The sequence below is a fragment of the Mucilaginibacter sp. UYCu711 genome (assembly GCF_050433825.1).
Taxonomy (GTDB): Bacteria; Bacteroidota; Bacteroidia; order Sphingobacteriales; family Sphingobacteriaceae; genus Mucilaginibacter.
The window spans coordinates 169,911-285,253 of record NZ_JBNPWM010000010.1 but is presented as its reverse complement, the minus strand read 5'-3'; the positions used below and the strand labels follow the sequence as shown (position 1 = coordinate 285,253).

General features: G+C 42.3%; 110 protein-coding genes (2 of these 110 cut by a window edge). 72 read left to right on the top strand and 38 right to left on the bottom strand.

The features are described 5' to 3' along the window. The 19 genes from ABIB50_RS21210 to ABIB50_RS21120 all read left to right on the top strand — a co-directional run. Nucleotides 1-573 carry the 3' portion of an IS110 family transposase gene (locus tag ABIB50_RS21210; RefSeq protein ID WP_429383048.1) on the top strand. It extends 492 nt beyond the left edge of the window, so the window shows 573 of its 1,065 coding nt (coding positions 493-1,065); its start codon lies off the left edge, out of view; the stop codon is at nucleotides 571-573. A gap of 28 nt (nucleotides 574-601) precedes the next feature. Further along, a complete protein-coding gene (locus tag ABIB50_RS21205; RefSeq protein WP_429383047.1) occupies nucleotides 602-1,471 on the top strand; it encodes an AraC family transcriptional regulator in 870 nt (289 codons plus the stop codon). Between the two features lie 177 nt (nucleotides 1,472-1,648). Continuing rightward, nucleotides 1,649-2,305 (top strand): TetR/AcrR family transcriptional regulator, encoded by a 657-nt coding sequence (locus tag ABIB50_RS21200; protein WP_429383045.1) that lies wholly within the window; start codon nucleotides 1,649-1,651, stop codon nucleotides 2,303-2,305. Between the two features lie 297 nt (nucleotides 2,306-2,602). Continuing rightward, nucleotides 2,603-2,920, top strand: coding sequence for a response regulator transcription factor (locus ABIB50_RS21195; RefSeq protein WP_429383043.1), 318 nt, complete (start codon nucleotides 2,603-2,605; stop codon nucleotides 2,918-2,920). Nucleotides 2,921-3,101: 181 nt separating this feature from the next. Continuing rightward, entirely contained in the window at nucleotides 3,102-4,004 is a 903-nt protein-coding gene (locus ABIB50_RS21190; protein WP_429383041.1) for an RteC domain-containing protein, read from the top strand. A 112-nt stretch (nucleotides 4,005-4,116) separates the two neighbouring features. Beyond that, nucleotides 4,117-4,635 (top strand): hypothetical protein, encoded by a 519-nt coding sequence (locus ABIB50_RS21185; RefSeq protein ID WP_429383039.1) that lies wholly within the window; start codon nucleotides 4,117-4,119, stop codon nucleotides 4,633-4,635. A gap of 64 nt (nucleotides 4,636-4,699) precedes the next feature. Continuing rightward, the gene (locus ABIB50_RS21180; RefSeq protein ID WP_429383096.1) at nucleotides 4,700-5,047 is read left to right on the top strand and encodes a DUF4134 domain-containing protein; all 348 of its coding nucleotides are present in this window, start codon (nucleotides 4,700-4,702) and stop codon (nucleotides 5,045-5,047) included. A 98-nt stretch (nucleotides 5,048-5,145) separates the two neighbouring features. Then, nucleotides 5,146-5,469 carry a DUF4133 domain-containing protein gene (locus ABIB50_RS21175; RefSeq protein WP_429383038.1) on the top strand — a complete coding sequence of 108 codons (324 nt, stop codon included), beginning with the start codon at nucleotides 5,146-5,148 and terminating at the stop codon, nucleotides 5,467-5,469. Continuing rightward, nucleotides 5,469-7,937, top strand: coding sequence for a TraG family conjugative transposon ATPase (locus ABIB50_RS21170; RefSeq protein ID WP_429383037.1), 2,469 nt, complete (start codon nucleotides 5,469-5,471; stop codon nucleotides 7,935-7,937). The genes ABIB50_RS21175 and ABIB50_RS21170 overlap by 1 nt, the downstream gene beginning before the upstream one ends. 10 nt (nucleotides 7,938-7,947) lie before the next feature. Further along, on the top strand, nucleotides 7,948-8,334 hold the full coding sequence (locus ABIB50_RS21165; protein ID WP_429383035.1) for a hypothetical protein: 387 nt from the start codon (nucleotides 7,948-7,950) through the stop codon (nucleotides 8,332-8,334). 107 nt (nucleotides 8,335-8,441) lie between these two features. After that, entirely contained in the window at nucleotides 8,442-9,086 is a 645-nt protein-coding gene (locus ABIB50_RS21160) for a conjugal transfer protein TraI (RefSeq protein WP_429383033.1), read from the top strand. Beyond that, nucleotides 9,073-9,735: a hypothetical protein gene (locus tag ABIB50_RS21155; protein WP_429383031.1), complete on the top strand. Its 663-nt coding sequence runs from the start codon at nucleotides 9,073-9,075 to the stop codon at nucleotides 9,733-9,735. The genes ABIB50_RS21160 and ABIB50_RS21155 overlap by 14 nt, the downstream gene beginning before the upstream one ends. Then, on the top strand, nucleotides 9,722-10,363 hold the full coding sequence (locus ABIB50_RS21150; protein WP_429383029.1) for a TerB family tellurite resistance protein: 642 nt from the start codon (nucleotides 9,722-9,724) through the stop codon (nucleotides 10,361-10,363). The genes ABIB50_RS21155 and ABIB50_RS21150 overlap by 14 nt, the downstream gene beginning before the upstream one ends. After that, on the top strand, nucleotides 10,360-11,553 hold the full coding sequence (traJ, locus tag ABIB50_RS21145) for a conjugative transposon protein TraJ (protein ID WP_429383027.1): 1,194 nt from the start codon (nucleotides 10,360-10,362) through the stop codon (nucleotides 11,551-11,553). Before ABIB50_RS21150 ends, traJ begins: the two co-directional genes overlap by 4 nt. An 11-nt stretch (nucleotides 11,554-11,564) precedes the next feature. After that, nucleotides 11,565-12,182 carry a conjugative transposon protein TraK gene (gene traK / locus ABIB50_RS21140; RefSeq protein WP_429383025.1) on the top strand — a complete coding sequence of 206 codons (618 nt, stop codon included), beginning with the start codon at nucleotides 11,565-11,567 and terminating at the stop codon, nucleotides 12,180-12,182. A gap of 1 nt (nucleotide 12,183) precedes the next feature. Next, nucleotides 12,184-12,390 (top strand): hypothetical protein, encoded by a 207-nt coding sequence (locus ABIB50_RS21135; protein ID WP_123204687.1) that lies wholly within the window; start codon nucleotides 12,184-12,186, stop codon nucleotides 12,388-12,390. Nucleotides 12,391-12,410: 20 nt separating this feature from the next. After that, nucleotides 12,411-13,514, top strand: coding sequence for a conjugative transposon protein TraM (gene traM / locus ABIB50_RS21130; protein ID WP_429383022.1), 1,104 nt, complete (start codon nucleotides 12,411-12,413; stop codon nucleotides 13,512-13,514). A gap of 44 nt (nucleotides 13,515-13,558) precedes the next feature. Continuing rightward, nucleotides 13,559-14,557 carry a hypothetical protein gene (locus tag ABIB50_RS21125; RefSeq protein WP_429383021.1) on the top strand — a complete coding sequence of 333 codons (999 nt, stop codon included), beginning with the start codon at nucleotides 13,559-13,561 and terminating at the stop codon, nucleotides 14,555-14,557. 59 nt (nucleotides 14,558-14,616) lie between these two features. Next, the gene (locus tag ABIB50_RS21120) at nucleotides 14,617-14,790 is read left to right on the top strand and encodes a histone H1 (protein ID WP_429383019.1); all 174 of its coding nucleotides are present in this window, start codon (nucleotides 14,617-14,619) and stop codon (nucleotides 14,788-14,790) included. Between the two features lie 54 nt (nucleotides 14,791-14,844). Here the strand turns inward: ABIB50_RS21120 and ABIB50_RS21115 are convergent, their stop codons facing one another. Beyond that, entirely contained in the window at nucleotides 14,845-15,162 is a 318-nt protein-coding gene (locus ABIB50_RS21115) for a hypothetical protein (protein ID WP_429383017.1), read from the bottom strand. Between the two features lie 634 nt (nucleotides 15,163-15,796). On the opposite strand from ABIB50_RS21115, the gene ABIB50_RS21110 reads away from it, so the two are divergent. The 6 genes from ABIB50_RS21110 to ABIB50_RS21085 all read left to right on the top strand — a co-directional run bounded on the left by ABIB50_RS21110 (nucleotide 15,797) and on the right by ABIB50_RS21085 (nucleotide 18,020). Then, nucleotides 15,797-16,360: a hypothetical protein gene (locus tag ABIB50_RS21110; RefSeq protein WP_429383015.1), complete on the top strand. Its 564-nt coding sequence runs from the start codon at nucleotides 15,797-15,799 to the stop codon at nucleotides 16,358-16,360. A gap of 73 nt (nucleotides 16,361-16,433) precedes the next feature. Continuing rightward, the gene (locus ABIB50_RS21105) at nucleotides 16,434-16,568 is read left to right on the top strand and encodes a hypothetical protein (protein ID WP_429383013.1); all 135 of its coding nucleotides are present in this window, start codon (nucleotides 16,434-16,436) and stop codon (nucleotides 16,566-16,568) included. Continuing rightward, nucleotides 16,558-16,725, top strand: coding sequence for a hypothetical protein (locus ABIB50_RS21100; RefSeq protein ID WP_429383011.1), 168 nt, complete (start codon nucleotides 16,558-16,560; stop codon nucleotides 16,723-16,725). Before ABIB50_RS21105 ends, ABIB50_RS21100 begins: the two co-directional genes overlap by 11 nt. A gap of 11 nt (nucleotides 16,726-16,736) precedes the next feature. Further along, entirely contained in the window at nucleotides 16,737-17,228 is a 492-nt protein-coding gene (locus ABIB50_RS21095; RefSeq protein ID WP_429383009.1) for a J domain-containing protein, read from the top strand. Nucleotides 17,229-17,266: 38 nt separating this feature from the next. Next, complete coding sequence (locus ABIB50_RS21090) at nucleotides 17,267-17,713, top strand: DUF6908 domain-containing protein (RefSeq protein WP_429383007.1); 447 nt, start codon at nucleotides 17,267-17,269, stop codon at nucleotides 17,711-17,713. Between the two features lie 40 nt (nucleotides 17,714-17,753). Then, a complete protein-coding gene (locus ABIB50_RS21085; protein ID WP_429383005.1) occupies nucleotides 17,754-18,020 on the top strand; it encodes a hypothetical protein in 267 nt (88 codons plus the stop codon). 49 nt (nucleotides 18,021-18,069) lie between these two features. Here ABIB50_RS21085 and ABIB50_RS21080 read toward each other — a convergent pair whose 3' ends face one another. Beyond that, nucleotides 18,070-18,312 (bottom strand): hypothetical protein, encoded by a 243-nt coding sequence (locus ABIB50_RS21080; RefSeq protein WP_429383003.1) that lies wholly within the window; start codon nucleotides 18,310-18,312, stop codon nucleotides 18,070-18,072. Nucleotides 18,313-18,347: 35 nt separating this feature from the next. On the opposite strand from ABIB50_RS21080, the gene ABIB50_RS21075 reads away from it, so the two are divergent. Together ABIB50_RS21075 and ABIB50_RS21070 are read left to right on the top strand one after the other, a co-directional pair. Continuing rightward, nucleotides 18,348-18,647, top strand: a complete 300-nt coding sequence (locus tag ABIB50_RS21075) for a hypothetical protein (protein WP_429383001.1) — start codon at nucleotides 18,348-18,350, stop codon at nucleotides 18,645-18,647. Then, nucleotides 18,647-19,051, top strand: coding sequence for a very short patch repair endonuclease (locus ABIB50_RS21070; protein ID WP_429382999.1), 405 nt, complete (start codon nucleotides 18,647-18,649; stop codon nucleotides 19,049-19,051). Before ABIB50_RS21075 ends, ABIB50_RS21070 begins: the two co-directional genes overlap by 1 nt. Here ABIB50_RS21070 and ABIB50_RS21065 read toward each other — a convergent pair. The 4 genes from ABIB50_RS21065 to ABIB50_RS21050 are packed head-to-tail and all read right to left on the bottom strand — an operon-like array spanning nucleotide 19,024 to nucleotide 24,207. Beyond that, on the bottom strand, nucleotides 19,024-20,058 hold the full coding sequence (locus ABIB50_RS21065) for a DNA cytosine methyltransferase (RefSeq protein WP_429382997.1): 1,035 nt from the start codon (nucleotides 20,056-20,058) through the stop codon (nucleotides 19,024-19,026). The two genes, ABIB50_RS21070 and ABIB50_RS21065, sit on opposite strands and share 28 nt — an antisense overlap. Before the next feature lie 2 nt (nucleotides 20,059-20,060). Continuing rightward, nucleotides 20,061-20,588 carry a hypothetical protein gene (locus tag ABIB50_RS21060; RefSeq protein WP_429382995.1) on the bottom strand — a complete coding sequence of 176 codons (528 nt, stop codon included), beginning with the start codon at nucleotides 20,586-20,588 and terminating at the stop codon, nucleotides 20,061-20,063. A 3-nt stretch (nucleotides 20,589-20,591) separates the two neighbouring features. Then, nucleotides 20,592-21,476, bottom strand: coding sequence for a hypothetical protein (locus tag ABIB50_RS21055; RefSeq protein ID WP_429382993.1), 885 nt, complete (start codon nucleotides 21,474-21,476; stop codon nucleotides 20,592-20,594). Beyond that, nucleotides 21,469-24,207, bottom strand: a complete 2,739-nt coding sequence (locus ABIB50_RS21050) for a sensor histidine kinase (protein WP_429382991.1) — start codon at nucleotides 24,205-24,207, stop codon at nucleotides 21,469-21,471. The genes ABIB50_RS21055 and ABIB50_RS21050 overlap by 8 nt, the downstream gene beginning before the upstream one ends. A 318-nt stretch (nucleotides 24,208-24,525) precedes the next feature. Between ABIB50_RS21050 and ABIB50_RS21045 the strand changes: the two genes are divergently transcribed. Continuing rightward, nucleotides 24,526-25,389 carry a DUF6602 domain-containing protein gene (locus ABIB50_RS21045; RefSeq protein WP_429382989.1) on the top strand — a complete coding sequence of 288 codons (864 nt, stop codon included), beginning with the start codon at nucleotides 24,526-24,528 and terminating at the stop codon, nucleotides 25,387-25,389. 11 nt (nucleotides 25,390-25,400) lie between these two features. Here the strand turns inward: ABIB50_RS21045 and ABIB50_RS21040 are convergent, their stop codons facing one another. After that, the gene (locus tag ABIB50_RS21040) at nucleotides 25,401-25,946 is read right to left on the bottom strand and encodes a hypothetical protein (RefSeq protein ID WP_429382987.1); all 546 of its coding nucleotides are present in this window, start codon (nucleotides 25,944-25,946) and stop codon (nucleotides 25,401-25,403) included. Nucleotides 25,947-27,058: 1,112 nt separating this feature from the next. Between ABIB50_RS21040 and ABIB50_RS21035 the strand changes: the two genes are divergently transcribed. The 6 genes from ABIB50_RS21035 to ABIB50_RS21010 all read left to right on the top strand — a co-directional run bounded on the left by ABIB50_RS21035 (nucleotide 27,059) and on the right by ABIB50_RS21010 (nucleotide 36,600). Next, on the top strand, nucleotides 27,059-27,760 hold the full coding sequence (locus tag ABIB50_RS21035) for an RraA family protein (RefSeq protein WP_429382985.1): 702 nt from the start codon (nucleotides 27,059-27,061) through the stop codon (nucleotides 27,758-27,760). Between the two features lie 272 nt (nucleotides 27,761-28,032). Then, nucleotides 28,033-28,623: an RNA polymerase sigma factor gene (locus ABIB50_RS21030; RefSeq protein WP_429382984.1), complete on the top strand. Its 591-nt coding sequence runs from the start codon at nucleotides 28,033-28,035 to the stop codon at nucleotides 28,621-28,623. Nucleotides 28,624-28,721: 98 nt separating this feature from the next. Further along, nucleotides 28,722-29,888, top strand: coding sequence for a FecR family protein (locus ABIB50_RS21025; RefSeq protein ID WP_429382982.1), 1,167 nt, complete (start codon nucleotides 28,722-28,724; stop codon nucleotides 29,886-29,888). Nucleotides 29,889-30,121: 233 nt separating this feature from the next. Next, nucleotides 30,122-33,643 (top strand): TonB-dependent receptor, encoded by a 3,522-nt coding sequence (locus tag ABIB50_RS21020; protein WP_429382980.1) that lies wholly within the window; start codon nucleotides 30,122-30,124, stop codon nucleotides 33,641-33,643. 20 nt (nucleotides 33,644-33,663) lie between these two features. Next, a complete protein-coding gene (locus ABIB50_RS21015) occupies nucleotides 33,664-35,145 on the top strand; it encodes a RagB/SusD family nutrient uptake outer membrane protein (protein WP_429382979.1) in 1,482 nt (493 codons plus the stop codon). Nucleotides 35,146-35,298: 153 nt separating this feature from the next. Then, nucleotides 35,299-36,600, top strand: a complete 1,302-nt coding sequence (locus tag ABIB50_RS21010) for a sialidase family protein (RefSeq protein ID WP_429382977.1) — start codon at nucleotides 35,299-35,301, stop codon at nucleotides 36,598-36,600. Between the two features lie 35 nt (nucleotides 36,601-36,635). Here ABIB50_RS21010 and ABIB50_RS21005 read toward each other — a convergent pair whose 3' ends face one another. Further along, complete coding sequence (locus ABIB50_RS21005; RefSeq protein WP_429382975.1) at nucleotides 36,636-37,505, bottom strand: AraC family transcriptional regulator; 870 nt, start codon at nucleotides 37,503-37,505, stop codon at nucleotides 36,636-36,638. 164 nt (nucleotides 37,506-37,669) lie between these two features. Between ABIB50_RS21005 and ABIB50_RS21000 the strand changes: the two genes are divergently transcribed. Beyond that, nucleotides 37,670-38,836: a mandelate racemase/muconate lactonizing enzyme family protein gene (locus ABIB50_RS21000; RefSeq protein ID WP_429382973.1), complete on the top strand. Its 1,167-nt coding sequence runs from the start codon at nucleotides 37,670-37,672 to the stop codon at nucleotides 38,834-38,836. Nucleotides 38,837-38,847: 11 nt separating this feature from the next. Beyond that, nucleotides 38,848-39,636, top strand: a complete 789-nt coding sequence (locus tag ABIB50_RS20995; protein WP_429382971.1) for an SDR family NAD(P)-dependent oxidoreductase — start codon at nucleotides 38,848-38,850, stop codon at nucleotides 39,634-39,636. Nucleotides 39,637-39,639: 3 nt separating this feature from the next. On the opposite strand, the gene ABIB50_RS20990 is transcribed toward ABIB50_RS20995, so the two are convergent. From ABIB50_RS20990 to ABIB50_RS20980, 3 genes are all read right to left on the bottom strand, one after another. Further along, a complete protein-coding gene (locus ABIB50_RS20990; protein WP_429382969.1) occupies nucleotides 39,640-41,844 on the bottom strand; it encodes an alpha-galactosidase in 2,205 nt (734 codons plus the stop codon). Between the two features lie 67 nt (nucleotides 41,845-41,911). Continuing rightward, the gene (locus tag ABIB50_RS20985; protein ID WP_429382967.1) at nucleotides 41,912-43,285 is read right to left on the bottom strand and encodes an NAD-dependent succinate-semialdehyde dehydrogenase; all 1,374 of its coding nucleotides are present in this window, start codon (nucleotides 43,283-43,285) and stop codon (nucleotides 41,912-41,914) included. Nucleotides 43,286-43,296: 11 nt separating this feature from the next. After that, complete coding sequence (locus ABIB50_RS20980) at nucleotides 43,297-44,472, bottom strand: iron-containing alcohol dehydrogenase (protein WP_429382965.1); 1,176 nt, start codon at nucleotides 44,470-44,472, stop codon at nucleotides 43,297-43,299. Nucleotides 44,473-44,736: 264 nt separating this feature from the next. On the opposite strand from ABIB50_RS20980, the gene ABIB50_RS20975 reads away from it, so the two are divergent. Then, complete coding sequence (locus ABIB50_RS20975) at nucleotides 44,737-45,498, top strand: basic secretory protein-like protein (protein WP_429382963.1); 762 nt, start codon at nucleotides 44,737-44,739, stop codon at nucleotides 45,496-45,498. 447 nt (nucleotides 45,499-45,945) lie between these two features. Here ABIB50_RS20975 and fucP read toward each other — a convergent pair whose 3' ends face one another. Next, nucleotides 45,946-47,181, bottom strand: coding sequence for an L-fucose:H+ symporter permease (gene fucP, locus ABIB50_RS20970; RefSeq protein ID WP_429382961.1), 1,236 nt, complete (start codon nucleotides 47,179-47,181; stop codon nucleotides 45,946-45,948). 221 nt (nucleotides 47,182-47,402) lie between these two features. Between fucP and ABIB50_RS20965 the strand changes: the two genes are divergently transcribed. The 7 genes from ABIB50_RS20965 (at nucleotide 47,403) to ABIB50_RS20935 (ending at nucleotide 56,011) form a co-directional block, all read left to right on the top strand. Beyond that, complete coding sequence (locus ABIB50_RS20965; RefSeq protein WP_429382959.1) at nucleotides 47,403-49,304, top strand: GxGYxYP domain-containing protein; 1,902 nt, start codon at nucleotides 47,403-47,405, stop codon at nucleotides 49,302-49,304. Nucleotides 49,305-49,490: 186 nt separating this feature from the next. Next, nucleotides 49,491-50,339, top strand: a complete 849-nt coding sequence (locus tag ABIB50_RS20960; protein ID WP_429382957.1) for an ATP-binding cassette domain-containing protein — start codon at nucleotides 49,491-49,493, stop codon at nucleotides 50,337-50,339. Next, complete coding sequence (locus ABIB50_RS20955; protein ID WP_429382955.1) at nucleotides 50,323-51,108, top strand: hypothetical protein; 786 nt, start codon at nucleotides 50,323-50,325, stop codon at nucleotides 51,106-51,108. Before ABIB50_RS20960 ends, ABIB50_RS20955 begins: the two co-directional genes overlap by 17 nt. A 3-nt stretch (nucleotides 51,109-51,111) precedes the next feature. Next, a complete protein-coding gene (locus ABIB50_RS20950) occupies nucleotides 51,112-51,480 on the top strand; it encodes a GntR family transcriptional regulator (protein ID WP_429382953.1) in 369 nt (122 codons plus the stop codon). 3 nt (nucleotides 51,481-51,483) lie between these two features. Beyond that, on the top strand, nucleotides 51,484-52,173 hold the full coding sequence (locus ABIB50_RS20945; RefSeq protein ID WP_429382951.1) for a hypothetical protein: 690 nt from the start codon (nucleotides 51,484-51,486) through the stop codon (nucleotides 52,171-52,173). Between the two features lie 223 nt (nucleotides 52,174-52,396). Continuing rightward, complete coding sequence (locus ABIB50_RS20940) at nucleotides 52,397-55,216, top strand: TonB-dependent receptor (RefSeq protein WP_429382949.1); 2,820 nt, start codon at nucleotides 52,397-52,399, stop codon at nucleotides 55,214-55,216. Nucleotides 55,217-55,222: 6 nt separating this feature from the next. Continuing rightward, the gene (locus ABIB50_RS20935) at nucleotides 55,223-56,011 is read left to right on the top strand and encodes a GLPGLI family protein (protein WP_429382947.1); all 789 of its coding nucleotides are present in this window, start codon (nucleotides 55,223-55,225) and stop codon (nucleotides 56,009-56,011) included. A 186-nt stretch (nucleotides 56,012-56,197) separates the two neighbouring features. Here ABIB50_RS20935 and ABIB50_RS20930 read toward each other — a convergent pair whose 3' ends face one another. After that, nucleotides 56,198-57,280 (bottom strand): dienelactone hydrolase family protein, encoded by a 1,083-nt coding sequence (locus ABIB50_RS20930; protein WP_429382945.1) that lies wholly within the window; start codon nucleotides 57,278-57,280, stop codon nucleotides 56,198-56,200. Nucleotides 57,281-57,454: 174 nt separating this feature from the next. Between ABIB50_RS20930 and ABIB50_RS20925 the strand changes: the two genes are divergently transcribed. The 3 genes from ABIB50_RS20925 to ABIB50_RS20915 all read left to right on the top strand — a co-directional run bounded on the left by ABIB50_RS20925 (nucleotide 57,455) and on the right by ABIB50_RS20915 (nucleotide 61,222). Continuing rightward, a complete protein-coding gene (locus ABIB50_RS20925; RefSeq protein ID WP_429382944.1) occupies nucleotides 57,455-58,573 on the top strand; it encodes a carboxypeptidase-like regulatory domain-containing protein in 1,119 nt (372 codons plus the stop codon). Between the two features lie 40 nt (nucleotides 58,574-58,613). After that, nucleotides 58,614-59,723, top strand: coding sequence for a carboxypeptidase-like regulatory domain-containing protein (locus tag ABIB50_RS20920; protein WP_429382942.1), 1,110 nt, complete (start codon nucleotides 58,614-58,616; stop codon nucleotides 59,721-59,723). Between the two features lie 359 nt (nucleotides 59,724-60,082). Beyond that, nucleotides 60,083-61,222 carry a putative sensor domain DACNV-containing protein gene (locus ABIB50_RS20915; RefSeq protein WP_429382940.1) on the top strand — a complete coding sequence of 380 codons (1,140 nt, stop codon included), beginning with the start codon at nucleotides 60,083-60,085 and terminating at the stop codon, nucleotides 61,220-61,222. A gap of 97 nt (nucleotides 61,223-61,319) precedes the next feature. Here ABIB50_RS20915 and ABIB50_RS20910 read toward each other — a convergent pair whose 3' ends face one another. The 3 genes from ABIB50_RS20910 to ABIB50_RS20900 form a co-directional block, all read right to left on the bottom strand. Next, nucleotides 61,320-61,751: an SRPBCC family protein gene (locus tag ABIB50_RS20910; RefSeq protein ID WP_429382938.1), complete on the bottom strand. Its 432-nt coding sequence runs from the start codon at nucleotides 61,749-61,751 to the stop codon at nucleotides 61,320-61,322. Nucleotides 61,752-61,774: 23 nt separating this feature from the next. Beyond that, nucleotides 61,775-62,101 carry an ArsR/SmtB family transcription factor gene (locus ABIB50_RS20905; protein WP_429382936.1) on the bottom strand — a complete coding sequence of 109 codons (327 nt, stop codon included), beginning with the start codon at nucleotides 62,099-62,101 and terminating at the stop codon, nucleotides 61,775-61,777. 158 nt (nucleotides 62,102-62,259) lie between these two features. Beyond that, nucleotides 62,260-64,512, bottom strand: coding sequence for a glycoside hydrolase family 95 protein (locus ABIB50_RS20900; protein WP_429382934.1), 2,253 nt, complete (start codon nucleotides 64,510-64,512; stop codon nucleotides 62,260-62,262). Between the two features lie 147 nt (nucleotides 64,513-64,659). Here ABIB50_RS20900 and ftcD point away from each other — a divergent pair, with 147 nt between their 5' ends. From ftcD to ABIB50_RS20885, 3 genes are all read left to right on the top strand, one after another. Continuing rightward, nucleotides 64,660-65,667, top strand: a complete 1,008-nt coding sequence (ftcD, locus tag ABIB50_RS20895) for a glutamate formimidoyltransferase (RefSeq protein WP_429382932.1) — start codon at nucleotides 64,660-64,662, stop codon at nucleotides 65,665-65,667. Between the two features lie 110 nt (nucleotides 65,668-65,777). Beyond that, a complete protein-coding gene (locus ABIB50_RS20890; RefSeq protein WP_429382930.1) occupies nucleotides 65,778-66,395 on the top strand; it encodes a hypothetical protein in 618 nt (205 codons plus the stop codon). Between the two features lie 209 nt (nucleotides 66,396-66,604). Further along, nucleotides 66,605-68,491, top strand: a complete 1,887-nt coding sequence (locus tag ABIB50_RS20885; protein ID WP_429382928.1) for a DNA topoisomerase IV subunit B — start codon at nucleotides 66,605-66,607, stop codon at nucleotides 68,489-68,491. 28 nt (nucleotides 68,492-68,519) lie between these two features. Here ABIB50_RS20885 and ABIB50_RS20880 read toward each other — a convergent pair whose 3' ends face one another. Further along, complete coding sequence (locus tag ABIB50_RS20880; RefSeq protein WP_429382926.1) at nucleotides 68,520-68,750, bottom strand: hypothetical protein; 231 nt, start codon at nucleotides 68,748-68,750, stop codon at nucleotides 68,520-68,522. A 212-nt stretch (nucleotides 68,751-68,962) separates the two neighbouring features. Here ABIB50_RS20880 and ABIB50_RS20875 point away from each other — a divergent pair, with 212 nt between their 5' ends. Next, nucleotides 68,963-69,448, top strand: coding sequence for a cytidine deaminase (locus ABIB50_RS20875; RefSeq protein WP_429382924.1), 486 nt, complete (start codon nucleotides 68,963-68,965; stop codon nucleotides 69,446-69,448). A 60-nt stretch (nucleotides 69,449-69,508) separates the two neighbouring features. Here the strand turns inward: ABIB50_RS20875 and ABIB50_RS20870 are convergent, their stop codons facing one another. Continuing rightward, the gene (locus tag ABIB50_RS20870) at nucleotides 69,509-69,931 is read right to left on the bottom strand and encodes a hypothetical protein (RefSeq protein WP_429382922.1); all 423 of its coding nucleotides are present in this window, start codon (nucleotides 69,929-69,931) and stop codon (nucleotides 69,509-69,511) included. 157 nt (nucleotides 69,932-70,088) lie between these two features. On the opposite strand from ABIB50_RS20870, the gene ABIB50_RS20865 reads away from it, so the two are divergent. Both ABIB50_RS20865 and ABIB50_RS20860 read left to right on the top strand, forming a co-directional pair. Beyond that, on the top strand, nucleotides 70,089-70,595 hold the full coding sequence (locus ABIB50_RS20865) for a YdeI/OmpD-associated family protein (RefSeq protein WP_429382920.1): 507 nt from the start codon (nucleotides 70,089-70,091) through the stop codon (nucleotides 70,593-70,595). Nucleotides 70,596-70,744: 149 nt separating this feature from the next. Then, on the top strand, nucleotides 70,745-73,585 hold the full coding sequence (locus ABIB50_RS20860; protein WP_429382919.1) for a DNA gyrase/topoisomerase IV subunit A: 2,841 nt from the start codon (nucleotides 70,745-70,747) through the stop codon (nucleotides 73,583-73,585). Nucleotides 73,586-73,630: 45 nt separating this feature from the next. Here ABIB50_RS20860 and ABIB50_RS20855 read toward each other — a convergent pair whose 3' ends face one another. From ABIB50_RS20855 to ABIB50_RS20845, 3 genes are all read right to left on the bottom strand, one after another. Next, on the bottom strand, nucleotides 73,631-74,494 hold the full coding sequence (locus ABIB50_RS20855; RefSeq protein WP_429382917.1) for an aldose 1-epimerase family protein: 864 nt from the start codon (nucleotides 74,492-74,494) through the stop codon (nucleotides 73,631-73,633). Nucleotides 74,495-74,570: 76 nt separating this feature from the next. Next, nucleotides 74,571-77,006, bottom strand: a complete 2,436-nt coding sequence (locus tag ABIB50_RS20850) for a bifunctional YncE family protein/alkaline phosphatase family protein (RefSeq protein ID WP_429382915.1) — start codon at nucleotides 77,004-77,006, stop codon at nucleotides 74,571-74,573. Nucleotides 77,007-77,082: 76 nt separating this feature from the next. Then, nucleotides 77,083-77,874 carry a 5'-nucleotidase, lipoprotein e(P4) family gene (locus ABIB50_RS20845; RefSeq protein ID WP_429382913.1) on the bottom strand — a complete coding sequence of 264 codons (792 nt, stop codon included), beginning with the start codon at nucleotides 77,872-77,874 and terminating at the stop codon, nucleotides 77,083-77,085. 121 nt (nucleotides 77,875-77,995) lie between these two features. Between ABIB50_RS20845 and ABIB50_RS20840 the strand changes: the two genes are divergently transcribed. Further along, nucleotides 77,996-78,391 (top strand): DoxX family membrane protein, encoded by a 396-nt coding sequence (locus tag ABIB50_RS20840; protein WP_429382911.1) that lies wholly within the window; start codon nucleotides 77,996-77,998, stop codon nucleotides 78,389-78,391. 125 nt (nucleotides 78,392-78,516) lie between these two features. On the opposite strand, the gene ABIB50_RS20835 is transcribed toward ABIB50_RS20840, so the two are convergent. From ABIB50_RS20835 to ABIB50_RS20825, 3 genes are read right to left on the bottom strand one after another with little or no spacing between them, the layout of a single operon-like run. Next, nucleotides 78,517-79,575, bottom strand: a complete 1,059-nt coding sequence (locus ABIB50_RS20835; protein WP_429382909.1) for a hypothetical protein — start codon at nucleotides 79,573-79,575, stop codon at nucleotides 78,517-78,519. A gap of 39 nt (nucleotides 79,576-79,614) precedes the next feature. Next, nucleotides 79,615-81,201: an N-acyl-D-amino-acid deacylase family protein gene (locus ABIB50_RS20830; protein ID WP_429382907.1), complete on the bottom strand. Its 1,587-nt coding sequence runs from the start codon at nucleotides 81,199-81,201 to the stop codon at nucleotides 79,615-79,617. A 6-nt stretch (nucleotides 81,202-81,207) separates the two neighbouring features. Then, the gene (locus ABIB50_RS20825; protein ID WP_429382905.1) at nucleotides 81,208-82,092 is read right to left on the bottom strand and encodes a class I SAM-dependent methyltransferase; all 885 of its coding nucleotides are present in this window, start codon (nucleotides 82,090-82,092) and stop codon (nucleotides 81,208-81,210) included. A 190-nt stretch (nucleotides 82,093-82,282) separates the two neighbouring features. Between ABIB50_RS20825 and ABIB50_RS20820 the strand changes: the two genes are divergently transcribed. Both ABIB50_RS20820 and ABIB50_RS20815 read left to right on the top strand, forming a co-directional pair. Next, nucleotides 82,283-83,113, top strand: a complete 831-nt coding sequence (locus ABIB50_RS20820) for a hypothetical protein (RefSeq protein ID WP_429382903.1) — start codon at nucleotides 82,283-82,285, stop codon at nucleotides 83,111-83,113. Between the two features lie 73 nt (nucleotides 83,114-83,186). Then, the gene (locus ABIB50_RS20815; RefSeq protein WP_429382901.1) at nucleotides 83,187-84,008 is read left to right on the top strand and encodes a hypothetical protein; all 822 of its coding nucleotides are present in this window, start codon (nucleotides 83,187-83,189) and stop codon (nucleotides 84,006-84,008) included. A gap of 91 nt (nucleotides 84,009-84,099) precedes the next feature. On the opposite strand, the gene ABIB50_RS20810 is transcribed toward ABIB50_RS20815, so the two are convergent. Together ABIB50_RS20810 and ABIB50_RS20805 are read right to left on the bottom strand one after the other, a co-directional pair. After that, on the bottom strand, nucleotides 84,100-84,852 hold the full coding sequence (locus tag ABIB50_RS20810) for an ABC transporter ATP-binding protein (RefSeq protein ID WP_429382899.1): 753 nt from the start codon (nucleotides 84,850-84,852) through the stop codon (nucleotides 84,100-84,102). Continuing rightward, nucleotides 84,849-85,580 (bottom strand): MlaE family ABC transporter permease, encoded by a 732-nt coding sequence (locus ABIB50_RS20805; protein ID WP_429382897.1) that lies wholly within the window; start codon nucleotides 85,578-85,580, stop codon nucleotides 84,849-84,851. Before ABIB50_RS20805 ends, ABIB50_RS20810 begins: the two co-directional genes overlap by 4 nt. A 278-nt stretch (nucleotides 85,581-85,858) precedes the next feature. Here ABIB50_RS20805 and ABIB50_RS20800 point away from each other — a divergent pair, with 278 nt between their 5' ends. The 3 genes from ABIB50_RS20800 to ABIB50_RS20790 are packed head-to-tail and all read left to right on the top strand — an operon-like array spanning nucleotide 85,859 to nucleotide 88,229. After that, complete coding sequence (locus ABIB50_RS20800) at nucleotides 85,859-86,563, top strand: SDR family oxidoreductase (RefSeq protein ID WP_429382895.1); 705 nt, start codon at nucleotides 85,859-85,861, stop codon at nucleotides 86,561-86,563. Between the two features lie 20 nt (nucleotides 86,564-86,583). Beyond that, the gene (locus tag ABIB50_RS20795; protein ID WP_429382893.1) at nucleotides 86,584-87,192 is read left to right on the top strand and encodes a PspC domain-containing protein; all 609 of its coding nucleotides are present in this window, start codon (nucleotides 86,584-86,586) and stop codon (nucleotides 87,190-87,192) included. A gap of 50 nt (nucleotides 87,193-87,242) precedes the next feature. Further along, nucleotides 87,243-88,229 (top strand): LiaI-LiaF-like domain-containing protein, encoded by a 987-nt coding sequence (locus ABIB50_RS20790; protein ID WP_429382891.1) that lies wholly within the window; start codon nucleotides 87,243-87,245, stop codon nucleotides 88,227-88,229. On the opposite strand, the gene ABIB50_RS20785 is transcribed toward ABIB50_RS20790, so the two are convergent. The 3 genes from ABIB50_RS20785 to ABIB50_RS20775 form a co-directional block, all read right to left on the bottom strand. Beyond that, nucleotides 88,226-88,849: an RDD family protein gene (locus ABIB50_RS20785; protein WP_429382889.1), complete on the bottom strand. Its 624-nt coding sequence runs from the start codon at nucleotides 88,847-88,849 to the stop codon at nucleotides 88,226-88,228. The two genes, ABIB50_RS20790 and ABIB50_RS20785, sit on opposite strands and share 4 nt — an antisense overlap. An 88-nt stretch (nucleotides 88,850-88,937) precedes the next feature. After that, nucleotides 88,938-89,171 (bottom strand): type II toxin-antitoxin system RelE/ParE family toxin, encoded by a 234-nt coding sequence (locus ABIB50_RS20780; RefSeq protein WP_429382887.1) that lies wholly within the window; start codon nucleotides 89,169-89,171, stop codon nucleotides 88,938-88,940. Continuing rightward, nucleotides 89,168-89,383 (bottom strand): hypothetical protein, encoded by a 216-nt coding sequence (locus ABIB50_RS20775; RefSeq protein ID WP_429382885.1) that lies wholly within the window; start codon nucleotides 89,381-89,383, stop codon nucleotides 89,168-89,170. The genes ABIB50_RS20780 and ABIB50_RS20775 overlap by 4 nt, the downstream gene beginning before the upstream one ends. A 98-nt stretch (nucleotides 89,384-89,481) precedes the next feature. On the opposite strand from ABIB50_RS20775, the gene ispG reads away from it, so the two are divergent. Both ispG and ABIB50_RS20765 read left to right on the top strand, forming a co-directional pair. Further along, the gene (ispG, locus tag ABIB50_RS20770) at nucleotides 89,482-91,485 is read left to right on the top strand and encodes a (E)-4-hydroxy-3-methylbut-2-enyl-diphosphate synthase (protein ID WP_429382884.1); all 2,004 of its coding nucleotides are present in this window, start codon (nucleotides 89,482-89,484) and stop codon (nucleotides 91,483-91,485) included. A 26-nt stretch (nucleotides 91,486-91,511) separates the two neighbouring features. Beyond that, on the top strand, nucleotides 91,512-92,042 hold the full coding sequence (locus ABIB50_RS20765) for a dihydrofolate reductase family protein (RefSeq protein WP_429382882.1): 531 nt from the start codon (nucleotides 91,512-91,514) through the stop codon (nucleotides 92,040-92,042). A 4-nt stretch (nucleotides 92,043-92,046) separates the two neighbouring features. On the opposite strand, the gene ABIB50_RS20760 is transcribed toward ABIB50_RS20765, so the two are convergent. Then, complete coding sequence (locus tag ABIB50_RS20760) at nucleotides 92,047-92,364, bottom strand: hypothetical protein (RefSeq protein WP_429382880.1); 318 nt, start codon at nucleotides 92,362-92,364, stop codon at nucleotides 92,047-92,049. Between the two features lie 229 nt (nucleotides 92,365-92,593). Here ABIB50_RS20760 and ABIB50_RS20755 point away from each other — a divergent pair, with 229 nt between their 5' ends. Then, entirely contained in the window at nucleotides 92,594-94,330 is a 1,737-nt protein-coding gene (locus ABIB50_RS20755; RefSeq protein ID WP_429382878.1) for a thiamine pyrophosphate-dependent enzyme, read from the top strand. Nucleotides 94,331-94,485: 155 nt separating this feature from the next. Here ABIB50_RS20755 and ABIB50_RS20750 read toward each other — a convergent pair whose 3' ends face one another. The 3 genes from ABIB50_RS20750 to ABIB50_RS20740 all read right to left on the bottom strand — a co-directional run bounded on the left by ABIB50_RS20750 (nucleotide 94,486) and on the right by ABIB50_RS20740 (nucleotide 96,842). Continuing rightward, nucleotides 94,486-95,490, bottom strand: coding sequence for an MBL fold metallo-hydrolase (locus tag ABIB50_RS20750; RefSeq protein WP_429382876.1), 1,005 nt, complete (start codon nucleotides 95,488-95,490; stop codon nucleotides 94,486-94,488). A 75-nt stretch (nucleotides 95,491-95,565) separates the two neighbouring features. After that, nucleotides 95,566-96,396 (bottom strand): alpha/beta hydrolase family protein, encoded by an 831-nt coding sequence (locus ABIB50_RS20745; RefSeq protein WP_429382874.1) that lies wholly within the window; start codon nucleotides 96,394-96,396, stop codon nucleotides 95,566-95,568. A gap of 68 nt (nucleotides 96,397-96,464) precedes the next feature. Further along, nucleotides 96,465-96,842 carry a DoxX family protein gene (locus ABIB50_RS20740; RefSeq protein ID WP_429382872.1) on the bottom strand — a complete coding sequence of 126 codons (378 nt, stop codon included), beginning with the start codon at nucleotides 96,840-96,842 and terminating at the stop codon, nucleotides 96,465-96,467. Between the two features lie 156 nt (nucleotides 96,843-96,998). Between ABIB50_RS20740 and hemA the strand changes: the two genes are divergently transcribed. Next, on the top strand, nucleotides 96,999-98,225 hold the full coding sequence (hemA, locus tag ABIB50_RS20735; RefSeq protein ID WP_429382871.1) for a glutamyl-tRNA reductase: 1,227 nt from the start codon (nucleotides 96,999-97,001) through the stop codon (nucleotides 98,223-98,225). 244 nt (nucleotides 98,226-98,469) lie between these two features. Here the strand turns inward: hemA and ABIB50_RS20730 are convergent, their stop codons facing one another. After that, nucleotides 98,470-98,943 carry a hypothetical protein gene (locus tag ABIB50_RS20730; RefSeq protein WP_429382869.1) on the bottom strand — a complete coding sequence of 158 codons (474 nt, stop codon included), beginning with the start codon at nucleotides 98,941-98,943 and terminating at the stop codon, nucleotides 98,470-98,472. A gap of 97 nt (nucleotides 98,944-99,040) precedes the next feature. Further along, complete coding sequence (locus tag ABIB50_RS20725; protein WP_429382867.1) at nucleotides 99,041-101,440, bottom strand: ABC transporter permease; 2,400 nt, start codon at nucleotides 101,438-101,440, stop codon at nucleotides 99,041-99,043. Between the two features lie 1,656 nt (nucleotides 101,441-103,096). Between ABIB50_RS20725 and ABIB50_RS20720 the strand changes: the two genes are divergently transcribed. The 9 genes from ABIB50_RS20720 (at nucleotide 103,097) to hemJ (ending at nucleotide 113,972) form a co-directional block, all read left to right on the top strand. After that, a complete protein-coding gene (locus ABIB50_RS20720) occupies nucleotides 103,097-105,490 on the top strand; it encodes an ABC transporter permease (protein WP_429382866.1) in 2,394 nt (797 codons plus the stop codon). A 481-nt stretch (nucleotides 105,491-105,971) separates the two neighbouring features. Continuing rightward, nucleotides 105,972-107,546 (top strand): hydroxymethylbilane synthase, encoded by a 1,575-nt coding sequence (gene hemC, locus ABIB50_RS20715; RefSeq protein ID WP_429382864.1) that lies wholly within the window; start codon nucleotides 105,972-105,974, stop codon nucleotides 107,544-107,546. Nucleotides 107,547-107,621: 75 nt separating this feature from the next. Next, on the top strand, nucleotides 107,622-108,593 hold the full coding sequence (hemB, locus tag ABIB50_RS20710; RefSeq protein ID WP_429383094.1) for a porphobilinogen synthase: 972 nt from the start codon (nucleotides 107,622-107,624) through the stop codon (nucleotides 108,591-108,593). A 78-nt stretch (nucleotides 108,594-108,671) separates the two neighbouring features. After that, the gene (gene hemL / locus ABIB50_RS20705; RefSeq protein ID WP_429382862.1) at nucleotides 108,672-110,039 is read left to right on the top strand and encodes a glutamate-1-semialdehyde 2,1-aminomutase; all 1,368 of its coding nucleotides are present in this window, start codon (nucleotides 108,672-108,674) and stop codon (nucleotides 110,037-110,039) included. A 117-nt stretch (nucleotides 110,040-110,156) separates the two neighbouring features. Beyond that, the gene (locus tag ABIB50_RS20700; protein ID WP_429382860.1) at nucleotides 110,157-111,032 is read left to right on the top strand and encodes a sensor histidine kinase; all 876 of its coding nucleotides are present in this window, start codon (nucleotides 110,157-110,159) and stop codon (nucleotides 111,030-111,032) included. A gap of 11 nt (nucleotides 111,033-111,043) precedes the next feature. Next, entirely contained in the window at nucleotides 111,044-111,748 is a 705-nt protein-coding gene (locus ABIB50_RS20695) for a response regulator transcription factor (protein ID WP_230545284.1), read from the top strand. Between the two features lie 3 nt (nucleotides 111,749-111,751). Beyond that, nucleotides 111,752-112,273, top strand: coding sequence for a tetratricopeptide repeat protein (locus ABIB50_RS20690; protein WP_429382858.1), 522 nt, complete (start codon nucleotides 111,752-111,754; stop codon nucleotides 112,271-112,273). Nucleotides 112,274-112,316: 43 nt separating this feature from the next. Further along, nucleotides 112,317-113,342 carry a uroporphyrinogen decarboxylase gene (gene hemE, locus ABIB50_RS20685; protein ID WP_429382856.1) on the top strand — a complete coding sequence of 342 codons (1,026 nt, stop codon included), beginning with the start codon at nucleotides 112,317-112,319 and terminating at the stop codon, nucleotides 113,340-113,342. Nucleotides 113,343-113,438: 96 nt separating this feature from the next. Further along, complete coding sequence (hemJ, locus tag ABIB50_RS20680) at nucleotides 113,439-113,972, top strand: protoporphyrinogen oxidase HemJ (RefSeq protein WP_429382854.1); 534 nt, start codon at nucleotides 113,439-113,441, stop codon at nucleotides 113,970-113,972. Between the two features lies 1 nt (nucleotide 113,973). Here the strand turns inward: hemJ and vapC are convergent, their stop codons facing one another. The 3 genes from vapC to ABIB50_RS20665 all read right to left on the bottom strand — a co-directional run. Then, complete coding sequence (gene vapC, locus ABIB50_RS20675; protein WP_429382852.1) at nucleotides 113,974-114,375, bottom strand: type II toxin-antitoxin system VapC family toxin; 402 nt, start codon at nucleotides 114,373-114,375, stop codon at nucleotides 113,974-113,976. Beyond that, entirely contained in the window at nucleotides 114,375-114,554 is a 180-nt protein-coding gene (locus tag ABIB50_RS20670; RefSeq protein WP_429382850.1) for a type II toxin-antitoxin system VapB family antitoxin, read from the bottom strand. The genes vapC and ABIB50_RS20670 overlap by 1 nt, the downstream gene beginning before the upstream one ends. Nucleotides 114,555-114,663: 109 nt before the next feature. Beyond that, on the bottom strand, nucleotides 114,664-115,343 hold the 3' portion of the coding sequence (locus ABIB50_RS20665; RefSeq protein ID WP_429382848.1) for an alpha-galactosidase. It continues 1,501 nt past the right edge of the window; 680 of the gene's 2,181 nt are visible here — the last part of the coding sequence; its start codon lies off the right edge, out of view; the stop codon is at nucleotides 114,664-114,666.

The window sequence follows — 115,343 nt, the reverse complement described above, 5'->3', positions numbered from 1 at the left end:
TTTATCAAAAAGAGCATTCAGATACAAGTGACCACCCTATCAATCGATAGTTTGAAAGCCCTTCAACTGGATTTAGTGCGGGTGAACGAAGCTATTATGCAGGTGATGAAAGATGACGATAAATTACGGCACATAAACACGATCATTACCTCTGTTCCAAACATAGGGCAGATAACTGCGCTTCAGATTGTGATTGCCACGAATGAATTGCGAGATTTTAACGATGCAAAGAAATTTGCCTGTTATGCAGGAATTGCTCCTTTTCGTGATGAATCAGGACTTCATAAAAACAGACCCAGGGTTTCCCACATAGCCAATAAAGAGATAAAGGCATTATTACATTTATGTGCGCTCGGGGCAATTCGGTGTAATCCTGAAATTAAAGCCTATTTTATCCGTAAAACAGAGGAAGGGAAACCTAAAATGTCGGTCGTGAATGCTGTCCGTTTTAAATTGGTGCTACGAATTTTCGCTTGTTTGAGCCAAGATAGATGCTACATAAAAAATTACGAACGTCCCACTCATGGCATAACTCAAAAGAATCTTGAAACAGTCAATGATGGGTTGATTTAAAGCTGAAAAGAACATATAATCAAGAAATATGGCAGGTGATTTAGGTCGTGTACCGTTTCAAAAAATGCTTAATGATTTCCCGGTCCAGGTTGTCAAGTTGAGCGAATTACCGTCATCCTCTTCTTACCAAACCCACCGCCATTCCTTTTATATGTTGTTTTGGACAATCAAAGGAAAAGGCTATCATCGAATCAATTATTGTAATTATGACCTGCTACCAGGGACTGTTTTTTTTATGCACGAGGGGCATGTTCATCAAATGCTTAAATATCCAGAGGATGGCTATATTATCTTATTCAAACAAACTTTATTAGACGATTATCTGCGTTCCAACCCGCTTGATGAGCAAAATGGGCTTTTTGATTATTTTAACCGGCAGCCATTTGTAATTTTAAACGAATCTGTTACGGCGGTGTTTCAGGTGCTTATTCCTTTAACGGCAAAAGATGCATTAAATGAACCTTTCGGACGTAGTTTAAATATCGAATTATCTCTTTTACTCTTTCAAACCAACCGATTATTTACAAATCCAAATCCTATTCAGGACAACCCGCAGGTTGATCTTATAAGAAAGTTAAGAGTACTTATTAATGCAAATTTTCATACGGAGCGTGACGCACCCTTTTATGGCCGGGCTTTGGGCTTACCTGCCAGGAAGCTAAACGAGATTACACGAAAGCATTTTGGTAAGATGGTTAAGCGGTTAGTCGCTGACCGTCTACTGACGGAATGTGAGGCTTTATTGGGGGGCACCAATATGCTGATTAAGGAAATCATTATTGAACTCAATTTTGCCGATAACGCACACTTCTCCTATTTTTTCAGGAAAGAAAAGAAAATGACACCATCTATGTTTCGTAAGCGGATGCACGACTTACAACAAAATAGGACAGATTGATAATGATTTAATGTATGTTAATTAGGGAAATTTGAAATAATGGATATTTAAATTGTTTGCCTTATAACTCCCCTTTAAGGGAATTAAGGGGAGTTATAAGCAGTACAACATTTAGATATGAATAATAAGCTTCAAAAAATGAATATAACATACTGATACCCAAAGTCACTAAATAAAATGCCAACTAAACCGAAAGTTATTAAAATCAGGGACAGTGAACAGACCCAAAACGACTTGTTAAATTCTGTCGGAAAAGTTTTGGCGGAAAAGGGTTTCCGCGGATTAACTACTAAAAACATCACTACCTTAATTGGTAAGGATAAAAATATTATCCGCTACCATTTCAAAACCTTAAAAGAACTTGAAAAAGCGTATATCAATAAAATAGACTACTGGCCACCAGTTTTAATGGAGGGGCAGTTACGTGACTATACTAATAAAAAAGAACTTGCCGATTTGATTAAATGTATCATGCTGGAAAATTTCAGGCGATTTTTTGATAACAAAGAAATGCAGCAAATTATTCTTTGGCAAATCAGTGAAGCTAACCCTTTGTTAAAATCTATCTCGGAAAGTCGGGAAATTGAAGGTGAAAAGTTGCTAAAATTAACCGATCCATTTTTTGAAAAGACCAATGTTAATTTTCGCGCTGTCATTGCGTTGTTGCTGGGTGGGATTTATTATTTGACACTTCATGGTCGCTATAATAAAAGCACTGTAAGTGGTATGGATATTAATAAAGCAAAAGACAGGGCGGAATTTAAAACGGCGATTGAACAGATATTGGAGTGGGCTTGGCAAGATGACGATAAAAATATGAACGCAAAAAATTAGTTTACCTATATTTACGGAGGATTAAAAAATGACATTACAACACAGAGATACGTTTCATTACATATAATCAACATTCGCATTCACCGTCTTTGGCCTTTGAAAAACCGCTAATTTTTAAAAGGAGAGCCAAGAGCAAGTGCAATGCCCGCTTAAACGCGGGCGTGCTTGTTCATGGCTCTCCGGGTTACTTAGCGGTACCTTCAAAGGCCTGAGCATTCATAGCCCGCGTTTTTGCTATAATCATATTTATAACGCTAAAGATTATTGCCTATGTTGTGGTTTTGGATAATGTTGATAATGACCGTAGTTACAATCATCCTGTTGGTGATTATCCTAAAAATATTAAAGAAAAATGCTGCGGATAAAAAAAGGCTTAAACTTCAACGCCTGGTCGCACAAGAAGAAATTTTTGAAAAAAACTGTATTCTTTTTTCTCTAAGCACCCGTGAAATGGAAGTGGTGCCGCTTATTTTGGCCGGACATACCTACAGGTCAGCTGCAGAAACCTTACATATTTCCGAGAAGACGATTGACTCACATATGCGTAGTGTTTATGCCAAGGTTGGTGTGCGAAATATTATTAGTCTTTATAAACGTCTCTACGACCATTCCTGAATAGAGTAAGACATTCCCTGATACTTCAAATTTCAGGCAAATCCCTATTGTTAAACATTCCTCTTACCATCACCTTTGGGCTATAATTAAGCCTATGGATCAATAGATACCCATCGTTGCTTTGTTGAAACTGCCGCTCGGTTGCGGCAGGCGAAGCGCAATTACCTCAATGTGTTTACTTATGCTAAGATCGTATGCAAAGCAGGAACTCCTGCTGATGGAAGATGAATTAACAACCATAGTAACGGTACACCCTGAACCATTAGACCGGATGAAAGCGGCTTTGGTTTGTATCAGGAAATTCCTGCAACGCCAGTTGCAGTTTATTACCGACCACCCTTTTAAGGATACTCAGGAAGAAGCATCCTATTTCAAGAATATAAAACCTCAGTTCTATTACCATTACATTTTCGAGGTGGCTTTGTACAACCTGGTTACGGGCCTGCCATGCGGTGATGATGAATCCAAGCGCGCTTATTACCTGGATGAACTGCGCTTTGCGCAAAGGGCATTTAAGGAACATCCGTTTTTATACCAGTACTACCGGTTGGGTGGTGATGAACTGGACGAGCTGTATTTCGTTCGGGGTGTAGCTGTCCAGAGTGTACTGATCCCCGAAGTGCCGGAACTGGACAGCACCTTTTCTACCAGCGGCGATTACCTGTTTGCCAGGTTCAAAGCCTATGAAATGTTGCAGGAATATATCGCCCATGAACTTGCCAATATTGGGAAGGCGAAAAGGGTAGCTTTCGCACGGCCCGGAAAAGGTGGCGAACCATTAAAATGGACAGGCGACCAGGTGAACGCGATAGAGTTGGGTTACGGAATCTGGTTATCCGGCCAGTTGAATAAAGGCGATGCCTCTTTAGCGGACATTATGTATTGGCTGGGCCAGAGTTTGGATATTGATCTGGCCAGGCATACCCGCAGGTTTGATGAAATCAAGGCGAGGAAGCTGGTCAGCCAGACCCGTTTTACTGATAATATGCGGGATGCGATTCGTCAGCATATTGATAACGCCAACGCTTTCAGGCCAAATGTGTTGCGGAGGGCTAACAGAACAAGTTCAAAATCAGGCGAGTAATTGCAAAGTTTCGCCGCTTTTGGGGACTGCCGGATTAGGGTTCGCGATCCAGGCAATTTTGGGGTAACAAAAGCCTGCTGCAATGGAGCGGCAGGTTTAAACCAACAAATTTATGTTACATCAAATCACCTGGCAGCAGTACACGGTTGTTGTCGTTGCATTTTTACTGGTCTGGTACGCGGTCGTCTGGCTGAAGTATTTTAAGAAACCCGCCGATGATTCCGTACAGCCGCCTGAGCCGCTGGAACACCGGGATTTTGAGGAGGAGGAGCCGGGCGATATGTTAGGCAGATCCGCCGAAGAATACGGGGTGAGTACTGTAGACAGCGATGAGCTGCATTTTGGCCCGGATTCGGAAAAGGGTTTTGAACCGGAAACAAGCGTTGCCGACGAAAGCGAAGAATTGCAGGGCCTGGTGCCGGATGTTTTGGAAGAGATCAAAACGGTGATCGAAACGGTAGCATCCGGCGAGGGAACAAAGGAGGATTTTATCGGCTTGTTTAAACTGGTTTCCTGCAAGTATCCGCAGATCGCGGAAAGCCGCCACCTGGAAGCGATCAATGATTGGATCATTGAAAACGTGCCTTTTGAATTAACTGAAGAAGAATTGTACCAACTCTGGATCAGCTAAATCAAGCTTATCCCCCGCAGGAAAACGGTAATCAATCAATTCAGTGAACTTCAAAAACATAACAATGAAAAATCAATTCATCAGCCCTAAAAAGCAAAACGCGGCGAAATTATTACTGGCATTATTCATCGCGAATGCCTTAGACCTGTTCTTTAACGCCACTAATGCCTTGGCCCAGGATGGCAATGCGGGAATAACCCAGGCGACCACGATGGTCAAGGGATATTTTGATACGGGATGCAACTTGATGTATGCTATCGGTGCCGTTGTCGGCATCATTGGCGCTATTAAAGTGTACTCGAAGTGGAACGCCGGGGAGCCGGATACCAACCGTGTAGCGGCGGCCTGGTTCGGTTCCTGTATCTTTTTGGTAGTGGTAGCGACCGTGATCAAATCGTTCTTTGGCTTATAAGCCGGTTGAGTGTAAACATAAATAATCATCCATAAAATGGCATTTCAGTATCCGTCCCCGTTTGGGGACGGTGCCGAAGGCCGGAAAGGAGTTAAAAAATGAGTTCAGTATATGAGATCAACAAGGGGATAAACAAACCTTTAATGTTCAAAGGTCTGAAAGCGCAATACATCGGTTACCTGGGTGGCGGCCTGCTTTGCCTGCTGATCCTTTATGCCGTCTTGTATATCAGCGGGCTGAATAATTACATCTGCCTGGTGCTGATCGGTGGTTTAGGAACAGTGCTGTTAACGGCCATATTCCGCATGAGCCACAAGTACGGCCAGTACGGTTTATTGAAAAAAAGTGCTAAACGAAGCATTCCCACCTACCTGAAATTCAGGACAAGGCGGTCATTTATTAATTTATTAAAGAAGAAATAATGGTAAATATTGAAAACATATTGCCGGTTTATAAAGTGGAGAACGATTGCATCGTGTCGGTGCAGGGCGATATCACGGTGGTTTTTAAAGTAACCCATAAGGATATTTTCACCGCTTCCGCTGATGATTATGAGGGGGCGCACCATGTATTGGTTAAAGGGTTGAAGGTATTGCCTAAAAATACCGTGTTTCACAAACAGGATATTTTCATCAAGGCAAAACACCGGGCCAGAGCTGAGGCCGATACGGGTTACCTGGCGCAAACAGGTGAAGCCCATTTTGAAGGCCGTCCTTACCTGGAGCATACCTGTTATATTATGCTGACCAAAAAGCCGGACGACCGTAAAGTGGCCAACAGCGGTTATTCCGGTTTAATGCGCAAAAGGGTTGTTCCAAAGCAAACCACGGACGAAAAATTGTTCCTGGACTTTATGGAAAAGGTCGGGGCATTTGAGCAGATCCTTTCGGATAGCGGTTACCTCCATTTAAAACGGTTGACCGATGATGAACTGGCCGGGACAAAGAGTAAAGCCGGGATCATTGAATCTTATTGCTTCCTGCTTTCGCCGGATGAAAAGCCGATGTTGAAAGATGTTCATCTGAAGGACGAGATCAGGGTCGGTGATAACCATTGCCAGCTATTCACCCTATCGGATGTGGAAGATCTGCCATCGCTTTGCGGCAGCCGGGTAAACTATGATAAGTACAGTACAGATAAAAGCAATTTCAGCATCGGCTTTGCCTCTCCTATCGGGTTACTGTTAGATTGTAACCACCTGTATAATCAATACATTTTTATAGGTGACGCGCAGGCTACCTTAAAAGGTATGGAGAAAAAGCGCTTGCGCTTACAGTCCTTATCCGCTTACAGCCGGGAAAATGCCATAGCCAGGGATGCCACATCAGATTTTTTGAACGAGGCGATCAGTGAGCAACGCTTACCGGTAAAGGCGCACTTCAATGTGATGGCCTGGACAGATGATGTTACACAGTTACAGCCGATCCGCAATAAGGTAGGTTCAGCAATGGCGCAGATGGATGCGGTTGCCCGGCAGGAAACGGATGGGGCCGCGCAGATCTGGTGGGCGGGTCTACCTGGCAATGCTGCCGACTTTCCCATGAATGACACCTTTGATACGTTCGTGGAACAGGCCACCTGCTTTATGAATATGGAGGGCAATTGCAGTTCGGATGGTAAGGGTATCCGCTTCGGTGAACGCAGCCACGGCAGGCCGGTCTATGTTGACCTGTTTGATAAGCCGATGAAAACGGGTTTGGTGACTAACCGTAACCTGTTCATTTGCGGCGGTTCGGGTGGTGGTAAATCCATGACGATGAACCACATGCTCCGAACGCTTTATGATGAAGGTACGCATTGCGTGACCATTGACATTGGTGGTAGTTACAAGGGTTTATGTACGCTGGTAAAGGGCTATTACTTTACCTATACGGAAGAAAACCCGATCAAATTCAATCCTTTTTACATCGGTAAAGGCGAAGTGCTGGACATTGAAAAGAAAGAAAGCCTGAAAACGCTGTTGCTGGCCTTGTGGAAGCGGGAAGATGAACGTTATAATCGTTCGGAGTATGTGGCCATCTCCGGAGCTATTACCCTATACTATGAACACCTGAAAAAGAACCCGCTATTGTTTCCCTGTTTCAATACCTTTTATGATTTCCTGATGCTGGAATACATGCAGGTGATGGAGAATGGTAAGGTGAAGGAAAAGGATTTTGACATGGGCAACCTGCTGTATGTGTTGAACCCTTATTACAAAGGCGGTGAATTTGATTACCTGCTGAATGCGACCGAAAACCTTGACCTGCTGAATGAGCGCTTTATTGTATTTGAGCTGGACGCGATCAAGGGGCACGAGGTTTTGTTCCCGGTTGTGACGATCATTATCATGGAAATGTTTATCTCTAAAATGCGAAAGCTGAAAGGAAAGCGCAAGATCCTGGCGATAGATGAAGCCTGGATCGCAATAGCGAAGTCTGGTATGGCCAATTTTATTAAGTATCTTTTTAAGACCATCCGTAAGTTCAACGGGATAGCCGCGTTGATCACGCAGGAGGTAGACGACTTATTGAGTTCACCTATTATCAAAGAAACGGTGATCAATATGTCCGATACCAAACTGCTGCTGGATATGCGTAAGTTCATGAACAAGTTTGACCGGTTGCAGGATGCTTTAGGCTTATCCGAGAAAGCTAAAACCTTGCTTTTGTCGGTCAATAAAGCCAATGAAAAAGGCCGGATGTACCGCGAGGTGTTCATTGACCAGGGCGGGCAGGAACTCAAAGTGTACCGTAACGAATTATCCGTTGCCGAATACCTGGCCTACACCACGGAAGAATCCGAAAAAATGATGGTCGAGGAATATACCGCCCGCTGCAATGGTGATATGGAAAAGGGTATCGCCCTTTTGATCCGCGAAAAGTACAGCAAATCAATTAGTAAACATTAAATCTAACCAGATGAAAAGAATTATTTTAATGCTTGCCATTGCAGGCATGGCCTTTATAGGCTGTAATAGTAATCATACAAATAGTAATGCTATTGCTGACTTTATCCCCGGCATCTATGTGAACCAGGCACAGAGCGGCTACAGTGTTGCCAATGATACCTTGATCATTGCAAAGGCTAAGAGTACCGATAACATCTATCTCATTACCCGCAAAATGGGTTATCGCCGGATAACTGACGGTAAGCTGCAAGCCTTGCAGCACCAGGTGAAACACCTTTCAGGCTCATGGGATAGCCAAAAGCAGATCCTGGAGGTAATGCAAACCCATACCTTTCCCATTTTTCAGCCGGATAAACGGAACCTGCTGAACGGGGTAAGCGAATACTGGAAGCTATAAAACCTGGCTAAAATTAATCAACAAATTTTCAAACCAATTAAAACACCCTCTTTGGGGGGTAAGGGGGGCTTATGAAGAAATATATGGTGATCCTACCATTATCCGCAATGACCTTATTCGTGGCATTGCCCAAAAATGCCGATGCGCAATTTATTATTGCCGATGTGATCAAAGCGGCCATTACCAAAGTGATCAAAGCGATTGACCTGAAGGTGCAACGCCTGCAAAATCAAACCATCTGGCTGCAAAATGCGCAAAAGACGGTCGAGAACCAGTTGCACAAATTCAAGCTTGATGAGATCTCGGACTGGTCACAGAAGCAAAAAGACCTCTATGGCAAGTATTACAAGGAGTTGCAAACGGTAAAAACCGTGATCGCTTATTATGAGCGGATTAAAGATATGACCAATAAGCAAACCAGCCTATTGAACGAGTACAACCATGCTTGGGGACTGTTGCGCAACGATAAACATTTCAGCGGGGATGAACTGACCTATATGCAGAAAGTCTATCGCGGCATCCTGGAAGAAAGCGTAAAAAACCTGGACGAAATTATGCTGGTCATTAAATCCTTTCAAACGGAAATGAGTGATGCCAAAAGGCTGGAACTGATCAACGCCGCAGCTAACCGCATGGATGACAATTGCAGCGACCTGCACCGCTTCAATAACCAAAACTACATGCTCAGCGTGCAGCGGGCCAGGACTGAAAACGAAACGCTCACCTTAAAAAAGTACTATGGTATCAATTAAGCAGTTCAAAAACTCCCCCTTCAGGGGGTTAGGCGGGCTTCTGCTTTTGCTTTGTTTGTCTTCCGCTGTTAAGGCACAAACTTTTGCTGAATGGTGGTCGCAGAAAAGTACCCAGATCAAATACCTGGAACAGCAGATCGTCGCCGCCCAGGTTTATTACGGTTACCTGAAGCAGGGCTATAATATCTCACAAAAAGGTTTGGGTGTTATCGGTGACTGGAAGAACGGGGAACTGAACCTGCATAAGGATCATTACGATGCTTTAAAAACGGTCAACCCGGTTATTCGTGACAGCCCAAAATTCAAGGCGATCCCTGAATATGCCGATGCCATTCCGGGGCAATTTGACCACCTAAAAAACCTGGCCGGTTTAACCGCGGATAACCGGGTTTATATCAATGCCGTGCTGCAAAAGGTATTAACCGAATGTAACCGGGATTTGCAGGAGCTGGAACTGATCGCCGTAAACGGGAAAGCGGAAATGACCGACGATGAGCGGATCAAAAGGCTGGATCAGCTCTATGACAGCATGAAAGACAAGTTTGCCTTTACGCTATCCTATTGTAACCAGGTTAAAACCCTGCTGCTTCAAAAACAACAGCAATTACAACAATTACAAACAGAAAGGAGGTTTTATGAGATCAATTAAAGCGTTGATGGCAGGATTGTTTTGCCTTGCGCTATCCGCGCTGAACGTTAGCCCAGCCAAAGCGCAATCTTTCGAGATCCAGCAATTGTTGCTGGATGTGGCTAAACTGGCGCAGTTCAAAAGTATCCTGAACGAAATGTACGATGGCTACACCATCCTGACCAAAGGCTACGGTACAGTGAAGAACCTGACACAGGGCAATTTCAACCTGCATGAAGTGTTCCTGGACGGCCTGTTACAGGTTAGCCCCGAGGTAAGGAAGTACGCACGGGTGGCAGATATCATTGCCGATGAAAGCAATATCCTATCGGAATACAAAAAGGCTTACAGCCGTTTCCGAAACAGTGGCAGGTTCAGTGTGAGCGAATTGGACTATATCAGCAACATCTATGAACGGCTGACCAGTGCAGCTTTGCATAATGCGGCTGATCTGGCCGATGTACTGACCGCATCAAAGTTACGCATGTCGGATGATGAGCGGTTGAGCGCCATCGACCGGATCTACCTGGACACTAACGACAAGTTGCAATTCCTGCGGAGTTTCAACAGCCGGACGGGCATATTACAGGCCCAGCGGCAAAAACAAGTTAACGAAACGCAAACCCTTCAAAATTTGTACAAGCCATGAAAAAACTAAAAATGTTAACGGGCCTTGCCCTGTTATTACTGGCTCCCTGTTTAGTTCACGCCGAGGGCATTACCGACACCCTGACCGGTATGCAGCCGGTATTGGATAATGTCTACAAACAAATGCTACCCTTATGCGCTAAACTGATCGATGTTGCCCAGGGTATCGCAGGCTTTGCCGCGCTTTGGTATATCGGTTCAAGGGTTTGGAAACAGATCGCCCACGCGGAACCGATAGAATTCTACCCTTTGATCCGGCCATTTGCTTTGGGCATCGCTATCGGCCTGTTTCAAACTTTGGTGATCCCGGTGATGAACGGAGTTTTACAGCCGGTCGTGGAGGTTACCAACGGGATGGTTAAAGACAGTAATTCCGCTATTACGCAGTTACTCAAACAGAAACAGGATGCGGTAAAGAACAGCACAATGTACCAGATCTATGTTGGTGATGATGGGAACGGTTCCCAGGAAAAATGGTACAAATATACGCACCCCGATGATCCTGATGGTAATAATGAGGGAATTATTGACGGCTTGGGTAATGATGTGAAATTCTTCCTGGATAAGCAATCGTATAATTTCCGCAACAGCATCAAGCAATGGTTGAGCGAAGTATTGGAGGTGGTTTATGCGGCATCGTCCTTATGTATCAATACCCTGCGGGTGTTCTTCCTGATCGTATTGGCCATATTGGGGCCGCTGGTGTTCGGCTTATCTGTATTCGATGGTTTCCAGCATAGCCTGACCCAGTGGTTCGCGCGGTATATCAATATCTTCCTATGGCTGCCTATTGCCAATATCTTCGGCAGTATCATTGGGCAGATACAGCAGGAAATGCTCAAAATGGATATTGCGCAGATCCAAAGTGCGGGGGATACTTTCTTTAACCAGACCGATACGGCTTACCTGATATTTCTCTTGATTGGAATTGTAGGGTATTTCTCTGTACCGACCGTAGCCAATTTCGTGGTACATGCGCATGGCCATAATGGAATGCTGCAAAGGGTGAGTTCGATAGCCAGTACAACGGTTAGTACCTCCGCTGCAATGGCCGGTAGTGCAGGCAGCGCCGCCGGATCACGGATGGCAAGCGGAGCTGTTAATATCCTGAAAACGCCGGGTTATATCAAAGATGGTTACCAGGGTGGTGGTAAAGACAGCTATCAAAAAGACAAGTTATCAGGCAAATAAACCTCAGACGTATGTTTACACAACTCAGAAATATCGACAGTGCTTTTAAGCACATTAAACTATTCAGCTATTTGCTGATCGGCGCTTGTGTCCTGATCTCCTGCTTTGCCGTTTGGAAAAGCTATCAGAGTTCGGACAATTACAAGAACCATATTTATATACTGGCAAACGGCAAGGCTTTGGAAGCTTATGCCGCAGACCGGAAGGATAATATACCAGTAGAGATCAGGGATCATGTTAAGATGTTCCACCATGACTTTTTTACCCTTGATCCTGATGATAAGGTTATCGAGGCCAATATCACCAAAGCTTTGTATATGGCTGATGGTTCTGCAAAAACGGCTTACAGCAACCTGAAGGAAAGCGGTTATTATGCCAACCTGATCTCCGGTAATATCAGCCAGCAGGTAGATGTAGACAGCATCGCGCTGGACATTAACCAATATCCCTATTACTTCAAATGCTTTGCTACGGAAAGGCTGATCCGTTCTACATCGACCGTAACCCGCAGCCTGGTCACACAGGGTTTTTTGCGGAATGTATCGCGGAGCGATAACAACCCGCACGGTTTCCTCATCGAAAAATGGGAAACGCTGGAAAACAAAGATCTGTCCACCCAAAGCAAATAAGATGAAAGCAATAGGTAAATGGCAGGTAACTGCACCGATGAGATCGTGGTTTAAAACCGCCATCCAAAAACGGCACAGGCAACTGGCTGATCACCTCGACCGGAAAACGCAGCATTGGAACAGGGCTTCCAAAGTGCTTTTCTTATTACTGATCTGCCTGCTGCTCGGGGCTTTAAGCTTTGGCCTTTTGATCAGGGCTATTTATTAACAGAATTTAAAACCGCTGCTATGCAGCAAAAAAACACCATTATGAAACAAAACACCGTAGTCAACACCCAGCAACAGGAGAAGCACCGGAAATTCATGCTTGTCCTGCCATTATTGATCCTGCCATTCCTCACGTTAGGCTTTTATGCTTTAGGCGGTGGTAAGGGCGATGCAAGCGCAACGCTTAAGCAACAAGGCATTAACACCCAATTACCGGAAGCGCAGTTCAAGAACGAAAAACAGCAAACCAAAATGGGGCTTTATGACCAAATGGCAAAAGATTCGGTATCGGCATCTAACAACACAGTTAGCCCCTCTTTTGGGTTTAAGGATGAAAAGGCCGGCCAGTTGTCAACCATAAACCAGCAGGGAATAACGGCAGACGACCACGAGCAGGACATCAGGCAAAAACTGGCACAGATCAGGCAGGAGGTCAACCGTCCGGAGCCGGTGGTTAAGCCCGCAGCCGTTCAGCAAGTAACAGACCCTAATACCGAAAAGCTGGAAAAGCTATTGAAATCTGTGCAACAGGGTAAAACCGAAGATCCCGAAATGCAGCAATTGGGCACTTTGCTGGATAAGATTCAGGCTATCCAAAACCCTGGCCTTGCATTGAGTAACCTGAAAGCAAGTTTACCACTCCTAAAGGATACTGCTTTTAAAGCTATCCCGGCAGTTATTGACGGTTCACAAAAAGTGTTGCAGGGCGGTGTTGTTAAATTGAGGTTGACTGATACGATGCATTTGAAAGGCATGGTTTTTAACAAAGGGCAACTGCTTTTTGGTAACTGTACCATTGTTAACCAGCGCTTATTACTGGATATTAAAAACATCAGGATCGGCACCGCCATTGTCCCCGTTAACCTCACGGTTTATTCTTTAGATGGCATTATCGGCTTGAATGCACCGGAGGCAGAGTTAGCCGAAGCCGCAGGCAGCGGTACAGATGATGCTTTGCAAAGTATGCAATTCCTCTCCATGGATCAATCACTGGCTACACAGGCCGCCGGGGCCGGGATCAGCGCTGCCAAATCTTTGCTCGGTAAAAAGGTTAAGCGGGTAAAAGTAAAACTGGAGGATAGCAGGCAGGTCTTGCTTCGCAACAACGATAATAAGATCCGCTAAGAGCTAAACGATTATTATTTACCCATAGATAAACAACCAATATTATGAATTTGAACAATTTACAGGATCTCCAACAGGAGGTCAGAAGCATGGGGTTTAACCCAAAGGTAGCCGATGAACTGGAAAAGAATATGAAAGCTTTACCGGGCTATTTCACATTAAAAGACCAGTTCCCCGGCGATAAAGGCATGGTTGATATGACCCTGCACTTTAAAAAGTCGGGACAGTCGGACAACTATTCATTTAACAAGTTTGAAGTAACTGCCGGTAAAGTGCCGCCAACCGTAGAAAACCAGCAGTACATGGTCATTTCTGCCGATAAAGATAAACCTGATAAATTCCTGGTTAAGAACTTTGACAGTCCGAATGAGGCGCTTGATTTCTTTAAAAAACAAAAAGGCACCAGTGAACTGGCCGTAGGCGAAAGTGTGGAAGCCAAACAAAACCTGGCTTCTATGAAAGATGGTAAAGTAAACTTTATCAATCCCGATTTCAGGCAGGCGTATTTCAGCCCGGCGGTAAGCCAGACCTTTTATCTGAAGGATGGTAAAGGGTTTTCCGCAAATCAGGCGGCTAACCTCGTACAGGACAGAACTGTGTTCCGTAATGATATGATGACCAGGGACGGGGATTCTTATAAAGCCTGGATGCGGTTGGATTTTGATGTCAAAAAAGACGATTTCGGCAACCATAAATTTAAGCAGTTTCATCATCCGACCTATGGCTTTGATATGGAAAAAACACTGAATGCTTATAAGATCAAAGAACTGGCTGAACCCGAAAAGAAAGCCGAGATCATGAAAGCCATGAGCAACGGCGACCGTGTTGCAGTAACCGCCACAGGTAAGGACGGCAAAGAAGCCAAAGTGATGGCCGAGGTCGTTCCCCGCTACGGCAAACTGAATTTCTTTAGCGAAAAAGGTGCCGCATTAAAACGGGAGCAGTTCACTAAAACCGCCACAGTTAACAACACCCAAAACCAAAGTAAAGCCCAATCCCAGGATAAAGCACAGCAACATGGCCAAAGCCGGGGTATCCGTTGAGCAGTTAGAAATACTCATTAAATAATAACAAACACATTTTTTAATTTAAAAACAACATTATGAAAAATTTCCAGGAGTTGAAAAACATCGTATTGACAGCTGAAACCGACGCGGTAAAGTTTTACGAAAAAGGTAACAACACCGCAGGCAGGCGATTAAGAGCCGCTATGCAGCAAATAAAACAAACTGCTAATACCATCCGTGTTGAGGTATCAAAAATTAAAAAAAGCTAACAAGTAAAATAAAAGCTTTTTAAAGGCCTGGTTATTTTGACCAGGCCTTTGCCTTTAGATCCATGTAAGGTAGTCGTCCCGGTAATCATGTAACTGCCCTACCCAGCTTGGATATTCAAATTTAAAACCCTTTTCGCTGTCATCTTCAAATCCCTTTTCCATCAGAACTACTTTGTGGATTTTTTCAAGGTCAAAGCGGTAATAACCAGGCTGGCCGGAATGCCATGCCCAGGCATAAACAAAATAGTCGCCATACGACGAATCACCTGTAAATATCGGTTTGATAGATATATGGGTGTCGTTATCTTCGTGATATTGGATCTTAACCCACCGTTTGTTTTTGATCGCGTCAGTTATCTCTTTGTCTTTCATGAGTTTAAAAAAATGTTTTAATTATGGTTTCTAATTGAGGGGAATTAAAACAATAATAAGCACTTGCCGGGTCAATTACCGGGTTATAAAAAAGATAATTTATCCACAACCTTAGTACCTGTAAATGCTATAACGGTCAGCAGGTTCAACGCGTCCGGGCCATAGGCACCGCCCGCTTATTCACCAGCTTACCCTTTGCTGCCAGTCATGTGCTTCATACTTCCGCACACCACTGGCTTTTCTTTTTACGGCTTCGCTTTTTTAGGTCTCTCTTATGTGATTTTTTAGGCGCTTACCCGACATTTTATTAAACAAATTTCTGGAAAGCCTGCTGCACGTCAAGACCGGGCCTCCGGTTTTGTAAAAAAAATCTTCCTCGCTTTTTTCATTGGATGCCTCCGGCGGGTTTGTTTCCGAGTGTATTTTTTTTTCAAAAGTCTTGCCTTTACAGCCGGCTTATTCAGGTGAGGTGCTTAATAAAAAGCGAGCGAGCGTAGCGAGCCACTTTAAAAACGAACAAAAAGTACCAGTATGAAAAACATAAAAGGAAGAGCGCCACCGAACGGACAACACAGCAACCGCCGACCTGTCACGTCAATAGTATTAAAATCAGGAACATTAAAAAATAGAAATCATGAAAATCAACGAAGCAAAAATCAACGAAGCAAAAAACAACAGTGCATCAAATAACGGAACGGCAACCACCGCTAACCCTGTAACCGCCGATAAAAACAAAGTGGCCTTTGTCAATAGCAACCCTGTTAATAAGGATAGCGCAGAGGTAAAGGATAAAGAGGATAAAAACAAGGTACAGGAAGAACAGGCCAAGAGCGATGCACCGAAAACGGAAGCCCCAAAAGCCGACGAGACGCCAGCGAAACCGCAGTCCGTTAAACCGGTAATGAATTTAGACAGCACAGTAAAGGTGGTATTAGACCTGAACCGCAAAATCCAGTACCGTAACAGGATGCAAACCATTGTTGCCAATCTGGACGACTTTGTAGTGAAGCAGGAAGAAGTGAGCGAGGAAACAGGCGCAAACAGCTTGCAGGGTTGCGAACTCATTATCAGGGACGATCAGGGGCGTACTTTCAGCACGAAGAACGCAAACCTTATTCAACAATCGGCGCAGTTTGTTAATAACCTGTGTGTTGAAAAAATTGCGGAGATAGAAGCCGAAATTATCATACCTGCTTAAAACAGTAAAGCCCCCTTTCCCAAAACACTAAAGGGGGCTTACTTTAAATTCACCTACAGTAAATCCGAAGCAAATGTACGAACTATTTATAGAGCTGACCGACCAACTATTTTGGGTTGGGTATGCCGAAGATTTGGCCATCAGCGACCCCGCAGTTTTTAATTCCGAGTTTAATAACTTCTTAAACAGTTACAGCCATGCAGGATAAAATATTGCTCATTGTACGGCTGATCGTTGAAACCGGCCATTTACAGATTAACGATGCGGTAAGGGAGATAGAAACCAATACGGTTTTAAATATCCTAAGTACAGCAAATGTAAAAGTGCTGAAAACCGAAATTCTTAAAACACATCAGGACAACTAATTAACAAGCTTATGAAATGGTTTAACGAGTGTAAAACGATAGACGAAGTAAAGTCCGAATATAAACGACTGGCTAAACTGCATCATCCCGATTTAGGGGGCGATACGGCAACCATGCAGGAAATTAATAGGGCTTATGCTTTCGCCTCTGCCAAAGCGATCAAGGGCGCTAACTTATCCGATGAAGAAACAGAAAACGAGATCCTATCATCGGAAGCGTACCGCAAGGCTATTGAGGGCATTATATATTTAGACGGTATTTTGATAGAGTTGGTCGGCGCATGGATTTGGGTAACGGGTAACACCCGACCGAATAAGGAAATCCTAAAAGCAGCTGGATTTTTATTTGCTTCTAAAAAAGTAGCGTGGTATTTCCGCACAGCTGAATACAAAGTGAGCAAGGGTGGTAAAAAGAGCCTTGATGAAATCCGCGAAAAATATGGTAGTGAGGTTATTAACAGTAACACCACCAGCCGCCCCAAGCATCAATTTTTGAGAAACTGATTAAATCGGAGGCGCAACCGTTCAAAGGGCGCATTTTTATGAAAACATTAAATCAAAACAGCACCGCCATATTTTTCCGTCTTATGGAAATAATGAACGGCAACGAACATTTGAAAATCATCAATGAACCTTTTATGCCCTTGACCATTGAAAAAATCGGTGAGGATATTATTATACCGATGGGCGTAGGTTGTGCTTACAGTCTTTGCCATTATTACGAACAAAACGGTGACCTGATGCAGGATCCTGAAATGTGCTTTTTAATTTGGTTTGACCGCACAGAGCAAACCGAAGAACTGGTAAAAGTCACCATTGCACCCTTTATGTTCCAGCAAGGTAATTTAGGCATATATCAGGAAAGTATAGAGTTTAGCAACCAGGTCATGGGTAATGTACATAAAGATATGCAGGCCGACCATGCCGAATTTGCAGATATGTGGTTAAGCAATATTAAACTACAGGGATTTTTAAGAAGTGGCCGGTAAAATTAAGAACAGATTACCACAATATTTAATAAGTTTGTTTATGGAAACACAAGTAATTCCAACACGGGCCGGGCAGGTATGTAAAACTATTATCCGCCTTGACGATGAAAGGACGGACGATGTTTACATCGTAACCGAAGACCCTACTGTTATAAATGATGCTGATGCAATCGAAATTGTTAAACTCAAAGATTTACAACGGAACATCAAAGACGCTTCAAAAGCTGAAAAACGTAAAGTTTCAAAAAGTAACCTTACCGTAGTAGGTGAGGATTTACAACAATATATTGCAAGCTGGAATAATTAATAAATTGTGCAATGCCATGTAATAGGTGTTGCACAATTTTATTAAAGTGTTAAATCACAACCTTGTTTTCCTCTACCTGCCTGAGTAAAATTTCCAAACCCTCCGAACGGGACATTGTATTTCCCAATTCCTTTAAAGAATGTTCATCATGGTAAATGCCGTTCGGATCATTCCAGGCTAACCATTCAATAATATCTTCCCGGCTCATCCCGTTGGCAAGCAGTATTAATTTTTCCTCTGAAAGATTTGTTAAAGATTGGTAGTCATACCCCGAATTTTTCCAGAAACTCATACTTAAAGTTAAGCAAATTTCGTTAGATTTATATTATGATTGCAGATATTTTGACTATCGAAGATGTGGTTTCCTTCTTTAAAAGCCTTGTGACGGAAGGTGTAAATGCCCACCCTGATGAGGATTTTACTCAATATATAAATTCTAAAACAGGGGAAGATACCTATACCTCAAAGGATGCTGCTGTTAGAAATAATTTGATGCACAAATCATTTAATATTTGCGAAAGCGTGGGAATCGATATATACGATTTAATGCAGGAGATTTATTTAAAAAATACAGGCTTAGGTTTATACATGCCTCTACCTTCTGAAAGTGCAGACAAACCCGATTAATGACAGATATCCATTCTAAAGAAAAGAGAAGTTACAATATGTCCCGCATAAGGGCTAAGGACACTAAGCCCGAATTGATGGTTAGGAAGTTTCTATTTTCTAAAGGATACAGATATAAGCTTCACGATACTACGTTACCGGGAAAACCCGACTTGGTATTACCCAAATATCGTACTGTAATATTTGTTAACGGTTGTTTTTGGCATGGTCATGCCGGTTGCAAAAAAGCCAAACTTCCCAATACTCGAACTGAGTGGTGGAGTGAAAAAATCAATAAAAACAGAGCTAACGACGTAAAAGTTTATGATGCTTTAATAATTGCCAAATGGAAAGTTATTACCATTTGGCAATGTGATTTAAAGGGAGATTGGCAAAATCAATTAATATCAGAATTGCCCAAATAGCTTTCTATGTGATTTTTGATATTTAACGATTGCGCATAGCTAAACTTAGGTGGTAAAGCGTTGCCTATAAGTAGGGCTAAAGCTTGTTTGGGTATATTCGAAGGAAATTTATAATCTTTTGGAAAAGATTGTAATAATGCGGCTTCTCTCGGTGTAATAACGCGATCTTCTTCAGGGTGTAAAAAACGTCCTTTAGAAGGATTTAGACATCCACCGGTTATTGTTGTAGAATAATCATCCCATCTTAAACGACCATAGACATCGTTAAATCCAACATTTGCTTTTTTGTGACAAGCTAATGTGTAGCTTTCTGGCAGATCCTTTGAACTACCTCCATTTTTTGGCGTAAGTTTTATCCTTTCCATAACATCATCGGTGTGTTTAGCCGTGATTTTATGGATTGCATCGTCAGTAGTTATCATAGATTCAAGATCACCTATAACATCTCTTACAGTGACTTTTTCATTGCTTCCTTTAGCAACCTTAATAGGCCCTAATAATGAGCCTACCATTACCAATCTTCTGCGACTTTGAGGAACTCCGTAGTTTTTAACATTAACTACTTCGACATCTATATAATACCCAATTTCTTTTAACTCTTTGACTACCTGCTGAAATAAATCATATTCTAATAATGCTGGTACATTTTCCATCATAATTGTATAAGGCAAGTGTTCCTTTACAAATCTTAAATATTCTAAGACCAAATCATTACGATCATCTTTAACACTACCTCTGTTTAAGCGTCTAATTGAGGAAAATCCTTGACAAGGCGGACAACCTGCAAGTAGGTGCATACGCTGTCCATTTAAAGCAAGGCCAATTTCATCTTTAGTAATTACCCTTATATTTTTCTTGATAACTTTAGTTTCCGGGTGATTGAGCGAAAAAGCCGCGGCAGCATTTTCAACCAACTCAACAGCTACTTTTGTTTTAAAGCCAGCTTGATGCATTCCCTGGGTTAAGCCTCCGCAACCGCTAAATAAATCAATAGATAACATTTCCATCACTATTCACCTATTAAGATAACATTTTTATAATTTACAAACTCCATATATTCTTTAGCCATTGCTTTTTTCGCGTCGACATCCACACTTCCGTAACGATCTGATTTGAAATTAATATAGATGTTTCCGTTAGTGCAAAAATACATTTCTCCTCCGATATAAGCTTCCTTGCATCCCGTAATATTAGTATGGCAAACGTACGGTTTTTCAGGTCGTGCTTCTGATCGCAAAACGTTGCTTGTTTTCTCCCACATTATTTTTATGCTAATATCATCAATTACCCATAGAAAGCACTTTTCAGCATAGCTTCCATAATTAAGAATTTGGTATGTATCCAATTCATCTTCGGTAATTTCAACATACCCGATAGGATGATTATTCTCGATTCCATCGTGAATAAAATTGAGAAAAGGTTCATTGCTATCTTCTCCTGTAAGTAGATCTGTTTCGATTGATTTTGAACCACTCCGTTGAAATGGTTTAATTAGTGGTCCTAAGATTTTTTTGTGATTGTCGGTTAAGGCTGGCATAAATTAAATATTGATTAGTACTAATCCCTTCTCTAATGTTTCGTTTAATTGTTGAATTGAATATTGTTTGGCCGCATCTTTATAGGATAGCTTAATCACATCTTTTAATTTTGATAGTAATGCGGTTTCATCAGGGCTTATTAATAGTTTTTTTTCTTCACTGAGGAAAATGTATTTATCAGAATCTTCAAGGATTTTTTCAATTGTCTTTTGGTTTAAGTCAAAATCTAATTTTTTAAATTCTTCTAACAAATACAGCTTTCCCAATAGCCTTTCAAGGTGTAACAAATCGGACGCTTCGGACAGATAATCGTTAGAAGTAAATTCAACATCAAATCCTTGGATTTTAATTTTTCCGCTACTTGTAGCTTTTCCAATTATATATTGAAATATAAATTCTTCAGAGGTAAATATGGAATGAGTGGTGCTTCCCTTCAAAAATAATTGAAATCTATTAGCATAAGGTTGAAATTCTTTTTTGTTTAAGAATGCTGGTATATCATTCCTGACTTTAGAGTAAACGAAAACAAACGCAGTTGATGATGCCAAAATTTCTAATAGCCAATTTTGAGAATCTATACCCGGCATACCATATTCCCAATCATATATAATAACGTCCGGCAATAAACCATCATCTATTGAAGATAATGCTTGCGGTGGTTTGGTAAATCCAAATAGATTTATCAAGCCATCTGTACAAGGTTTGCTGGTTACAATATCTTTAATTAATTGCTGTAGATAGCTTAAAGTCTTCCAATCTTGGGTAATTGCCAAATGATAAAGGTTTTCTGCACTTATTGCTTCGTTATATATCCCTTTCTCTATAAAATCTTTGAAAACGGGGAATTCATCATCAAGTAAGAAGATGTTGATTGAGTGTTTAGTCATTTTCTGTACTGATTACTTGTGAAAAATCAAGAATAAATTGTGCGCCGGTTAAACCTTGAATTTTGTCACGCTGTTTTGCTAAATAAATATCCCCTCGTTTTTTCATAAGGTTTAAATAATGTTTGCAGACATACAAGCCTAAACCACTTGGTGGAAATTTTAAACTTGCTCCCGGTTGAAATAAATATGACATCATACTATCGTGTATTCCTGGGCCATTGTCTGCCACAGTAATTGTTCGATCAGCAGAATTAATATATATCCTGATTTTTCTATCAGTGATCTCCGGCTTATCCATCCAATAGCATGAATTATCAAGTAAATTAGTTAATATCTGATTTAAAGCGCCATATCTTGCAAGAATTGAAAAGTCGTGATCTTTGTTATAATCAAAATCAATATTTAAGGTTTGGAATCTTCTTCGAAATACCGATAACACATACGTTACTGAAGTTGATACACGGAATTCTACTGGGTCTTCATTTCTAAGGGCTCTCAGGGGGCTTAAACGCAATAATTCTGATTCCAGTGATTTGGACGTGTCTTTAAGCTCTTCCAGTTTATCTGCATCTAATTTACCCTCTTTTATAACTTCTAATATTCCGTAATAGAAATTAGAGGTTGTTTTACTAATTTCATGTAATGCTACCGCGATCCCTAAGCCAAACCCGGCCTGTTCGGTTAATATATCTTGAATTTCCTGTATCTGTTTTAAGTTATCTTCAAGGTTCTTTAATGATTTAGAAAGTTCAACTAATTTTCCGCTTCTTTCATTCAAGTTACCCAAGTCTTCTATATTCGAAAATAATTGATATTGATCCACCGCAACATCGTAATTGTTATCAACTATATTTTGAATGATTTGCGATGATTGTTTTGAAAACGTCTTTAGCCGGCGTGGATCTCTTATCGTATCGCCGCTTAAATTTTTATATTCGTTTCGTTTACCGATATAGTCATTTTCTACAAAGTAGGTTACAGATCTTACTAGATCAGTTAAATCAGCAAATGCCCGATTTTTAATCATGCCCTCACGATTGGTTTTGTCAACCAAATCCATATTCGTGGATTGATCTATCTCGATATTGCCTATCATGTGATAATAGGACATCCTATAGCTCTGTTTAACTTGTCTTTGTTTCAGTCCCAACCAATCTGTTTCCGTGCCCCACTCAGCAGGGAATACGTTTATGCCGTCTCGATATATTGAAATTCCACCATATCTTTCGAGGTAAGACTTAAATTCTCTATCATCGCTTGTATTAGACATCCACGGGTTGTCCCTATGCCATACATCAATATGAATAAAAAAGGGTCCTGATGCGGGCTTTCTCCACAAACGCCTGCCTTCGATAATATGAAGCCAATGATTGCTATTAAGTGTTTTTAAATCGAGTTTTTGATCCTCATAATTGAAGGCTGCTAATGGTACATTATAAGGTGGGGTAAAGGAGTAATTATAATTGAATATTCCCCATTCATCTACTAATCCAAATATTTGAAATACCGGATCATATTTTTGATATATGATTTGTTCATCTAAATCTTTAACCTGCGGACAGAAAAATGATGCTTTAAATTCAGGTGCCGGAGTATTTGGATGAGGATTGGGGGAGTTTAATTTTAATATTGTACGATTAATTTCCTTTATTTCCGATTCTGTCAATTCAAAACCATCACGGCCACCATAGATGATTAACCGTGTTCCGCTGTTTTTTTCGCCATAATCTCTGGAAAGAGGCTGTCTTGATAAACTTACCTTAATATCGTCCAGATTTTTAAAAAGACCTTGAGTGATATTAAAATCGTCCCAATTGATTTTTAGAACGTACTCATAATTAAATTCCGCAACTTTCGTGGTAATAACCAGGTTTTTACCCAAACGGTGACTTGCGAAGCGGCCTACGCCTTTTTCTCCAAGCGGAATCCTTCCTTTATTTTCTGACTTTATAACTTCGTATAAAGCGTTAAATGTATCTAATTTTCCTTCCCTTGTAGCTTTCTCGCGTTCCTGCTTAATCCTCTCTTTAACATTAGTTTTAATTGTTGATGCCGGTCGTAACCAACCAAGTTCAATTTGTTCTTTTGTCATCCCACTTCCATCGTCGTCAATGATGATAACGGGGCCAGGGAAATCAGGGTATTCAAAAAGGGCGTTAGGTAGGCGAGGTAAATTGGGGACGTTTTCAATTGTTACATTGCAATAAGAAGCACCGGCATCGAATCCGTTCTTTACTAATTCCAAAATTCCAACTCTTTCAGATGCGATTAATTGTTCGCCTAATACTTGGACTAAATGGGCATCAGCTTTGAAATTCAAAAGTATGCCACCATCAAGACATATTTCATCAATAAACTGCGGAGTGGTTTTTCTTACAGCGTTGTTGTAATTATAAAATTCAGGATTGAGTATTTTTTCTAATATGATACCGTCGTCATTTTTAAAATAAACAGGAGTAGCGAAATTTTTATAGTCCTCTATTTCAACAAAATAAAAACCTTCTTCCCGTTTATCTTCAAATGGTCTTTTTTTGATAATACCATATCCGAAAAATTTACCTTCACCGTGCTTTTCAGGTTCATAATAAACAAATTCAATAGGTAAATTTTCAAATTGTGCTAAGTAATTTTTAGTTGAATTAGCCGGGAAATGGTAGTATTTGCCAATAAAGTCGTTGTAGTCACTTGTGATTCTGTATTGAGTAAGAATTAAGCAGTTTCTTTCGGTCATAAATAAAATGTTTGCAAAGCTACTCAATTGGTTAGGTACAACACTTTGTAATAAACATCTAAATTTATTGATAATTATTGAATTATAGCATGTCGCAAACTTTACCGAGCGATTATTGATAGTAATTTATTTACCTGTGGCTTTTTAATTAAGTTATTTCAGGCATCAAATATTAATGTATTTGTTTATTTAGAGGCGAGTTTATGAGTTTTAATAGCATTGATGCCTTTGTAGAGTATGGTGAAATGAGGATCTCCAACCTATAAATCCCAATATTAAGCAGTGCTTAATGTCACATGAAAAATATATCTTCGAGATATGAATGCCTATTACCGAACAATTTTAAATGATAATATAAAAAAGGGATTAGCGAATGCTATTAGTGCATCGGCTATCAAGCACCCGTTTTTGATTGGTAGGCTGCGTGAAATAGTTGTCCACGACTTACTTGAGCCGATGCTTAATCAGCGTTTTTCTATGGGCACCGGAAAGGTTATTGATTATGCCGGGACGATATCAAATGAAATCGATATCTGCATTTACAGTAAAAATTTGCACCCACCGGTCTTTTTTTCTTCAAATGATAATCTTGCTATATTTCCTATCGAATCAGTCTTAAGTTGTATCGAAGTAAAAAGTACGTTTTCAAAAAGGAACATCGAAGATGCTTATAAAAAATTTATTGCTATTGACAGTAATTTGTCCTTAACAAGTGGGGATCACGATAGTAATCATATACCCCTTCCGCAAATTGTTGTAAATCCCCATTATCGCCTTTTTATATTTAAAACCGATTTGAAAAATTATACCCCGGAATCATTTTTAAACACCTATAAAACTATCGACCCGAATTGGAATTCCAATCCAATCATTTCACACGTGTGCCTTGCTGGAAAAGGTTCCTTTTGTTTTACCCACCAAGGGTGGATACACCTAAGCTATGATGAGACAAATGATGTACACGAAGAAATTATCAGTTTTTTAGCAACCACTGTTCAGGACCTTCCACGAACAGAAGAAAGCAGGGGGATTCCCAGAATTGGCTACTATCTAACGGACACTTACACAACTGACAGATTAATTGATGGTAAACTTCATGTACGTCCTTGGAACCCTGGCAAAATAGCTTTCAAAATGACAAAGGTCATCAAATCCGGCGATAGCTTTAGATTAGACGGTTAGATTGCACAATATTAGAAATTTCTGGCCCAATTATTTATTAAATCCCCACCTTTATACTTTTCAAAAATGCATTTTCTGTTTTTTAGATCAAGTTCCATATAAATGCCAATGACGTAGCCGCTAACCTGTTCTGGTTGTGCTTTTCCATCGTAAGACCAAACATCATTCTTTTTTGTCAAAGCCCTAAGACGTTTTCTATCACTAAGTTTTTCTGAAGCTGGACGACTTGACTTTTTCATTTCAACAGCTATCAAGTTATCCGGGACTTCATTTCCTCTACTATGTATAATAAGATCGCAATTGATAACAACAACTTCCATTTCATCATCTAAAATAGTTTTAATTTGGCCGTCCTGTTTGCGGTTGTATTCGGTATCAGCATAATAACCCTCAATTCCAAATCCAGGCATCAGTTGTTCAAGATATATTGCCAATCGGGAACAAAGGCTTCTTTCCGCAACACCACTTAATATGTGTGCAGTTTCTTTTTGAAAAAAGGTGTCACTCGACGTTTTAAAAAGATTAGTTAGTTGAGCTTGTGTAAATCTTACTTGCATTGCAAAAATTTAGGTTTACGCAAATTACGAAATTTTAATACCCAACAATACTTCTTTAAGGATCAGGCGGTATCCGAGCGTTAACGATTCCTTAGCTAAGTGGATAATAATTGATTATTGCAGTACCATTAATAGCTGTTTTTTAATGATTTATGCAGCGTTTTGCCACACTTTTGACGGAGTTTTGCCATAGTTTTGGCAGAGTTTTGCCGGACTTTTGATAGAGTTTTTTAACAATGTTTTGGCAGACATTTGACGGTTTTTCTGCAACATTTATGGCAGAGTTTTGTCCGACTTTTGATGTGTTTTTTTTGACTATTTAACTGTGGAAGGCACAAAATTTCTTCACGAAAAATCGTGGAGAATGGAAAAAAAATGATAAAAATTGCCGGAAATTTGTTATTTTTAAGAAAGGTAGATTTTTGGGACAGTTCAAAAACCGCGTTTCTGATATTTAAAACGACGATTTTAACATCGATTTTCGGTAAAAAACACTGTCAAAACTCTGCCAAAACACCCTAAAAACTGCAAAATGAAAAATCAAAAACCGCTCTCAGAGCATCAAAAACGCAGTTTGAGTAATGCAATAACGGCGCTCTCTTCTCCGATATTCTCCACCCGATAATCAGCCGCTTACAAAACCTGTAAGCGGTTTTTTATTATAATTCGCTCTCGCTGTTGTCGCAGTTGGCATTAATGCCGGCCAGACAAGAGATTTTAAAATCCTATATTTTAAGTCTTTTTATAATTCTTATCGAACAGTTTTTTTGCGTCGCCAATGCTAAGTTGCCCCGCTACCGATATTTCTCTGATAAAACTTTCTTTCTGTCCTCATTAATTCAGTGTATGGTTGGTGTTATTAAATCGTTTCAATAAGCAAAAAAGGCTTTTTTAAAGTAAGCTCATCGGTTTCGTAGTCAGAATTTCCGAAGACTTTATTATACATAGCCAGAGCGCCCAATAATTATTAGATGGCCATCGATTAAATTAAATTAACATGCATTTGCTTTCCGGTAAAAAATAATGGTAAAATAGTTTATCAATAAGGTAAGCTGCTTCTACAATTTTAGTCTCGGCCGGTATAATTTTACATCATAGCAAAGCAATATTTTATGAATCAAAACCTGCAAAAAACCTGGAAAAATGATGATGAACTCTTTCATATCATCCGTAACGAACTTTATACCGCAGTTATAGGCGATATTATGGATGTATTAGGATATATGAATCAGTTTTTGCCTCCGCAGTTAAGGCCGCTCACAGAGGGTGATTTTATTGTAGGCCGCGCAATGACTGTTGTAGAGGCAGATATAGTAAGCCAGAGTAGTGTTAATAATACCGCACTTAATAAACCTTTCGGTTTAATGCTTGAAGCATTAGATGACTTGAAAAAGAATGAAATTTATGTGTGCACGGGGGCATCGCCAACCTATGCATTATGGGGCGAACTGATGAGTGTGCGTGCCAAATACCTTGGCGCGGCAGGTGCCATAGTAGACGGGTATTCGCGCGATACCAATGGTATACGTGCGGTGGGTTTTCCTGTATTTTCGTACGGATGCTATGCCCAGGACCAGGCGCCGCGAGGTAAAGTGATAGATTACCGCGTACCATTGAGTATAAAAGGGGTGAGGGTATGCCCTGGGGATATTTTAGTGGGCGATATAGATGGTGTGTGTGTAGTTCCGCAAGAAATTGAAAACGAGGTTTTTAAGCGTGCTATTGAAAAAGCGCGCGGTGAACGTACCGTACTACAAAGTTTGCAGGAGGGTATGGCTGCCAAAGCTGCATTTGAAAAATATAAAATAATGTAAGTATCCGGATAAACGGGTTTAATAAACATTATTGAAAGTAAGCCGATATTGAAAAGGAATATCAGCAATATGAAAAAATGTATCATTCATGTTGGCCATATCGGATTAAATTTGTTAAGGGCATGTTAAACTTGTGCTAAATTATTTACATGGCGAGATCAGTCATGATACTATTTTAAAAGAATTTGATGTTGCCCAACTATAAATAGGGTAAATAAATACGCCTTCTCTAATAATATATAGAATATTGATGTAGTGTAATTTAAGCTGATTTGAAGATAAGATCGCTATATACTGATGCGGATTTGTTGCGTAATGCAGCACAAGGTAACCATCATGCTTTTAAGCTGATCTATGAAAAATACAATGCTAAATTATATACATTCTCTCTCCGTATCTTACTTTCAGAAGAACTAGCCGAAGAGGTAGTACAGGAAGCCATGCTAAAACTATGGCAAATGGGGTACAAGCTAAAAAGCGTTAACAATATCGAAGCGTTTTTAAAAACTGTGGCTCGCAATAAAGCTATTGATATATTAAGGCATCAGCAATTAACTGTTAAGGCATATAATGAGCTAAAACACACCTGGAATGAACTGCATAACGAAACAGAGGAGCACATCTTCCTGAACGACACCATACAGGTACTTTCAAAAGGATTGGCCCTGCTGCCAGAACAACACCGCTACGTTTATACCCTATGCCACCAGGAAGGGCTAAAATATGAAGAAGCTGCCGAGCGCCTGCAACTTTCGCCTTTTACCGTACAGACATATATGAAACTATCGCTTAGGTTTCTTAGAAATTACATCAGCACTCATACTGATGTAGCTGTCCTGTTAATTATTTTCAAAATTCTTTAATTCTTATATCCCTTATTTTATCTGCCATCCGTCTTACTAATAAAGGGGGTGTTATTTTAGTGTAAAGTCACTAATAAATAAAACTCCATTATCCACAAATGACTATAACCAGGCTTCATTACTTATTTAAAAAACACAGGCTCCAATCATTAACTCCTGATGAGTATTCAGAGTGGCAATCGCTATTGTCAGACCCTAACCTTAAAGACCACGTAGAGGCGATGATAGATTGGGAATGGCAGCTAATGCCCAACAACCTTGAACAGATAGATGCAGAGCGTAAAGAGAATATGTTAGCTTTTATTTTAGAGCAACCGCAGCAAAAACCAATAAAAAAGTTGTTGTTGCGTGTCTCTACCGCTGCTTCAATACTAATAATACTTTGTGCAGGTGCTTATTTTTTAAACCAAAAGCCTGTAAAAATCACCCCGGCCTTAAGCCATAACGAATTTATTGCACCGGTACAAAACGGTGTTACACTTATGTTGGCCAACGGTAAAAATATCAGGATAGATCAAAAGCACCAGGGCCTTATGAAAGTAGATGATGGTACAGCAATTAATCATACCAACAACAATTTAGATTACAGCACCACATTGGCAGATGCAGAGCAATCTGCCATACACACGCTTACCAACAATAGCGGATCTAAATTCGATATTACGCTTGCAGATGGTTCTGTAGCTTATTTGGATGTGAATTCAAGTGTTACCTATCCTGTTGTATTTACTGGCGATAGTCGTAATGTATCCGTTTCTGGCCAGGTATATTTTAAGGTAAAACATAACGCTAAGCAACCATTTAATGTAGTAGCCAAAAAGGAGATAATCCAGGACCTTGGTACCGAGTTTAACGTAAACGCATACGGATTAAACGACAAAGTAAAGACAACGCTTTTGGAAGGCGCCATTAATATTAAAGATGGCGAAGATGGTAAAGCCATAGCCTTAAAAATTGGCGAACAAGCAGTATTAAGCGGCGGTAAGCTAATAATTAATGAGGCCGATCTGGAAGTTACAACCGCCTGGATGCAAGGCAAAATAGTTTTTAATCATGAATCGCTTGAAAATATTTTGGCCGAGGTGGCGCGCATTTATAATGTGCAGTTTGTATGGACAGATAATAGCCTGAAAAATAAAAAATTTGGAGGGGCTGTTAGCCGCACCAAAAAATTAGCAACCGTTTTAAATTTTTTCAGAAAAACCGGAGAGGTTGATTTCCTGGTTGAAGGTAGCAAGGTTAAAGTTTTTAAGCAGAGAAAATAAATCCATCCATATATCTTAAAATATAAATCAATTGTTAACCATTAGACGAATCATTATGAAAGAAAATTTACACACATAAGCCTTAGGCTCAGGTATCTGAAATAAAAAACGCACCCCGACTTGGACCTCAGGATGCGTTCAATGTTCAGGTTACCCTTCCTTAACGGCAGCGCCGAATACGGAAAAAATAATTCGTAAAGCAACAAATCAGTTTAACCCGAACATTCAAAATTATGAATTTAAACGCAATACGCATACACGCGGCGTATTTTCATGTGCCGCGTAAAATATTATTAGTCATGAAGATCACAACTTTCATACTGCTGATCTCAGGTATGGCAGTCAGCGCAAGTAGTCTTGCTCAAAAAATAACGCTCAATGAAAAGAAAGTGAGCCTGGAGCAAGTATTGAAAAAAATTCGCTTACAAAGCGGCTATGATTTTATTTACAGCGATGAAATGCTTAATAAAACTGTACCTGTTAGTGTGTCGGTAACAGGCGCTTCACTTGACGAGGCTTTAAAAGCCAGTTTAAAGGACCAGCCGCTAAGCTTTGAAATTGAAGACGGCGCAGTGGTTTTAAAAAACAAGAACGATAACCTTCTGGTAACTGTGAAAAAAGAGATTGTGTGGATGGATATTACTGGTAAGGTTGTCGACGACAAAGGACAGCCTTTACCCGGTGTGACCGTACGTGTTAAAGGCACAACAATTGGCGTCACTACTGATACTGAGGGAAAGTTTAAGGTAGCTGCACCCGATGGCAGTAGTGTACTTTTAGTAAGCTTTGTAGGCTTTATAAGCCAGGAAGTGAACTTAACCGGCAAAACCGGGATTACTATAGTACTTATAGAAGACATGGCTAAACTTACCGAAGTAGTGGTAGTGGGTTACGGTTCGCAATCTCGCGAGAAATTATCAACATCAATAAGCAAACTTGATAACCGCGTATTAACTGATGTGCCTTATACCAATATTGGTACCGCGCTTGAAGGTAATATTGCTGGTTTGCAAGTCCAAACTTTATCGGGCCAGCCCGGTGCCGCGCCACGTATTATTTTACGCGGTGGTACTTCTATTAATAATCCATTGGGCTCATCGCCACTTTACATTATGGATGGCATCATCAGACCTAATGCTCTTGCCGATATCAATGCAAACGATATCGAGTCGGTACAGGTACTTAAAGATGCTGCCGCGACAGCAATTTACGGTGCACGTGGTTCAAACGGTGTTATATTATTAACCACCAAACGTGGCAAGATTAATAAAACAGCCATAAACTACACCTATAATAGTTCAATAGGTAACCCACAACGTTTGGTGCAATACGCCAGCGCTAAAGATTATATTCAGTTACAACGCCAGGGTTATGTGTGGGCCAGCGCTTACCAACCGGGTGTGGCAGCAAACCTTGCCGGTGCCTTTGCTGCTGGTACGGGTAATAACCTTTTAAAAACTTCAAACTATACCACGCAATATCTTAGCCCAACTAATCAATATAAATTGAATGAAGGATGGTCGAGCATGCCGGATCCCATTGATCAAACAAAGACTCTTATTTATAAAGAAACCGTATTTCAGGATCTGATATATCGCAACGCTTATACTGGCGATCACTATATAAGCGCAAGCGGGGGGTCGGATAAGGCTACATTCTATAGTGGTTTGGGATATACCAAGTCCGAAGGTACCGCAGAAGTTACCGACTGGAAACGCTTAAGCTTTAACTTAAATGGCAGCTTTAAAATAAAAGAGAATCTTAGTGCATACGGGCAGTTACTTTATTCAAACCGTACCCAAAACCAGGTGCCGAGTCTGGCTAACGTGTTTTACCGTTCGGCTTCATTGCCCGGTACCGCAAAATACATGTATGAAGATGGCACCATTGCGCCTGGCGGTCAAAACAGTTCTATTGGTAACCCTGATTATTTTTATAAAGGTCCGTACGCTCCACAGGGTGATAACGGTTTAGAAGACGTAGCCATAACAGCAGGCTTTAAATGGAATATATTGAAAGACCTGGTTTTTGAACCGTATGTATCCATGTTGCGCGAAGGGTCATATGCCTACACTTTCCAACCGGCTGCTTATCTTAATGGTGGAACCAATGCGTTGGTTACCTCGCGTACTGCAACGCAAACTGATAACGTAACAAGGCAGGAGATGGCTGATGCAACCTTAACTTATAATCATATTTTTTTAGAAAGGCATACTTTTGAGGCTAAAGTAGGTTACTCACATTATTTCCGTAATTCGCGTACCTTCAATGCTACCGGCCAGAACGCCGCGACAGACCTTATCCCGACACTTAATGGATCGGCAACGCCAACGCTTGTTAACGGGCAAAATAATACTTTAGCAATTGATGGCGCTTTCTTCCGGGTTAACTATGACTTTGATGCAAAGTACCTGTTAACTATTAATGGCCGGTACGACGGTGCTTCAAACCTAGGCGAGGCTCACCAGTTTGGTTTCTTCCCTGGTGTATCTGCAGGCTGGAATATTGATAAAGAGGAGTTTTGGACCTCAATTAACGCATTAAATACTACACAATTCAAACTGCGCGCAAGCTATGGTGTAAATGGTAACATAAGCAATTTGAGCGATTTTCAGCCAGAGGGTAGCTTTGTTACTACCGACCTGTATGCCGGACAAGCCCCTATCAGGGCGAGTGTTATACCCAACAAAAATTTGCAGTGGGAGCAATCAAAAACATTTGATTTAGGTGCGGATATTGGTTTGTTTGACCATAAAATAAGCCTGATACTTGACTACTTTAACCGTCGTACAGATAACCTGTTAACCCCTGTTAATCTTCCGCAATCTACAGGATTTTCAACCATCACTACCAATTTTGGCAGCTTACAAACGCGCGGAGTAGAGATGGAAGTTAACATAGATATGTTATCAAGACAATCCAAACTTAAATGGACACTATCTGCCAACGCTGGCTACACAAAACGTACTATTTTAAAACTGCCATTTAATGGCATTGATAAAAACAGGCAAGGCGGTACGCAAGCTTATGATCCAACAGTTGGCGGTTTAGTTTGGTTGGGCGGTTTTCAGGAAGGAGGCACCATTGGTGTTTTAACCGGTACCAAATACCTTGGCATTTACCAAACAGATGCTGAAGCTGCAACAGCGCCGGCTGAAAATGGTAGAAAAAAACTTGCCGGAGACGCCATTTGGGCGGATCGTGATGGCAACGGTTTCCTTGAATCTAAAGATGCAGTTATAGCAGGGAATCAATTCCCGTCCTGGACAGGCGGCTTTAATAACTACTTTAGCTACAAACAGTTTAGCCTGAACATACGTACCGACTTTACAACGGGTGCTTCATTGCTTAATTATCCTGCCTACGTGGCAAACGGGCAATTGCAGGGCGATGCTTTGCCTACCGCAGATTTGGCGGCCAATGTTTGGAAAAAAGTTGGCGATGTTAACGCTAAATACCCACGCTACATGTTTAATAGCTTAACCGGCAATTACCGCACCAGTACAGTTTCTATTGAAAAAGCAGATTTCTTTTGCCTTAGAACGGTAGCGTTAGGTTACACTTTGCCACAGTCATGGGCGCAAAAAGTGAAATTACAAGGTGCGCGTATTACTTTAAGCGGCAATAACCTGCATTATTTCACCGGCTATAGTGGTTCTTCGCCAGAAGGTGGTGGTATTGACCTTAATGCTGACGCAGGCGGACGTTATCCAATATCGCGAACATATACTTTGAGCCTTAATGTTACACTTTAACCGGAAAGGGACAAATCATCATGAAAAAAATTAAATATATAACATTGATCTTGTGCCTGGCGGCTTCAAGCTCATGTAAAAAAGCAATAGACACTAAGCCTTTGAGCGTTATTACCTCATCATCATTTTTTAAAACTCCTGATGATGTAGCAGGCGCGGTACGCGGTATGTATGTCGATTTTCGTACCACGGCGGCAAACGATGTCTTTTGGCTGGGCGAAGGCCGGAGCGAAGTATTTACCGGGGGAGTAGCAGGCACACAGGGATTTGATAAATTCTGGAATAATACGCTTACCGCGTCTCAGCCAAATGCAGACAATCAGGTCAACTTTTGGAAAAATCTTTATGCACCTATAAATTCGGCTAATTTGTTATTAAAATATGTGCCTAACATAGTTTTTCCAAGTGCTGATACAAAGAATAGCGCCCTGGCGCAAGCGTATACCATGCGTGCTTTTTGCTATTTTGTGTTGGTTAGGGCCTGGGGTGGTGTACCTATTCGTACTGAACCTTTGGAAGCTTATGATGCGTCGACCATCAATCTCCCACGCTCTACTGTCGCTGAGGTATTTGCATTAATCAAAAGCGATTTGACCAAGGCCCTGGCGCTATATCCAAATATTACCTATGAAGCGGGCCGCAATACCTGGAGCAAAGCATCAGCCGATGCTTTGAAAGCAGATGTTTACCTGTGGACAGCTAAAATGCTTAATGGCGGACAACCCGATCTGACTACGGCACTTGCTGCTGTTAACGAAGCACAAACGTCTGATGTTGGTTTGCTTCCTGTTTACAGTGATGTATTTAGCTACACTAATAAAGGAAATAAAGAAGATATGATGGTGGTGCGTTTTCAGTTAAATGAAGGCTTAAACAACTATTATCAAACTATGTATATAAGTGGTTATGCAAGTTTGCCGGCACCTACTTTAGCTGTTATAGGCGTGCAGGGTGTAGGTAATCAGGGTGTAAACACTGCGCAGGTATCAAAATTGGTGCGAGATCAGTTCACCACTGATGATCAGCGTCGTAACGGTACTTTTTATGAGGTATATGATAATACGAATAAATATGTTACTTCCATTGTAACCAAAGGTGCGGGCATGGTAAATGCCGGTACACGTTATTTTTATACTGATGTTGTTATATACCGTTATGCCGACCTGTTGCTCATGAAAGCGGAAATTAAAAATGCCCTAACCCAAGACCCTACTACAGAAATGAACTTAGTAAGGCAACGTGCTTATGGTACTAACTTTGCCGCCCACACTTTTGTTAACGGAAGCCAGGCTGCAAATGATGACGCTATTTTAAAAGAGCGATTGTTAGAACTTGCTACCGAAGGCAAACGCTGGTGGGATTTAATACGCTTTAACCAGGCGTTCAACTTAGTACCATCACTGGCAAGTAAGAGCGGAAACCCGGGCTTTTTGTTATGGCCTATCGGTGTAACTATTCGTGGCACCGAGCCGTTGGTTACAGAGAATGATGCCTGGAAATAAATTACTCTCTAATGGTTAGTAATAGTTGGGCAGAACGGGCCTGTTAGGGCGGGCTCGTTCAATTGCCTTATTACTTTATGATTAACTTTAATAAAATAAAAATCAATCTTTATAATATCGATAAATAACCTATTAACGAATAACAAAATTTACATGCGGAAAAAAGATATATCATCAGGCATTAGCAGGCGCAATTTTATTACCCTGGCGGGCATTGCAACAACAATAGGGCTGGTGCCAAAAAAAATGCAGGCGGCCCCCATGGGAAGCAACAATAAGCTGCCGGAAAAATTAACCGGGCAAACATTGTTTAACGACCCATTGCCGGAAAACAAAATAGCCGAGGTACTGGAAAATAAACTGATATGTGTGGAACCGGGACGTTTCCCGGGGAAAGGCACAGTTTATGGATTGGACACAAACGGGCACTCGGTAATTAAACAAAACGTAATTGAACCTAACCGTTACCTTGGCTGGCCAACTGTTTTAAAAACAAATACCGGCCGTTTAATGGTTGTTTTCTCTGGCGATCGCGATTCGCATGTTTGTCCTTATGGTAAAACCCAGGTAATCACGTCAGATGATAATGGAAAAACCTGGTCGAAACCCTCAATTATAAACAATACCGCGTTAGATGACCGTGATGCCGGCATCATCCAAACTAAAAAAGGTACATTGGTACAAAGTTGGTTCACCTCACTGGCTTTTAATGATCCCGCACGCAAGGGTACTTATGAGTTATACGCGCGGATAGGTGAAAAAATCCCTGAAGAAACCAAAAAGCAATTGCTGGGTAATTGGGTACGCCGGTCAGAAGATGGCGGGGAAACCTGGTTAACACCTGTACGCACCACCGGTACCGCGCCACATGGACCCATCGCCTTAAAAAATGGCGATCTGTTATATATAAGTACCATACAACGGGGCGGTAAAGCAGTAATAATAGCCGAAAGATCAACCGATGATGGCCGTAGCTGGAAAGTAACGGGTGAAATTGAAAGACCCACAGGCTCAGAAGCCGGTTTAAGTGAGCCACATGCTGTCGAACTTAAATCGGGTAAAATAATAGCCATGATTCGTAATGAGCCTAAAGATCGTACCCAGTGTTTTCTGCTACAGTCAGAAAGTTTAGATGGCGGTAAAACCTGGTCGCAGATGAAAAGCACAGGGATCTGGGGATATCCTCCTCATTTAAAACAACTAAGCAATGGCTGGGTGTTAGTAGTATACGGGGTGCGTAAAGAGCCGTTTGGCGAGCGTGCCTGCATCAGTAAAGATGAAGGTGCCACATGGGAGTATAAAGATGAAATAACCCTTTGCCTTGCCGATAGCCAGGACCTGGGCTATCCGTCAAGCACCCAGTTAGATGATGGTTCTATCCTGACGGTTTATTATCAGGCACCGAAATTTGGTGAGCCAACATGCATAATGAGCACACATTGGAAATTGAAATAAATACCCGGCTGGCATAGCCGCATTAACTTGTTAGACTATGCCAGCTTTATTTTACTGCGGTATTGGCTCGGACTACAGTTTTTTATCCGGCGAAAGAATTTATTAAAGTTAGTCATGTTTTGAAAACCGCTTTCATAGCAAATAGCGGTTATTGGTAATTCAAGATCGTACAATAATTTGCAGGCATGGGCTATGCGCAATTCGTTAACAAACCGCGAAAACGATTTGCCGGCGTGCTTTTTAAAAAAACGGCAAAAAGCCGTAGGTGTTAAATTAGCCAGCGACGCTACATCATTTAAGGTTATTTGTTCTTTGAAATGCTCCATTACATACACATAGATATTATGCACACGCTTTGTGTCTGACTGGTTTAACCTGATGTGGTACCCCGGGCTCGATAGCAGTTCGTACTCATCAGAATTGATCAGCTGCTCACAGAGTAGCAATAAATTAGCTAATCTTTTAAGGCCGGTATGTTCATCCATTTCATCCAACCGCTGCCTTGCCTCTAACAAGGTATCACCATAAAACCGGATACCGCGCGAAACCTTGCTCATGAAATTTTGAACCAAAGCAACTGATTGTTCATCATCTAAAAAATTAACCAACAGGTCTTCCGGGAAATACACAACTGTTGCCCTGGCTTTAAGCTCGCTGTTTTGCTCGTAATATATAGGGGCATTATACCATATATGTGGCAAGTTTGGTCCCATTAATACCAAATCGCCCGGCTGGAACTCCTGTACATTATCGCCAACTATCCTTTTGCCATAGCTTTCGCTGATGTATACCAGTTCACATAGTTCATGGAAATGCAATGGAGTAGACAGATGTGGCTCGTTTACATTTTTTAGGTAAACCTTAGTCCTTCCGGGTGCCGATACTTCAATAAAGCGTGCTTTCATGTATGCTCTAATATAAACAAATTGAACTTATATTATTGGGTTTTATATTAGTATGGGTTAAAAAAGTTGTAATTGTGGGCAAATCAGATGTGCATATTTATGGAGTAAGCACGCAATTTTGATTGGTAATTAATAACAGTTTTATAGCGTATATTTTAAAATAAATGAAAATAACAGATGTTAAAGTTTGGCTGGTAGAAGGGGTAAAATACAACTGGACCCTGATGAAAATATATACCGATACCGGCCACACCGGTGTTGGCGAGGCTACAAATTGGCCGGGCAGCCCCGTAGTTTTTGAAGCCGCCAAACATATTGGCAAACGTGTGATAGGGCTAAACCCTAATAACATTGATTTTATCTGGACAAAGCTATACCGCGATTTTAACTGGATAGGCCCCTATGGTGCCAGTATGTGTGCCATAAGCGGCATAGATATGGCGCTGCTTGACCTAAAAGGAAAAGTTTTAAATGTGCCTTGTTATGAATTATTGGGCGGTGCTTTTAGAAAAGACATTTTATTATACGCCAACTATTGGTTTACCGGCGGCGGGCATACCCCCGAAGATTATGCCAGGCAGGCCCGTGTGGTAAAAGATGCAGGCTTTACCGGTTTAAAGTTTGATCCGTTTGCGCATACCAATTATTTATATGGCGAGGATCTTTCGTCAAACCTGCAGCTTACCGCCAGCCAGCAGGACCTGGCCTACCAGGTGAGCGCCGCGGTAAGGGAAGCCGTCGGCCCCGATTTTGACATCATGATAGAAACGCATGCCATGCTTAACTTTAGGGTGGCAGTTAAAATGGCGCAGCGTTTGGCCGATTTGGATATTACCTGGTATGAAGAGCCCGCCGGGCCCGAAAGTGCCGACACACTGAAAGCCATGCGCGACCGGATTCCATCCAATGTTTCTATTTGCGTTGGCGAAAGGCATTACACACGTTATGGCATCCGGCCGGTACTGGAGAAACATATCTGCGATATTATGATGCCCGATATTACCCGGTGCGGCGGCCCGTCAGAAATGAAAAGGATGGCTACCATGATGGAGGCATACAACGTATTGCTTGCTCCGCATAATCCCAACGGGCCATTATCTACCTTGGCCTCTGCCCATGTTTGCGCGTCGGTACCTAACTTTTTCAGGCAGGAATTTATGTTTACTGATGTACCCTGGCGCGATACCGTGATCGATCATCCTATTGCTGATATGGTACAAAATGGTTTTTTAAAGCTATCAGACCGGCCAGGCTTAGGGGTAGACCTGGTAGAAGAGGAAATGGAAAAGCATCCCGGAATCACCGAAAACAGACCGGGGTTTTATGTATAAACCGAACGAAAATGGCGTTAAATATTGATCTGGAAAACAAAGTAGCGCTGGTAACCGGTGCTACCTCGGGCATAGGCCTGGGGATTGCCTGTGTTTTGGCCGAAGCCGGATGTCATATCGTTGCCTGTAGTACCAAAGACAGGCAGCATCCCGGTGTTGAGCAGGCGATCAGATCTATTGAAGAAAAAGGTGTTGAAATGCTGTACGTACAGGCAGATGTGTCCGACCCCGATAATATTGCACATTATGTTAAAACGGCGGCCGACTGGAAAGGGCATATCGATATCCTGGTATCAAACGCCGGTAAAAACGTTTTTAAAGGCGCACAGAACTGTACCGTAGACGAGTGGCAGCAAAACATGGATCTTAATTTAAGATCGCATTGGCTCATGGCAAATAATTGTAAGCCCTTTTTAGAAAAAAGCAACGGCGTAGTGATCATCATGACATCCAATCATGGATTTGCCACTATGCCGGGCTGTTTCCCTTACAATATCGCCAAAACAGCCCTGAAAGGTTTGGTAAGGAGCCTGGCTATTGAGTGGGGACCGCAAATCAGGGTGGTTGGTATTGCACCCGGTTTTATTGATACGCCTGGTAATCAAAACTGGTTCGATTCCTTTCCCGACCCTGTCGCCGAACGGCAACGCACCATTAATCTACACCCGGTTAAACAATTAGGCAGCCCCGAAGAAATAGGCGGCTGGTGCGCTTTTTTGTCGAGCCATTATGCTGCCTTTACCTCAGGGACAACCATATTAATTGATGGCGGTCGCAGTGCCTTAATGCAGGATAAATAATTTCTATTTTACCTGATCGATCAGCATGATCTGGCTTTCAAATGCATTTTTAACCGGCCAGGCAATCCCTACACTCATCAAAAATTCGCCTTGATATACGGTGCCTTTATCGGTGCTATCATTGGCTTTTTTAACCAGATATTGCTTATCGGGGGATAAACCCTCCAGTTTTAAAATGGTTGTCCCACGGTCTGTTTCCTGGCTGCCCTTCAGGTATACGGCCATATTATAACAGAAAAGCACAGCCGATTTACCATCTTCAGTATTGTATTGCAAGGCACACCGGTTATGCTCAAAAGGCGAAACCAAAGGGTACAGAATTCCCTGTTGCACAATAGGCCTGATCTTTTTGTACAGATCGATCTTGTTTTTTGCTATTAGTTTTTCTGCTGGTGACCATTTCCTGATATCATTACCAATGCCCAGCACGCCCGACATAGAAACATCAAATCTGTAATCCAACGAAATTGGCTGATGGCGGGTAGTATTGGTCACCCATGATACCATGACATTTGCCGGTAAGGCATTTAAAAATCCGTATTGGATATACAGCCTGTCAATCGGGTCGGTATTATCACTAACCCACGCCTGGTCCATCCGAGATAACATACCCAGGTCTACCCGGCCGCCCCCGCTCGAACAGCTTTCAAACAATACTTTAGGGAACCTTTTCCTTAACTCATCAACCAGGCGGTATACATTGCTGATGTGCCTTATCCGTACCTCGCGTTGTATATTGGCAGGGGCTGTAGACCAACCGGGTTCGGTCAGGGCATTATTTTGATCCCATTTAATAAAGTCGATATCATTTTCTGATAGAAGCTTGGTTAAGGCTTTTAGCATATGCTGATAAACCTCTTCGTTAGCAAAATTAAGGATCTGGCGAAATTTGTTGCCTTCACGGTTAGGAAACTGGAATATCCAATCCGGGTGCGCCTGCACTACATCGCTGTTAGGATTAACATTTTCGGGTTCAACCCATAAACCAAATTTCATTCCCAGGTCATGCACCTGTTTTATAACAGGTGCAAGGCCATTTGGGAATTTGTTTCTATCAACCTCCCAATTCCCTAAACCACTTTGCGACCGGCCATCGGTTCGCCCTTTAAACCATCCGTCATCTATGGTAAATGTTTCTATACCTATTTCACTCGCAATTTTTGCCAGGTCTATTTGTTGCTGTTCGTTTACACTATAGTAGGCAGCCTCCCAACTGTTATAAATAACCGGCCTGAGGTCTTCGCGATGTGCTGCCAATAAAACATCCTTGCGGATATAAGCTGCTAAGTTTCGTGAAGCCTGCTCAGGCCCTTTATCCGTAAAGCCTACTGTTAATTTGGGTGTTTCAAGGGTTGTGCCGGGCTGCAGATCCCAGTTGGTATCCCAAAAGTTCATGCCGCCAACAACTTGTACCGGGCCATCAAAAGTTTTGTCAAAAATCAAATCCCAATTGCCGCTGTAATGCAACGAGCCAAACCAGGTGGGGCCGGTTTTAGTATCCTTCGCACTTTTTGGCCTTACCTGGAACCATGGCGGGTTATGGTTTGCCTTAAAACCTTTATTATCAATAATTTTTAAGCCAGGTGTAAGTTCTGTATGTTGTAATTGAAATTCGGTAAGGTCCCTGCCTGATAAATGGGTTAGCATATAATCGTCGGCAGGTAATACTATACTGCCCGATTGCAGGTTTTCTACCCTGATGCTCCCTTTTTTCCCTGTATTTTTAACAATCGCCCATTTCTCAAGTACATCAAACTCGGGTAATACACGGATGTATGAGGTAATTTCAAGCGGGTAAAACTTGTCTTTCTGTGTGATTTGAAGCGTGCTTCTTCCCTTAACAATTATCACTTCGCCCTTTACATATACCAAGTCGGCATCGCGCACATTATCATTAAAAACCACTTCAAGCATAGGCGTTTTGGCAGTCCGGCCACCGCGCACCGGCACTTCGTCAAGCCCCTCGTACCAGGCGGCATTTTTTTTAAGATAGGTTGCCTGTCCTTTAGCGCCATAATAGCCAGGCTTTACCTTGCCGTCGGCTGTTATAATAATTTGATATACTGATGATTTTGTTTTAATGATCCAACCGCCGGGGTTTTCCGTTTTAACAATAACCTGTTCATTATCCTGTGCTGCTGCCCTAAAGCACCAAAAACAAAGGGCGATCAATATTAAAGCGCTCTTCTTAAATGTAAAATGTATCATATTTTCTAATGTGTAATAATCTCTTTTCAGGGTTTAGCATGAGATTCATGCCTGATATTAAAACCGTTTATGCGATATATACGGTTTTAATATTTACAAACTCGTGTATCCCAAATTCGCTTAATTCGCGCCCATAGCCCGATTGATTGACACCACCAAACGGCAGGCGGGGATCTGACTTTACCAGGGAGTTTACAAAACAGCAGCCGGCTTGTAATTTAGTACGGGCTATTTCCTGGCCCAATGCGTTGTTTTTGGTAAATACAGCCGCCCCCAACCCAAACGAGGTATCGTTAGCAATACTTATAGCATGATCCGTATCCCTGGCTGATATAATTAATGCTACGGGGCCAAACATTTCTTCATGATAAGCAGGCATGCTTTTTTTTATGCCGGTAAGTATAGTAGGATTATAAAAAGCATGCGCCCCTTTTATTGCAGGGATAGTACCGCCCAGGATGCATTTGGCACCTGCTTGTATATTGGCTAAAACCTGCCCATGCAATTCATCTCTAAGGTCGGCACGCGCCATTGGCCCAAGATCAGTATCTGCTTCAAACGGATCGCCCATTTTTTTCTGTAGCATTTTCTCTTTAAAAAGCCTGATAAACTCTTTTTCGATTGATTTTACCAGGATAAATCTTTTTGCAGCCACACAACTTTGCCCATTGTTAATGAGGCGGCTATTTACACAAGCTTGGGCGGCCTTTTCCAAATCCGCGTCGGCCAAGATCAAATATGGGTCGCTGCCGCCTAACTCTAACACCGTTTTTTTAATTAAACTACCTGCTTGTTGCGCAACTTTTATCCCTGCCTCGGTGCTGCCGGTTAAAGTGACAGCTTTAACATGGGGATGAGCAATTACTTTGGCAACAGCTTTACTGCCTATCATTAATGTCTGAAAAACATGAGGCGGGAAGCCAGCTGCCTTAACTAAATCTTCAATAACTAATGCGCAGCCGGGCACATTTGATGCATGTTTTAGTAAACCGCAATTACCTGCCATTAACCCTGGCGCCAGGAACCTGAATACTTGCCAAAAAGGGAAATTCCACGGCATAATGGCCAGTACCACACCAATTGGCTGGAAGCTGACATAGCTTTTTGAAGCATCAGTTTTTATAGTTTTATCTGCAAGAAAATTGGCGCCGTTATCGGCATAATATTCGCAAACCGAGGCGCATTTCTCAATCTCGGCTACTCCATCTTTTAGGGGTTTGCCCATTTCTTTCGCCATTAATACGGCCAGCTCGTTTTTACGGCTTTTTAAATTTACGGCTAACGATCTAAGCAATGCGGCACGCTCAGTCAAAGTAGTTTCGCGCCATTTAAGCCAGGCTTTATGTGTCTGTTCAATTTTACGTATAACCAATTGCTCGTTGTCTTCCTTGTATACTTTTATAAGTTTTCCGTTAACCGGATTAATAGCTTTTATGCTCATGTAATATTGAATTAAGAAACCAGATGTCCCGAGAATGCTTTTTTATAAATATTTAAAATATCAGTTTCGGTTAGTGGCATTGGGCAGCGTGCCAATAACCGTTTTTGTTTAAAGCCGTCGGCTGTCAATTGTTCCAGCGCCGATTCGGGTACATTAAAACCTGCCAATGTCGCCGGGATGCCAATGTCTTTAAGCAAGCTAATTAAGCTGAATATACACTTCACCGAAGCCTCTTCAGGGCTAATACCAGTTACGCTGCCATTCATAGCTGCAAAAATATCGCCCATTTTTACAAAACAGGAAGGGCGGATATAATCCATAACATAAGGTATTAAAACCGCGTTCGAATCGCCATGCGGTATATGAAACTGGCCCCCTAAAGGGTAAGCCAGTGCGTGGATAGCCCCAACACCAGCATTAAAAAAAGCCAAGCCTGCCAGGTAACTCCCGTAAGCCATAGCTGTGCGGGCTTGTTTATTATCACCGTTTGCAACTGCATCCCTTAACGAGCCACTTATTAATTTAATGGCTTGTAGTGCCAAGCCATCTGAGTAAGGGTTTGCGTTTACCGAAATATAGGCTTCAATAGCATGTGTAAGCGCATCGGCACCAGTGGCAGCAGTCACTTTTGCGGGAACACTTACGGTAAGTTGTGCATCAACAATGGCTACATCGGCTATTAAATGGTCGTGGCTTATTACATCTTTAGTATGTTCGAGCGCTAATACCGAAATATTAGTAACCTCTGCACCGGTGCCTGAGGTGGTAGCTATCAATATTTTAGGGATACCTTTATGCTGTATCTTTTTCGAGCCCGATAAATTCAGATAATCTTTAATATCTCCCTCATTGGCCATAAAAACCGCGGCAAGTTTAGCCAGGTCTAACGCGCTGCCGCCACCAATACCAATTATTAGCGAGTAGTTGCCGGCCCGGGCAAAATCAACCAATTTTTGTCCGGTCTGTAAAAGGGGCTCAGGGATAATATCGGTATAAATATCATACGGATAATTAGCTTCGGATATAGGCCTAACAACGTTTTCTATAACCCCGATCTGCTTTAAAATGGGGTCGGCAACTATTAATATCTTTTCAGGCGCCAACAGCTGTACTTCTGTTAGTAAATTTTCGATAGCCCCCCATCCAATGTGTGTGACCGGTGTTGCCGCGATTTTTGTGAAATTCATACTTGGTTGTCGTCTAAAGCAAAGTAAATGTAAAATAACAACCCCGGCATCATTAATACTTTCGTTTTAATAGCCGCCCGGTGTAAAAGCAACTATATCAAATTTAAGTTATGAGTTTGGTGGATTATGGTATGATATTTTATCATTCTGATATTTTTAACTCAACATTGTTACACATCACCATCACCTATACTTGTTATTGAGTATTAATTAAGGGATATTTGAGAAGCTTGAAATTTATGTTAACCCTTAAAATATAAACGGATGAAAAAATTATTACTTACCCTATGCCTTTTTGCTGCTTTAGGCGCCACGGCCCAACAAACGCAACGCCGTCGCGGGCCAAGATGGGATGAAGCGCCGCATTTATCGCTTGACTCTACAACTCGTGGCCCGTACACGCTTATCTTCGTAAATAATGATACCACTTTTGAAGCTGAGGGTGCAGCTGTTAAACAACGTATGATAGAAACTTTCTATAAAGTTTACACTGCCGAGGCGAAAGACTTTAACCCAAACACCGCCAAACGAGTGGTTTTTTGGATAGATCGTAACTATACCGGGGTAGCTGCAACAGGTGGTACCGTGGTGCGCTACAAACCAGCGTGGATGCTTAAAAAACCTACAGACATTGATGTAGTTACCCACGAGGTAATGCACATTGTACAAAGCTACCAGGGCGGTGCGCAGGGTGTAGGATGGCTTACCGAAGGTATTGCCGATTACGTGCGCGCCGTTTACGGTGTAGATAACGAAGGCGCTAAATGGTACTTACCTAAATATAAACTGGTACAGACAAAAGACGCTGCTAACCCAACCAGGCCGCCAAGCTATACCGACTCTTACCGCGTTACTGCTAAATTTTTACTTTGGATAGAAAATAACGTAAAAAAGGGCCTTGTTGTAAATCTTGACGGAAGACTGCGCAGCCATACGTACACGGCAGATGCCTGGAAAGAATATACCGGCAAAACACTTGACGAACTTTGGGCCGACTATGTAGCTGTCTGGTCTAAAGAAAGCTAATCGCTTTGCGGATAGATGGCTAATAGTTTAGGCGCTCAGTTTTGTTTCACAAATATATGAAACAAATGAAACAGGTGAAACAAGATTGTAGCCTAACCAATTAATAGTTAATGTCTTACAAAAATAGTGTGAAACAAAATGAAACAACTTTTTAGTTAGTTTTTTCACAGCTATATGTTATATAACACTTTGATAGATAAATAGTTGCAAAACACCTAATTTAGCTTGCCTGAAACACTTTTTTTGTTTCATTGTCGCCTTGATATGAAACAAGATCTAAACAGGCCGGCTCAAGTTTAATGTGCCCTGCTTTGCTCACTATCAGCACTACCTACAGCACGCTTAGGCGGAGTTAGGTTGATTTTTTGAAAATAATTTATCTGCAATAAAAAAACCCGGACCATTTGGTTCGGGTTTTTCCATATTTTATACTTAAAAAAGCGCTGTTTAAGCGTGTTTAACTTTATAAAATTTAAAGCCGAACATAAATATCACGGCGTAGCAAATTATAGGTAAGTAGTAAGCTTGTGCCACGTCATGGTTGGCAATTTGCCCCATAATGAAAGGAAAAACCGCGCCGCCAACAACACCCATTGCGATGAACGATGACGCTTGTTGCGTGTGGCTGCCCAGGTTTTTAAGGCCCAAACTAAATATGGTAGGGAACATAATACTGAAGAAGAAATTGATCATCAACAATGCGATGTATGACGGCCAGCCAAAGTGTTGTGCTACAATAACGCACATTAAAATGTTACCAGCAGCAAATATGGCTAATAATTTATTTGGAGCAATAATGGTCATTAATGATGTCCCAACTATACGTCCGGCCAGCATCATAAACATAAATAAGCTCATGTAATAGCCTGCTTTTTCATCGCTGAAATGCATAATGTTAACACCATAGTTAATAAAATAAGCCCAGGTGCCACCTTGTGCCGCAACATTAAAAAATTGTGCAACGCAGGCCCAAACAAAATGACTGTGCTGAAATAAACTTTTTTGCGGAGCAGCATCAACATTTAATGCTTCAGGATCATCAGAATGGGTTGCAGCATGCGGATCAACCAAGGTAGGTATTTTTAAAAATGCAAAAACAACTGCTATTAATAATACCACTATTCCAATTGCTACATATAAAGTTTTTACCGAAGTAAGGTCGGTTGATTTAACAGTATCGCCACTTAATAGAAAGAATGCGCCGATTGTTGGGCCAATAATGGTACCAACGGCGTTAAAGGTTTGCGCAAAGTTTACACGCAGATCGCTTTTACGCTGGTCGCCCAATGCTGCAACAAATGGGTGTGCAACAGTTTCCAAGGTAGCCATACCACAGCCTACTATAAATAATGCAATCCTGAAAAAGCTAAAAGATGCTGAGTTGGCCGCCGGCACAAACAGAAACAAGCCCCCTGCAAATAAAAGCAGCCCCAATATTACACCTGCTTTATAACCGAATTTCTTCATGAAATAGCCTGCCGGGTAACTCATGATAAAATAGGCGCCAAATACAGAAAACTGGATCAGGCCTGATTGCGATATGGAAAGATTTAATACGTTTTGAAAGTGTTTGTTCAATACATCGCTCATGGCGTGTAATACGCCCCACATCAAAAATAATGACGTGACAAAAATTAGGGTAACAATAAATTTCTTCTCGGTAAAAGCTGCTTTTTGGCTCATTGGTTTTAAAGGTTAAGTTGAGGTTATTGCATAGCTATGCAATATTGTACTTGAAAGTGCTTGAAAAATTAAAAGTTATAATTGGTTTGCGTTATCGCCTGCTTGCGCGATAGTTTATATATCAACCAAAAAAACAAATTTTATTAATGATATCATAATAAATACCGCATTTTATATTTTACGCTTACAAATGTTACATTAGCGCCAATTACGCCCAACCAATGAAAAAACCTGCTTTTATTGTACTGCTGCTTACCGTTTTTGCGGTGACCAATTATGCTCTTGCACAATCCGTCAAAAAACTACCGCCGGTTGGTATGCTTGATCTTGAATTTACCTTACAGATAGAGAAAGGCAACCAGTTAGCCATTAACAATACGTGGGACTATACCCATACCATAGCATCCTTACAAGGTATTGTAAACCGTACTACCCCGCAACTATACATCTTCCTGGTAAAAAATGGTAGCGCAGATATTGACCGTTACTGGTGGAACAAATATCGTGCACCCGGTAAATGGCTGGCTAAGCGCGACACCATACTTTATAAAAATGTGGTTGATGTAATATCGGCTTATAAAAAGCAAATTAAAGGCGCTGTAGTGTATGACCCCAATGTGCAGGCCACCAGCAACGTGGCATCATCAATTGCCGGGGTAGAAGATTTGATAGTAGTACGGTATGATACCAACCCCAACAGCCTTTACTCGCAGATCATCACTTCGGGGCCAAAGCTGCCGGTTAAAATTAGTTTGGTTAATAAGGATGGCTCATCGCTGTTTACGGGTAAGGGAATTATTCCCGGTACAACACGCGTATCAAGCGGCTCGGCCAAGAACGACGCTTACTTATGGTTTTTGGAGAAGTACATGAAAACCGGCAGGGTAAACACCAAATACGGCGCTTATTATATCGACCAGCAATGGTTAAAGAACCCGTTTTTGGCAAACCCTAATCACCATACGTTGACCAATCATGATTTTTTTATAAGTCGCAAAGGTTTCTTCTTCGACCTGAGCCCCTGGGCCGATGAATCCGCAACCGACGACCCGGCCCAAACACCCGGTACCGACGTTAATACTTTAAAAGAGATGCTGCTTACGGCTTATAACCAAAACAAAGGCGGGTATGCTTACCTGGGCGGTTTCCCGCCGTGGGCATTTAAATATACCAAACACGCCAAAGGCACACACGAGGATGTAGCTACCGAGTGGGAGTATTCGCGCATTATAAGCGCCTACAACGCATTTAAAGATGCCGATGCTATTGGGTATGGCGCGCTGGCAAATGCTTCGTTCTGGCAGCATTTCCCGCTTAAAAAAGAATATAAGCAGGACTGGGTAACCAAAGCCGAGTTAACTAAGAAAGGCTACTTAAATGCAGCCGGCAAAATAGATTATAAGGGCCGCAACTTCCTGATATTTTATGTGGGCGATTATGATGCCTCGTCGTGGGTATCGCAAACAACACCAACTTTATGGGACGACCCCAACCGTGGCAAAGTACCTATGATGTGGTGCATAAGCCCGGTACTGGCCGAGCGTGTGCCTATGGCTATGGACTATCGCCGCGAGTCGGCAACGCCAAATGATTATTTCGCTGCCGCGGATAATGGCGCCGGCTATTTAATGCCGGGCATGTTGCAGGCACCAAGGCCACTATCGGGTTTGCCGGATGGATTGGATGCCTGGGTTGCGCATAACAAACCTTACTACAAACAATGGGGGCTCACCATAACCGGTTTTATTATCGACGGGCAGGCGCCACCGCTTAACCAAAAAGGACTGGACGCTTATGCGGCTTTTAGTCCGAATGGTATTGTACCGCAAAAGGTGCCGCTTACCTTGCTGCATGGCGATATGCCGGTTATGCGATCGGATGCCGATGTTAACGAGGACCCCGCTAAAGCCGCCCAAATTATTTACGACCGCATCCAGAAACGCAAGATCCCGTTCCATTGGTTCCGCAATATCCTGAAAAGCCCGTCGTGGTATGTACAGGTAGTAGCTGAGCTGAAAAAGCTTGACCCCAACATAGAACTGCTAACCGCGCCCGACTTTTTTGAATTGTATCGCACTTATCTAAAGGAAAACCCGGAAGCCGCGCAGGGGAAGATGAGGTGAGGTTAAGTTAAGTGGTTGATTGGGTGAGTGGTTGATTGAGTTTTAATTCATTGCCTGTAGCCTAATCATTAACAACTACTCACTTAATCAACCATTCACCCAATCAACAAAATTTTTCAAAAAATTTTGATATGTAAAATCATTGTCTACATTTGTAGTGTACTATTTAACTAATACACTAAACTTATGATCGAATTGTCACAATTAACGTTTGGCTATGGCAAACAAAAACTATTTGACAACATAACCTTATCACTTAAGCCGGGCCATATTTATGGGCTGCTGGGCATGAACGGCGCGGGTAAATCAACCTTGCTGAAAAACATTGCCGGGCTGGTTTTTCCGTGGTCGGGTACGTGTACGGTAAATGGGGTGAGTGCGGCTAAGCGCCTGCCATCTTTTTTGCAGGAGCTGTTTTTTGTTCCGGAGGAGATCTACCTGCCGGCTCTTACAGCTACTAAGTTTGCAGACAGCACGGGACATTTCTATCCAAAGTTTGATAATAAACAATTTATACAAACCCTTGCCGATTTTGATGTCCCTGCCGACAGGCCGCTAACCAAACTATCTTACGGGCAGCAAAAAAAGGTGCTGATAGCTTTTGGTTTGGCAACCAATACATCCTTATTAATAATGGACGAGCCGACCAACGGACTGGATATCCCATCGAAAGCGCAGTTTAGAAAAGTTGTAGCGTCGGCGTTAACTGATGACCGATGCATTGTTATTTCAACACACCAGGTGCGCGACCTGGATAATTTGATAGATACGGTAGTGGTACTGCATAACCAGCAAATTGTACTGAATCAAAGCCTGGATGAGATTGTCGAAAAAGTAAATTTCGAGACCATTCCTGCAAACAGTACTAATTATCTATACGCCGAGGAAAACATTAGTGGCTTGAATGCTATTACACAAAAAACCGAAGGCAGTTACACCAAAGTGGATATGGAATTGCTGTTTAATGCCATCATCACTAATAATAAAACCTTAACTGACGCACTAAACCAAACCAACCATGAACAACACGTTTAACTTAAACCGTTTTTCACATTATTTTAAAAAACATACAGTAGACAATATTAAAATCTATACTTTATCAACCGTGGTTTTGCTTGGCATATTAGGCCTTGCATTGGGCTTTATGACCTTGATAGGCTTACGCGCAACTATCGACTGGCAAATGAGTGTGTTTTTATTTTGCCTAACGCTGGGCGGAGCCATATTTACCAGCCTGATTTTTGCCGATTTTGGTGACAAAAAGAAAGCCATACCCGTACTAACATTACCTGTGTCAAGCATAGAAAAGTATTTGGTTGGCTGGATCTACACATTCTTGATTTTTCCTGTTATATGCATCAGTTTGTTTTACCTTGTTGATTATCTGGCTTTTGCCTTTAAGCCCACCTACTATGATCTACAAGGCCGGGCAATACCCAAGCCGATATTGAATTTGTTTAGTAAGGCAACACCCTGGTTTATCCCGGCTATTATGTTTACACTTTTCCATGCCTGTACAATTTTAGGTGCGGCATATTTTAAAAAGCTTCATTTTATAAAAACCACCTTTCTGTTTTTTGTACTTATCATCGTGCTTAATGTCATCAATTATCCCATACTTCATGTTATTAGTGCCGGGCACATACAACAGGAAGTTTTGTTTATGTCATCGAAGGTGGTTGATAGCCGTTATACAATATCGGCATCTGATTCGATGGCGCTGCTGGCCCCTTACGCTTTTGTTTTAACTATCATAATTATATGGGCAAGCGCTTTTTACAAATTGAAAGAGAAACAGGTTTAAGCCATGAACTTTAAAGACAAAGATGCTATATACCTGCAAATTGCAGATTATGTGAGCGAACACATTACAATGGGTAAGTGGCAGCCCGAAGAGAAAATTCCCTCGGTGCGTGAACTGGCTGTGGCCTTGCAAGTAAATCCTAATACCGTAATGCGTACCTATGAACACTTGCAACAACAGGATATAATTTTTAATAAGCGCGGTTTGGGGTTATTTGTATCTGTGGATGCGGTGGCGCGGGTAAGAGCGATACGAAAAGAGAGATTTTTACAGCAAGAATTGCCGGGCTTTTTCAATAGCCTTTTCCTGTTGGACATTAAGCCCGAAGAATTATTGAAACAATACGAAGATTTTAAAAAAACTAAAAGTTAACTTATGAAAACAAGTAATAAACTGCTTATCGCGGCCACGCTAATGGTAATTGGCTCCATTGTCGCGTTCGATTTCTCGTTGAGAGCCGAGTATTTAAAAAGGGATTATAAAAAACGTTTTTATAATAAGAACCAGCTTTCTTTGAAAGATTTTGATGCCATTGAAGATAATACAGCCAACTTCACCGACCTGACAGTAGAGCAAGGGCCCGAATTTGGTGTATGGATTGACGATTACGATGCAAAAGACGACCTGATTTTCACGATAGATCATAGAACTTTGCATATCGACTACAAGAAAGAAAGAAAAATTAATAATAAATACAGCATTAATATTATTTGCCCTAATTTAAAAAGCATAGTTACCCGTTATAAGTCGTTAACGGCGTTGGTAGAGCGAGGTGGTGTAACGACAGTATCCGGCTTTAAGCAGGATACGATGAATGTTAAGGTAAATAACGCCACTCTATTAGCCCTTACTGACAACAACATTACACTATTAAATGCCACGGTTAACTCGGGCATTCTAACTATCACACAGAATAATACTATCAATACAGGAAATTTTGATTTAAAAGCTGATGCACAGTTTAACATGCTAAATACCGATATTAAAAATGCCCGTTACAAGCATGAGAATAACGCAGCTTTAAACTTAAGTGGTAAGCCGTTAGAGTTGTTGTTAAAGCAATAATATTTCACCCAACCTCATCACTTTTAAGGCGGGCATGTACATGCCCGCTATTTTTAGTTACTAATATTCTATAAACTAATATTTTTATTGAAATGTGTGTAACACACCAAAAAAACAAGTGTCTTATTGCTGAAAGCAATTTGTTAAATAACGTTAAGAAATGTTAAAATGCTTCTACTACTAATTTTTTAGTTATAGATTTACCTCGACCTTACATCTACCTATGAAAATCACAATTCCCTCAATTGTAGTGCTCGTACTGTTTGCATTAACCGGATACGCACAGAGCAATTATGCTGTTAAAGGCTCGGCTATTGATACGGCCGAGCGTAAAACCTTAGAGAACGCTACCGTAATGGTATTGAACGCTAAGGATTCAATCCTGCACAAATTTACCCGTGTTAAAGAAGATGGCACATTCGCTATTAATAACTTAAGCGCGGGTAAGTTTGTGCTGGTGATGTCGTACCCCGGCTATGCTGATTATACTGAAGATTTTACGCTTGATGATAAAACACAAACGCATGATTTTGGGAAGGTAACCCTTACGCTTAAATCGCAGCTGTTAAAAGATGTTATTATTAAAGGGCAGATCCGCGCTATAAAAATTAAAGGCGACACCACCGAGTTTAACGCCAAAGCTTATGTGATACAGCCCAATGATAGGGTAGAGGACCTGATCAAACAGTTCCCCGGCATTGAAGTAGATAAAGACGGCAAGATAACCGCCCAGGGTAAAACTGTTGAGAAGGTGTTGGTTGATGGCGAAGAGTTTTTTGGCGATGACCCCACCCTGGTTACCAAAAACCTGCGTGCCGATATGGTTGATAAAGTGCAGCTATACGACAAAAAAAGCGACCAGGCCACCTTTACCGGTATTGATGACGGGCAGAAAACAAAAACCTTAAACATCAAACTTAAAGAGGATAAAAAGAGCGGCTATTTTGGTAAACTGGATGGCGGCATAGGCACCCGTGATTTTTATTCGGGGACGGGTATGTATAACCGGTTTACGGCTAAGCAAAAGTTCTCGGCCTATGGTATTGCCAGCAATACGGGCAAAACCGGCCTGGGTTGGCAGGATAGTCAGAAATATGGCAGCAGTAACAATGTCGAGGTTAATGATAACGGCGGTATCTCTTTTTATTTTAATGATGGCGATAACGGTCTTGATTCGTTTAACGGAAATTATGATGGACGTGGTATACCCAAAGCCACCACCGGCGGTGTCCATTACGATGGTAAATGGAACAAGGATAATGAAAGCATTAATGCCAATTATAAAATAGGCCAGTTGGATGTTAACGGTACCAGCAATACGCAATCACAGAACAATTACACGGGCGGTTCGCAGATCAATACCAACACCGACCAAAACTTTAATAACTCCATGTTCAGGCAAAAGCTTGATCTTACCTACTTAATTAAGTTTGACACTTTGTCCACCTTAAAAGTTTCAGTTGATGGTACTTATAAACACGGTAAAACACTTACTGATTATTTATCCATAGGCCGTACCGGCCAGTTAGGTAATGATACCCTGTTGAACAGTAACAGCCGCCGTATTACTAACGACGAGGATACGCATATATTCAATACCAGCCTTTTCTATACCCATAAATTCAAGAAAAAGGGCCGAACGCTATCGGTATTGGTGAGTGAGTATATTAATAATGCGGATAGCAAAGGTTACTTAAACTCGGAAGTTGATATTTATAACACCCAAACCGGCGCCGTAAAAAGTTCAACACTAACCGACCAATTAAAATCAAACACCATTAAAAATAACGTATTAAATAGTAACGTTACTTATACAGAGCCAATTTCAAAAAAGGTATCGCTTATTTTTAATTACGGCGTTAATATAAACAAAGGCACGGCAGATAAGCGCTCGTATAATAAGCCAGGGGGCGGCAGCGATTATACAGTGCTGGTAGACTCGCTAAGCAATTATTACAAGCTTGACCAGATCTCGAACCAAATTGGCGCAGCTATTAATTTTAAAGGCAAAAAACAATCATTTAACATAGGCACCAAGGTATCAGATGTTTCTTTTCAGCAGGACAATCAGTTCTCTGGCGATATTTTTAAAAGGCATTTCATCAACTGGAACCCGCAGGCTACCTATGAGTATAATTTCTCGCAACAGCGCTCTATCTACCTATATTATGGAGGTTATACTAACCAGCCATCCATTAACCAGATCCAACCGGTAAAAGAAAATACCGATCCGCTGAATGTATTTGTGGGTAACCAGGGCCTTACCCCATCATTCAGGAGTAACCTTAATATCTACTTTAATGATTATAAGGTATTAACTAACCAGTACGTATATTTTAGTGTTGGCTATAACTTTACCTCAAACCAAATAGTTAATAATACCACCACTGATATTAAAACCGGTAAAAGCACCATCCAATACATCAACCTTAAAGATAAAATGCCGGTTAGCTATTATGCCAATGGATCATTCGGGCGTAAAACAGGCTTGCTTGATATCAATGTCGGATTAAACCTTAATGCTAACAGTAATACCAATTATTCATACACCAACGGTATATTAAACAATAGCCTCAGCGCAAGTTACTCGGGGGGGCTTAACATCAGTAAATATGTTAAAGATAAGTTTGATTTTTACGTTAATGCAGGCCCGCAATACAATGTCAATAAATCATCCCAGCAATTAGCCAATAATAACAATGGCGGTGGTTTTTACACCCGTGGAGGTATGAATGTTTATCTTCCGGCTAAGTTCAGGATATCAAGCGATATTAATTATACTTACACGGCAGCAACAGGCACATTTGGCACAGACCTTAAACGTACACTGCTAAATGCCAGCCTAAGCAAATCGTTCTTTAAAGCTAATAACTTAAAGGCAACTATATCAGGTAATGACCTGCTTAATCAAAACGTAGGCTTTAACCGCAGCGCTTATGGCAATAGCGTTTCGCAAAACACTTATACCACTATCCAACGCTACTTTATGTTTGCCATAACCTGGGATTTTAGCCAGATGGGTGGCCCAATGGCAAAAAAATAACAGACCATGAAAAACAAATTATTTATAGCAACCTGCTTACTGCTTTTAACCGGCAACCTGGTATCGGCACAATATGTAACCCGGTTTGTAAAATCGGGCATTATTGAGTTTGATAAAAGCACCAACGTGTATGCCCTTATAAACCGTGAAATTGCCCTGAGTAAAGACGAGAATGTTTTTAGTGCAAAGGCATTCGAGGCTTATAAGAAAAACCACCCGCAGATCCAGGTATTGAAAAGTACTTTAAAGTTTGGCGATAATAAAACCCTGTTTACGCCCGAAATTGCCGATGATGATAATAACACCAATAATTGGTTCGATGTGCCGATGTCGCAGCAGTTTAATACCACCTATACTGATATTAATACCAGCACCAGGCTTAGCCAGAAAAAAGTATTCGAGGAAACCTTTTTGGTGAAGGACAGCACCGCCCAAATTAAATGGAAAATAACCGGCGAAACCCGCGATATACTGGGCTATACCTGCCGCCGCGCCAACGGGCTGATATTAGACTCAATTTATGTAGTGGCCTTCTACACCGACCAGATACCGGTAGTAGGCGGCCCTGAATCGTTCACAGGTTTGCCGGGGATGATATTACAGGTTGCCATGCCGCACGAGAATGTTGCCTGGATAGCCACAAAAGTAACCGACGTAACTGTACCAACCACCACCTTAGTACCGCCCAAAAAAGGCAAAGCCGTAAATAAAGAACAGTTCCAGGCCACACTTAAATCGGCTATGAAAAACTGGGGCGTATACGCGCAGGCTTATTTGAAATCGTTGCAGTTATGAGGGGTGTCGTTTACCTATCAGCGTAAACTCACCCCGACATCGCTTCGCTTGTCGACCCTCTCTTCGCCTTCGGCGGAAAGAGGGTTTGTTTTTTTAATTTTTCTAACCCTCTTTCCCGCTTGCGGAAGAGAGGGTGGTCCAGCGAAGCGTAGACCGGGTGAGTCGACGCGGACAGATAAATGTTTTTTACTCCAACAAATACTTACTAAAAAATTCAATACTTAATTGCGTATCCTTCGCATTAAAAACGTGGCCTAAGTTTGGTTGTACCACTATATCCAGCTTATCGATTGCGTTTTTAGCTTTATATGCTTCGGTTGCTGCAGCAAAGCCTATCTGCGCGCCGGGATAGGGGTTGTTGGGGTCTGTATCTTTACTTAGTATCAGTAACGGCCTCGGCGCAAACAGGCGGATCATTGACGGGCAATCAAACTCATCGGTTATGCCCGGTAATATTTTATCCCATACGGCTTTAACGTTAACTTGATTTACAGTGGAGTCGCCCAGATCATGTGCGGCTTTTTTGTGGGCGTCGTTAATGGTGCCGGCGCGGCCCTGCCATTTATTGTTCTCCAAACTCCATTTAAAGCTTTGTACCGATATGCCCAGCACCGCTGCGCGGATCCGGGTATCCACCGATGCAGCCATCCACGTTTCAATGCCACCCATGGAGATGCCCCCCATACCAATACGGTCGGCTTTAACATCAGGGCGGGTAACCAGGTAATCAACTAATCGCCACAGGTCGTATGAAGTATCGTATAAAAAAGGATAGGCATGGTGTGTGGCATCATTGGTTTTAAAAGCCTGGTAAGCGGCTTCGGTGTATTCTTTACTGCCGTGCGCGCCACCTGCAATGCGCTGGCCATGGTAACGGGCATCAATAGCCACACTCATAATGCCAAGCTTTGCCAGTTTGGTAAACATTGCTTTAGTATCGCCGCCATCTTTGTTGCCACCCGTGCCATGCAAAAATATCACCACCGGGAATTTGGTTTGCCCCTTTATAACCGGTTTATAAATAAGGATGGGCATGCGCTCGGTTTCCTCGGTGTAAATTGATCCTTTGTCAATCTGGATAGAATCCATGCGTACGTTGGTAAACTCCGGCTTAAAATCGACCACCGGGCGGTTTAATAATGCCTTAAAATCGCGCGCAACCTGCTCAGGGGACGGGTATTTCGGGGTTTGCGCAAATGTTGCGGACACCTGTATAAACAATGCAAGGCACCCTGTTAACAATATGTTTTTAAAGCTGGTATTGGACATGGCTATTTACTTGGTCAAGTAAATATAAAAACTTGCTGTTAGTTGCAGGGTAAAATCTTTGTTGTCCGCGATCATTGATCTTGAGTGAGCCGGGGCTTTTTATTTACTGACGAATAAGTCATTGTATGAAATCGCGAAAAAAAGCTACTTTTAGCTAAACCTATTGCACCTGAAATGAAATTAACCCGTTACCTGTTCGTGTCTTTTATATTATTCATCCATATTGGTGTTTTAGCCCAGGGGCGCTATACAGTAAGCGGCGTAGTTAAAGATGAGAGTGGCACCATACAAAAGGGCGCTACGGTTTTTATCAGCGGGACACAAAAAATAACAAGCAGCGATAACGAGGGAAAATTTGAGTTTGCCAACGTAGATGCAGGTACTTACCAGCTATCGGTAAAATTACTGGGGTTTTATCCTTTTACAGAAAATATACAACTGCGTGATAAATCGGTAACTATCAATGTAAGGCTAAAAGTTAAAACTATTATGCTTAGCCAGGTTGTAATAGGCAATAACAGCGATTGGGAAGCAAACTATGCCATATTTAAAGAGCAATTTTTAGGTACGTCTGCTAATGCAGAGAAATGCGTTATAACAAACCCTAAAGTTATATCCTTCGGTACCGCTGGCAGAAACGTTTTAACAGCCGAAGCAGACGAGTTTTTGATAATAGAGAACAGGCAATTAGGTTACCGGGTGCATTATCTGCTTAAAAATTTTGAATTTAATAAAATCCTGTTGCGTACGAAATATGACGGTGATACCAATTTTGAAGAATTGGAAGCCGAGCCGTTAATGAAAATTCAATGGGCCAAAAACAGGTTTGCAGCATACAGGGGGTCATTAATGCATTATCTGCGATCGGTTTACACTGATACACAAATAAAAGAAGGGTTTTTAACCCATCAACTATACCAGGAACGTGGTGGGAAAACAGGACTTTCAACGAAAATAGATAACAGAATAGTAAACTTCGATACTATTAAGATGGTTGTTGATACTACGTTTACCTCTTTAAAGTTTACATCTATATTAATCGATTACAACCCGGAACAAGCTAATCATATACTGCAAAAAGATACTAACCCTTTAGCTAAACCAGACCCGGTTTTTACCGGCAACATGAGTGGTAATACATCTGTTTTAAAACTCTTCCTCCCTTACGCAATTATAGACCGTAAAGGAAGTTACACAGATTATCGCACGTTTTTAGTACAAGGCAATTGGGGTAAAAGGCGCATTGGCGATCAGCTGCCTTTTGAGTATCGGCCGCCGTTTGTAACAGAGTAATTTTAGATGTATTTTTAGCTAAACCTATTACCCCTCATAAATGAAATTTATACGTTACTGCCTTCTTTCTGTTTTTACACTTATAATAGCTGTTAACGCAGCTGCCCAGGGGCATTACAATGTAATGGGTACTGTTGCCGACGAAAAAGGCCAGCTCCTGACAAGCGCTACCGTGTTTATAAGCGGGTCTGAGAAAATAACCATGACGAATGAGCGGGGCGAATTTATTTTTCACAATCTTGATCCCGGTGCTTTTCAACTATCAGTAACCATGGTAGGGTTTACACCGGATATTCGCAGCTTGGTTATTCAAACAAGTTCGGCTAACGTAAATGTAGTGCTAAAATCTAAAGCTACGGAACTTAATGAAGTTAAAATCCCGGCAGGCAATACGGTCGAAGATTATTACCAATTGTTTAAAGCGCAATTTTTAGGCATCTCGCCAAACGGACTACAATCGGAGATAACCAACCGCGATGCCCTTAAATTAAATTACGATAAAAAGAAAGGGTTATTAATCGCCAGTGCCGACGAGTTTTTGATCATCCAAAATAAACGCCTGGGTTATAAGGTACGCTACCTGCTCAGAGGGTTTTCATACAATGCTATAACCAACGCTGCCATTTATGATGGCGATATCAATTTTGAGGAATTGGACGGCACGCCAAAAATGAAAAAAGCGTGGGAAAAGAACAGGCTGGAAACTTATAAAGGTTCTTTTATGCATTACCTTCGGTCGGTTTATTCAAATACGGTTACCAAGGAGGGGTTTATTACCAACCAGCTCTTTTCGGCATACAATATTAAAAATGATCCGTTAAGCTTAGACAAGATAGCCATAGACCCGCGGCCTTTAAGGTATGATACGCTTGCCACGGTTATTGATACATCTTTTATCGCTTTAAGATCCCCTGATTTTTATCTTACTTATAACCTGAAAAAGGCAAACGCCAAACTTAAAAAAGCCCCTAAAAAAAACAGAGTAAGTACCGAACTTGACTACAACGGCTCGATAATTAGAATGCCTTTTAAAGAAGCAATAATTGACCGCAAAGGCAGCTATACAGATTACCGGGCTTTTTACATCCATGGTAATTTGGCCCGGAGAAGGGTTGGCGACCAGCTGCCGTTTGAATATCAACCTCAATAATTTTTAATTTATATGCATAACCAATTTATATAGGTGATCCACTTTTACTGATCCCCTCATCAAAAAGCGACAAAAAATGACCATTTTGCAATTAGTTGATTATCAATTAGCTAATTAAGATTTACCCTTAAAAATCCTTACGAATAAGAGTGATCCAAAGTGATTCGCTCAAAATATTAAGTATTTGGTTTGTAATTAGTTAAATAAAAAAGGTGATCCATGTGATCCACTTTTTAAAGTGGATCACCCCTGTGGTTAAAGTGGGATTAAAGCTTCATAAACATTAGTCGAATTTTACCGCAATATGTTGTATGTCTTTAAAACATAAAAGATATTTTTGAGGTAATAGTTAAACAAGCATGTTATCAGAACCAACCTATATAGCTGCCCGTATGGTAGCAGTAACCATCGAGGCTCATTTTGCCACACATTTGGCCGAAGCGCGCAGGCAGGGTGCAACTAACCTTGCCGATGAACCGCAATCGCCCATTGTGGAGGCTATAATTGATGTTGCGTTTTGGGCAAGCTTGCGTAAAGAGGAGGGGCATTCTCCCAAAATATCTATTGCCTTATTACCACCCCACCAAGCCAGCCAGCCGTTGATATTCGGAAACCGGATAAGGCTTACTCCGCATAACCTAACAAAACTGGCTCCTGCTGTTGAAAGCCCGGGCATACACCTGGGCGTTTGGTATGAAAATGATGAGCTATACGTTTGGGGCACCACCCTGGCTATACCGGGTATCTGTTTTGTATTGGAGGTTATTGAGCCGGGCCTGCTGGTTATTAAACACAGCCGTACAGACGGCTTCGGCAAGTTTGTGAATATTGCAGTATTAAAAGGCGACGAGATAAAGATAGTTGATGAACAAAACACCGGCATGAAAGATTGCCCTGCGCTGTTTGATACTATAGCGGGTATAGCTATGCCCTTTGTTGATGGCACGGTGAATATTATGGTTGAGCTGGCTGCATCCATGCGGATCCACGGGCGTGGTGGATTGGTGTTGATAGTCCCCGAGCATTCTGATAACTGGAAGGAATCAATCATTCATCCTATAAATTATCCTGTAGTGCCAACTTTCGATGGTATTGCCAAACTACTGAAGCAGGATAAATGCGATCGCTCAAAAATCGACTGGCAGGAAGCGCTGCTGCGTTCAATAGATATCGTGGGTGGGTTTACCGCTGTTGATGGTGCGACGATCATTAACCGCAGTTATGAGCTGTTGGCCTTCGGCGCTAAAATTGCCCGCTCAGGCATGAGCCTGCCTGTAGACCGGATCATTACTACCGAACCTGTAATGGACGGCACACCCACACTAATGCACCCCGGCCAAAACGGTGGTACACGACACCTGGCAGCTGCCCAGTTTATATTCGACCAGCGCGACGCGATAGCCCTGGTGGCATCGCAGGATGGGCGGTTTACTATTTTCGCATGGTCGCCAAAGCTGGAAATGGTGCATGCGCACAGGATAGATATACTGTTGTTATAGCAATATCAAAAAGGGCTGTCACCCTGAGCTTGTCGAGGAGCGAGCGATGGCCTTAGCCCGCTATGCTTCGACGGACTCAGCATGACAGCCCACTGAACTACTTAGTTTTCTCCAAATACTCAGGTAAACTTGTACCTGTAATATGTGTCCAGCCTTTGCCAAAGTTTTCTCTTGCAAATGATGGAATATCGGCAGGGAGAGTCTCTAATCCTGAATGGGTTAACTTTAACCGGGTTTTATCACCTTCATCAAAAAGCTCCCATGTAACCAGCGTGTCGCCGGGATACTCTTCATATCGCCAGGTATGTGCCAGTTTCTTTAACGGGATCACTTCGGTAATTACACATTTATGCCAAAAGGTTACCCCTTTGTCCTTACCCTCAAAACGGAAGGTAAAACCAACCTCGGGCTTAAAATCCTCCAGCTTGAAATACCATTCCTTCATTTTATCGTTGTCGGTAATTGCGCTCCAAACTTTGGCAACCGGCGCGTCATAGGTTTGCTCAATTACAAATGGTTCTGTATTCATAATTTCTGATTGTTAATAGGTTATTATTTCTGTTGTTCTTGTTGTTTCTCTTTTTCTAAAAAGGTGCCCAAAGCATCAAGTTTGGTGGTCCAGAATTTCTGGTAACGGGCGGTCCAGTCGGCCACTTGTTTAAGCTTGCCGAAGTCGGCATGGCAATAGCGCTCGCGTCCCTGTTGGGTTATGGTAACCAGGCCGCACTCGGTCAATATCTTCATGTGTTTTGATATGGCCGGGCGACTAATGGCAAACTGGTCGGCCACGTTATTTAAGTTTAATGATTTATGTGCCAGCATCCCAATGATCTCTCTGCGGGTTGGGTCGGCAATGGCCTGGAATACGTCTCGTCTCATATAAAACCGGCATAATAGGTAACCGTTCGGTTACAAATATATGAGTAGCCAATCGGTTACGCAAGTTTTATTTAAAATTATTTGGGGGTGATGCAGGATTAAATAAAAAACCCTCGTTACGCATAAGTGACGAGGGTTAATGCTAATGATAGCAGAACTTAATTAGTAAAGCTATAACGCTTACCCGCCGTAGTTTTAAAGGTATAGGCATAATCCGTACCATTGGCTTGTTTTTTTATGCCGCCTATAACAGACTTTAAAGCACTCAAAGTTCTCAACCTGCACTCGCCGCCTGATAATGATTTGATAACCAATTTAGTCAGCTTGCCATCCTTCCATTGTATATCAACGATCTCGAAGTTGCCACGGGCTTTCAGACCCTGTACGCTGCCGGTTGCCCAGGCTTTTGGCAGGGCGGGTAACAGCTGGATCTCGTCGGCCTGGCTTTGTACCAACATTTCGGCAACGCCGGCGGTATAGCCAAAGTTACCATCTATCTGGAACGGCGGGTGTGCGCAAAATAGGTTGGCATAAATGCCGCCGCCATTGTTATAGTCGATACCATTGCCGCCAACAGGTGTAATAAAATTCTGGATGATGGTATGGGCATGATCGCCGTCCTGCAGACGGGCCCAAAAGTTAATTTTCCAGGCCATAGACCACCCGGTTGAAACATCGCCGCGTGCCAGCAAACTTACTTTTGCTGCCTGTGCAAGCTCAGGGGTTTTAATGGTGCTGATCTGCCTGCCGGGATGCAAGCCAAATAAATGCGAAACATGACGATGGTTATCTTTAGGGTCGTCGCGATCGGTTTCCCATTCCTGCAATTGTCCCCATTTACCAATTTTTAGTTTAAGCAGGTGTTCTTTAAGGTCGGCTATATGGTTGCGGTAGGCTTTATCAATCCCCAATATATCTGCCGATTGAATGTAATTGGTAAACAGGTCGTAAACTATCTCCTGATCGTAAGTTACCCCATCCTCGGTAGGCCCATGCTCCGGCGACCAGCCTTTGGGTGATACCAGCGTACCATCCGGGCGTCGTTTTAAATGATCATCCCAAAACTCGGCAACCTCTTTTATAATAGGGTAGGCAAAATCCCTTAAATACTTTACGTCTTTTGTAAAGGCGTAGTGTTCCCACAGATCCTGCACATACCACGCGCTGGCCGGCGGGTTCCATGAATAACTTTCGCCGCCCATGGGGTTGCTTTCGGTACGCAGCGTCCAGCCGCGCACACCCGGGTATTCCTTTTGGGTGTTGATCTTCCTGATCTCCCGGATAGCATTGATATGGTCAAGGTAAGGAAAATGGCATTCGGCCAGGTTGGTGGGCTCGGCCAGCCAGTAGTTCATCTGGATGTTAATATTGGTGTGATAATCACCACCCCATGGTGGATTGTTGGTTTCGTTCCATAAGCCTTGCAAGTTTGCAGGCAAGCCACCTTTTCTTGATGAGCTGATAAGCAGGTAACGGCCATATTGAAATATCAATGCCTCCAACTGCGGATCAAACTCCTTTTTATAATTTATAAGCCTTTGTACCGTCGGCAAAGCAAGTATAGCTGCAGGGGTAGCCCCAACGTTTAAATGCACACGCCCAAAGAGGTTTTGATAGTCTGCTACATGATTCTTCAACAAAACAGCATAGGGCTTAACCGATGCAGCTTTTAATACCCGGTCTATTTTAGTATGGGGGGCCTCTCCCCGCCAGTTGGTATTGCGATCGTTGGCAAAATCGGTAGCTGCGGTAAACAATATGGTTACCGCATCGGCGTTTGCTATTTTAAGCTGGCTGCCGCCGGTTGGGTCGGCTTCGGTGCCAAGCTTACCCCCTTCGGCCTTTACCAAAGCGGTTGCCTCGTACTGCATCCCATTATTTAGTTTCCCGGCGAAGAATAATTTGTTGCCGTTTGCTTCAGGCTGATCGCCATGCGCGTCGGTTAAACGCAGCGCGCCACTAAACGCGCCTTTCCTGTCAGCGGTAAAACGCAGCACCATTGCCTTATCGGGGAAGCTACAGAAATACTCACGTTTATATTTAATGCCGTTTTTGGTATAGGTGATTGTATTAACAGATCGATTGATATCTAACTCGCGGTGATAATCGGTAGGTACGTCATTATCGGTTCCGTCAAAATCTACAAACAAGTTACCTAAAGTTTGGTAAGCACCACGATCGGTTTCATTGCCTGTCCAAAGCGTAATGTCATTTAGCTGGATGCGTTCTTTATTTATCCCGCCAAACACCATCCCGCCTATGCGGCCGTTGCCAATAGGGTAAGCATCAGTCATCCAGGTTTTACCCGGGCGATTGTCCCACATTTTTTGCGCTATGGAATCCTTTACCAGTACGGTAAAAAACAACATCATCATTATACAGGTAGCCCAATTTTTGCTGATTAGCTTCATAAACTTAGATTTGGTTGTTCAAATCTAACTGAATATAACATTGTATCATTAAGGTATTTAATCATTCCATTATTTGATTTTACCTTTCGCGGCTGCTGCTTTTTAAACTTGCATCAAACCGAATAATCTTTAAATTGCAGCCCGATTATGAACCGAATAATAGAATGTGTACCAAATTTTAGTGAGGGTGTCGATCACGATATCATCAATAGTATTACCGGCGAAATAGCCTCGGTAACCGGGGTAAAACTGCTTAATGTAGACCCCGGCAAAGATGCTAACCGTACGGTAGTAACCTTTGCCGGCGAGCCTGAAGCGGTGACAGAAGCGGCTTTCCTGGCTATTAAAATGGCCGGCGAACTGATTGATATGCGCACCCAAAAAGGCACACATCCGCGCATGGGAGCTACCGATGTTTGTCCGCTTATTCCAATTAGCAATATCACGCTTGACGAAGTTGCTGTATATGCCGAACAGCTGGCAAAACGGGTGGGCGAGGAATTGCAGATCCCGGTTTATTTATATGAGCATTCGCAACCCAATAAGGCTCGCAGCAATTTGGCGGCAATAAGAGCGGGCGAATACGAAGGATTTTTTAAGAAGATAAAATTACCCAACTGGAAACCGGACTTCGGCCCCGCCGAAATGGATGCCCGGCAAGGCGCCACGGTTATAGGGGCGCGCGATTTTTTAATAGCTTACAATATAAACCTTGATACAGCATCAACCAACATTGCCAATGAGATAGCCTGCGAGGTGCGGGAAACCGGCAGGATAGTTATTAACGAAAATGGAAAACAGCGTAACCACGGTACGCTTAAACACGTTAAAGCTATAGGCTGGTATATTGAAGAATACGGCCTTGCCCAGGTATCGATGAATTTAACAAATATTGCAGTAACACCAATTCATATCGTTTTTGATGAGGTGAAATCCAAAGCTGCCGACCATAACGTAAATGTATTGGGCAGCGAACTAATAGGAATGATACCATTAAAAGCAATGCTGGATGCCGGCACCTATTTCAGGAATAAACAAGGTAAGCCCCCAACCTTGAATGAAAGTAAATTAATTGACAGCGCCGTTGAAGCGATGGGATTAAACCAATTAACACCTTTCGAGTCTGAAAAACGGGTTATTGAATACCTGCTTTAGCGGTATTTACCCTATTTGTTTAATTATTGAATTTATATTAAAAAAAATCTATAATTTTAATTAGCAATACAATAACACGGGTTATCGCCGTTATTTGAGCTTTGTCTATCATGATGAACGCTGTCACAAAAATTAACTGTATTATATGGAGTATAGTGCTGCTTTTGTTAGCGGTACCGGTTACGGCTCAGGTAAGCCATGTGGGGATGGGCCAATCTAAAAACTTTAACAATACCCTGGCCCAGATTGATTTAACTTTTACTTTTCCTGAAGGTTTTAAAGAGATAAAGGCACCAAATACCGAAAATTTTCCTTTTGATTATGCTTTGGAGCTTCCGGGATCTGACTTCGAGATATGGATGCGCGTAAGCACCCAAAAAGAAAGCGAAAAACTTTTAGCGGATAAGAATATCCATGTTGCCAATCCCGATTCGTTGTATATCAATATCGCACAAAACCAGATAGCGGCATTTACGTCCGAAAAAAAATATATACGGAGAAATCTCCCACCCTATATACTGGAACGGTATAACGCCGATGCCGGCAGTGTTTACTTGTTAAGTATAGCCGATTCGCCTGTTACCAGGCATTATAAATATGGCTTTTTAACCATCCTCCAAAAAAACAAAACCGGTACTGTTTTAGCCGTTTGCTTCACCAACGAAAAGGGCCCCGAGTTTTTCAAGAACATGAACAAGGCCAGCAATTGCCTGAAGTTTAAGGAATAAGCCTCACCTAAATCCTCTCCAAAGGAGAGGACTTCGATACAAAAACTTTATTAGCACTAATCAAGCCCCTCTGCTTTAGAGAGGGGTTGGGGTGAGGCTATCACTAATGTTAATAAGTTAACAGATTTGAATTAGAATTTGAGCCGCTAAACTTTATTTTTGCTGAAAGGAGGTTTCCCGCGTTCCGATTTTAAAATACACGTATAAAAATGGCAGAACCAGTAAATTATAGTGAAGATAGTATCCGGTCGCTCGACTGGAAAGAACATATCCGCCTGCGCCCCGGCATGTACATTGGTAAACTGGGCGATGGGTCGGCATATGATGACGGGATATATGTATTACTGAAAGAAATTGTAGATAACTCGATTGATGAGTTTGTAATGGGCTCGGGCAAAACCATCGAGATCAATATAAGCGACCATAAAGTTACCGTGCGCGACTATGGCCGCGGTATCCCTTTGGGTAAGGTTATCGATTGCGTATCAAAAATAAATACAGGTGGTAAGTATGATAGTAAAGCTTTCCAGAAATCGGTAGGATTAAATGGTGTGGGTACCAAAGCGGTAAACGCGTTGTCGACCTCGTTCATCGTACAATCATACCGCGACGGCCGTACCAAAATTGCCGAATTTGAAAAAGGCGAATTAGTTAAAGACGAGCCTGAAAAAGAAACCACACAGCGTAACGGCACCGCGATAAATTTTTATCCTGATGAAACCATCTTCAGGAATTACCATTTTATACCGGAGTTTATAGATAGCATGATCTGGAACTATGTGTTCCTAAACTCGGGCCTTACGATTAACTTTAATAATCAAAAATATTTTTCGGAGCGGGGATTATATGACCTGCTAACAAAAAGGACCGATGTGGAAACTCTGCGTTACCCCATCATCCACCTAAAGGGCGAGGATATAGAGATAGCTATGACGCACGGTCAGCAATACGGCGAGGAATATTACTCGTTTGTAAACGGCCAGCATACTACGCAAGGCGGTACCCACCAGGCAGCCTTTCGCGAGGCGGTAGTAAAAACCATCCGGGAGTTTTATAAAAAAGAGTTCGATGCGTCGGATGTTCGCGCGTCTATTGTATCAGCTATCGCGATAAAAGTACAGGAACCGGTGTTCGAGTCGCAAACCAAAACCAAACTTGGTTCGCAAAACATTGGCCCCGAAGGGCCATCTGTCCGCACATTTATTGGCGATTTTGTAAAGAAAGAATTAGATAATTACCTGCACAAAAATCCCGCTGCAGCCGATGCATTGTTGAAGCGCATTATGCAGTCGGAACGCGAACGCAAGGATATTGCGGGTATTAAAAAGCTGGCTAATGACAGGGCAAAAAAAGCATCATTACATAACCGTAAACTGCGCGATTGCAAGCTGCATTTTGACGACACCCATGAGCGTAAGCAGGATACTACATTGTTTATTACCGAAGGTGACTCGGCCAGCGGGTCGATAACCAAATCGCGCGATGTCATGACACAGGCGGTGTTCAGCTTAAAAGGTAAACCGTTAAACTGCTATGGCCTTACCAAAAAGGTGGTTTATGAAAACGAGGAGTTTAACCTGCTGCAACATGCTTTAAATATTGAGGATGGTATAGACGGATTGCGTTATAACAATATTGTGATAGCTACCGATGCTGATGTGGATGGCATGCACATCCGTTTGTTATTGATGACATTCTTCCTGCAGTTCTTCCCCGACCTGGTAAAAGCCGGGCACGTATTTATATTGCAAACTCCGTTGTTCCGTGTACGTAATAAAAAGGAAACAATTTACTGTTATAGCGACGAAGAACGCCGGAATGCCATCGCAAAATTAGGCGTAAAGCCTGAGATAACCCGCTTCAAAGGTTTGGGCGAGATCTCGCCGGATGAGTTTGGTTTGTTTATAGGCAAAGACATCCGCCTTGACCCGGTGATTTTAAAAGACGCTAACATTAAAGGCCTGCTTGAATACTTTATGGGTAAAAACACACCGGCAAGACAGCAACATATTATTGGCAACCTAAGGGTTGAAAAAGATGACGAAAGCGTAAATCCAACTATAGTTGAGGATGAGGAGTTACCGATAGCGAGTTAATTTCTCCCGGCAATCTGTTTTTAGTTAACTAAGAATCGTACCAATTTTTGGTATGGGAAGCCAAAGTATTGCCGCCGCTTGTTTTAGATAAAATAAAATGTCCCGATCCCACATATACAGAATGGGTAATACTTTTTTCATGCAAACCTGCATGAGTTCCAGTATTTACGCCGTTAGTACCTAAAACATACAAATCGGGCTTTTGCCAAACTTTTTTTTGTTTAGGTGCTGGGTTTGGGCTAATGCTTTCTTTGCTCATAATTTTAAAGTTTACAATTATACGTAAATTATTGACAATTAGTAAGATATATCCGATGCGTATTTTTGCCGATAGCTGGCCCGGCCAAGATCAATAGGGTTTGGAATTATCTTGATACAATACTTTTAGATTTGATAACTTTTTAAAAATTGTCGAATCTTTTTGAAATAATCCTTATCTTGTTTCCCCTTCTTTTCAGAAGGCTTAAAGGAATGATAAAACACGAAATAAAAATAAACTTCCAGGAATATGCTTCTGTGAAGGAATTGGATACGATAGACCAGGATCTGTGCGCCGAGGCTGTTAAGGCTATGAAAAATTCACATTCGCCATATTCTAAATTTAGAGTAGGCGCTGCATTACTTTTAAAAAGCGGCAAGATCATCCATGGTAGCAACCAGGAAAACGTAGCCTATCCATCGGGTTTATGCGCCGAGCGGGTTGCTTTATTTTATTGGGGAGCCAACCACCCCGACGACCCAATTGTAAGCATGGCTGTAACAGCCCATACCGATGAATTTGAGTTGCATAAACCAGTAACCTCGTGCGGATCATGCCTGCAGGTATTGGCAGAATGCGAGCAAATGCAAAGCCAGAAGGTAAAGGTTATCCTGTTTGTTGGCCAGGGGCCGGTTTGGGTAACAAATGGGATAGAATCGTTTTTACCTTTCTTGTTTTTCGAAGACCGGTTATCTTAAGATAAAATAAAAAGGGCTCCTGTTTACAGGAGCCCAACTATAAACAAAACTAAACTAAAATTAAGCTTGATTTTCGACCTTAGTGATCTTGAAATCAGCACGGCGGCTTGAAATAGTGATCAAGTTAGTGCGTACATAACCATCATATTTCATTTCTAATTTTACTATCATACCGTCTTTGGTGTCTTTAACAACGGTAGTAGTATAAGTACATCCCTGCTCCATGTTTTCTGAAGCTTTAAATGATTCAAGGATATTCTTTTTGTTTAAAATGGTTTCATTATCACCACGTTGCATAACAAATTTCACATTGTCATCTAAAACAGCGTCAAGGCCGTCTAACTTGCCATGAACAACAGCGTTCACGTAAATATTTAATACATCATTTTTAGTTAATACAGCAGCTGGTTTATTAGCAGCGTTAGCAATTGTGCCAACTACTAAAAGTGCTAAACCTAACACGATTGATTTTAAAGTTTTCATAATATTTGGTATTTAAGGTTATTAATTAATTTATATATCCATAAGACATCAGCACCTATCGAAACGTTACAGATAAAATAATATTTATTATACTTTTAACAAAAATTTAACACTTGCCCTGTTTTTATAAGCGGCTTATTTAGGTGATATTTATAGCATGATCGAGTTCAAAACCATGATATTACAGTTTGGCGAGATGGGCGAAAAAACCGGCTGGCGATATGTTGAAATTCCGGCCGACCTGGCGCAGGAAATGAAGCCGGGAAACAAAAAATCGTTCCGCGTTCGTGGTTTTGTCGATACATTTCCCATCAGAGGGTTCGCATTAATGCCTATGGGCGATGGTAAATTTATTATGGCGTTAAAGGCCGAAATAAGGAAAGCCATCCGCAAAGAATCAGGCGCGATGGTGACAATTAAGCTGGAAGAACATAAAGATTTTAAAGTGGAAATACCTGCCGATCTGCAGGACTGTTTTGATTTTGACCCGGAGGCGCAAAAACAGTTTGAAAGCCTGGCCATGTCACACCGCAACTATTTTATTAAATGGATAGAGAGCGCTAAAACCGACGAAACCCGCACAAAACGCATAGTTAATACTGTAAACGCTATGCTGCGCAAATGGAGTTATAATGTAATGATACGTGAGATGCGGAAGGAATAACAGGCTAATTGAACCTTACAACAATTTTCCTGTAATTAAATATCAAAGTGCGTTTATAAACAGCTAAATGTGCATAAAATCTGCCTGTCTGCGCATCTGCACATCTGCACATTTGCATATCTTTATCCATCCAAATTTTTTAGTGACTAATGAGTGAAGATCTGAACGAAAACGATATCCCTGCTGCAAATAACGAAGATAAAATACATAACGTCACCTCGCTTGATGGGTTGTACGAAAACTGGTTCCTTGACTATGCGTCGTATGTAATCCTTGACCGTGCCGTTCCACATATAAATGATGGGTTAAAACCTGTACAGCGCCGTATCCTCCACTCGTTGAAAGAGATGGACGACGGGCGCTTTAATAAAGCCGCCAACGTTATTGGTAACACTATGAAATATCACCCCCATGGTGATGCTTCTATAGGTGATGCCATGGTGCAGATAGGCCAGAAAAACCTGCTGATTGATTGCCAGGGTAACTGGGGCGACCCCGTAACCGGCGACTCGGCAGCTGCTCCGCGTTATATCGAGGCGCGTTTATCAAAATTTGCTTTAGAAGTTGTTTTTAATCCGGATACCACCATTTGGCAGGCCAGTTATGACGGCCGTAATAAAGAGCCTATCACTTTACCGGTTAAGTTCCCGCTGCTATTGGCGCAGGGTGCCGAGGGTATTGCCGTAGGTTTAGCTACTAAGATCTTGCCGCATAATTTTATTGAGCTATTAGATGCGTCTGTAGCCGTATTGCAAGGTCAAAGGCCAAACTTATTGCCTGATTTCCCTACGGGTGGCATGGCTGATGCATCGGCTTATAATGAAGGGCAGCGCGGTGGCCGCATCCGCGTACGCGCAAAAATATTAGAGCGCGATAAAAAGACTTTAGTTATTACCGAAATACCTTTTACCACTACCACCGGCAGCTTAATTGACAGCGTTATTACGGCCAATGATAAGGGTAAGATCAAAATAAAAAAGATAGAAGATAACACGGCTCAAAACGTAGAGATCGTTATCCACCTGGCGCCCGGTATCTCGCCTGATGTGACTATCGATGCCCTGTTTGCTTTTACCGATTGCGAGGTTTCTATATCGCCAAACACTTGTATAATCCAGGACGACAAGCCACGCTTTATGAGCGTAAACGACATGCTTACCGAAAGTACGCATTTCACCAAAGAGCTTTTAAAGCAGGAACTACAGATCAAGCTGAAGGAATTGATGGAGAAGATCTTCTTCAGCTCCTTACTTAAAATATTTATCCAAGAGGGGATGTACAAACATCCGGATTACGAAACATCGGGTACTTTTGAAGAAGTATTGGTTGTATTGAACCGATTGTTTGAGCCATTTTTACCGCTATTCTATCGCCCTATTGTGGCCGAGGATTACCGCAAGCTGATCGACAAGCCGATGAGTAGTATCACCCGTTTCGACTTTAAGAAAACGGATGAGCAGATCAAAAACCTGGAGAACGAAATAAAGACGGTTAAGAATCACCTGAAACATTTAACCGAATACACCATAGACTGGTTTGAAAAACTGAAAGCTAAATACGGCAAGGACCGCGAGCGTAAAACGGAACTGCGTACGTTTGACAAAGTAGAAGCATCACAGGTGGCATTAGCTAACGTTAAGCTATATGTAAACCGCGAGGATGGCTTTATCGGTACCGGTTTACGTAAGGATGAGTTTGTTGGCGATTGCTCGGATATTGACGAGATCATCGTATTTCGCGAGGATGGGCGCTGTATCATTACCAAAGTACAGGAAAAGGTATTTGTGGGTAAAGAGATCATCCACGTTGCGGTATTTAAAAAGAATGACGAGCGTACCGTTTATAACATGATCTACAAAGACGGGCAAAGTGGCGTAAGCTACATTAAACGTTTTGCCGTAACCGGCGTAACCCGCGATAAAGAGTACGACTTGACCAAGGGTAGCAAAGGATCAAAAGTATTATACTTCTCTGCCAATCCTAACGGCGAGGCCGAGGTGGTTAACGTGCAGTTAAAGCCGCATCAAAAATTGAAGAAATTGCAGTTTGATGAGGACTTTGCGCAACTGGCTATAAAGGGCCGTGCATCTATGGGTAATATTATTACCAAGTACCCGGTTAAAAAGATCATCCTGAAAAGCAAAGGCATCTCAACCCTGGCCGGCCGTAAGATCTGGTATGATGATATTTTAAAACGATTGAATGTTGACGCGCGTGGTAAATACCTGGGCGAGTTTGATGGCGACGACCGTATATTAACCGTATTTGCCAATGGCATTTACGAGTTAACCAGCTTCGACCTGAATAACCACTTCGACGATAAGATGACCATCATAGAAAAGTATAACCCTGAGAAAGTTTACTCGGTGGTGCACTATGATGGTAAGGCCAAAAATTACCTGGTTAAACGCTTTGTGTTTGAGAATACGGTAATAGGTAAAGAAACCAGCATCATCAGTGAAGAAAGCGGGTCGAAAATGGCGTTGATATCAAGCGCGGCCGGGCCAATTGTTGAAGTGAAACAACTAAGGGGCGCTGCCAAAACTCCCGAAACTATCGAACTTAATTTGGCTGAGTTAATAGATGTGAAAGGGATGAAGGCAATGGGTAACCGCATTTCTCAGCACCAGGTTGAATCAGTCAAACTAATAGCTGAAAACAACCCGGTTGAAGAAGAAGTAGTAGCTGAAGAGCCAGTAGAAGCAGATGAAAGCCCGGAAGATGTAGATGAAGCACCAGAGGATATAGTTGAACCCGAGCCGATGCCTAAACCAAAGCCGAAAGTTAAAGCTGAACCTGTAAGTATTAAGCCGGAACCAACGGTAGAAGAGCAACCGGAAGCAACGGAAGAGGACGAACTTGAACCGGAGATCGAGACGTCTAAACCAACTGAGGAACCAACACAACCGCCGGCAAAGAAAATAGATTTCGAAATCACTAATCCGGATGATATTGATATGGACGATAAGGGGCAGTTGGGATTATTTTAAACTTTTTAGACTTACGAAGTTTTTAAAACTTCGTAAGTCTTGTTATTACATACTTATAAAAAATGCTGCCTCAAATACATGGCCTACGCCTAATTTCTGGATAGCTTCTTTTTGGCTGATATCTACATGTTGGCCAGTATTATCAGCATAACCCAGCCAAGGCTCAATACAAACAAAATCGGCACCTGGTTTATTCCAAAGCCCCAGGTAATTAAAGTGAGGGAACTCTACCGTAATTGTTTGATCATGTTGCGTGCTTCCAATTGTTACTACCCTTGATTTTAAGTTTTTGAATACCAACGCATCCTTTGCAAACAAATCGCGGGTTAAAAATAGCTTGCCTTTATCGGTAGCCACCGGTTCGGTTTCGCCGTTAAAAGTTCCGTCGGGCGATAACAGGTGTGTTACTAATTTTTCGTCAATTTCAAACGCTATATAATAATCCTCGTGTTTTTCGCCTTTATTAAAAGGTACATTAAACGCGGGGTGCCCGCCAACCGAAAAATAGATAGTTTTTCTATCTAAGTTGATGACCTTATAAGTTACACGCAGGGCATCATCAATCAGGTCATAATGGATCTGGAAATCAAATTTATAAGGATATTTAGCCAGGGTTTTATCACAATAAGGCAAAGAAAACCAAGCCGATTGATCATCAGACTTGATCAATAAAAACTCAGATGTACGGGCAAAGCCATGCCTCGGCAGCTCATACGTATTGCCATCAACCAATAATTCATTGTTTATAACCTGCCCAACAATGGGAAACAGGTTTGGTGCATACCATGGCCATGCCCCTTCTGCTTGCCACAGGTGCTCTACACCGGTTTTTTTATTAAAAAATGAGGTTAACTCGCCACCCTGGTTACGAATAGCTACTTTAAAAAGATCGTTCTCTATAATTGTCATGGGCTATTAATTGGTACGCTAAAGTTAACAATTATCAAACATACTGGTTTTAACTTTAGCAATTAATACATAACGATTAATCGTCGTCATCTTTCTTTTTTGGTTCCATTATCACAAAAGCGCTGCGCCTTGGCGCCGGCATTATTGAATCTTCGCCTTTAACATATTTCCAAATTACTTCGTTCAATAACAGGTCGGGTACTTTGTCCTCATCGGCCAAATTAAAGGTGTCAGAGATCTTACTGCTTTTGTTTACGGCCACATTTCTTTTTTCCAAATCAACCTGCGCTGCTTTTAAAGTATAGGGTGTAAAATCCGGAGTAGTGGTAAAACAATCATACAATGGCACGGCAGCGGCATCATACTGGCTCATTGGCGGCAGGCCCAATATTAGTTCCATGGTGCGTAACACGCCCGAGGTTGAGTACATGCCATGTACAACGGCATTGCGTTTTACATACGGCCCGGCAACAAATACCGGAGAGCGGTGCGCATCCACATGGTCCGATCCGTTTTGTGCATCATCCTCCAAAATAAATACTACTGATTCTTTCCATATCGGGCTGTGCGAAAGATACTCTAAAAACATGCCTACGCCCTGGTCGTTATCGGCGACAGCTGCTATGGGTGATATAGCTCCTTTACGCTGCCCGCTGGTATGGTCATTACCCATACGGATGATATTCATCTTTGGTACATCATTTACGCTCAACAGCGAATCAAAATCATGCTCCCATACTTTCTCGCGCAACCTGTCTGTAATATCTAAAGTAAAGCCGGGCGTTTGCATACATACATGGCCTTTCAGGGCTTTAATGGTTGTTTTGCCATAAGCTGCAAATTCGCCATAGCTGCGGTAGCTTACACCGGCCCGGTTGCAATAGTCCCATATAAAACCGTCGCGTGGGTCGTTAGCGGTACGTACGCCTTCGCCGCCATAGTCACCACCACGACCACCGTAACTGGTTGGCCAGGTTTTTTCAATATAATCGGTAGCATAAGCTGCCATGCTCCAGTTATGGCCATCGGCGCTAACTTCGGCATCAACATAAAAATTATCCGCTAAAACAAATTCGTTTGCTATGGCATGGGCGTTTGGCGTAACCTTTTGGCCAAAGATGCAAAGCGATGTATCGCCGTTGCCTTTAGGCATATCGCCCAAAACCTGGTCGTAAGTGCGGTTTTCTTTGATGATATAAAATACGTATTTAATAGGCGATTGATCGGCCTTACTACGCGGGATAGGGTTGCCTGCCTCGCCCTTAGCCATTTGCTCTACTTTATCATTATATGGCGTATTGGCATAAACCTGTTTGGTAAAAGCTTTTTGCTCGTTGGGTGTTGGTGTATTAATAAACGATAAAGTGCCTTTAAATAAACCGCCAATGTATTGCTCTTTGGTATTGGTAGCGCCCAGGTGTACGCCGCTGTTGTCGGCTTTTTTTATTGGCATTGGACCTTGTGGATTAGCCATAGATGTAAAACCTTTGCCATTTGATACCAGGATCTTCTTACCCAATACCTTAACGTTGGTAGGGTACCAGCCCACCGGGATAAAGCCGCGGCTTTGGCTGCTGCCGGGGATGCTTACATCAAAAACTGCCAGGCAGTTGTTGTCAGCATTGGCTATATAAAGCGTTTTTTCGTTGGCTGATAAGGCTAAACCGTTAGTGGTTGATCCGGTTAATTTGGTAGGGAAAAGTGATGTAGATACCACCTCTGTTACCTTACCGGTTGCGGTATTAATAATGGATACCGAATTATCATTAGCGTTGGCAACAAATAAACGGGTGCCTTTTTTGTTTAATAGTAACTCGTTAGGGTGGCTGCCTACTTTTATGGTGCTTAAGCTGCCGGTAACTGTATTATACAGGGCAACTTCGCCACCGTTCCATACAGATATATAAAGTGTTTTTTCGTCGGGAGACAGCACGCAGCTATAAGCCTCGGCATCAAGCTTTACTTTTGATTTAATAGCGCGGGTAACCAGATCTATTACATATAGACTATTATCTTCTTTGGTAGTAGTATAAAGCAGCGTATTGCTTTTATTTACCGCTATGCCGGCGGCGCAAACTTTGTTTTTTGGATAAGCCGCCGGTGCAAGCTTTATGGTATCGGCCGGTATCAATTTATTGTTTCTTATTTCAAAATCAATGATCCAGTTATCGTTACCGCCTGATGCGTACAAGTGTTTTTCGTCGCGGCTGAAGGCAAGACCATACCATAGTTTGCCAATTACTTTTTCGTCTATCAGTGTTTGATTTACCGGGTCTATCAACTGGATAGACTGCGTGCTTTGCCCGTTATTGGTAACGGCCAGCATTTTGCCTGACGATGAAAGCTGGATATTTAGCGGTAAATCACCCAAAGGTAAAGATGTGCCTGCCGGACTAAGCTTCCATCCGTTAGGTAAAAGCACTTGCCCGGTTTGTGCTATTTTGCCTGGTAGCTGCGCATGTGCCTGTAAAGCTGATGCTATTATAGCTGCGAAAAGTAATTTATGTTTCATGATTTAAGGGGTAAACCCAAAAATACACATTGATTTATTGGAAAACTATGGGTTAACAAAAACTTAATGCAACAAATTAGTTATCCAATTTTATCAAAGATTTTATCACAGAATCCTTTTGTGCGCCGCTTAGCTTATAATTAAACTTAAATATAGCGTTCTCAAAATCGCCGTAGGATGGGTTAGGGATTACAATATACCTGCTGCCGAATTGCTTTCTTAATTTCTCTGTAGTAGCCATGCGGCTTTCTTCGTTGGGTTTGTTATCGTATAAAGCGTCAAAATCAGGCAGGTTATCGCCACAAAGCAGCACGATGTTATACTTAGCCAACACCTGCTGGCGGCGGGTCTCTTTGCTTGATACGGTTTGTTTGAGGATAATATGCGCCGCGTCTGCAAAAGGAAGGTTGTAAAGTTTTAAGTTTTTCGTAGTGCCTTTACGCTCGTCCTCGTCGCGGTTTGTAATGTAAAATACCGTTACCCCTTTTGATGCCGCGTATTTAAAAAACGATGGTGCGCCAGGTACAGTGTCGGCAATACCTTTGGCGGTCCATAGTTTCCAGGCTTTCAGATCAAACTCCTGGTTGTTGATGGCACGCACCGCGTCATATGGACTGTTATCCAATAACGTTTCGTCAATATCAGTAACAACAGCCAATGGTTTTTTGCCTTTGTGTTTCACAGCTTCATCCAGGCGTAATTTAGCCAGGTTATAAGCCTGGAAGCATAAGGCCTTATACTCCGCTGCACGTTGCTGGTATAATGATGACCATACTTTACCGCCATTAGCAATGGTTAATGGCCCCTCTTGCGCATTTGCTGTAAGAAATATGAACAACGATACCGGTAATAATAGTAGTTTTTTCATGCGAATTGGTAAAATATATAACGAAGGTATGACACTTCAGTTTAAAAATATGTGTTTAAACTTGTATTTTAGTAAAAACTTATTCTAACCTTTTTAGTTAATCTTTAAAAACTCACAAATTATGAAAATTGCAGTATTAATTGCCCGCGTATTGCTGGGACTTATCTTCGTGGTGTTTGGACTGAATTTTTTCTTTCCGCAAGTTTTACATATGACCCCTCCGCCAATGAGCAAGGAAGCGACGGCGTTTTCAGGCGGCCTTTGGGGCTCAGGCTATTTTTTCCAGTACATGAAAGTTATTGAAATTGTAAGCGGATTCTTTTTGCTGATTAACCGTTTCACAGCATTCTTTGTATTGGTGCTATTACCAATAAGTGTAAACATTTTCTTGTTCCACGCCATGCTGGCTCCGGCCGGTGTACCGGTTGGCGCAGCAGTTATTTTGCTTGAGTTGTTTTTATGTATTGCCTATCTTAAATACTACAAGAGCGTATTTACTACAGTGCCTACGGTGTAGCCCGTTCACCCCGCTATAGGGGGACTTTAAACCCATAACAAAAGGTCCGGTGAATTTTCACCGGACCTTTTTGATCACAAAGATATTTACGCCCTTCCGCCTATTGCAGAAAGGTTCGGGTACTGCTATTGATACTGTATATACATCGGGTAAGGTTTCTTTTTCAAAACCTCCTCTGGCGTTAACATATGGTGCGGCGCCTTTTTGATGTCGTTTTTATAGAATAACTTAAAGCCTGTAAACTGTACCGGCTCGTTATAAATAAAGTAGCGCCAGGTGCCTTCTTTCAAGTCAGGCTCGCCCCAGCCATCCATATCCATAACTATTTGTACTTCGGGGCGTAGTTTAATGTTTTTGTAATTAGTCACCATTTTTTTGGTGAAGCGGTGTACAATTAAAACTTTTGGCGGTAAGCCGTGCTTTTTAACTAAACCGGCTAAATAGTTTGAAGCGAAGTTGATATCGCTGGCATCATAAGTGCCAATTTTTTTACCTGGTTTTGAACCATCTTTCATAGAGAACTCAGGGTCCATACCAAAATGCACATGTGGCATTATCAGGTATTTTTCCAATAAAGGCAACTCTGTTTGGATATTGCTTAACGACACCTGCACGTCTAAAAATACCAGCGCGTTAATTTTTTTAGCGATAGCTAAAACGCTGTCAATTTGTTTAAACGGCATGCGGTACCGGTACTTACCATCCTTACCGCCATCGCCTTGCGCTACTACGGCAATATAATGCAGTGCCGGTTGTACCGGGGTTGTTGGGTCGGCGCGTTGCCAGCTTTTTAATTCTCCTTTTAATTTGGCAAGCATTTCTCTTGGCGGTAACTCACCCAGGATGCCCATCTTTTTAGAATAAAGGTTACCATAATAAGCAATAACCCTTTTATATGGGAAAATTGCACCCGGTAACGGATAGGGTGCATTTTTAACCGGCCATTTGCCGGTCGTATCGCCGTGGGCCATACGTTTCATTAATGAATCGTATTGCGCCTTATTTATTGGTGGATAATTGTTTTTTACAATAGTAGTGGTATCGGCAGGTTCGGCCTCTGCGCCCGGTTTGGCCGCAGAGGCCGCAGTACCGGTAGTTTTTTTGCTTCCGTTTGATTGGTTGCAGTTAGAGAATAAACCTAACGATGACAGCAATAATACTGTTGACAGAAATATATTTTTCATTTATTAGTTATTTGATCAGTTGATATAACACAGGATTGCCTATTTGTTTGATATATAACCTGCGCCATGCAAAATAACACCTTTTCTGGTACCTATGTGTTTAAAATTATCAACAGTTAGCTGGCCGTTTACCAAAACATATTTAAAACCTGTCGAATAAGCGTGCGGGCGTTCAAAGGTAGATTGATCCTGTACCGTCGCTGCATCAAAAATTACTATATCGGCATACTTGCCGCTCTGCAGCAAGCCTCTATCTGTAAGGTTGAATTTTTGTGCCGGCAACGAGGTCATCTTACGGATGGCATCTTCCAGCCGGATCAAATTCTTTTCGCGCACATAGTGGGCCAATACACGTGCATTGCTGCCATACCCCCGCGGATGCGGAACGCCCGAGTTGAATAAACGGATGCCCGAATCGGAAGCAACCATGGTTAGCGGATAATGCAAAATGTTTTCTACATCGGCCTCGTTTTGGCCGTGGAAAACCATAGTTGCACCTCCTGTTTTTACAATATCCAATATGGTTTCTATTTCAGCAGGGATAGTTGCCGGGCGACCTTTTAGTATATTTATTTGCGCTATACTTTTTCCATTGTAACCGGGTTCTGCCAGGCATTGCGCAACCACCGCATAATCAAAATGCGGGCGGCCACGGCGTGCCATGTCTTTTATCATCTCGTCCACAACTTTATGGTGGATTGCGGTATCTGCCAGTTTCGTTATCGCCGAATCGCGGCCGCCAGCAAGTAACCATTCGGGGATAATAACATTTAGGGTGGTACTGCTGGCGGTATATGGATACTGGTCAACCGTAACATCTAAACCTTCAGCGCGCGCGGCTTCAACCATGGCTATCATATCCGGCGATTTGTTCCAGTTAGGCAGGCCAACTTTAAAATGCGAGATCTCTACCGGCATTTTAGCTTGCCGGCCTATATCTATGGCTTCGGCAATGGCATCAAAAATTTTATCGGTTTCGTTCCGCATATGCGATGTGTAAACACCCTTATATTTAGCGGCCACTTTAGCCAGTGCTACAACCTCGTCTGTCTTTGAGTAAACACCCGGTGTATATATCAACCCGGTAGAAAACCCTACGGCACCATCGCGCATGGCTCTGTCAACAATGGTTTCCATTTGTTTAAGCTGGGCGGGGTTTGGCGCAACGGCAGCCTCGCCTAACACAGCTTCGCGCACCGTATTGTGCCCAATTAACGTAGCCACATTTACAGATAGTTTGATACTATCCAACTGCGCGAAATACTTTTTGATGTTGGTATTTGAACTGCCGCAGTTGCCGGTGATAACCGTGGTAACGCCATCGTAAATAAAATTATCGGCAGTGGGTGTTTTCTTTTCGTCGCCTTCGATATGGGTATGCACATCAATAAAGCCGGGCGCTACTATCAGCCCTGTTGCGTCGATAGTTTTAGTGGCTTTGCTACGCGATAGGTCGCCAACCCTGACAATCTTATTTTTCACAATACCCACATCGCCATAAAACCATGGGTTGCCGGTGCCGTCAATTATCTTTCCGTTTTTTAAGACGATATCAAAATGTTGTTGCGCGAAAGAGAGAGAGGAAATAAAAAGCAGCGATAATAAGCCTAATTTGCTCCTCATCATAGTTTGTTATTTGTGTTTATAAAACTTACCAAATACACCCAGCGGCAGTTTAATGCCCGATGTTGCCTGCAGGTAAAGCTCGCCGATCTCTAAATTCTGAACTTTAGGGAACGCACTCTTTATCAAATTCTCAACAATAACAGCCGAGAACCCAAGCGAATAGGTGTTTAATATCAGGAAGTGTTCTTCGGGATCAAGCAGTTGTACCACGTCCTGCATCATTTCATTGATATGGTCCTCCAGCTTCCATTTTTCGCCGTTGGGGCCGTGGCCGTATGCAGGCGGATCAAGAATAATGCCGTTGTATTTTTTGCCGCGTTTTACTTCGCGTTTTACAAATTTCAAAGCATCTTCAACCACCCAGCGGATATCTTTAAGGCCCGATAGCTCCATGTTTTCGTTACCCCAGGTTACTACCTGTTTAATCGAATCTACGTGAGTCGTATCAGCTCCTGCAGCTTTCGCTATCAGCGACGCACCGCCCGTATAGGCAAACAAGTTCAATACTTTAGGATCGGGTGCTTTAAATTTTTTTATGTTGGATGATATATAATCCCAGTTTACTGCCTGCTCCGGGAAAATACCCAAGTGCTTAAACGAGGTTAAGGCCAATCTGAATTTGATAGCCGCCTCGGGATTTTTATATTCAACGTGCCACCTGTCTGGCGTAGCCGGATTTTTCTTTAGCCATTCGCCTGATGTTGCCGAACGCCCTTTAAAGCGGATATGGTGTAAACGCTGCCATTCGGTTTGTGGCAAAACTTTGCTCCAAACCGCCTGCGGTTCCGGCCTGATCAGTATTACGTTGCCAAAGCGTTCCAGCTTTTCAAAATCACCGCAGTCTATCAGCTCGTAATCTTTCCAATGGGTGGGGGTAAGGAGTTGGATCATTCTTTTAGTATCAAGTATATAGTATCAAGTAACAAGATACCCCTGCAAATATAAGGATAACTCTATTTAATATGACAGTAAGCTGGATTTTTGGCAAGCGGGTGTTGCAGTAACATATTTGTTAGAATAAGCAAAACTTTTTTGTGCGCGGGGGATTATCTGTATTTTTAGGTCGCTAACAGATAAGTGCATGAAAAATTTTAATACTACCGTTTTTAAGCTGATTTTACCGGCTTTGTTATTTACAGTTATTGCCAACGCGCAAAAATTACCCAAGATACAAACAGCAAGTATAGCCGCACCTGTTACTATTAAAGTGGATGGCAAAAACACCGAGTTTGGCGATAAGTTTCAGGCGTTTAACCGTACTACCGAGGTTTACTATACGCTATCAAACAGTGCTACCAAATTATACCTGACAGTGCAGGCTACCGAAAAAAATATAATACGTAAGATCACCCAAAACGGTATTTCTTTAACCATAATGCCTAAAGATAAATCGGGCGCAAAGCTGGTGGTTACTTATCCGCAGTATGGTAAAAAGGAGGCACCGGGCTATTTTAATCTAAGAGATCCTTACGAAATTGTTAAGGATACGGTAAAAAATAATTACCTGGCCGACTCTGTAGCGGCCGCTTACAATGCTAACATAAATAATAGATTTAAATTGATAGGCGTTATTGGTGTAGCGTCTGCCGAGGATAGTACGTTATCTGTTTTTAACTCGGAGGGTTTTAAGGCGTTAGGCCGCTTTGACCGTAAACTGTTTTACACATACGAGTTAGCTATTCCACTTAGCTACATAGCACGCTCTGGCGAAGCACCTATATCATTCAAATACAATATCATGATAAACGGTGTACCCGGCGAAGTTAGGACTGTGCCCGGCGGCCGTGGTAACAGGATGGTATATACGGCACCCGATGGATCTGAACGTAACATAGGCGGGCCAAGCCCGGACAATATGTCCTTTGCCTATCCATCAGATTTTTCGGGCGAGTATACCTTAGCAAAACAATAATTTTAACCCCGTAAATAAATTGTTTTTACGCAAGGTTAATACGTATATTTATATTAACCAATTAACCCACGGAGTGAAGAAACTTACAGGTACCCCCATCAGGCTGCTTTTGGCGGCTTTGTTATTGCCGGTTTTGACTAATGCTCAAAAATTACCGGTGATACAGACGGCAAGCGTTAAAGCCCCGGCTAACATAAAGATCGACGGCAAACCGGCCGAGTGGGATAATAAATTTCAAACCTATAATAAGGCTATCCAGGCTTTTTATACGATATCAAATGATGATAAAAAACTTTACCTGACCTTACAGGCCACCCGTAAAGAGATCATCAATAAAATTATTAACGGCGGGGTTTCATTCTCTGTAGTAAAAGGTACTAAAAAATCAACAGACGGGGGGATTACGGTTACCTTCCCGGTATTTGACGAGAAAGACAGGCCAAATATCAATGTCAACGCGATGGCGCAAATTGTACCGGGTACTGCGGCATCAAATAAGCTCAGCGACTCTTTAATGAAAGTTAATAACGCTATTTTGATACACAAAGCAAAGCTAATAAGATTATCGGGGGTAAAAGACCTTGACACACTTATCTCTATGTATAATACCGATGGGATAAAAGCCCGCGCGTTATTCGGTAAAAATATGGCGTATACTTACGAGTTGGCCATTGACCTTAAATTGCTTGACCTATCAGCAGCCGACCTGACTAAGTTCAATTATAACATCACCCTTAACGAGGTTGAAATAGATTATGTACCGGGGGTAATTATAACCCGTAACGAAGATGGTACCATAGTTAACATGAACGTGGCCGACCCAAAACTGGCAAACTCCTACATCAGCGCATTATCAAGTACTGATTGCTGGGGAACATATACGTTGGTAAAGTGATTTTTAGTATCAAGTAATTAGTATCAAGTAGTAAGACAAAAATATATTCTATAAGGCTTGATACTTGATACTAATTACTGATACTTTAAACTTATAGCTTCGCTTTTGCGGCCCGCATAAACTTACTGGCAAATACAAAGTCGTTAAGTTCCTCGTTGTCGGTTTTGGCAATTTCTTTATTGCTGCCTTCCCACCATTTTTTTCCTTCATGTAAAAATATGACATGCTCGCCAATACCCATAACCGAGTTCATATCGTGGGTTACGATAACGGTGGTCATGTTATATTCGGTGGTCAGCTCGTTTATCAGCTCGTCAATAAGGATGGATGTTTTTGGGTCGAGGCCCGAGTTTGGCTCATCAACAAACAAATATTTTGGCTGCATGGATATGGCGCGGGCTATCCCCACACGTTTTTTCATACCGCCCGATAGCTCGGCAGGGTATAATTTATTTTTACCTTCAAGGTTAACGCGCTCCAGGCAAAAATTAGCACGGTCAAGTTTTTCGGCAGGGGTCTGCTCTGTAAAAAGGTTTAAGGGGAACATGATGTTCTCTTCAACCGTCATAGAATCAAACAGGGCCGAGTTTTGAAACAACATTCCAATGTGCGTGCGGATAGGTACGCGCTGCTCAAAATCCATATCGGTAAAGTTTTCACCGGCAAAAAAAACGTCTCCTTTTGTGGGTTCGTGCAGGCCGACAATACATTTAAGCAAAGTTGTTTTACCGGAGCCCGAACCGCCAATAATTAAATTGTTTTTTCCTTGCTGGAAAGTTGCCGAGATGCCTTTTAATACTTCGTTCTCGCCGAAGGTTTTATAAATATCCTTAACCTCGATCATAGCATTATACGGGTTATAACCAAATCGGCAAATAAAATCATAACGCAGCTATATACTACGCCTTTGGTTGATGATTGCCCAACCTCTAAAGCACCACCTGATGTATAAAACCCCTGGTAGGCGCATATTGATGAGATTAGGAAACCAAATGCCACAGCTTTAACCAAAGCAACTTGCACGGTTAGCCCGTCAAAGCCGTCGCGTACACCGGCAAGGTAATCATCAGGTGTAATATCGCCCGATGCAAGGCAGGCTATATAACCACCCGTAATACCTAACGTTATAGACACAATAACCAATAAGGGGATCATGGACATACTGGCAATAATTTTGGGTGATATTAAATAGCCCGGGGCATTAACACCCATTATCTCCAGCGCGTCAATTTGTTCGGTAACACGCATGGTGCCAATTTGCGAAGCTATACTTGAGCCCACACGGCCGGCCAATACCAGTGCGGATATGGTAGGGCTAAATTCAAGAATGGTAGAATCGCGGGCTATCTTGCCGGCAATACTCCCAGATGCAAACGGACTGCTTAACTGGAACGCCACTTGTATAGTAGTAGCTGCGCCGATAAAAACAGATATGATGGCGATAATACCTAACGAGCCAATGCCGATGGAAACCATCTCGCGCATTACCTCTGCCCAGTAAACACTGAATTTTTCCGGTTTGCGGAAACTTAAACGTAATAAAAGGATGTATTTGCCTAAACTGTAAAACATGCTATCATATAAATTCGGTTAAAAATACATTTTTGGTTCGAGCCAATTGCTATAATAGCTATAAATTACACTCAACAAATTTATTAACCAAATAGTATAGTATTTGTTTAAGTGTTTATTGGCAATCTATTTTATATAAAACGCTTTGTTTTTGAATATTAATATTTTACTTAACCAATAATCTTCTCGCCCGCAAGTAAATATTATTTCACCGACTATTACACCCCGTTCCCCGATTAATATATACGGTATCTTTCAATAATATCTACTTTAGTACTATGAAAAATGCTTTAATAACCGGCGCTACAAAAGGAATGGGACGTGCAATTGCTGCAGCTTTTGCCCATGAAGGTGTAAACCTTGCCATTAACTCGCGTAACGCCGCCGAACTTGCTTCTTTTAAAACAGAACTACTGCAAATTAATCCCACTATAAAAGTTTTTACAGCGGTGGCCGATGGCAGCAATAAAGAAGACCTGTTATTTTTTGCCGACAGCGCTGCCGACGAACTTGGCCCAATTAACATCGTAGTTAACAATTTAGGCATGTACCAATTTTCAAGAATAATGGATGACGAGAGTGATCTGTTCGAGAAAATGGTGAATACCAATTTGATGCCTGCTTATGAGTTGTACCGTTTCTTCGGTAAAAGTATGGTAGCCGCCGGCGAGGGACATTTTTTTAATATCTGCTCTGTAGCGTCGCTTAACCCTGTGGTTGATGCCGGCATGTACAGCGTAACAAAGGCTGCTTTGTTAAGTCTTAATAATGTAATGAGGTTAGAGATGCAGGACTACGGGGTTAAGGTAACTGCGGTTATTCCCGGCTCTACATTAACATCCTCATGGGATGGCCAAAAGGTGAATAAAGACACTATGGTTTTGCCCGAAGACATCGCATCGGCAATTATAAACATTTATAAAATGAGTAAAGGCGCCAACGTCGACCAGATAATTATTAAACCGGCAGGCGGCCAATTGTAAACCAACTAAAAACTAAAACAATGGAAAAGAAATTACAGCGCGACGAACATAATAAAATGATAGCAGGCGTATGCGCAGGCCTTGCAGAGTATTTAAGTATTGACATTACCCTTATTAGGGTGGCCTTTTTATTGGCACTTATATTTCATGGCGGTGGCTTCCTGGCGTATATCATATTCTGGATAGCGATGCCAAAAAAAGTATACGGTTTTAATAACCGTGGCTTTAATAATGCCGGTCCCGGCCCTGTTGTAGATTACACTGTGCCGCCACAAAGTGGTGCACCGGTAGATTACAGCGTACCAAACCCTTACGGAAGCTTTACGCCGCCGCAACAAGGCGCGCCATTTGTAATGCCCCCTAAAAAGAAATCAAACGCCAGTATTATTGTAGGTGTGGCTTTGGTAGCATTTGGATCGTTCTTTTTATTAGATAACTTCGATATATTGCCCGACTGGGATTTTGACCGCCTGTGGCCGTTAATATTTGTTGCCGCTGGTGGTATATTGGTTTTCTCTAAAAGGAAAGTAGAACCATGGGAAAAAGACGACTGGCACGTAACTGAACCGGCAGCAGAGACTGAAACAAAAGTTGAAGATAAAACAGAGGATACACCTCCGGCAGTTTAATATTAACAAATCATGAAGCGTTGCTTCATCAACATAAGAAAAATAAGATCATGAAAAACGATAAAATAATTCCGGGTGTAATACTAATATTAATTGGTGCAGCTATACTGTTGCATAATTACGGGTACTTACATTTTCACTGGCATAACCTGATATTTTTGTTCCCGTTAGTAATAGTACTGTGGGGCATCAACCTTATATTTTCAGACAGGAGGGCGCCGTGGGTAATTGGATTAAAACTTTTGATAGTAGCCCTTGGTTTCGGTTTAATGTTGTTTGGAAATGTTGGCGGCCATAATGGGCGCTGGGGAAGCGACTCTTTTTATTTTGACGGCGATGGCAATGATGACGACAGCGACAATAATAGCAAAATAACCAAAATTGAAGGCAACAGCGAATTTAACGCCCCATACACTGCCGCTACTAAGGTGGCTCGTTTGAATATAAGCGGCGGCGGTACAACCTACCGTTTAAGCGATACAACCAACCAGTTGTTTACTGCCAACACGCACGAGTATAAAGGCAGGTACGTTTTTAACCACAGCCAAAAAGACTCAGTATACGTGCTTAATTTTAACATGAAGGGCCATCACGGTATTAACCTGGATTTTGGCGACGATGATGATAAAAAAGATAGCAGCAAAACAAACTCAGCAGTGTTTAAACTAAACACCGCTCCTGAATGGGAAATTGATGTAAAAACAGGTGCTACTAAATTGGATTTCGATCTGAGCAAATTTAAAGTGCGGTCACTTAAATTGAGCGGCGGCGCTGCAGCGTTTGATGTAAAACTGGGCCAGCCGTTGGCAACAACCAATGTTAATGTTTCAACCGGTATGTCGGCAGTAGTAATAAGCATCCCTGCAAACGCGGCTTGCCATATTGTAAGCAGCACCGGCTTGTCATCAACCAACTTTGAAGGTTTTAACAAGCAGGGCGACGGAAATTACGAAACCCCCGGCTTTGCTAACGCTACAAACAAGTTTTACATAAAAATGAGCGGCGGTATGGCCGACTTTAAAGTAGAGAAATATTAATTAGGGTTGGTGCTTACAACGTAAGTTTTAGCCAAACTATCATACCATGCCTGGCGGTGTTCGCTAAAAAACACGCTTAAAAAAGGCACCCATATGGTAAGAGATAATATCACCCCCAGGTTGCGCAAAAACGCCCTGGGGAGTGATAGTTTTTGACCATTGACATCAACCACTATCAATTTAAATATTTTTTTGCCTAAGCTGCCTTTTAGCCCGCTTACTTCGCAAATGGTTTTGTATACCAAAAAGGTTGCAAACATACAGGCCGAAAGAATGGCCATGCCGGTTGGTACCGGGTCACCAAAGCGGTAGCTTGCCGGTAATACAACCACGCCGGTGCGCGTAACCACATTTGAAACAATGATATAGATCCCGAAATAGTCAATCAAAAAAGCGCTAAGCCTTTTGCCATGTGTAGCCAGGTTATCCAGCGTAGGGAAATAGATGCCCTGGCCCTCAAAGTAACTATCAAACTCGGGCAGCTCTGATGCATATTGCGGCTTATCGCTTTGCGGGGTAATGATCTCGGTATGGATGTTTAGCTCCATATTTATAAGCTCGTTAAAAGTATATGGGCCTGTTTTCTCTCCGCCTTGTACCAGGTAATATTCGTCGTTCATAGTGGATGTAAAGTTACGCGGAAAGGTAAATAATTGACGGAAATTATTTAAAGTATCTTTTGGTGTGTAAAACCCGGAAAATAACTATTTAATTATTGTTTTCTTTGTAATGAATGCCGTAAGGGAAACGGTACAATGGAGCAATTCTGATTTTTCTATACCTCACCTGAAATAGTTTGGGTTCATCTTCAATAAACTGAACTGTATCAAAGAACTCCACAAAAAAGCGTTTAGCTAAAGCTGGAGATATTTTATTGTAATAAGATTCAATATCTTCTAAATCATTTTCGGCTTTATTCCTATAAGTTAATTGATAATTCATTTATTCATGAACCGATTTTTAATACTTTCAGCAGAAATATATAAAGCTTCACCGTTAGCTTCTTCTTCAAGCATTTTATCTATCATCAATTTATATTCGTCTGATACTTCCAAATTTATATGATGCTGGTGCAGCAGGTTCTCGTACTCATTGATAGGCACAATTGCAGCAGTTTTTTCACCTTTATCGTTTACTATAAATTGCGTTGTCATATCTCAAATTTAATAATTTAATGTTATTTAACAATATAACGGTTAGACGCAATAACATATTTCGTAAATTTGTTGCATAAAAATATTTTCACACCCGCATGGATGCCCCCACTATATTACTTCCCGGCCGTTATTGTAATTCGTTAACCCAGTATTCGCGTTTTATTACGCGCGAGGTTAATATTGGCGATGTACCTATGGGGGGTAATAACCCTATCCGCATACAAAGCATGACCACTACCGATACCATGGATACCCTTGGTACGGTAGAGCAGTCTATCCGGATGATTGAAGCGGGTTGCGAATATGTGCGCATCACTGCACCAAGCATTAAGGAAGCACAAAATCTTGCCGAAATAAAAAAACAACTACGCCAGCGGGGTTATAACACACCGCTTGTTGCCGATATACATTTTACCCCAAACGCTGCCGAGGTGGCTGCGCGCATAGTTGAAAAAGTACGGGTAAACCCGGGTAACTATGCCGATAAAAAGAAATTCGACCAGATAGATTATACCGATTTACAATATCGGGCCGAACTGGAACGCATCTATCAGAAGTTTAAACCACTGGTAAATATTTGCAAGGAATATGGCACCGCCATGCGGATAGGGACCAATCATGGGTCGTTAAGCGACAGGATAATGAGCCGTTATGGCGATACACCGCAGGGCATGGTAGAGTCGGCAATGGAGTTTATAAGGATGTGCGAAGACCTGAATTATTATAATCTGGTGGTTTCCATGAAATCAAGCAATCCACAGGTAATGGTGCAAGCCTACCGCCTGTTGGTTGAAACTATGGTTGCCGAAGGCATGAACTATCCGCTTCACTTAGGTGTAACCGAAGCCGGCGACGGCGAAGACGGCCGTATCAAATCTGCCGTAGGTATTGGTACATTACTGGAAGACGGCCTGGGCGATACCGTCCGCGTATCCCTAACCGAAGAACCAGAGGCAGAAGCGCCCGTGGCCATTGCTTTGGTTGAGCGTTATGTGAAGAGGGGGCAAACGTTAAGAGTTAAGAACCAAAATGAAACTCACAACTCACAACTCACAACTCATAACTTTCCCCATAATCCTTACGAATACAAAAAACGCCATACTTACGAAGCTAACACTTTTATAGGCGGGCATATGGTGCCGAGGGTAGTGGTAGATCTATCCAAAGAAAATTTAAAGGATGCCGGGGTATTAAATCCCGCGGGTTACATCTATTCGCCATTGCTGGATAAATACAATATGGCCGAACAATCGGTTGACTTTGTGTTTTTTGGCGATGAGCTGCCGTCGTTTAATTTGCCATCAAACTTGAAGCAGTTATATAACTACCAAACCTGGCAAAAACTGGCCAACAAAACACTTTGTCACCCGGTATTTACACTAAAGGAGTTTACAGGCGATGTTAACCGTTCATCGGCTTTAAACCTGGTGAGAATAAAACCCGCTGATATTGACACGGACGAATTTGGTTTGTTGCCGATGGATAGCTCGTTAATATTTATTTTAGAAACCGATGCCCTGCATGGCATGGCCGATCAGCGTGCGTTCTTCTTCCAAATGGAAGAACTGGGGCTAGAAGTACCGGTGATCATTAAACGGTCCTACACTTTCGATAATCAAGACGCAGATCTTAATACCCAAAACTTACAGCTACAGGCAGCAACCGACTTAGGCGCATTATTAATTGATGGTTTCGGTGATGGTATCTGGATTGATGCACCGCAGGTTGATACGCAAACTATAACTTCAACAGCCTTTGGTATTTTGCAGGCAACGCGCTCGCGCATCTCAAAAACAGAGTATATCTCCTGCCCAAGCTGTGGCCGTACTTTGTTTGACCTGATGGTTACCACGCAAATGATCCGCAGTCGTACCAGTCATTTAAAAGGATTAAAAATTGGTATTATGGGCTGTATCGTAAACGGGCCGGGCGAAATGGCCGATGCCGATTATGGCTACGTAGGCTCGGGTACTGATAAGATCACGCTGTATCGCGGTAAGGAAGCGGTTAAAAAAAATATTAATGCCGCAAACGCGCTTGATGAGTTGATAGGCATTATCCGCGAGGATGGTAACTGGATAGAACCTGCAGAAAGTTAAGTCGAAACTAATTATCCTATAAATACATGCCTAACATCGTTTATATAGCAACCAGCCTTGATGGCTACATTGCCAAGGTTGATGGCGGGATTGATTGGTTGATGGAAATACCTAACCCTGAGCAAAGCGATTATGGGTTTGCCGATTTTTTGAGCAGGATTGATGGTGTATTAATGGGCCGGAAAACCTACCAGATAGTACAGGATTTTGACCAGTGGATCTACACCAAACCTGTATTTGTATTAACGCAAACTTTGGATGTATTACCCGGTAAATGGGCACCTAAAGCGGAAATTGTAAAAGGCGAACCAACCGAAGTAATAGCGGCGCTTAATAACCGCGGCATAAATAATATTTACGTTGATGGCGGTAAAACCATACAAAGCCTTTTATCGCTTGATCTGATAGATGAAATGATCATCACCAAAATCCCTATCCTTTTGGGCGACGGCATACCGTTATTTGGTACCGGTAATTCAGAACTTAAGTTTGAACACACCGAAACCGATGTTTACTACGGAGGGCTTGTTAAAAGCCGTTACCTAAGGAAGCGATAGCTGCCTAATTTACCGGAGTAAAATGGGCAAATAAGCTACCGGCTTCGGGTAAACGGTTTAAAGGGGTGTAGGTAGATACTGCGGCATATTCGCGCCACATTTGCTGCACTTTTGGGTTAGTGTGCGCGGTTTTCATAGCCTGTGCCGATTTCCATTCAAACACTTCTACTATTGTACCGTCTGTAGTTTCTAAAATAAATTTGTCTTTGGCCGTCACAAGTCCCTCTTGTTTTAAAACCGGCCCGTGCTTTTTAATTAGTGCTCTTAAAGCCTCCTCCTTGCCGGGGTTGGGCTTATAAGCAACTATTGCTACTCTTTCCATATGTCTCTATTTGTTGCTTTGTTGCAAATTTACGAATAATAATGCTAAGCAGTTGTTAAATTTATAATAAGTTTGATATTTTATTGCAAATATTGCTTTGGTATGTTCATGATAATAATAATAAGTCCTAACAGGCCAATTAGTATAATACATATTATAATATTCGCCCGGTTACAAATTTTAAAACTCTCTAACAATTCGTTGGTTAGTCTTTTAAACAGGTAATATTATGGCAAAAAGTGTGGCAGATCAACTGGTAGAAATGCTGGTTAACGCGGGTATTAAAAGAATATATGCCGTAACCGGCGATAGCTTAAACGAAGTAAACGACGCTGTAAGGCGCGAAGGCACCATACAATGGATCCATGTACGGCATGAAGAAGCCGGCGCGTTTGCCGCCAGCGCCGAAGCTCAACTGAATGGTTTTGCCTGTTGTGCCGGCAGCAGCGGCCCGGGGCACGTCCATTTAATTAACGGACTATATGATGCCCATAAAGCCGGGGCGCCGGTTATCGTCATAGCGTCAACCATAATGAGTACCGAGTTTGGTACAGATTCTTTCCAGGAAACCAACACTATTAAACTTTTTGCCGATTGCAGCCACTACAATCAAATAGCCAATACACCGGCGCAGTTTACCAAAATGCTGCAGGCGGGTATCCAGCATGCTTTGCATAAAAAGGGTGTCGCGGTAATTGGCTTACCCGGCGACCTGACAAAAATGGATGCTGAAGAAGGGCTAACCTCCGCGCAAAATTATAACCCGGTTCCGGTAGTCAGGCCGGCTGATGAGGACCTGAAACAATTGGCCAACCTTATTGCCGGACATCAAAAAATTACCATCTTTTGCGGTATAGGCTCGGCTGACGCACATGATGAGGTGGTGGCGCTGGCTGATAAACTGAAAGCCCCGGTTGGCTATTCGTTTAAAGGCAAAATGAGTATCCAGCATCATAATCCTAACGAGGTTGGTATGACAGGCTTACTGGGTTTGCCTTCCGCTTTTCATAGTATGCATGAAAGCGATCTGCTGATATTGCTGGGTACTGATTTTCCATATCCGCAATTTATCCCTACCGATTGCAAAATTATACAGATAGATATTAAGCCCGAACGATTGGGCAGGAGGGCCAAAGTAGCCATGGGCTTAGCAGGATCAGTAAAGGATACATTAACAGCATTGCTTCCGATGCTTAAACAGCAACAGGATGATAGCTTCCTGAAAGCACAATTAGCGCTATATGCCGAGGTTAAAAAGCAACTGAAAAGCTATGTGGATGACGGCGGCGAAACCGATAAGATCCACCCCGAAATGGTAGCCGCCGTGTTGGACGAACTGGCGGCCGATGATGCGATATTTACGGTTGACACAGGAATGTGTTGCGTTTGGGGAGCGCGCTACATTAACGCTACGGGCAAGCGCGATATGCTGGGATCATTCAACCATGGCTCAATGGCTAATGCTATGCCAATGGCCCTGGGTGCTGCCCTGGCTTGCCCTAACCGGCAGGTTATAGCCATGTGCGGCGATGGCGGTTTATCGATGCTATTAGGCGATTTAATGACCATCGCTCAATATAAATTGCCGGTTAAGATCATTGTGTTTAATAACCGGTCGTTAGGTATGGTAAAGCTGGAGATGGAAGTTGCCGGCCTGCCCGATTGGCAAACCGATATGGTTAACCCTGACTTTGCTTTAGTTGCACAAGCTATGGGCATAAAAGGACTAACAGTTACCGAACCCGGCAACGTTAAAAAATCTTTACAGGAAGCGCTTGAATTTAACGGCCCTGTTTTGGTGAATATAATGACCGACCCCAACGCCCTGGCTATGCCGCCTAAAATTGAATTTGAACAGGTAAAAGGCATGGCATTATCCATGACCAAACTGGTATTAAACGGCAGGATGGAAGAGGTGCTGGAAACCGTTAAATCAAACTATAAACATTTGAAGGAAGTACTGTAGACGTTTTGAGTGATGAGTTATGAGTGCTGAGTTTTACTCAAACACAAACTCACCACTCAAAACTCATTAATTTGAAGGAAGTATTGTAGACGTTTTGAGTGATGAGTTATGAGTGCTGAGTTTTACTCTAACACAAACTCACCACTCAAAACTCATTACTCACCACTCATATACTGTTTCCACCAGCCCGAATTATATGCCCCGTCAACCTCGGTAGGTTTACCGGGCTCCGGTGCAAATAGTTCTATTTTTTTATCGATGGCGTATTTTTCTAAACGTTCAATAGGCTCATACCAATCATGCAGGGCAAGGTTAAACGTTCCCCAATGTATGGGCATCATTAATGCACTGTTTAAATCCAAATGCGCGTTTGATGCTTTGTCAGGCCCCATGTGTATATCCGGCCAGTATTCGCCATAGGCACCTATTTCCAGTATAGAAAGATCAAACGGACCAAAGGCCTGGCCTATATCTTTAAACCCTGGGAAGTACCCGGAATCGGCACCGAAAAATATATTATGTTTGCTCCCCTTTATTACAAAAGACGACCATAAAGTTGTATTACGCCCAAGGATCCCGCGTCCCGAAAAATGCCTGGCAGGTGTCGCGGTTATCACACAATCATGGTCCAGCATGGCGCTGTCCCCCCAATCTAACGATGTAATGTAATCTTTTTCAATTCCCCAGCTGTGTAATTGCCTTTTAACCCCTAATGAACAATAGAACGGAACAGTTGAGCCGGCGAAAAACTTAATAGTGGCTTTATCCAAATGGTCATAATGATCGTGCGATATAATAATTGCATCCAGCGGTGGTAGCTCGCTCAACTTTAAAGGCGGGTTAAAAAAACGTTTAGGCCCCATAAATTGTGTAAACGATACCCGCTGGCTCCAAACGGGGTCGGTTAATATGGTTTTGCCGTCTATCTCTATCAATAAGCTGGAGTGCCCCACCCAGGTTATACGTAAGCCGCTTTTGGGTGGCGTTTGGTAAATGGAAATATCAGTTTTAAAAGGCCCAAGTTGTTTTTTGGGTATAACTTCGGTTTTATTTGTAGCATACGCCTTTAGTAAGGGTATCATCTTATCAAAGCCAACCTCGTTGGTTGGTATGGGATTTAAAAAATTGCCGCGTTTTTTTCGTGATGGAGAGATGCTCATTATTTATTATAGGTTTCTGCAAGTATGATAACTATTATACGCAACAATCTAATTAAAGGTCGTTGTTCATTTTAATCATTTATTAAAAAAGGCGATGGCCGCGTCGCAAAACTCCTGCAAGTGAGCCGGTAATGTACTTTTAGCGTAGGGGTGTGTAGCATTAAAAGTATGATCGCTATTTTTTATTATTAAAAACCCGGCATGGGGTTGTGCCGCTTTTAATTGTTTGGCATGGCTAAGGGGTACGGTTTTATCTTCGTCGCCATGTATTATTAACCAGGGTTGTGTTATGGCAGCCGCTTTGGCTAAAATATCCAGGCGGGTAGGGTATTTATCCAGGTCGTCTAACAGGGTAGCTTTTAACGGCATTTGCTGATTGGTGCGGCTGTTAAGCATATACAAAATGCCCTGTAACCGCCATTGCTCTTCGGCTTTTTTGGGCCAGAGATTATGAAAGCTTGATATCGATGCCATACTTACCAGCTTTTTGATCCGCCTATCTTCGGCAGTTTTAACAATGCTGATGCCGCCACCCATGCTATGGCCAATTAAATAAACACCATTGGCACGCGGTATGGCCGAGCCGCCACAGGCAAAATCAATCACCGTGTTTAAATCTTCAAGCTCAATCGAGAAGGTGTTATCACTAAAAGCTATCAGGTCGGTAAAATCAACCGGATTATCAGTAGTGGTGCCGTTATGGCTAAAGTTAAATTTTAAAAAGCGATATCCGTTTTGGGCAAAATAGCTGGCCACCAGGTTATGGGTGCCCCAATCTTTAAACCCTTTAAAACCATGAGCAAAGATCACCAGGGGCGCGTCGCGAAAAGTATCATCGTAGGTTAGGTCCATTAACATGCCCCGGCCTTTAGCGCCCGATAATGTAAAAAAGTCTTTTTTGATCATAGCAGATAACCAATATTACAACAATACGCCGTATGGTTCAAATTATAGACGATATTTATATAGGGTTGTTACAATTTATCGGCCTTAACATGCCACCACGCCCATAGTATCAGCACCGGTTGCAGGGCCAGCCTTAGCCAGGCAACCAAAGGGGTAACCCTAAACGTACCTAATGTAAAAGGAGCATCAATTATCATTTGGATATGTACCGGTAAAAAAGCCAGCAGCAGTAAGCAAATGCCAAGCGCAGCGGGCCGGCGGGTTAATTTAAATATCAGCATAACCCCAAACAATATTTCAAGTGTCCCCGCCAGGGCGTTTAAAAATACGGGGAACGGAATATAATGCGGAATGATACGGATGTAGCCGTTTGGAGCCCTGAAATGGTTAATACCGGCGCATGTATAGACAAATATGAGAATTGTAAGACTAATCTTTTTTAACATTTTCATAATTTTAGCTACGGTTTTAGCTGTAAAACAGATGTTTAAATAATTAACAACCGTTTATTTATAAACATTCTAAATGCAGCTGTATGACAAAGGTTTGACAGTGATTGTGTTTTGGTATGTTATTTTTGTCGGGTCAAATTTAATTTTGCTTTGAAGTATTTAAAAGTAATAGCTTTTACGCACAAACAGATAGAGCTGAAGGAACTTGGGAAGTTGGTGATCTGTGAGGAGAATCTAACGGACAAGCTCCAGCAGGTGAAAGCCGAATTTGGTATTACCGAACTTTTTTATTTAGCTACCTGTAACCGCGTTGAGTTTGTAATGCTAACCCCGCAGGTTGTTGACAAAGAATTTGCTGCAAAATTTATCAAGGCATTAAACATCGGCCTTTGCTCGCACTATATGGGCACCTTTGTTGATGCTGCTTCGATATACGAAGACCGTGACGCGCTGAACCATTTGTTACGAATGTCGTGCTCGCTGGAAAGCCTGATAGTTGGCGAAAAGGAGATCCTTGCCCAGCTGCGAAAGGCATATGAAAATTGCCGCGAGGCTGGCCTAACCGGCGACGGACTGCGAATGTTTATGAACTGTGTGGTCAAGACCGCAAAAGAGGTTTACACACATACAAACATCTCCCGCAACCCAATCTCGGTAGTATCACTGGCCTACCGCAAGCTTAATGATCTTAAGCTATGTTCAAACGCCCGCATCCTCATCATCGGCGCCGGCGAAACCAACCAAAACATCTCCAAATATCTTCAAAAACATAAGTTCTCTAACTTCTCGGTATTTAACCGTACACTGTCTAAAGCTCAAAAACTGGCTACCGATTTGAATGGTGAAGCCTTTATATTAGATGCTTTAAAAGACTATAAAAGGGGTTTTGATGTTATCATCACCTGTACATCGGCAACCGAGCCTATAATTACCCCTGAGATCTACGCATCGCTTTTAAACGGCTGCACTGCCAAGAAAACCATTGTTGATCTGGCTATACCAAACGATACCGCTCCCGAGGTTTTAGAGCAGTTCCCGGTTAACTTTATCGAAGTATGCTCGTTAAACGAAGTTGCCAAACGCAACTTGCAGGAGCGCTACCTTGAGCTTACTCAAGCCGAAGAAATTATAGCACAAAACATAACCGAGTTTTGTATGATGCTTAAACAACGCAAAGTTGAGTTAGCTATGCGCCAGGTTCCCGAAAAGATCAAAGAGATCCGTAACACCGCCATCAACAGTGTATTTGCTGAAGAGCTATCAGGCATGGACGCACAATCGCGCGAGGTGTTGGATAAAGTGATCAACTACATGGAGAAAAAATACATTAGCGTACCTATGGTAATGGCTAAGGATATTTTGATCAACAATAATTAAGCACCCCCCTTCTCTTTCTACATTAATTAATTTCTCATTCCGAAGGGAAGAGAGGGCAGGTCCAGCGAAAGCGCAGACCGGGTGAGTCGACGGTGATAGGTAGGCGCTAACGCAGCCTGTTCGTTTGTTTTCAGCATCAAACAAAAAAAACAAAAAACACCTTAAAGAAATTAATCTTTAAAAGCAAAAAAGGCAAAACAGGATATTACGCCTGCCTTGCCTCTTTACTTATTGTAATTTATTGTTATTGTTTCTGGAACGAATAAACAATATAAGCCGTTTTACTGCCCACATCAATAGGCGATTTTAAGGTCATCGAGCTGCCGTCAACCTGCACAACATTTAGCAGGTAGCCTTCGGTTATGTTTTTAGCTTTATCGCCCTGATAGATCTTTTTAAACTGGAATATAGGGTTGCTCTTATCCTGATCATTGTAACTCCAGAAAATACTTTGCGACGTACCGTTTGCTAAAGTATACATACCGTCGCCGCTATTGGTTAGTTTCCAGGTGCTGTTTACAAAAGCTGAGGGTGGCGCCTGGTTAAAAACATCATGTACGGCGCCGGGCACAAGGCCATCATAACTAACATTGGTTAATGTCCAGGTACCATTAATATGGCCGTGCGATGCTCCCACTAAGCTTTTGGTGGTTGAGCAAGCCTGTAAAATAAAAGCAAAGGCTAAAACGGTAAACGTAAATTGTACTATCTTTTTCATGATCGTTGTGTATCTGTATTTAAACTACAAGTACATAAATCCTGCCAAGAATATATAGACTTACGAAGTTTCAAAAACTTCGTAAGTCTGACAGGCGTTATTCGCCTTTTAAACTCTTTACCGGGTTGGCTAAAGCTGCTTTTATAGATTGTATGCTTATGGTTGCCAGCGCCACTAAGGCAGCGGCACTTCCTGCTAACAAGAAAACCCACCAGCTAATGTCAATTTTATAAGCAAATCCCTGCAGCCACTTATCCATTGCAAGCCACGCTATAGGGCAGGCAATAAGCATGGCTATTATCACCAGGCGCATCAGGTCGGTTGATAGCAGTTGCACAATACTTGCCACACTTGCACCTAACGTTTTGCGGATGCCTATCTCCTTAACACGTTGTTCGGCGGTAAACGTTACCAGGCCAAATAAACCTAAACAGGCAATGCTGATGGCCAATATGGTAAACACCAGCAATATCGTACCCTGTTTTTGCTCGGTTTGGTACTGTGCGGCAAAGTTTTGATCAAGAAAATGAAACTCGGGTTTATTCTCGTTATCAAATTTGCCAAATACCTGTGTTATATAATTTAATGATGCCTGCATATTACCGCGGCTTACGCGGATGTACAGGTTATCCTTATCGCCGGCTGTGGCAGGCATATTCAATACCATTGGCGATATTTTATGCTGAAGCGAATAGGTGTTAAAATCTTTTACCACGCCAACAATGGTTTGCGTTATAATATTCCCCTTTTCATCAACCCCCGTGCGTACCCGCCTGCCTACGGCGTTGGTCCAGCCCAGTTCTTTAACCAGAGTTTCATTTACAATAATTGCGTCTTTTACATCTGTTAAATTGCCTGCCGAAAAGTTGCGGCCAGCCGCCATTTTTATCTGTAGCGTGGGGATAAAATCAGCATCTATGGTTAGGTTCTCTACTATTTTTGATCCGGCAGTTGCCTTGCCGTCAGGCCCAAGGTTAAAATCGCCGCCGCCAATGTTGTTATTGCCAATGGGGTTCCCGGCTATGCCGGCACTTTCAATATTGGGGTTTTGCAGCAGCAGTTGTTTAAGCGCATCTGTCCGCCCGCGCACGCCGCGGTTATTAATATGGAAGGTTAAGGTTTGCGCTTTATTAAAGCCCAGGTCCTTATTTAAAAAGTAATTGAGCTGTTTGTAGATGATGAACGATCCCGATATCAGCACAATAGTGATAACAAACTGAAACGTAACCAATGATTTCCTGAAGATAATGGTAGAGAGTTGGTTGCCCAGCTGACCCTTCATGGCTGGTATGGTTTTAAATCCCGATAGGAACAAAGCCGGATAAATGCCGCTTAAAACACCTGTTAGCAACGCGAACGCGGCAAATATGATGATGGTTTTTATAGTTCCAAACTGCAGCAATATTAACGTTTTGCCCGATAGCTGGTTAAAATAAGGCAGCGCAGCTTGTATAATTACTATGGCTATGATGGTGGCAATAAAGGTTAACAGGATACACTCGGCAAAAAACAATACCATGAGCTGTTGCCTGTCCGACCCGATAACCTTGCGTACGCCAACCTCCTTAATGCGGACAGATGACCTGGCTGTAGTTAGGTTAACATAGTTTATAATAGCGATGATCAGTATCAGCAAAGCCGTTATACCAAACACATACACATAGGTAATATTACCGTTAGCACCAATCTCATAACTTAAATTCGACCGCAGGTGTATATCAGTAAGCGGCTGCAGTTGCAGGCTAAACTTCATGGGGCCCAGCTCGGCTTTCATATGGCGGTTGAAAAAGTCGCCGCCCATCGCTTCTATCCGTTTATTGTCGCCGGGGTTTTTTAAAAGCACATATGTATATAGGCTTGAGTTACCCCAGCTTCCACCATAACCCGTATCTGCAGGCGGCATACTGCGCAGGGCCTTAAACGAAAAATGCGAGTTCGCCGGCACATCGGCAATAATGCCGGTAACCATAGTAGCGGTGCCATCTACTTGTATCGTTTGGTTAAGCGCTTTGCCGGCATCGCCAAATATGTTTTGGGCAAGGGTTTTGGTTAACACAATGCTTTGTGGCTTTTGCAGGGCCGTATTAGCATCGCCTTGTAAAAACTGGTGGGTAAATATCTTAAAGAAACCGGCATCGGTAAACAACATAGCCCCCTCGCCAATTTTTTTATCATGGTATACAATGCTGCCGCCGCCTTCAGCATTAATGCGTACCGCCTCTTCCACCTGCGCAAAATCTGCTTTTAAAGTAGGGGCGTAGGGTGGCGAGGTAACCGCCAGGTCGAATTTACCGCCGTTCCACTGCCCGTGCTGCACCACGCGGAAGATGCGGTCGGCTTTGGTATTATAGCGGTCGTAGCTCCACTCGTCGGTAACGTAAAGGGTAATGAGCCAAAACGCGGCAATACCCACCGCCAGGCCAAATATGTTGATAAATGAAAAAGCCTTTTGCTTTTCTATGTTTCGCCAGGCTACTTTAAAATAGTTTTTCAGCATCGTTCACAATTTTACAGTTACTTAAGCCTAAAATACGTGCCAATAATGTAAATAATTAATTATCAGAATGTTAACCACAGAATAGTACCGTACGGTGTACGCAACCGAAACAGCCATAGTTTGGTTATGATACAATTAGTAAATATATTGATGTTAAATTAATTACCAACGGATAGGTGCAGTTTGATAGTGGCGTGTGGGCGTTGCCTGCGGCCCGCGCTATCCACTCATACTGCGCAAGGCCTTAGCCACGGCCTGCGTTAAGGCCCTCGAAGGGGCCGGTCCAAAGGACTCCTTTGGAGTATCCGTTTTTATCGCTAACGCAAGGCTTTCCGTCCGCTAAGTTGCCGACAGGTTAGGGACTGGCAGACAGGGGTGCAACATCACAATTCACTACTGCAACTCACCACCATAACTCCACCGCGTCATTGCGAGGAACGAAGCAATCTCTTCACTTTGCTAATCAGGGTCTTTGCCTGTAGGTTAGTCACGAGTACGCCTGACAGTGGCCTGCGCTGCATACTCGCGCCAGATGGGGGGCGGCTTTTTACAAGATGGTAGACAGGGCATTCCCCAAATTTCCAGATCCGCCCAAACCCGGAGATACACTAAAGTTAGATTTAAAATAAAAAAGGGGCACAAAGCCCCTTAAAGATCGACGTGACGGACGCAAGAAAGAAGAGTGCAAATATATACGCTCTGAACCTCGTTAAACAGCCATCCCATGAGTGGTCTCTCATTAGGCGTAAGTGTTTATCGGGGCTTTCTTGTATAACAAGTATACGAATTATTTATTTTAACTAACTTTACTTATTAAGATTACGGGACGGTTATTGTTTAATCTAATATCATATAAAAATGATTTTAATAATACCCATACGCTTTATTAGGGCGTTGACCGTGTTACTACTTGTAGTATACCTGCTAATACACCGCTAACTGAAATAGTTATGTGCGGATTTGAACCTCTGTTCATTCAGATAAAATACATGTATATCTAAGATGAGAATTGATTGCAATGTAGGTTCATTTTCGAAAGGGTCTCGTGCCGTTTTCGCAATCTTATAAATATATAATCAAGGCAGACGAAAAGAAAAACCCCAAAGAAGCATCTAACATCTTTCATAGTATTATGAAAGCATCGGTAAAGCCTAAAAAAGCTACAGAGGTTAAGAAAGAAGATAAGCCGAAGAAAACCAAAAAGTAATGAATCTATTTAAAAAAGAAGAACCCCAAATAGTGGAAGTAAAAGGCCATCAACTTATTTGTCCTATATGCTCAAACAATCTTTTTTGGAAAAACAATACATTAGGAAATCTGGGTGGTTTTTTCAACGACTGGTCGACAGCAGTTGTTTGTTCTGAATGTACTTATGTCTTTTGGTTTGGGTCTGAAATTTAAACCGTTTCAAATTATTTTTTGACGGTATAGCAGTTGGATGGATTGAGCGTGGTCTAACACGTATATAGTCTCCTGTTATCACCAACAAGTACCGTATTTGTAATCGTCTCAAAGCTGTTGCGCATCCGTACAAAGTACTGTTCGGTTTTGTTACAATAATTTATTGTGCATCGGTGTAAACTATTGATATACAGAAATTTGTCTTTGTGGCATGGAATTGTGTATTGATATACAGATACTTATATTCATTTGCGCATGATAAAGAATTACATAAAGATAGCCTGGAGAAACCTGAGCAAGAATAAGCTTACCACCCTGATTAATATTGGCGGCTTATCTATTGGTATGGCGGTGGCCATGTTAATTAGTTTGTGGGTTTATGATGAGTTTACCTACGACCATTACCATACAAACTATAAAAACATAGTTATGGTTATGCAAAATCAAACTGCAAATGGCGAAATTAATACCAGCCGGTCAATGCCGCTGCCTTTAGGTTATCAGTTGCGCAAAGATTACAAACACGATTTTAAGACCGTAGTGCTGGTGAGCCCGGCAAAAAATATTTTAGCGGTGGGCGACCGTAAGCTAAATTCGGCGGGCATGTATATGCAGGCCGAGGGCCCGGAAATGCTGACGCTTAAAATGCTGAAGGGCGCCCGCAACACGCTCAACGATCCGTCGGCTATCCTGCTGTCGGCCTCGTTGGCCAAATCATTATTTGGTAATGCCGATCCTATAAACCGCCCGTTAAAACTCGACAATAAATATAACGTGAAGGTGACCGGTGTGTATGAGGACCTGCCCCAAAATACTACCCTGGCCGAATTAGGTAATTACATTGCCCCCTGGGACCTGTACATGACCACCCAGCCTTACTTAAAAGAGATCATTAATACCTGGGGTAATAACTCGTGGGCCATACTGGCCGAGCTGCAGCCCGGTGCCGACATTAAAGCGGTAACCGCCCGGATAAAGGACCTGAAGATGAAGGGCCTTGCGCTTAATCATGATGAAGTGGGCCTGTCGTTCAAGGCCCAGATCTTCCTGCAGCGCATGGCCGACTGGCACCTGTACCAGGATTTTAAAAATGGTAAAAACGCGGGCGGCGAAATACAATTTGTACGCATGTTTATACTGATAGGAATATTTGTGCTGCTGCTGGCCTGCATTAATTTTATGAACCTGAGCACCGCGCGCAGCGAGAAACGCGCTAAAGAGGTAGGTATCCGCAAAACGGTAGGGTCGTTACGCAGCCAGTTGATTGCCCAGTTTTTTACAGAATCTATACTGCTGGCTTTACTGGCGTTTGTATTTGCGTTGGTGATTGTACAGCTGTCGTTACCTGCCTTTAACCAGATAGCCGGCCGGGTTATGCATGTCCCTTTTAATGAGCCGGTGTTTTGGCTGGCGGGTTTGGTGTTCACGCTGTTAACCGGGCTGATAGCGGGTAGTTATCCGGCGCTTTACTTATCATCCTTTAACCCGGTAAAAGTATTAAAGGGCACCTTTAAGGCCGGCCCGCTGGCTGCCATACCGCGTAAAGCGTTGGTGGTGGTGCAGTTCGCGGTTTCGGTTGCCTTAATTATAGGTACCGTGGTGGTATTTATGCAGGTAAATTACTCGAAAGATCGCCCGGTGGGCTATAACCAGCATGGTTTGCTGCAGGTGCAGTTTATAGATGGCATTACCGCGCACTTCGACGCTTTTAAGCACGACCTGTTGAACACGGGCGCGGCGGTGGCGGTGAGCCAGGCAAACAGCCCGCTTACCGAGATCTGGAACAATTACAGCGGCTTAAGCTGGGAAGGGAAAGACCCTAAATTACAGGATGATTTTGGGATAATAGCCGTTAGCCGCGACTACGGTAAAACGGTAGACTGGCAGCTGACCCGCGGGCGCGATTTTTCGGCTGCTTTTGGTACCGATTCCTCGGCCATTGTTATTAATGAGTCGGCAGCGCGGTTCATGAAGATGAAGAACCCGCTGGGCAAAATTGTAAAGTTTGGCGGTAAAAATTATAGCATCATCGGCGTCGTTAAAGACGTAGTAATGACCTCGCCGTTCGAGCCGGTTAAGCCGGTGATGTACGGGTTTTTGCGCGAGTGGGGCAGCGTGCTGCAAATACGGGTTAACCCTAACATGAGTATGGCCGAAGCTTTACCCAAACTAAAAAAGATCTATAATAAGTACGACCCCGAAAGCCCTTTCGACTACCATTTCGTCGACGCCGAGTACGGCAAAAAATTCGCGACCGAAGAGCGCGTAGGCAAATTGGCCGGTGTATTTACCCTGCTGGCCATCCTGATCAGCAGCCTGGGCCTGTTCGGCATGGCATCGTTCGTAGCCGAGCAGCGCAAGAAAGAGATCGGCGTACGCAAGATCCTTGGCGCGTCGGTTATAGGGCTGTGGCGGTTATTGTCTACCGAGTTTGTGGTGCTGGTATCCATCTCACTGTTAATAGCCATGCCGCTTGCAAATTATTTAATGAAGGACTGGCTGCTGCATTATCCCTACCGGGTGCAATTGTCGTGGTGGATCTTCGCGCTGACCGGAGCAGGCGCCTTACTTTTAACCCTCGCCACCGTAAGCTGGCAAACCATAAAAGCATCGCTTGCTAAGCCGGTAAATAGTTTGAAATCGGAGTGAGGTGGTTTTTTAACGCGCAATAGTTATTAAATGATTTGGCTAAAAGCGGCAAGTTTTTCATCATAAATGGGTCTTATGTGGAAAATAGAAGTAACTGTCTGGGGGTAGATTATTAAATATGGATGCTAAAGTTTGTTTCAGAGATGAAACAAACTGGCTGTTTCAGGGCATTAAAATAGCTATTTTGTAATTAGTTGATTATCAGCAAATAAGTCTAAAATCACCTATAAAATATCTTACTTAAAAGTTGTTTCATTTTGTTTCACCCCGTTTTTATAAAGTGCTGTTTGTTAATTAATTAAGTTGAAATCTTGTTTCACGTGTTTCATCTGTTGCACCATTTTGTGAAACAAAACAAGCCATTTGCACTACAAACCCTCACCAGTCACTACTCACTTGTCACTCAATCTTCATATCCTCAATAAAAACTACAACCATCGGTATAAAAAATTAAATTTGCGGTTGCAAAATAGATTACCCTTTGGAAAGAACATTAATTATAGGAACACGCGGAAGCGAATTGGCGCTATGGCAGGCTAACTTTGTTAAGGATAGCTTAGCAAATGCCGGCATTACTGCCGAACTGAAGATCATTAAAACGCAGGGCGACCGTATACTTAATTTAAGTTTTGATAAATTAGAAGGTAAGGGCTTTTTCACCAAAGAGCTTGAAGAAGAATTATTGGCAGGCACAATTGACCTGGCTGTACACAGCCACAAGGACCTGCCTACAGAAAACCCTCCGGGACTCATCATCGCAGCAGTATCAGAACGGGAGGACCCGTCTGAACTGTTGTTGATCTTGAAAGATTGTGTGGATGTTAAGCAAAAGCTGTCGGTTAAATATGGCGCTATTGTGGGTACGTCAAGCAACCGCCGTAAGGCACAGCTGCTGGCCTATCGCCCCGATCTGGAGATTGAGGACCTGCGCGGCAACGTGCCTACCCGCATAAACAAACTGCGCGATGAAGGCTACGATGCCATTATGCTGGCCAAAGCTGGTGTTACCCGTTTAGGCATAGACCTGAGCGAGTTTCACGTTGAAGAACTAACCCCGAACGAAATTGTGCCCGCACCCGCACAGGGCGCGCTGGCCATACAGATCAACGAAAGCGACACCGAACTGTTAAAGGCGCTGAAGGTATTACATCACCCTAAAGTAGCCAAAGAGCTTGCGGTTGAGCGTACGGTGCTTAAACTGTTTGGCGGCGGCTGCCACCTGCCATTGGGCGTATATTGCCGTAAAGAGGATGGCGTGTACCAGGTATTTACATCAAAAGCCGATGAGGGCGACCAGTTCCCCGACCGCCTGTTTTTAGAAGCAGAAACCACCGATGGCCTTGCCGAAAAGATAGTAGCCGCGTTTAGTCCGGAGCGTAAACTGCCGGGCAGCGTGTTTATATCGCGCGAGGTAAACGAGCAAAGCTATTTCCGCAGGGCGCTTGAAAAGCATAATATACAGATAGACGGGCGCTCGTTAATTCGCACGGTGCCGGTTATCACCAAATTAGATTCATACATATTAAAACATATCGACTGGGTGTTCTTCAGCAGTAAAAACGCTGTCGAGTATTTCTTCCAGTTAGAGCCGCTATTGCCTAAGGACGTTAAGTTTGGGGTGATGGGCGCCGGCAGCGAAGAAATGCTGCGCCGCAAAGGGTACTTTGCCAATTTTACCGGTTTGGGTATTGACCCTGAAGACGTAGCCGCCGAGTTTGCCAAGCGGGCTAACGGTACGCAGGTACTGTTTCCATGTGCCGAGGACTCGTTGAAGAGCATACAAAAAGGTTTATCAGCCAAAACAAAAGTGATAGACCTGGTTATATATGAAACTGTACTTGAGGATGAAGTAGAAGGATCGGGCGCAGAGGTGCTGGTATTTACCAGCCCGTCGAACGTTGATGCCTACTTTGCCGAGAACTTATTAGACCCATATCAAAAAGTAATTGCCATAGGCAGATCAACCGGCAAAAAGTTTGATGAAATGGGCGTAAAATACACACTACCCTTTAGCCCCGACGAAGTTGGACTGGCTGAGGCGGTGTTTGGATTATAGGATGGTTTATTGGTCATTAGTCATTAGGAATTAGAAAGCCCAATGACTAATGACTGATGCCCAATGACTAAGGAAATGTTACAACGACCAAGAAGAAACCGTAAGAGTGAAGTTATCCGTCAGATGGTGCAGGAAACGCATGTTAGTGCTGCTAACCTGATCTTCCCGCTGTTTATTGTGGAGGGTAATAACCAGAAGACAGAGGTAGCGTCTATGTCGGGTATCTTCAGGTATTCGATAGATAATTTGCTGCGCGAGGTGGAGAGCTGTATGAAACTGGGCTTAAACTCGTTCGATCTTTTCCCGAACATCAGCGAAGAGCTTAAAGATAAATACGCTACCGAAAGCCACCGCGAGGAAGGTTTGTACCTGCGTGCTATCCGCGAGGTAAAAAATAACTTCCCCGAAGCTTGCGTAGTTACCGACGTAGCGATGGACCCCTACAGCAGCGACGGCCATGATGGGATAGTGGAGAATGGCGAGATACTAAACGACGAAACTTTAGAGGTATTGGGCCGTATGGCGCTGGCCCAGGCCTATGCCGGTGCCGATATTATTGCGCCAAGCGATATGATGGATGGCAGGGTAGGCTACATCCGCCGTACGTTGGATGATGCAGGGTTTAAGCATGTATCGATCATGTCGTACTCGGCTAAATATGCCAGCGCGTTTTATGGTCCGTTTAGGGATGCGTTAAACTCGGCGCCAAAGTTTGGGGATAAAAAGAGCTACCAGATGAACCCGGCCAACCAGCGCGAGGCTTTAATAGAAGCAAGGTTGGACGAAGCCGAAGGTGCCGACTTTTTAATGGTAAAACCCGCATTGGCTTACCTTGACGTTATTAAATTAATAAAAGACAATACCGAACTACCAGTAGCAGCCTACAACGTAAGCGGCGAATATGCCATGTTGAAAGCCGCCGTACAAAAAGGCTGGCTAAACGAGCAGCGTTCCGTAACCGAGGTGCTTACCAGTATCCGCAGGGCAGGAGCTACCGCGATATTAACGTATCACGCTAAAGAGGTGTTGGAGAATAAATGGTTGTAATAAGTTAAAAGTCAAAATTAAAAAGTCAAAAAATAGAGCGGCTTTTTAATTTTTACTTTTGAATTTTGACTTAATAAGATGTTAGATAGTATTAAAAAAATGTTTTCCAATGATGATGACCTGCCGGTGAATACCACGGGTAAGTCGGATATCAGCAGGGAAAAATCTGCCGAATTGTATGCAAAGGCTAAAACGTTTTTCCCGGGTGGGGTAAACTCGCCGGTAAGGGCTTTTAAATCTGTTTACGGCACACCGCTTTTCATCAAAAAAGGCGATGGTAGCCATATATGGGATGCTGACGATAACGAGTTTATTGATTTTTGTTGCTCATGGGGGCCGCTTATCCTGGGCCATAATCACCCAAAAGTTAAAGAGAAGGTAATTGAGGTAATGCAAAACGGCATGTCGTTCGGCGCGCCTACCGCGTTGGAGAATGAGCTTGCCGAGCTGATCCTTAAAAACAATAAATTTATACAGAAGCTGCGTTTTGTAAGCTCGGGTACCGAGGCGGTGATGTCGGCCATCAGGCTGGCCCGCGGTTATACCAAACGCGATAAGATCTTAAAGTTTGAGGGCTGTTATCATGGGCATTCAGATTCATTATTAGTAAAAGCAGGCTCGGGCCTGGTAACCTTCGGCGAGACATCATCAGCAGGTGTACCCAAAGCATTCGCTGACGAAACTATCGTTATCGGTTTGAATGATACCGAAGCTTTACAAAAAGCATTTGCAGAATTTAAAGATCAGATAGCCGCGGTTATTATAGAGCCTATTCCGGCAAACAACGGTTTGCTTTTACAAACTAAAGAATATTTACAGTCGCTACGCGACATCTGTACCGCAAACGGTACGTTGCTGATATTTGATGAGGTGATCTCTGGCTTTCGTGTTGGCTTTGAAGGTGCTGCCGGATATTACCAGGTCCAACCGGATATCATTACTTATGGTAAAATAATCGGTGGTGGTTTACCGGTGGGAATGTATGGCGCATCTGCCGAGATCATGGGGCATATCTCGCCCGACGGTGGGGTTTACCAAGCCGGAACCTTATCGGGCAACCCGGTAGCTATGGCTGCGGGCATTGCTCAGCTAAAAGAGCTATTACGCATGGGTTTTTATAAAGATCTGCATAAAAAGACCGAAGAGTTTACCGAGGCTATCCAGCGTTTTGCTACAGCGAAGAGTTATAAGTTTAAAGTGTTTAGTATTGGGTCGATATTTTGGTTCGCGTTTACAGGAGCAGAATCTATCAGTAAAGCTGATGAGATAGACCCGGCAAGCATGGAGAAATTTAAAGTAATGCACCGCGAGTTGATTAACCGGGGCATTTACTTAGGTCCGTCGGGCTACGAGGTTGGGTTCATATCATCAGCACATACCAAGATAGATCTGGAGAAAGCAAAAAGAGCTATATTTGATAGCCTTGACCTGGTATTTAAAAAATAAAAGCGCCACCCAAACCCTCCCGGTAGGGAGGCCTTAAAAGTATTAGTAAATGAAAAAAGTTATTAATTTTAAACATATAAAAAGTCTCCCCTACCGGAGGAGATTTAGAGGGGGCTTATGAAAAGATCACTTGTTATATTTTATTCGCTTATTATTTATGCTGCGGCACAATTAATATGGTGGGGCTATCAATTAGTTAACCTGCAACATAACAAGTTGGGGATGATATTGAGCGAGGGTTCAATGTTTGTGATCGTACTTTCGTTTGGTGCATATTATATGCATCGGTCTATCAACCGCGAGCGTAAGCTACAGGAGCAAAAAAAGAATTTCCTGCTATCGGTAACACACGAATTAAAATCGCCTTTGGCATCCATTAAACTGTTACTGCAAACCATACAGAAAAGAGATCTGACCAAAGCACAGATCCAGGATTTTATAGGTAAATCATTATTGGACATTGAACGGTTGGACGATATGGTGGAGAATATGCTGCTGGCATCAAAAATAGAGAACCGGTCGTACAGTTTCCCTAAGGCCAGCTTTAGCTTATCAGTTTTGGTTGATAGCATAGTTAACCGCTTGCAATTAACAAAATGCGATGGGAGCATGAAAATTATCAACGCCGAAATTGAACCCAAGATTGAATTTACCGGTGATAAATTTGCATTAACATCTGTAGTAACCAACCTGGTTGAGAATGCTATTAAATACTCCGGCCCTTGCGAGCCGGTAGATGTTAAGCTATTTCAGAAAGAAGGCAAAATATACCTGCACGTTGCCGATCATGGTATCGGTATATCTGATGCGGAAAAAAGCCGTATTTTCGATAAATTTTACCGGGTGGGCAGTGAGGATACCCGCAATACAAAAGGTACCGGCCTTGGCTTATACATTGTAAAACAAGTATTGGATAAGCACGAGGCAAGCATCAGGGTCAAAGACAATCGCCCTGTGGGAAGCATATTTGAGGTTGTTTTTGGATTAAATTAAATCACAATAAAATGCCAAGCAGAAAAAGAATTTTGTTAGCCGAAGATGAAGAACATCTTTTAGAAGCAATTAAACTTAACCTTGAATTAGAAGGTTATAAAGTATCAACCGCCAATAACGGTAAAAAAGCGTTGCAGATATTTAAAGAAGAACGCTTTAACCTGGTGATACTGGACGTAATGATGCCCGAAATTGACGGCTTTGTAGTAGCAGAAACCATCAGATTAGAGAACTCTGAAGTACCTATCATGTTCCTCACCGCCAAAAATACCAACGAGGATAAAATAGCCGGCCTTAAAAAAGGCGCGGATGATTACCTGACCAAACCATTTAACCTCGAAGAATTAATCCTTAGGGTTAATAACCTGGTAAAACGCAGCTTAAAAGGCGACGACCTGAAAGAGTTTAACAGCTATAAAATCGGCGATAAAACTATTCATTTCAACTCGTTCGAACTGGTAAACGGCGATGGCAGCATCACCCCGTTAACTAAAAAAGAAACCATGTTGTTGAAGCTGTTGATTGAGCGCAGAAACGACGCTGTATCGCGCGAGCAAATATTGGAAACCGTATGGAACTATGATGTTTACCCGTCAACCCGTACCATTGATAACTTTATCCTGACGTTCCGCAAGTATTTTGAACCAGATCCTAAAAACCCGGTTTACTTTCATTCGATCCGCGGCGTGGGTTATAAATTTACAGATCAGCATTAATTAATGTTTACTAACAGGGCACGCGTATTAGTTATAGGCGCTTTTGTTATTATGCTGGCAGTGGCGCTAACCTATAAGGTTTATGAGATAGCCGGCGTTACTGGCATGTTTATTTTGCTGCTGATATGGGGCTACTTTAAAGAAGGCACCATTGTACTGGCAGCAAAAGCATTTCATAATAAGGACTACGATAAAGCCGAAGGCTTATTAAAACAGGTTAGTAACCCTGACTGGTTAAGTAAAAAACGCCGTGGGTTTTACGAGTTTATATACGGCGGTGTTTGCCTGCAAAAGAGCGATTATAACGAGGCCGAAATGCATTATGAAATAGCGGCGCAATATCCGCTACGGTCGGCAAACGACCATGTGGCGGCATTGGTGCATGTTGCTAACATAGCCGTAAGACATAACAATTTTGAAAAGGCAAAGGCTTATTTAAGTCTGGCGGATAAGCACGAAGAAAAGATAACGGCCAAAATGAAGGATGTAATAAAACGCCTTCATGTGGAATTAGATAAAAAATAGTACAATGTAGAGACGCGATATATTGCATCTCTATAACAAAATTATGAGAGATTCATTATTAATAAAAGCAGCATTTTCTGAAAAAACCGAGCGCCCACCTGTATGGATGATGCGCCAGGCTGGCCGTTTTATGCCGCAATATTGGGAAATAAAGAATAAATATTCTTTCCTGGAGATGTGCAAAACGCCTGAGATAGCTGCAGACGTTACCATGTTACCGGTTGATCTGTTAGGTATAGATGCCGCGATTTTATTTTCGGACATCCTGGTTACCGGCGAGGCTATGGGCGGCGATTTAAGCTTTACCCAAAACATAGGCCCTAAGTTTGCCAACCCGGTACGCACACAAAAAGATATTGATAACCTGAACACAGATTGCCTTGGCGAACTGCAATATGTTGCCGACGCGATAAAAGTTATCCAGCAGCGCTTAAATGGCAGCATCCCGCTGATTGGCTTTGCAGGTGCGCCATTTACCGTAATGAGCTATTTGGTTGAAGGCGGATCATCAAAAGATTTTAAGCTGACCAAACTGATGTTACATAATGAACCTGAAATGGCTCACCAGCTATTATCAAAAATCGCGACTGTTACAGCTGATTACCTGAACATGCAAATTGCTGCCGGTGTAAACGCCGTACAGATTTTTGATAGTTGGGCACAGGCACTGGCATGGGATGATTATAAAGAGTTTTCGCACCGTTATATTACCGAGATCATCAGCAAACTGAACCGTAAGGATATTCCGGTGATATCTTTCTGTAAAGGAAGCTCAGTTTTTGCGCCGCTAATGGCCGAGGCTAAACCTGATGTTATCTCTATCGACTGGAACGTTGATCTGTTAGACATAAAGAAACGTTTACCACAAGGCATAGCCGTACAAGGTAACCTTGATCCGCATATTTTGTATGCCGATAAGAAAGTAATTAAAGAAAGAATTTACCGCTTGTTTGACCGTATGAAAGGCGACAACGGCTTCATCTTCAACCTGGGCCACGGCATTATGCCTGATATCCCTTTTGATAATGTGAAGTATGCGGTAGAGGTTATAAAAGAGTATGCCCCCTAACCCCCTGAAGGGGGAACAATAGCGGAGGGTGATTAAAAAAATAGATAATTAAATAGATACTTCAAAAAACTCCCCCTTTAGGGGGCTGGGGGGCTAATGTATCCATACATACTATCCGTACACATCATATTTGTAGTCTGCTGGATGGCGGGGCTGTTTTATATGGTGCGCTTGTTTATTTACCATACCGAGGCGCAGGAAAAACCCGAGCCTGCGCGTAGCATCCTGTCAGATCAGTTTGAGATAATGGAAAAAAAGCTATGGTGGATAATTACCACGCCATCCATGTATCTTGTTTTGGCGGCTGGTATAATTATGCTTTGCATAGCACCCGGATGGGTAAAAATGGGCTGGATGCATATTAAGCTTTTGTTTGTTGTGGCATTGATAGCTTACCATTTTATCTGCCAACATAAAATGAACCAAATGAGCAAAGGCATTTACACTTGGACCTCGACCCAACTGCGCCTTTGGAATGAATTAGCGACTCTGCTTTTATTCGCGATAGTGTTTTTGGTAGTACTTAAAAGCTCTTTGAACTGGATCTTTGGCGTGGTGGGGATTATTGCTTTTTCGCTGGTGCTGATGTCGGCGGTGAAGCTTTATAAGTATTATAGACTGAAGAAATAAATTAGAGATTTACTGTTTGTAGTCCGCTAAAAGCTGCAATGTTTGTGAAATCTTTATCGTCGTGTAATAGGCTTATTTTATTTTTTATAGCATAAATTGCAATGAGACAGTCGTTAGGTTTTCTTATGGTTATTCCCTTTTTTCGTAAGTTACGATAAAGGTTGGCAGCCTCAAAAGCATAACTATAGCCTTTGGCAGGTAACATTACGACGTTACTAAATTTGTTGCTGACTATGTTGTAGTCTTTATCCGATACAATTCCTTGTAAAACTTCTTGTAAAATAACCGGGCAAGTTGCAACAGAAAAAGTATGATTTTTATCTCTTAAGTAAACACTTGCATTTGTTTCGATGCCTTTAAAAACATTGATCCAAACAGAAGTATCAACCAAAATAACCGCCATTATAAGTAGGCTTTATCATCAACCTTAACTTTTCCCCAAAGATTTATTAGGTCTTTTTGATTTCCCATGCTTACTAATAATTGCAATCCTTTTTCAACGAGTGCTTTTTTTGTTTTTATATTAGTCGCTTTTTGAGCTTTAGCCATTAATTCGTCGTCTATTTCTATATTTGTTCTCATACACACTTTTTTTATTAAAGGTACACATTTATTAAAGAATGTAAAGCTTGTTAAAAAAAGTCATTTCACTTTTATCGAGGAAATGACTTTTAAGTATAAGATACTATATCTACTTCTCCTCGATACTAACAATCACACTGGCCCGATCGCCTGCGCCAACCGCAGGGTTAATACCCACAGTCATTAAAAACTTGCCCGAGTAAGTGCCGCCGGGTATTGATGAACGCTGCCCCGGCATCATATTAACTTCTTTAATGGTATACATTTTATCATCCAGTAAACCTTTTAAAGTTATAGGCCGGATAGTGCCTGAGCGATAACGGTTGCTTACCAAATAGTTAAACATAATGGCTTTGCTTTGATTTGGGTCGACATACATTACCGATGCTACATCATTTTTCCAGGGGTCCTGCAAACGGTATTGGTCGCCGTGCCATATCGCTTCCGAATATTCTTTATATAGGCTAACAGCGCCTTGTGCATAGGTCAATTCTTCAGGCTTTAGTTTGGCTACTACAATATCAAAACCCAACTTACCCATCATAGCCACATCAGTACGGAACTTAATTGGTTGCTTACCCCAATCGGTAACGTGGTTTGAGCTGGTTAGGGCAGGGTAGAAGTAGGAGTATTCCCATTGGATGAATACGCGCTCCAGCGGATCGGTATTATCGCTATCCCAAAACTCGGTAAAGTATTTTAGCGCACCATAATCAACACGGCCGCCACCACCGGAGCACAACATCAACGGTACTTTTGGATATTTGGCCCTTATGCGCTCTAATACTT

What these genes read in the sequence shown, in the direction of transcription:
- ABIB50_RS21095 (WP_429383009.1), top strand. Translation starts at nt 16,737, where the DNA reads ATGAAATGGTTTAACGAGTGTAAAACGATAGACGAAGTAAAGTCCGAA.
- ABIB50_RS21035 (WP_429382985.1), top strand. Translation starts at nt 27,059, where the DNA reads ATGAATCAAAACCTGCAAAAAACCTGGAAAAATGATGATGAACTCTTT.
- ABIB50_RS21055 (WP_429382993.1), bottom strand. Translation starts at nt 21,476, where the DNA reads ATGACTAAACACTCAATCAACATCTTCTTACTTGATGATGAATTCCCC.
- ABIB50_RS21185 (WP_429383039.1), top strand. Translation starts at nt 4,117, where the DNA reads ATGTTACATCAAATCACCTGGCAGCAGTACACGGTTGTTGTCGTTGCA.
- ABIB50_RS20730 (WP_429382869.1), bottom strand. Translation starts at nt 98,943, where the DNA reads ATGAAAAAGATAGTACAATTTACGTTTACCGTTTTAGCCTTTGCTTTT.
- ABIB50_RS21110 (WP_429383015.1), top strand. Translation starts at nt 15,797, where the DNA reads ATGAAAATCAACGAAGCAAAAATCAACGAAGCAAAAAACAACAGTGCA.
- ABIB50_RS20955 (WP_429382955.1), top strand. Translation starts at nt 50,323, where the DNA reads ATGAACAACACGTTTAACTTAAACCGTTTTTCACATTATTTTAAAAAA.
- ftcD (WP_429382932.1), top strand. Translation starts at nt 64,660, where the DNA reads ATGAACCGAATAATAGAATGTGTACCAAATTTTAGTGAGGGTGTCGAT.
- ABIB50_RS20700 (WP_429382860.1), top strand. Translation starts at nt 110,157, where the DNA reads ATGAAAAGATCACTTGTTATATTTTATTCGCTTATTATTTATGCTGCG.
- ABIB50_RS20875 (WP_429382924.1), top strand. Translation starts at nt 68,963, where the DNA reads ATGATAAAACACGAAATAAAAATAAACTTCCAGGAATATGCTTCTGTG.
- ABIB50_RS21190 (WP_429383041.1), top strand. Translation starts at nt 3,102, where the DNA reads ATGCTAAGATCGTATGCAAAGCAGGAACTCCTGCTGATGGAAGATGAA.
- ABIB50_RS20930 (WP_429382945.1), bottom strand. Translation starts at nt 57,280, where the DNA reads ATGTCCAATACCAGCTTTAAAAACATATTGTTAACAGGGTGCCTTGCA.
- ABIB50_RS20830 (WP_429382907.1), bottom strand. Translation starts at nt 81,201, where the DNA reads ATGATGAGGAGCAAATTAGGCTTATTATCGCTGCTTTTTATTTCCTCT.
- ABIB50_RS20670 (WP_429382850.1), bottom strand. Translation starts at nt 114,554, where the DNA reads ATGAGAACAAATATAGAAATAGACGACGAATTAATGGCTAAAGCTCAA.
- ABIB50_RS20960 (WP_429382957.1), top strand. Translation starts at nt 49,491, where the DNA reads ATGATCGAATTGTCACAATTAACGTTTGGCTATGGCAAACAAAAACTA.
- ABIB50_RS20985 (WP_429382967.1), bottom strand. Translation starts at nt 43,285, where the DNA reads ATGAGCATAAAAGCTATTAATCCGGTTAACGGAAAACTTATAAAAGTA.
- ABIB50_RS21125 (WP_429383021.1), top strand. Translation starts at nt 13,559, where the DNA reads ATGAATTTGAACAATTTACAGGATCTCCAACAGGAGGTCAGAAGCATG.
- ABIB50_RS20725 (WP_429382867.1), bottom strand. Translation starts at nt 101,440, where the DNA reads ATGCTGAAAAACTATTTTAAAGTAGCCTGGCGAAACATAGAAAAGCAA.
- vapC (WP_429382852.1), bottom strand. Translation starts at nt 114,375, where the DNA reads ATGGCGGTTATTTTGGTTGATACTTCTGTTTGGATCAATGTTTTTAAA.
- ABIB50_RS20840 (WP_429382911.1), top strand. Translation starts at nt 77,996, where the DNA reads ATGAAAATTGCAGTATTAATTGCCCGCGTATTGCTGGGACTTATCTTC.
- ABIB50_RS20925 (WP_429382944.1), top strand. Translation starts at nt 57,455, where the DNA reads ATGAAATTAACCCGTTACCTGTTCGTGTCTTTTATATTATTCATCCAT.
- ABIB50_RS20940 (WP_429382949.1), top strand. Translation starts at nt 52,397, where the DNA reads ATGAAAATCACAATTCCCTCAATTGTAGTGCTCGTACTGTTTGCATTA.
- ABIB50_RS20880 (WP_429382926.1), bottom strand. Translation starts at nt 68,750, where the DNA reads ATGAGCAAAGAAAGCATTAGCCCAAACCCAGCACCTAAACAAAAAAAA.
- ABIB50_RS21175 (WP_429383038.1), top strand. Translation starts at nt 5,146, where the DNA reads ATGAGTTCAGTATATGAGATCAACAAGGGGATAAACAAACCTTTAATG.
- ABIB50_RS20945 (WP_429382951.1), top strand. Translation starts at nt 51,484, where the DNA reads ATGAAAACAAGTAATAAACTGCTTATCGCGGCCACGCTAATGGTAATT.
- ABIB50_RS20915 (WP_429382940.1), top strand. Translation starts at nt 60,083, where the DNA reads ATGTTATCAGAACCAACCTATATAGCTGCCCGTATGGTAGCAGTAACC.
- ABIB50_RS21160 (WP_429383033.1), top strand. Translation starts at nt 8,442, where the DNA reads ATGACCTTATTCGTGGCATTGCCCAAAAATGCCGATGCGCAATTTATT.
- ABIB50_RS21205 (WP_429383047.1), top strand. Translation starts at nt 602, where the DNA reads ATGGCAGGTGATTTAGGTCGTGTACCGTTTCAAAAAATGCTTAATGAT.
- traM (WP_429383022.1), top strand. Translation starts at nt 12,411, where the DNA reads ATGCAGCAAAAAAACACCATTATGAAACAAAACACCGTAGTCAACACC.
- hemL (WP_429382862.1), top strand. Translation starts at nt 108,672, where the DNA reads ATGTTAGATAGTATTAAAAAAATGTTTTCCAATGATGATGACCTGCCG.
- ABIB50_RS21155 (WP_429383031.1), top strand. Translation starts at nt 9,073, where the DNA reads ATGGTATCAATTAAGCAGTTCAAAAACTCCCCCTTCAGGGGGTTAGGC.
- ABIB50_RS20825 (WP_429382905.1), bottom strand. Translation starts at nt 82,092, where the DNA reads ATGATCCAACTCCTTACCCCCACCCATTGGAAAGATTACGAGCTGATA.
- ABIB50_RS21090 (WP_429383007.1), top strand. Translation starts at nt 17,267, where the DNA reads ATGAAAACATTAAATCAAAACAGCACCGCCATATTTTTCCGTCTTATG.
- ABIB50_RS20990 (WP_429382969.1), bottom strand. Translation starts at nt 41,844, where the DNA reads ATGATACATTTTACATTTAAGAAGAGCGCTTTAATATTGATCGCCCTT.
- ABIB50_RS21085 (WP_429383005.1), top strand. Translation starts at nt 17,754, where the DNA reads ATGGAAACACAAGTAATTCCAACACGGGCCGGGCAGGTATGTAAAACT.
- ABIB50_RS20850 (WP_429382915.1), bottom strand. Translation starts at nt 77,006, where the DNA reads ATGAAACATAAATTACTTTTCGCAGCTATAATAGCATCAGCTTTACAG.
- ABIB50_RS21045 (WP_429382989.1), top strand. Translation starts at nt 24,526, where the DNA reads ATGAATGCCTATTACCGAACAATTTTAAATGATAATATAAAAAAGGGA.
- ABIB50_RS21050 (WP_429382991.1), bottom strand. Translation starts at nt 24,207, where the DNA reads ATGACCGAAAGAAACTGCTTAATTCTTACTCAATACAGAATCACAAGT.
- ABIB50_RS20745 (WP_429382874.1), bottom strand. Translation starts at nt 96,396, where the DNA reads ATGATCAAAAAAGACTTTTTTACATTATCGGGCGCTAAAGGCCGGGGC.
- ABIB50_RS20845 (WP_429382913.1), bottom strand. Translation starts at nt 77,874, where the DNA reads ATGAAAAAACTACTATTATTACCGGTATCGTTGTTCATATTTCTTACA.
- ABIB50_RS20890 (WP_429382930.1), top strand. Translation starts at nt 65,778, where the DNA reads ATGATGAACGCTGTCACAAAAATTAACTGTATTATATGGAGTATAGTG.
- ABIB50_RS20775 (WP_429382885.1), bottom strand. Translation starts at nt 89,383, where the DNA reads ATGACAACGCAATTTATAGTAAACGATAAAGGTGAAAAAACTGCTGCA.
- ABIB50_RS20750 (WP_429382876.1), bottom strand. Translation starts at nt 95,490, where the DNA reads ATGAGCATCTCTCCATCACGAAAAAAACGCGGCAATTTTTTAAATCCC.
- ABIB50_RS20905 (WP_429382936.1), bottom strand. Translation starts at nt 62,101, where the DNA reads ATGAGACGAGACGTATTCCAGGCCATTGCCGACCCAACCCGCAGAGAG.
- ABIB50_RS20720 (WP_429382866.1), top strand. Translation starts at nt 103,097, where the DNA reads ATGATAAAGAATTACATAAAGATAGCCTGGAGAAACCTGAGCAAGAAT.
- ABIB50_RS20900 (WP_429382934.1), bottom strand. Translation starts at nt 64,512, where the DNA reads ATGAAGCTAATCAGCAAAAATTGGGCTACCTGTATAATGATGATGTTG.
- ABIB50_RS20755 (WP_429382878.1), top strand. Translation starts at nt 92,594, where the DNA reads ATGGCAAAAAGTGTGGCAGATCAACTGGTAGAAATGCTGGTTAACGCG.
- ABIB50_RS20935 (WP_429382947.1), top strand. Translation starts at nt 55,223, where the DNA reads ATGAAAAACAAATTATTTATAGCAACCTGCTTACTGCTTTTAACCGGC.
- ABIB50_RS20910 (WP_429382938.1), bottom strand. Translation starts at nt 61,751, where the DNA reads ATGAATACAGAACCATTTGTAATTGAGCAAACCTATGACGCGCCGGTT.
- ABIB50_RS20740 (WP_429382872.1), bottom strand. Translation starts at nt 96,842, where the DNA reads ATGTTAAAAAAGATTAGTCTTACAATTCTCATATTTGTCTATACATGC.
- ABIB50_RS20760 (WP_429382880.1), bottom strand. Translation starts at nt 92,364, where the DNA reads ATGGAAAGAGTAGCAATAGTTGCTTATAAGCCCAACCCCGGCAAGGAG.
- fucP (WP_429382961.1), bottom strand. Translation starts at nt 47,181, where the DNA reads ATGAGCCAAAAAGCAGCTTTTACCGAGAAGAAATTTATTGTTACCCTA.
- ABIB50_RS21150 (WP_429383029.1), top strand. Translation starts at nt 9,722, where the DNA reads ATGAGATCAATTAAAGCGTTGATGGCAGGATTGTTTTGCCTTGCGCTA.
- ABIB50_RS21020 (WP_429382980.1), top strand. Translation starts at nt 30,122, where the DNA reads ATGAATTTAAACGCAATACGCATACACGCGGCGTATTTTCATGTGCCG.
- ABIB50_RS20690 (WP_429382858.1), top strand. Translation starts at nt 111,752, where the DNA reads ATGTTTACTAACAGGGCACGCGTATTAGTTATAGGCGCTTTTGTTATT.
- ABIB50_RS20695 (WP_230545284.1), top strand. Translation starts at nt 111,044, where the DNA reads ATGCCAAGCAGAAAAAGAATTTTGTTAGCCGAAGATGAAGAACATCTT.
- ABIB50_RS21080 (WP_429383003.1), bottom strand. Translation starts at nt 18,312, where the DNA reads ATGAGTTTCTGGAAAAATTCGGGGTATGACTACCAATCTTTAACAAAT.
- ABIB50_RS21015 (WP_429382979.1), top strand. Translation starts at nt 33,664, where the DNA reads ATGAAAAAAATTAAATATATAACATTGATCTTGTGCCTGGCGGCTTCA.
- ABIB50_RS20995 (WP_429382971.1), top strand. Translation starts at nt 38,848, where the DNA reads ATGGCGTTAAATATTGATCTGGAAAACAAAGTAGCGCTGGTAACCGGT.
- ABIB50_RS20785 (WP_429382889.1), bottom strand. Translation starts at nt 88,849, where the DNA reads ATGAACGACGAATATTACCTGGTACAAGGCGGAGAGAAAACAGGCCCA.
- ABIB50_RS20885 (WP_429382928.1), top strand. Translation starts at nt 66,605, where the DNA reads ATGGCAGAACCAGTAAATTATAGTGAAGATAGTATCCGGTCGCTCGAC.
- hemB (WP_429383094.1), top strand. Translation starts at nt 107,622, where the DNA reads ATGTTACAACGACCAAGAAGAAACCGTAAGAGTGAAGTTATCCGTCAG.
- ABIB50_RS21115 (WP_429383017.1), bottom strand. Translation starts at nt 15,162, where the DNA reads ATGAAAGACAAAGAGATAACTGACGCGATCAAAAACAAACGGTGGGTT.
- ABIB50_RS20870 (WP_429382922.1), bottom strand. Translation starts at nt 69,931, where the DNA reads ATGAAAACTTTAAAATCAATCGTGTTAGGTTTAGCACTTTTAGTAGTT.
- ABIB50_RS21000 (WP_429382973.1), top strand. Translation starts at nt 37,670, where the DNA reads ATGAAAATAACAGATGTTAAAGTTTGGCTGGTAGAAGGGGTAAAATAC.
- ABIB50_RS20780 (WP_429382887.1), bottom strand. Translation starts at nt 89,171, where the DNA reads ATGAATTATCAATTAACTTATAGGAATAAAGCCGAAAATGATTTAGAA.
- ABIB50_RS21075 (WP_429383001.1), top strand. Translation starts at nt 18,348, where the DNA reads ATGATTGCAGATATTTTGACTATCGAAGATGTGGTTTCCTTCTTTAAA.
- ABIB50_RS21105 (WP_429383013.1), top strand. Translation starts at nt 16,434, where the DNA reads ATGTACGAACTATTTATAGAGCTGACCGACCAACTATTTTGGGTTGGG.
- ABIB50_RS20805 (WP_429382897.1), bottom strand. Translation starts at nt 85,580, where the DNA reads ATGTTTTACAGTTTAGGCAAATACATCCTTTTATTACGTTTAAGTTTC.
- ABIB50_RS20980 (WP_429382965.1), bottom strand. Translation starts at nt 44,472, where the DNA reads ATGAATTTCACAAAAATCGCGGCAACACCGGTCACACACATTGGATGG.
- ABIB50_RS20920 (WP_429382942.1), top strand. Translation starts at nt 58,614, where the DNA reads ATGAAATTTATACGTTACTGCCTTCTTTCTGTTTTTACACTTATAATA.
- ABIB50_RS21165 (WP_429383035.1), top strand. Translation starts at nt 7,948, where the DNA reads ATGAAAAGAATTATTTTAATGCTTGCCATTGCAGGCATGGCCTTTATA.
- ABIB50_RS20860 (WP_429382919.1), top strand. Translation starts at nt 70,745, where the DNA reads ATGAGTGAAGATCTGAACGAAAACGATATCCCTGCTGCAAATAACGAA.
- ABIB50_RS21065 (WP_429382997.1), bottom strand. Translation starts at nt 20,058, where the DNA reads ATGGAAATGTTATCTATTGATTTATTTAGCGGTTGCGGAGGCTTAACC.
- ABIB50_RS21135 (WP_123204687.1), top strand. Translation starts at nt 12,184, where the DNA reads ATGAAAGCAATAGGTAAATGGCAGGTAACTGCACCGATGAGATCGTGG.
- ABIB50_RS20975 (WP_429382963.1), top strand. Translation starts at nt 44,737, where the DNA reads ATGAAAAAATTATTACTTACCCTATGCCTTTTTGCTGCTTTAGGCGCC.
- ABIB50_RS20865 (WP_429382920.1), top strand. Translation starts at nt 70,089, where the DNA reads ATGATCGAGTTCAAAACCATGATATTACAGTTTGGCGAGATGGGCGAA.
- hemE (WP_429382856.1), top strand. Translation starts at nt 112,317, where the DNA reads ATGAGAGATTCATTATTAATAAAAGCAGCATTTTCTGAAAAAACCGAG.
- ABIB50_RS21120 (WP_429383019.1), top strand. Translation starts at nt 14,617, where the DNA reads ATGAAAAATTTCCAGGAGTTGAAAAACATCGTATTGACAGCTGAAACC.
- ABIB50_RS21025 (WP_429382982.1), top strand. Translation starts at nt 28,722, where the DNA reads ATGACTATAACCAGGCTTCATTACTTATTTAAAAAACACAGGCTCCAA.
- ABIB50_RS20810 (WP_429382899.1), bottom strand. Translation starts at nt 84,852, where the DNA reads ATGATCGAGGTTAAGGATATTTATAAAACCTTCGGCGAGAACGAAGTA.
- ABIB50_RS21070 (WP_429382999.1), top strand. Translation starts at nt 18,647, where the DNA reads ATGACAGATATCCATTCTAAAGAAAAGAGAAGTTACAATATGTCCCGC.
- ABIB50_RS21100 (WP_429383011.1), top strand. Translation starts at nt 16,558, where the DNA reads ATGCAGGATAAAATATTGCTCATTGTACGGCTGATCGTTGAAACCGGC.
- ispG (WP_429382884.1), top strand. Translation starts at nt 89,482, where the DNA reads ATGGATGCCCCCACTATATTACTTCCCGGCCGTTATTGTAATTCGTTA.
- ABIB50_RS21170 (WP_429383037.1), top strand. Translation starts at nt 5,469, where the DNA reads ATGGTAAATATTGAAAACATATTGCCGGTTTATAAAGTGGAGAACGAT.
- ABIB50_RS21040 (WP_429382987.1), bottom strand. Translation starts at nt 25,946, where the DNA reads ATGCAAGTAAGATTTACACAAGCTCAACTAACTAATCTTTTTAAAACG.
- ABIB50_RS20855 (WP_429382917.1), bottom strand. Translation starts at nt 74,494, where the DNA reads ATGACAATTATAGAGAACGATCTTTTTAAAGTAGCTATTCGTAACCAG.
- ABIB50_RS20965 (WP_429382959.1), top strand. Translation starts at nt 47,403, where the DNA reads ATGAAAAAACCTGCTTTTATTGTACTGCTGCTTACCGTTTTTGCGGTG.
- ABIB50_RS20800 (WP_429382895.1), top strand. Translation starts at nt 85,859, where the DNA reads ATGAAAAATGCTTTAATAACCGGCGCTACAAAAGGAATGGGACGTGCA.
- ABIB50_RS21060 (WP_429382995.1), bottom strand. Translation starts at nt 20,588, where the DNA reads ATGCCAGCCTTAACCGACAATCACAAAAAAATCTTAGGACCACTAATT.
- ABIB50_RS21010 (WP_429382977.1), top strand. Translation starts at nt 35,299, where the DNA reads ATGCGGAAAAAAGATATATCATCAGGCATTAGCAGGCGCAATTTTATT.
- hemJ (WP_429382854.1), top strand. Translation starts at nt 113,439, where the DNA reads ATGTATCCATACATACTATCCGTACACATCATATTTGTAGTCTGCTGG.
- ABIB50_RS21180 (WP_429383096.1), top strand. Translation starts at nt 4,700, where the DNA reads ATGAAAAATCAATTCATCAGCCCTAAAAAGCAAAACGCGGCGAAATTA.
- ABIB50_RS20950 (WP_429382953.1), top strand. Translation starts at nt 51,112, where the DNA reads ATGAACTTTAAAGACAAAGATGCTATATACCTGCAAATTGCAGATTAT.
- ABIB50_RS20835 (WP_429382909.1), bottom strand. Translation starts at nt 79,575, where the DNA reads ATGAAAAATATATTTCTGTCAACAGTATTATTGCTGTCATCGTTAGGT.
- ABIB50_RS20795 (WP_429382893.1), top strand. Translation starts at nt 86,584, where the DNA reads ATGGAAAAGAAATTACAGCGCGACGAACATAATAAAATGATAGCAGGC.
- ABIB50_RS20820 (WP_429382903.1), top strand. Translation starts at nt 82,283, where the DNA reads ATGAAAAATTTTAATACTACCGTTTTTAAGCTGATTTTACCGGCTTTG.
- traJ (WP_429383027.1), top strand. Translation starts at nt 10,360, where the DNA reads ATGAAAAAACTAAAAATGTTAACGGGCCTTGCCCTGTTATTACTGGCT.
- ABIB50_RS21005 (WP_429382975.1), bottom strand. Translation starts at nt 37,505, where the DNA reads ATGAAAGCACGCTTTATTGAAGTATCGGCACCCGGAAGGACTAAGGTT.
- ABIB50_RS21200 (WP_429383045.1), top strand. Translation starts at nt 1,649, where the DNA reads ATGCCAACTAAACCGAAAGTTATTAAAATCAGGGACAGTGAACAGACC.
- traK (WP_429383025.1), top strand. Translation starts at nt 11,565, where the DNA reads ATGTTTACACAACTCAGAAATATCGACAGTGCTTTTAAGCACATTAAA.
- ABIB50_RS21195 (WP_429383043.1), top strand. Translation starts at nt 2,603, where the DNA reads ATGACCGTAGTTACAATCATCCTGTTGGTGATTATCCTAAAAATATTA.
- ABIB50_RS20790 (WP_429382891.1), top strand. Translation starts at nt 87,243, where the DNA reads ATGAAAAACGATAAAATAATTCCGGGTGTAATACTAATATTAATTGGT.
- ABIB50_RS20765 (WP_429382882.1), top strand. Translation starts at nt 91,512, where the DNA reads ATGCCTAACATCGTTTATATAGCAACCAGCCTTGATGGCTACATTGCC.